The 103,016-nt window shown below is 39.4% G+C and carries 84 protein-coding genes and 1 other RNA gene (1 of these 85 cut by a window edge); 36 read left to right on the top strand and 49 right to left on the bottom strand.

Going from position 1 to position 103,016, the window contains the following annotated elements:
• The 4 genes from EOK74_RS11635 to mtnK all read left to right on the top strand — a co-directional run.
• A protein-coding gene (locus EOK74_RS11635) for a bifunctional aconitate hydratase 2/2-methylisocitrate dehydratase (protein WP_133470178.1) crosses the window boundary here: on the top strand, positions 1-682 show its 3' portion. 2,132 nt of this gene lie to the left of the window's left edge; only the last 682 of its 2,814 coding nucleotides appear in the window; the start codon falls outside the window, past its left edge; it ends in the stop codon at positions 680-682.
• Between the two features lie 144 nt (positions 683-826).
• A complete protein-coding gene (locus EOK74_RS11640) occupies positions 827-1,048 on the top strand; it encodes a hypothetical protein (RefSeq protein ID WP_133470179.1) in 222 nt (73 codons plus the stop codon).
• Between the two features lie 35 nt (positions 1,049-1,083).
• Positions 1,084-1,530 carry a DUF192 domain-containing protein gene (locus EOK74_RS11645; RefSeq protein ID WP_133470180.1) on the top strand — a complete coding sequence of 149 codons (447 nt, stop codon included), beginning with the start codon at positions 1,084-1,086 and terminating at the stop codon, positions 1,528-1,530.
• 68 nt (positions 1,531-1,598) lie between these two features.
• Entirely contained in the window at positions 1,599-2,849 is a 1,251-nt protein-coding gene (gene mtnK / locus EOK74_RS11650; protein ID WP_133470181.1) for an S-methyl-5-thioribose kinase, read from the top strand.
• A gap of 9 nt (positions 2,850-2,858) precedes the next feature.
• Here mtnK and EOK74_RS11655 read toward each other — a convergent pair whose 3' ends face one another.
• The 7 genes from EOK74_RS11655 to ssrS all read right to left on the bottom strand — a co-directional run bounded on the left by EOK74_RS11655 (position 2,859) and on the right by ssrS (position 8,003).
• On the bottom strand, positions 2,859-3,746 hold the full coding sequence (locus tag EOK74_RS11655; RefSeq protein WP_133470182.1) for an SDR family NAD(P)-dependent oxidoreductase: 888 nt from the start codon (positions 3,744-3,746) through the stop codon (positions 2,859-2,861).
• Between the two features lie 210 nt (positions 3,747-3,956).
• A complete protein-coding gene (gene rpiA, locus EOK74_RS11660) occupies positions 3,957-4,613 on the bottom strand; it encodes a ribose-5-phosphate isomerase RpiA (protein WP_133470183.1) in 657 nt (218 codons plus the stop codon).
• Between the two features lie 41 nt (positions 4,614-4,654).
• Positions 4,655-5,263 (bottom strand): 5-formyltetrahydrofolate cyclo-ligase, encoded by a 609-nt coding sequence (locus EOK74_RS11665; protein ID WP_133470184.1) that lies wholly within the window; start codon positions 5,261-5,263, stop codon positions 4,655-4,657.
• Positions 5,264-5,332: 69 nt separating this feature from the next.
• Positions 5,333-6,274 (bottom strand): nucleoside hydrolase, encoded by a 942-nt coding sequence (locus EOK74_RS11670; RefSeq protein WP_133470185.1) that lies wholly within the window; start codon positions 6,272-6,274, stop codon positions 5,333-5,335.
• Between the two features lie 46 nt (positions 6,275-6,320).
• Positions 6,321-7,211, bottom strand: a complete 891-nt coding sequence (locus EOK74_RS11675; RefSeq protein ID WP_133470186.1) for a ribokinase — start codon at positions 7,209-7,211, stop codon at positions 6,321-6,323.
• 163 nt (positions 7,212-7,374) lie between these two features.
• Positions 7,375-7,785: a hypothetical protein gene (locus EOK74_RS11680; protein ID WP_133470187.1), complete on the bottom strand. Its 411-nt coding sequence runs from the start codon at positions 7,783-7,785 to the stop codon at positions 7,375-7,377.
• Positions 7,786-7,821: 36 nt separating this feature from the next.
• Positions 7,822-8,003: non-coding RNA, 6S RNA (ssrS, locus tag EOK74_RS11685), on the bottom strand.
• A gap of 256 nt (positions 8,004-8,259) precedes the next feature.
• Here ssrS and EOK74_RS11690 point away from each other — a divergent pair.
• From EOK74_RS11690 to EOK74_RS11715, 6 genes are read left to right on the top strand one after another with little or no spacing between them, the layout of a single operon-like run.
• Positions 8,260-8,829, top strand: coding sequence for a UPF0149 family protein (locus tag EOK74_RS11690; RefSeq protein ID WP_133470188.1), 570 nt, complete (start codon positions 8,260-8,262; stop codon positions 8,827-8,829).
• Between the two features lie 51 nt (positions 8,830-8,880).
• A complete protein-coding gene (gene pepP, locus EOK74_RS11695; protein WP_133470189.1) occupies positions 8,881-10,197 on the top strand; it encodes a Xaa-Pro aminopeptidase in 1,317 nt (438 codons plus the stop codon).
• Between the two features lie 23 nt (positions 10,198-10,220).
• On the top strand, positions 10,221-11,444 hold the full coding sequence (locus EOK74_RS11700; protein WP_133470190.1) for an FAD-dependent oxidoreductase: 1,224 nt from the start codon (positions 10,221-10,223) through the stop codon (positions 11,442-11,444).
• Between the two features lie 57 nt (positions 11,445-11,501).
• Entirely contained in the window at positions 11,502-11,786 is a 285-nt protein-coding gene (locus tag EOK74_RS11705) for a hypothetical protein (protein WP_133470191.1), read from the top strand.
• Positions 11,787-11,792: 6 nt separating this feature from the next.
• Positions 11,793-12,263: a Cys-tRNA(Pro) deacylase gene (ybaK, locus tag EOK74_RS11710; RefSeq protein ID WP_133470192.1), complete on the top strand. Its 471-nt coding sequence runs from the start codon at positions 11,793-11,795 to the stop codon at positions 12,261-12,263.
• Positions 12,260-13,012, top strand: coding sequence for a sulfite exporter TauE/SafE family protein (locus tag EOK74_RS11715; RefSeq protein ID WP_133470193.1), 753 nt, complete (start codon positions 12,260-12,262; stop codon positions 13,010-13,012). The genes ybaK and EOK74_RS11715 overlap by 4 nt, the downstream gene beginning before the upstream one ends.
• 41 nt (positions 13,013-13,053) lie before the next feature.
• Here EOK74_RS11715 and EOK74_RS11720 read toward each other — a convergent pair whose 3' ends face one another.
• From EOK74_RS11720 to EOK74_RS11755, 8 genes are all read right to left on the bottom strand, one after another.
• Positions 13,054-14,982 (bottom strand): hypothetical protein, encoded by a 1,929-nt coding sequence (locus EOK74_RS11720; RefSeq protein WP_133470194.1) that lies wholly within the window; start codon positions 14,980-14,982, stop codon positions 13,054-13,056.
• Entirely contained in the window at positions 14,979-17,330 is a 2,352-nt protein-coding gene (locus tag EOK74_RS11725) for a hypothetical protein (protein ID WP_133470195.1), read from the bottom strand. The genes EOK74_RS11720 and EOK74_RS11725 overlap by 4 nt, the downstream gene beginning before the upstream one ends.
• Position 17,331: 1 nt before the next feature.
• Positions 17,332-18,498 (bottom strand): BatA domain-containing protein, encoded by a 1,167-nt coding sequence (locus EOK74_RS11730; RefSeq protein WP_133470196.1) that lies wholly within the window; start codon positions 18,496-18,498, stop codon positions 17,332-17,334.
• A 30-nt stretch (positions 18,499-18,528) separates the two neighbouring features.
• On the bottom strand, positions 18,529-19,425 hold the full coding sequence (locus EOK74_RS11735) for a DUF58 domain-containing protein (protein ID WP_133470197.1): 897 nt from the start codon (positions 19,423-19,425) through the stop codon (positions 18,529-18,531).
• 3 nt (positions 19,426-19,428) lie between these two features.
• Positions 19,429-20,454: an AAA family ATPase gene (locus EOK74_RS11740; RefSeq protein ID WP_420818930.1), complete on the bottom strand. Its 1,026-nt coding sequence runs from the start codon at positions 20,452-20,454 to the stop codon at positions 19,429-19,431.
• Between the two features lie 56 nt (positions 20,455-20,510).
• Positions 20,511-21,215, bottom strand: coding sequence for a DUF4159 domain-containing protein (locus tag EOK74_RS11745; RefSeq protein WP_133470198.1), 705 nt, complete (start codon positions 21,213-21,215; stop codon positions 20,511-20,513).
• Between the two features lie 71 nt (positions 21,216-21,286).
• Positions 21,287-22,630 carry a TldD/PmbA family protein gene (locus tag EOK74_RS11750; RefSeq protein ID WP_133470199.1) on the bottom strand — a complete coding sequence of 448 codons (1,344 nt, stop codon included), beginning with the start codon at positions 22,628-22,630 and terminating at the stop codon, positions 21,287-21,289.
• A 29-nt stretch (positions 22,631-22,659) separates the two neighbouring features.
• Entirely contained in the window at positions 22,660-24,288 is a 1,629-nt protein-coding gene (locus EOK74_RS11755; protein WP_133470200.1) for a TldD/PmbA family protein, read from the bottom strand.
• 329 nt (positions 24,289-24,617) lie between these two features.
• Between EOK74_RS11755 and rlmD the strand changes: the two genes are divergently transcribed.
• The gene (rlmD, locus tag EOK74_RS11760) at positions 24,618-25,997 is read left to right on the top strand and encodes a 23S rRNA (uracil(1939)-C(5))-methyltransferase RlmD (protein ID WP_205964650.1); all 1,380 of its coding nucleotides are present in this window, start codon (positions 24,618-24,620) and stop codon (positions 25,995-25,997) included.
• A 32-nt stretch (positions 25,998-26,029) separates the two neighbouring features.
• Here the strand turns inward: rlmD and EOK74_RS11765 are convergent, their stop codons facing one another.
• The 11 genes from EOK74_RS11765 to mutS form a co-directional block, all read right to left on the bottom strand.
• Entirely contained in the window at positions 26,030-26,386 is a 357-nt protein-coding gene (locus EOK74_RS11765; RefSeq protein ID WP_133470201.1) for a hypothetical protein, read from the bottom strand.
• 212 nt (positions 26,387-26,598) lie between these two features.
• Complete coding sequence (locus tag EOK74_RS11770; RefSeq protein WP_133470202.1) at positions 26,599-27,015, bottom strand: hypothetical protein; 417 nt, start codon at positions 27,013-27,015, stop codon at positions 26,599-26,601.
• Complete coding sequence (locus tag EOK74_RS11775) at positions 27,015-28,238, bottom strand: hypothetical protein (RefSeq protein WP_133470203.1); 1,224 nt, start codon at positions 28,236-28,238, stop codon at positions 27,015-27,017. The genes EOK74_RS11770 and EOK74_RS11775 overlap by 1 nt, the downstream gene beginning before the upstream one ends.
• A 161-nt stretch (positions 28,239-28,399) precedes the next feature.
• Positions 28,400-29,002 (bottom strand): DUF4202 domain-containing protein, encoded by a 603-nt coding sequence (locus EOK74_RS11780; protein WP_133470204.1) that lies wholly within the window; start codon positions 29,000-29,002, stop codon positions 28,400-28,402.
• Positions 29,003-29,090: 88 nt separating this feature from the next.
• Positions 29,091-30,560: an NCS1 family nucleobase:cation symporter-1 gene (locus EOK74_RS11785; protein WP_133470205.1), complete on the bottom strand. Its 1,470-nt coding sequence runs from the start codon at positions 30,558-30,560 to the stop codon at positions 29,091-29,093.
• Positions 30,561-30,669: 109 nt separating this feature from the next.
• Positions 30,670-32,985: a TonB-dependent receptor gene (locus EOK74_RS11790; protein ID WP_133470206.1), complete on the bottom strand. Its 2,316-nt coding sequence runs from the start codon at positions 32,983-32,985 to the stop codon at positions 30,670-30,672.
• A 618-nt stretch (positions 32,986-33,603) separates the two neighbouring features.
• Positions 33,604-34,248, bottom strand: coding sequence for a hypothetical protein (locus EOK74_RS11795; protein WP_133470207.1), 645 nt, complete (start codon positions 34,246-34,248; stop codon positions 33,604-33,606).
• A gap of 105 nt (positions 34,249-34,353) precedes the next feature.
• A complete protein-coding gene (eno, locus tag EOK74_RS11800) occupies positions 34,354-35,652 on the bottom strand; it encodes a phosphopyruvate hydratase (RefSeq protein WP_133470208.1) in 1,299 nt (432 codons plus the stop codon).
• Between the two features lie 52 nt (positions 35,653-35,704).
• Positions 35,705-37,336 carry a CTP synthase gene (locus EOK74_RS11805; RefSeq protein ID WP_133470209.1) on the bottom strand — a complete coding sequence of 544 codons (1,632 nt, stop codon included), beginning with the start codon at positions 37,334-37,336 and terminating at the stop codon, positions 35,705-35,707.
• A gap of 196 nt (positions 37,337-37,532) precedes the next feature.
• Positions 37,533-37,919 carry an MAPEG family protein gene (locus EOK74_RS11810; RefSeq protein ID WP_133470210.1) on the bottom strand — a complete coding sequence of 129 codons (387 nt, stop codon included), beginning with the start codon at positions 37,917-37,919 and terminating at the stop codon, positions 37,533-37,535.
• A 12-nt stretch (positions 37,920-37,931) separates the two neighbouring features.
• Entirely contained in the window at positions 37,932-40,514 is a 2,583-nt protein-coding gene (mutS, locus tag EOK74_RS11815; protein WP_133470211.1) for a DNA mismatch repair protein MutS, read from the bottom strand.
• 317 nt (positions 40,515-40,831) lie between these two features.
• Between mutS and EOK74_RS11820 the strand changes: the two genes are divergently transcribed.
• The 4 genes from EOK74_RS11820 to EOK74_RS11835 all read left to right on the top strand — a co-directional run bounded on the left by EOK74_RS11820 (position 40,832) and on the right by EOK74_RS11835 (position 46,202).
• Positions 40,832-41,641: an alpha/beta fold hydrolase gene (locus EOK74_RS11820; protein WP_133470212.1), complete on the top strand. Its 810-nt coding sequence runs from the start codon at positions 40,832-40,834 to the stop codon at positions 41,639-41,641.
• Positions 41,631-42,533: a sensor domain-containing diguanylate cyclase gene (locus tag EOK74_RS11825; RefSeq protein WP_133470213.1), complete on the top strand. Its 903-nt coding sequence runs from the start codon at positions 41,631-41,633 to the stop codon at positions 42,531-42,533. Before EOK74_RS11820 ends, EOK74_RS11825 begins: the two co-directional genes overlap by 11 nt.
• Positions 42,534-42,758: 225 nt before the next feature.
• Positions 42,759-44,120, top strand: a complete 1,362-nt coding sequence (gene lysC, locus EOK74_RS11830) for a lysine-sensitive aspartokinase 3 (protein WP_133470214.1) — start codon at positions 42,759-42,761, stop codon at positions 44,118-44,120.
• 198 nt (positions 44,121-44,318) lie between these two features.
• Positions 44,319-46,202: a CocE/NonD family hydrolase gene (locus tag EOK74_RS11835; protein ID WP_133470215.1), complete on the top strand. Its 1,884-nt coding sequence runs from the start codon at positions 44,319-44,321 to the stop codon at positions 46,200-46,202.
• A gap of 72 nt (positions 46,203-46,274) precedes the next feature.
• Here the strand turns inward: EOK74_RS11835 and EOK74_RS11840 are convergent, their stop codons facing one another.
• On the bottom strand, positions 46,275-48,248 hold the full coding sequence (locus EOK74_RS11840; RefSeq protein ID WP_239024098.1) for a tetratricopeptide repeat-containing sulfotransferase family protein: 1,974 nt from the start codon (positions 48,246-48,248) through the stop codon (positions 46,275-46,277).
• A 93-nt stretch (positions 48,249-48,341) separates the two neighbouring features.
• Positions 48,342-50,987 (bottom strand): TonB-dependent receptor, encoded by a 2,646-nt coding sequence (locus EOK74_RS11845; RefSeq protein WP_133470216.1) that lies wholly within the window; start codon positions 50,985-50,987, stop codon positions 48,342-48,344.
• Positions 50,988-51,261: 274 nt separating this feature from the next.
• On the opposite strand from EOK74_RS11845, the gene EOK74_RS11850 reads away from it, so the two are divergent.
• Positions 51,262-53,229: a BCCT family transporter gene (locus EOK74_RS11850; RefSeq protein WP_133470217.1), complete on the top strand. Its 1,968-nt coding sequence runs from the start codon at positions 51,262-51,264 to the stop codon at positions 53,227-53,229.
• A 286-nt stretch (positions 53,230-53,515) separates the two neighbouring features.
• Here EOK74_RS11850 and EOK74_RS11855 read toward each other — a convergent pair whose 3' ends face one another.
• The 7 genes from EOK74_RS11855 to EOK74_RS11885 form a co-directional block, all read right to left on the bottom strand.
• Complete coding sequence (locus EOK74_RS11855; protein WP_133470218.1) at positions 53,516-55,540, bottom strand: HAMP domain-containing methyl-accepting chemotaxis protein; 2,025 nt, start codon at positions 55,538-55,540, stop codon at positions 53,516-53,518.
• A 159-nt stretch (positions 55,541-55,699) separates the two neighbouring features.
• Entirely contained in the window at positions 55,700-56,518 is an 819-nt protein-coding gene (locus EOK74_RS11860) for a symmetrical bis(5'-nucleosyl)-tetraphosphatase (protein ID WP_133470219.1), read from the bottom strand.
• Between the two features lie 4 nt (positions 56,519-56,522).
• Positions 56,523-56,897 (bottom strand): Co2+/Mg2+ efflux protein ApaG, encoded by a 375-nt coding sequence (gene apaG, locus EOK74_RS11865; RefSeq protein ID WP_133470220.1) that lies wholly within the window; start codon positions 56,895-56,897, stop codon positions 56,523-56,525.
• 30 nt (positions 56,898-56,927) lie between these two features.
• Complete coding sequence (gene rsmA / locus EOK74_RS11870) at positions 56,928-57,746, bottom strand: 16S rRNA (adenine(1518)-N(6)/adenine(1519)-N(6))-dimethyltransferase RsmA (protein ID WP_133470221.1); 819 nt, start codon at positions 57,744-57,746, stop codon at positions 56,928-56,930.
• Entirely contained in the window at positions 57,743-58,726 is a 984-nt protein-coding gene (gene pdxA, locus EOK74_RS11875; protein ID WP_133470222.1) for a 4-hydroxythreonine-4-phosphate dehydrogenase PdxA, read from the bottom strand. The genes rsmA and pdxA overlap by 4 nt, the downstream gene beginning before the upstream one ends.
• Entirely contained in the window at positions 58,727-60,022 is a 1,296-nt protein-coding gene (surA, locus tag EOK74_RS11880) for a peptidylprolyl isomerase SurA (RefSeq protein WP_275404713.1), read from the bottom strand.
• A gap of 89 nt (positions 60,023-60,111) precedes the next feature.
• Positions 60,112-62,253, bottom strand: coding sequence for an LPS-assembly protein LptD (locus EOK74_RS11885; RefSeq protein WP_133470224.1), 2,142 nt, complete (start codon positions 62,251-62,253; stop codon positions 60,112-60,114).
• A 200-nt stretch (positions 62,254-62,453) separates the two neighbouring features.
• Between EOK74_RS11885 and EOK74_RS11890 the strand changes: the two genes are divergently transcribed.
• The 4 genes from EOK74_RS11890 (at position 62,454) to EOK74_RS11905 (ending at position 65,857) form a co-directional block, all read left to right on the top strand.
• Entirely contained in the window at positions 62,454-63,461 is a 1,008-nt protein-coding gene (locus EOK74_RS11890) for an aminoglycoside phosphotransferase family protein (protein WP_239024099.1), read from the top strand.
• Positions 63,454-64,125, top strand: coding sequence for an N-acetylmuramate alpha-1-phosphate uridylyltransferase MurU (murU, locus tag EOK74_RS11895; protein ID WP_239024100.1), 672 nt, complete (start codon positions 63,454-63,456; stop codon positions 64,123-64,125). The genes EOK74_RS11890 and murU overlap by 8 nt, the downstream gene beginning before the upstream one ends.
• A gap of 13 nt (positions 64,126-64,138) precedes the next feature.
• Positions 64,139-64,972 carry a co-chaperone DjlA gene (djlA, locus tag EOK74_RS11900; protein WP_133470225.1) on the top strand — a complete coding sequence of 278 codons (834 nt, stop codon included), beginning with the start codon at positions 64,139-64,141 and terminating at the stop codon, positions 64,970-64,972.
• Between the two features lie 138 nt (positions 64,973-65,110).
• Positions 65,111-65,857: a choice-of-anchor H family protein gene (locus EOK74_RS11905; protein ID WP_133470226.1), complete on the top strand. Its 747-nt coding sequence runs from the start codon at positions 65,111-65,113 to the stop codon at positions 65,855-65,857.
• Between the two features lie 31 nt (positions 65,858-65,888).
• Here EOK74_RS11905 and EOK74_RS11910 read toward each other — a convergent pair whose 3' ends face one another.
• Genes EOK74_RS11910 through EOK74_RS11920 form a run of 3 tightly spaced genes read right to left on the bottom strand, consistent with a single transcriptional unit; the run spans position 65,889 to position 67,152 of the window.
• The gene (locus EOK74_RS11910) at positions 65,889-66,029 is read right to left on the bottom strand and encodes a type II toxin-antitoxin system antitoxin (RefSeq protein ID WP_476704077.1); all 141 of its coding nucleotides are present in this window, start codon (positions 66,027-66,029) and stop codon (positions 65,889-65,891) included.
• A gap of 56 nt (positions 66,030-66,085) precedes the next feature.
• Complete coding sequence (locus tag EOK74_RS11915) at positions 66,086-66,283, bottom strand: DUF4177 domain-containing protein (RefSeq protein WP_133470228.1); 198 nt, start codon at positions 66,281-66,283, stop codon at positions 66,086-66,088.
• A gap of 11 nt (positions 66,284-66,294) precedes the next feature.
• On the bottom strand, positions 66,295-67,152 hold the full coding sequence (locus EOK74_RS11920; RefSeq protein ID WP_205964652.1) for an SPFH domain-containing protein: 858 nt from the start codon (positions 67,150-67,152) through the stop codon (positions 66,295-66,297).
• A gap of 402 nt (positions 67,153-67,554) precedes the next feature.
• On the opposite strand from EOK74_RS11920, the gene EOK74_RS11925 reads away from it, so the two are divergent.
• Positions 67,555-70,686, top strand: coding sequence for an ExeM/NucH family extracellular endonuclease (locus EOK74_RS11925; protein ID WP_133470229.1), 3,132 nt, complete (start codon positions 67,555-67,557; stop codon positions 70,684-70,686).
• A 97-nt stretch (positions 70,687-70,783) separates the two neighbouring features.
• On the opposite strand, the gene EOK74_RS11930 is transcribed toward EOK74_RS11925, so the two are convergent.
• Positions 70,784-72,544 carry an acyl-CoA dehydrogenase family protein gene (locus EOK74_RS11930; protein WP_133470272.1) on the bottom strand — a complete coding sequence of 587 codons (1,761 nt, stop codon included), beginning with the start codon at positions 72,542-72,544 and terminating at the stop codon, positions 70,784-70,786.
• A gap of 142 nt (positions 72,545-72,686) precedes the next feature.
• Positions 72,687-73,202, bottom strand: a complete 516-nt coding sequence (locus EOK74_RS21060) for an NUDIX hydrolase (protein WP_239024101.1) — start codon at positions 73,200-73,202, stop codon at positions 72,687-72,689.
• A gap of 134 nt (positions 73,203-73,336) precedes the next feature.
• On the opposite strand from EOK74_RS21060, the gene EOK74_RS11940 reads away from it, so the two are divergent.
• A complete protein-coding gene (locus tag EOK74_RS11940; protein ID WP_133470230.1) occupies positions 73,337-74,395 on the top strand; it encodes an efflux RND transporter periplasmic adaptor subunit in 1,059 nt (352 codons plus the stop codon).
• A gap of 2 nt (positions 74,396-74,397) precedes the next feature.
• Entirely contained in the window at positions 74,398-77,508 is a 3,111-nt protein-coding gene (locus EOK74_RS11945) for an efflux RND transporter permease subunit (protein ID WP_133470231.1), read from the top strand.
• Between the two features lie 21 nt (positions 77,509-77,529).
• On the opposite strand, the gene EOK74_RS11950 is transcribed toward EOK74_RS11945, so the two are convergent.
• The 5 genes from EOK74_RS11950 to rpsU all read right to left on the bottom strand — a co-directional run bounded on the left by EOK74_RS11950 (position 77,530) and on the right by rpsU (position 83,844).
• Positions 77,530-79,095 carry a sodium:solute symporter family transporter gene (locus tag EOK74_RS11950; RefSeq protein WP_133470232.1) on the bottom strand — a complete coding sequence of 522 codons (1,566 nt, stop codon included), beginning with the start codon at positions 79,093-79,095 and terminating at the stop codon, positions 77,530-77,532.
• 103 nt (positions 79,096-79,198) lie between these two features.
• Entirely contained in the window at positions 79,199-81,058 is a 1,860-nt protein-coding gene (gene rpoD / locus EOK74_RS11955) for an RNA polymerase sigma factor RpoD (RefSeq protein WP_275404714.1), read from the bottom strand.
• A 134-nt stretch (positions 81,059-81,192) separates the two neighbouring features.
• Positions 81,193-82,959 (bottom strand): DNA primase, encoded by a 1,767-nt coding sequence (gene dnaG / locus EOK74_RS11960; RefSeq protein WP_133470234.1) that lies wholly within the window; start codon positions 82,957-82,959, stop codon positions 81,193-81,195.
• Positions 82,960-83,093: 134 nt separating this feature from the next.
• Positions 83,094-83,555, bottom strand: coding sequence for a GatB/YqeY domain-containing protein (locus EOK74_RS11965; protein ID WP_133470235.1), 462 nt, complete (start codon positions 83,553-83,555; stop codon positions 83,094-83,096).
• A gap of 73 nt (positions 83,556-83,628) precedes the next feature.
• Complete coding sequence (gene rpsU, locus EOK74_RS11970; protein WP_006991319.1) at positions 83,629-83,844, bottom strand: 30S ribosomal protein S21; 216 nt, start codon at positions 83,842-83,844, stop codon at positions 83,629-83,631.
• 220 nt (positions 83,845-84,064) lie between these two features.
• Here rpsU and tsaD point away from each other — a divergent pair, with 220 nt between their 5' ends.
• Together tsaD and EOK74_RS11980 are read left to right on the top strand one after the other, a co-directional pair.
• On the top strand, positions 84,065-85,078 hold the full coding sequence (gene tsaD / locus EOK74_RS11975; RefSeq protein ID WP_133470236.1) for a tRNA (adenosine(37)-N6)-threonylcarbamoyltransferase complex transferase subunit TsaD: 1,014 nt from the start codon (positions 84,065-84,067) through the stop codon (positions 85,076-85,078).
• Positions 85,079-85,211: 133 nt separating this feature from the next.
• Entirely contained in the window at positions 85,212-86,654 is a 1,443-nt protein-coding gene (locus EOK74_RS11980) for a hypothetical protein (protein WP_239024102.1), read from the top strand.
• Positions 86,655-86,698: 44 nt separating this feature from the next.
• Here the strand turns inward: EOK74_RS11980 and plsY are convergent, their stop codons facing one another.
• Positions 86,699-87,298, bottom strand: a complete 600-nt coding sequence (plsY, locus tag EOK74_RS11985; RefSeq protein WP_133470237.1) for a glycerol-3-phosphate 1-O-acyltransferase PlsY — start codon at positions 87,296-87,298, stop codon at positions 86,699-86,701.
• A 76-nt stretch (positions 87,299-87,374) separates the two neighbouring features.
• Between plsY and folB the strand changes: the two genes are divergently transcribed.
• The 4 genes from folB to EOK74_RS12005 are packed head-to-tail and all read left to right on the top strand — an operon-like array spanning position 87,375 to position 89,424.
• A complete protein-coding gene (gene folB / locus EOK74_RS11990) occupies positions 87,375-87,734 on the top strand; it encodes a dihydroneopterin aldolase (RefSeq protein ID WP_133470238.1) in 360 nt (119 codons plus the stop codon).
• On the top strand, positions 87,731-88,252 hold the full coding sequence (folK, locus tag EOK74_RS11995; RefSeq protein WP_133470239.1) for a 2-amino-4-hydroxy-6-hydroxymethyldihydropteridine diphosphokinase: 522 nt from the start codon (positions 87,731-87,733) through the stop codon (positions 88,250-88,252). The genes folB and folK overlap by 4 nt, the downstream gene beginning before the upstream one ends.
• Positions 88,249-89,055 (top strand): undecaprenyl-diphosphate phosphatase, encoded by an 807-nt coding sequence (locus EOK74_RS12000; protein WP_133470240.1) that lies wholly within the window; start codon positions 88,249-88,251, stop codon positions 89,053-89,055. Before folK ends, EOK74_RS12000 begins: the two co-directional genes overlap by 4 nt.
• A gap of 3 nt (positions 89,056-89,058) precedes the next feature.
• Positions 89,059-89,424, top strand: coding sequence for a histidine triad nucleotide-binding protein (locus EOK74_RS12005; RefSeq protein WP_133470241.1), 366 nt, complete (start codon positions 89,059-89,061; stop codon positions 89,422-89,424).
• A gap of 49 nt (positions 89,425-89,473) precedes the next feature.
• Here EOK74_RS12005 and EOK74_RS12010 read toward each other — a convergent pair whose 3' ends face one another.
• The gene (locus EOK74_RS12010; protein WP_133470242.1) at positions 89,474-91,153 is read right to left on the bottom strand and encodes a dipeptidyl-peptidase 3 family protein; all 1,680 of its coding nucleotides are present in this window, start codon (positions 91,151-91,153) and stop codon (positions 89,474-89,476) included.
• Between the two features lie 274 nt (positions 91,154-91,427).
• Here EOK74_RS12010 and EOK74_RS12015 point away from each other — a divergent pair, with 274 nt between their 5' ends.
• The gene (locus tag EOK74_RS12015) at positions 91,428-92,264 is read left to right on the top strand and encodes an HDOD domain-containing protein (protein ID WP_133470243.1); all 837 of its coding nucleotides are present in this window, start codon (positions 91,428-91,430) and stop codon (positions 92,262-92,264) included.
• 57 nt (positions 92,265-92,321) lie between these two features.
• On the opposite strand, the gene rdgC is transcribed toward EOK74_RS12015, so the two are convergent.
• Both rdgC and EOK74_RS12025 read right to left on the bottom strand, forming a co-directional pair.
• The gene (gene rdgC / locus EOK74_RS12020) at positions 92,322-93,224 is read right to left on the bottom strand and encodes a recombination-associated protein RdgC (RefSeq protein ID WP_133470244.1); all 903 of its coding nucleotides are present in this window, start codon (positions 93,222-93,224) and stop codon (positions 92,322-92,324) included.
• Positions 93,225-93,355: 131 nt separating this feature from the next.
• Positions 93,356-95,077 carry a sensor histidine kinase gene (locus EOK74_RS12025; protein WP_133470245.1) on the bottom strand — a complete coding sequence of 574 codons (1,722 nt, stop codon included), beginning with the start codon at positions 95,075-95,077 and terminating at the stop codon, positions 93,356-93,358.
• A 218-nt stretch (positions 95,078-95,295) separates the two neighbouring features.
• Between EOK74_RS12025 and phoB the strand changes: the two genes are divergently transcribed.
• From phoB to EOK74_RS12055, 6 genes are all read left to right on the top strand, one after another.
• Positions 95,296-95,985 carry a phosphate regulon transcriptional regulator PhoB gene (gene phoB, locus EOK74_RS12030; protein ID WP_133470246.1) on the top strand — a complete coding sequence of 230 codons (690 nt, stop codon included), beginning with the start codon at positions 95,296-95,298 and terminating at the stop codon, positions 95,983-95,985.
• 74 nt (positions 95,986-96,059) lie between these two features.
• On the top strand, positions 96,060-97,388 hold the full coding sequence (gene phoR, locus EOK74_RS12035) for a phosphate regulon sensor histidine kinase PhoR (protein ID WP_133470247.1): 1,329 nt from the start codon (positions 96,060-96,062) through the stop codon (positions 97,386-97,388).
• Between the two features lie 693 nt (positions 97,389-98,081).
• The gene (locus EOK74_RS12040; protein ID WP_133470248.1) at positions 98,082-99,281 is read left to right on the top strand and encodes an outer membrane beta-barrel protein; all 1,200 of its coding nucleotides are present in this window, start codon (positions 98,082-98,084) and stop codon (positions 99,279-99,281) included.
• 29 nt (positions 99,282-99,310) lie between these two features.
• Positions 99,311-99,847, top strand: a complete 537-nt coding sequence (locus tag EOK74_RS12045) for a polysaccharide biosynthesis/export family protein (RefSeq protein ID WP_133470249.1) — start codon at positions 99,311-99,313, stop codon at positions 99,845-99,847.
• A gap of 53 nt (positions 99,848-99,900) precedes the next feature.
• Complete coding sequence (locus EOK74_RS12050) at positions 99,901-102,075, top strand: GumC family protein (RefSeq protein ID WP_133470250.1); 2,175 nt, start codon at positions 99,901-99,903, stop codon at positions 102,073-102,075.
• A 9-nt stretch (positions 102,076-102,084) separates the two neighbouring features.
• A complete protein-coding gene (locus EOK74_RS12055) occupies positions 102,085-102,819 on the top strand; it encodes a tyrosine-protein phosphatase (protein WP_133470251.1) in 735 nt (244 codons plus the stop codon).
• Positions 102,820-103,016 lie beyond the last annotated feature (197 nt).

Below are 103,016 nucleotides of genomic sequence, written 5' to 3' on the forward strand. Positions count from 1 at the left end.
TTCAATCTCAGAGCCTATGATTGCTGATCCAGATGTAAATAACGAAGATGTATCTAAGCGTTATACCCATGATGTTATTCGCCCAGTGTCTTACTACGATGGTAAAGGGGTTGATTTAGGGTTTGTTGGTTCATGTATGGTGCACAAAGGTGACATGCAAATTATCGCGCAAATGTTACGTAACATTGAGAAGCAAAACGGTAAGGTAGAATTCAAAGCGCCATTAGTTGTTGCTCCACCTACTTATAACATTGTTGACGAGCTTAAAGCTGAAGGGGATTGGGAAGTACTAGAGAAGTACTCTGGTTTCGTATTTGACGATGCTAATCCAAAAGCTGCTGCCCGTACTAAGTACGACAACATTTTATATCTAGAACGTCCTGGATGTAACTTATGTATGGGTAACCAAGAAAAAGCAGAACCTGGTGATACAGTTATTGCGACTTCAACCCGTTTATTCCAAGGCCGTGTTGTAGCAGATACTGCGGAGAAGAAAGGTGAGTCTTTGCTAGGTTCAACGCCACTAGTGGTTCTTTCAACTGTATTGGGTCGTTTCCCAACTATGGATGAATACAAAGCTGCGGTTGAAGGCATTGACCTTACTCGTTTCGCACCACCTACAGAGTCGATGACGACTAAGTATGATTCAGAACAAGCTGTTCCTGTAAAAGTGGTTGGCTAATGTAGCAATAACGCTATAAAGCTGTTTAAAAGGGCTAGTTGTGCAAACAACTAGCCCTTTTTCGTTACTTGTGTTTGAACTTTTTTAGGACTGGTGCCTCTGACACTTGTTGCTCTCTTTTGTGGAATAGTGATGGATACTAAGATGAACAAGATTATTGTGATTATGAGTGTGTTGGCCTTTCAAGCTTGTACGACTAAACAAGCTCAGCATTTAGTAGGTCATGCTTTAGCTGAGTCTGCTGATACAGAAGTTCGGTATGGGCAGTATCAATGTCGGACTTTACTTGCCCAATGTACCCAAGGAGATTTTCAAGAATGGGAAACCAGTGATAAAGAGATGGGCTGTTCTTGTAAAAAGTTGTAGGCTACACTGTCATTTTATTATTGGTGTGATTAGTTATGCGTGTTGTGTTTAATGTGTTTGTTCTGCTTTCCTGTTTTGTTCTTTTCAGTTCTTTTAATCTGCACGCACAAACCATTAGTTTTGGAGAAATCCAAGTAAAAGTTAATGGGAAAGCATACCAGTTAGAATATGCTGATACCTTTGAAAAGCGAGCTCAAGGTTTGATGAATAGAGAGTCTTTATGCGAAACCTGCGGCATGTTGTTTAAGTTTAAACAACCTAAAGTAGCAGGATTTTGGATGAAAGATACCTTAATTCCTTTGGATATTGCATTTGTTAAAGCTGATGGCACTATTACTGATATTAAGAGTATGAAAGCCCTTGATCTAAATTCTACGAACTCCTCTGATACAGTGCTTTACGCGTGGGAAATGAATAAAGGTTGGTTTGCAAAAAACAATATTAAGGTGGGAGACACTGTTGTTATTTGTGCTATCAATTAATTTGTAAATTCTCCAAAACTTGTCTAATCATTATCAGTAAGTGTCAGTTGTTGTAAAACAAGGTTCACATGTCGTATTTTCAATTAAATGCCAACAACTTAGTGAGCTTTTTGAGTTCACTATCAGAAATGCAAAATCACTTTTCCAGCTTTCAACATTTGAAAGTAGAGGAGATCACAAATGGCAATATGAACTTTGCTTTTGTAGTGACTAACCAACAAAGCCCTTCAGAGTCCGTATTCTGCAAGCAATCGCCTCCTTTTATCAAAGTAATGGGAGATGATTGGCCCTTAACCCGCAGTCGCATGACCGCAGAAATTCATGCTCTAGCTTATCAGGCAAAAGTCTCACCTAGCACAGCACCAAAGATGTATTACCAATCCGATGATTTATCTGTTGTGATAATGGAAAATTTACATCGCCATAGTGTTTTACGTGACGGGTTAATTAAGGGAGAGTACTTTCCAAAACTTGCCGAGGATATAGCGAGTTATCTTGCTGCAACTTTGTTCTTTTCGAGTGATTTTGGCCTAGATAGTCAGGCAAAAAAGGCATTGGTAACTAAAGCTGATAACCCTGATATGTGTATGATCTCAGAGGATTTTATCTTTACCTATCCCTTTGAACATTATGATATGAATGATTACAACCCAGTATTACCTCAGGAATGCATAGATGAGATCCAGAAAGATCCCATAGTGCGAGCTCATGTTGCCCAAATGAAATATCTTTTTTCTACTAGTAAGCAAGCTTTGCTTCACGGTGACTTACACACTGGTTCTATCATGCTTAATCAACAACAAACCTATGTGATTGATGCAGAGTTTGCCTTTGTTGGGCCAATGGGGTTTGATATTGGTGCGCTTATAGCAAACTTGTATTTAAGCTATTTCTCCCACGTTTATCGAGAAAGTGTAGAGGCCCAAAAGTATAGTATGTGGTTACTACAGCAAATAGAGTTGATATGGAAAGGATTCGAAACTAAGTTTAGCGAATACTGGTTTGACTCAGATAAGGCCTCTGATAATGTATTTATGGGGAAAGACCTTACTGGTGAGTGTCATAGCCGCTACAGGCAGATATTTTTGCAGCAGATATTTCAAGATACCTTGGGCTTTGCGGCATGTAAAATTATTCGTAGAATTTTAGGGATTGCTAAAGTGGCGGATTTTATGCAATTTGATGACTTAGCTTTTAGGGCTAAGTTGGAAGCCCATGGGCTTCTTTTTGCCAAAAAAATGTTACTGAAACGCAATGAGTTTGCTAGCTTTAACGAGCTTAATAAAGTCGTAAGTCAGATAACAAACGACCATATCTGAAGATTAGATTTACAAGATAACAATTTCATCGTCTTTAAGGTGCCCAACGATAGGGCTGTGTTCGGCATCTGTAAATGCTTTATCGAGTAAGTGAGATCGATAACCCACACCTTGCCTATAATTGGGGTGAGTAAAGATATAAGCTTGCTTTGAGTCAAGTGCTTCTACAACCCGTTTAGCTAACATACTAGCAGGAATTCCTGACTCCACTAATGCAGCAGCTTGACCCATCCCTCCCTTGGACTGCGCTTTAGTGGCCCCTTGTTGTTTGACGTTTTGGTACTCAGGCTGTAGGTTTCGAAGTGACTCATGGATACGGGTTTTAACAAATGCAGGGCAGAGTACAGACACCATAATCTTGTCTTTTTTAAGTTCAGCAGCCCAACTTTCTGACATAGAAACCACTGCCGCTTTAGATGCAGCGTAGGCACCTGAGTAGGCGACACCATTCATACCAGCCATAGAAGCAACATTGATTATCCAACCACCCTGACCATGAGCTTTAATTTTAGAGCCAACGGTTTGGGTGCCATTAACAACACCCATCACATTTACGTCTAACACCCATTTCCAAGTGTCGATTTTTGTATCATCTATGGAGCCTGGTAGGCCACCAACCCCCGCATTGTTAATTAGCATATGAATATCACCAAACTCGGCTTCTGCAGAATCAAGCAGCTCTAACCATTGCTGATACTGGGTCACATCTAAAGGGCAGGCTAGCGCATTAATACCTTGAGCTTTTAATTGCTGCTCAGCTTCTGCTAGCTGCGTTGTGTCTATATCACCAATAACAATATTCATACCTAGCTGACCAAACTCTATGGCCAGAGCTAACCCAATACCGCCAGCTCCGCCAGAAATTACAGCAGTTTTACCTGTAAATTGATTCGACATATATTTGTTCCTGTACCTTGAATGGTCGATAATTTGTTAGCAACAACTGTATGTTGATAGCTTTGCCTAGCAAACTTTATTTGGCTAATTGATATGGCTTCATGGTATGAATGAATAGTTTAAAATGGAGGTACCGAAGGCCTTAAATTATAGGCGAAGAGCTATTATTTAATGATGGCCTTCAAATTTAAACTTTGAGGTGCAGTGGCATTAATTGATGGTGTGAACGCCGTTTTCTGTGCCCACTAATACAGTGTCTGCGCCGCGCTTGGCAAACAACCCATTTGTTACCACCCCGACTATGGCGTTGAGCTTTTCTTCGAGCTCTACAGGGTTGAGTATGGTTAGATTGAAGACATCTAAAATCACATTGCCGTTATCAGTGATCACACCTTCTCTGTACTGTGGATCTCCCCCTAACTTTACTATTTCACGGGCTACATAAGAGCGAGCCATAGGTATGACTTCTATTGGCAGTGGGAATTTCCCTAAAATAGGAACTTGCTTTGTATCGTCTATGATGCAAATAAATTGCTTTGCCACAGCCGCAACGACTTTTTCTTGGGTGAGTGCAGCTCCACCACCTTTAATCATATGTTTATGCTCAGTGATTTCATCTGCACCGTCTACGTAAACATCAAGCTTATCAACTGAGTTAAGTTCAAATATTTCAATTCCTAGGGCTTTGAGACGCTTTGTTGAGGCCTCTGAACTAGAAACTGCACCTATGATGTCGTGTTTAATGTCGGCTAGTCCATCAATAAAGTAATTTACAGTGGAGCCGGTACCAACACCTACTATGGATTCGGGTTGAACATATTTAATAGCAGCTTGAGCCGCCGCTTGTTTCTTTTGAGCTTGTGTCATGACTTGTTTGGCTTAAAAGCGAATATTAACAATATTCTAACCTAGCAGAGTGACGAATCCCTAACGCAATTTGGGGTCTTGAAGAATTGTTTTGGTGTTGCGATACCATGTAATGGAATATCCCAGTAGTTTGCATCTAAAGCATCTACTTGTTGGCAGCTATGTGCTAAGCCAATAAGTTGTGTGTTTAAGTTGTATCGCTTTATCGGGGCTAAGGTGCGATCATAGTAGCCTCCGCCCATACCTAACCTGTTTCCTTTAGCATCAAATGCAACTAATGGGGTCATGATAAGCTCTATTTCTGCAAGGGGTATAATATTGTTAGTTGTAACGATTGGTTCTTTAATACCATATTGATTGGCTTTCATTGGGCTATTGGGTAGGTATTCAACAAAAACTAAATGCCCTTTTGAAAAAGGGTGCATAGCTGGCAGTAATACACGTTTGTTATTTTGCCAACAATATTCAATTATCTCACTTGGGTTAATCTCGCCATCGTTCGCTAGGTAAACAGCTACGGTATTCATTTTTTCTAGGTGTAGTTGCTTTTGACAAATATCTAGCAGTTGAATAGCTGCGTGCAGTTGCTGCTGGCGGGAAAGGTTTTGACGTTCTTGGCGTATTTGTAACCGTAATGCTTGGTGAGACATATCGACAATATCCAATATAGCTAGGCTACGTTTGATTTATTAAACGCAGCCTACTTAGTATGGTTATATTTATAGTTTGTAAGTATCTAAATACAACTTAGTTAAACGCTCGTTATCCACTTTAGTTGCAACGTTTACTAATTCTGCATTTAGCCAATCTGGGCTAGCAGTAGTGTTAGGTAGTGCAATAGAGGTTTGGCCTCTGTTTAATGGGTCTGTAGATACTCTGCCATGGCCGGTTTGCAACTCAAATAAACTTGGATCGACAAGGTGTGCAATAGGCATTGCATCGTGGAAAAAGCATACATCTTCTTCACGGTTTTGTGAGTAAAATTCCACGTAAAATTGTGCTGCATCATGAACAAAACCACCCAGTTTTTGGTTGTTTTGTTGTAACTGTTTTAAGAAATTAGGGCTGAATGGGCATGAGTTGGTTACATCAAGGCCAAACATGTTTAATTCCCAAGACGCGCCAAATACAATTTCTGCTGCGTGGGCATCATTCCAAATATTGGCTTCGGCAACAGGTGTCACATTACCTCTTACAAATGCGGAACCACCCATAATAGATACGGCTTTAACTAATTTGGGTAGCTCTGGCTCTAAACGCAGGGCTAATGCTAAGTTTCCTAGGGGACCAATGGCAACAACCGTTATTTCACCAGGATATTTACGGGCCATATCTACGATAAACTGCGCAGAACTGCGGGGGTCTAGCTCGCCTTTTGCTGCAGGGAAGTTAATATTTCCAAAGCCATCATCACCGTGAACAAAATGAGCATAGCTAGACTCGGGGCCCACCCAAGGCATACCCACACCTTTACAAACAGGAATATCCTTACCGGCTAAGTCGCAAAGAGTTATCGCATTTTTTGCTGCCATCTCAACGGGAACATTACCAAAAACAGTAGTTAATCCCAGCACTTCGATTTCTGGATGTTGAAAAGCAAAAAAGATTGCCATGGCATCATCGATACCAGGATCAGTATCTAGAATAATTTTGTGACTCATAGGATTAATTCTCCGTTGAAAACTTTTGGTGTTTTTGTCATTAGTATTATTGTTTTGCAAGAAAGCGGTCGACGTCTTTCTCATTAGGAATAGATTGAGCTGCACCATTTTTCATTACAGCTAAGGCAGAGGCAGCACAAGCTCTAGATAGCGCAGCGGTAGTGTCTGCGTGCTCGCTGTAGGCAGATAAAAAGTATCCAATAAAAGTATCTCCTGCTGCAGTAGTATCTACGGCATCAACTAAAAATGCGGGAACATCAATACTTTTATCTTTCTTGAGCATTCTCACACCTGCTTTGCCTAAGGTGATGAGCACTTCAGCATGTGACCAATCTTTGCGAAAGTAAGCTTCTATATCATCTAAATTACTTTTGCCTGAAATTTCTTCTGCTTCGACTTCGTTAACTATTAACAAGTCGATACATTCATGGGGTAAATGCTTCACTGACTCTGTCATAGGAGCTGGGTTAAAGGCAACTTTTAGGCCTTTGTCTTTAGCTTGTCGTAATACTTCATCAATACAGCTGGTTTCATTTTGAGTTAATACCCAATCACTTGATTTTACTTCATCGAGTGCATGCATCACGTCTTTCGGTGTTAACTCTTGGTTCGCACCACCAAACAATACAATGGCATTCTCGGCAGATGGTGTAACTTGAATAATGGCATGCCCGGAAGCTGATTCAGTACAAGATATGTGCTTACAGTTTATGCCGTCACGGATCATGCTTTGCTTGAAAGCAGCATCTGTTTCGTTAATTTTTCCAACGTGGCGAACATCAGCACCAGCTCGTGCTAAGGCAATAGATTGATTGGCACCTTTACCACCCAATAAACATTGGTATTCGTTTGAAGCTAAAGTTTCCCCAGGCTGAACGAAGTGATCTACTCGATAAACATGATCAATGTTGATAGAACCAAAGTTAATGATGGCCATAAAGTTGCCTTATTTGTTATGTAATATTAGTGAGCAATGGCCGTATTCTAACTGAATATTTTTAGACTAGAAATAAAGGCAACACGTATAGTGGCAAAATCTTAGTTGAAACCTGACCATATGGTCAAGTCTAAATTTTAGCTAGTTGCAGTAGAAGTCCACTTTAGGCAAAAAAATTACGTAACTTATGGAGTAAACTCGGTTTTTCTACATAGGGTTCGGTGTTTGTTAAAAACAAACGGACAGAAACGGTAGCGCCGTGTCCCCATGGCCACCAAGCAGCCATAATGCGGGTTTGGTTATTTAGGTTTGCTGCTAATAGTTTTTGCTTTTTTGCCAGTTTCGCAAAGGGACCTGCATAATGTTTAACTTTCGCTGGCGCTTTTCTAATGCTTTTTGCGTCCCAAGAGTCTGGGAATACCTGTTGTAGCGAAATTAAAACTTGCTCTTCCTTATCTACAGAGAACTCTGCAAGCATGACATTCTGAAAACTATCATATTTCCACTTTACAATAGGAGAAAGGGCGTCTATTGCATTTTTTCCGTGTACTCTCAATTGCTCTTCTTGATTCATCTTACTGCCTTCAAAATCCATTATGTTGACGAAGGGGTGCCTCCCAAAATGCCGCTGTCTAGTGTTCGCCCGTGAACCGAAAGTTCAGGGCGGAAGTATCATCATTACCTCAGGCTTCTTGGTACTAGCCAAGCTTGCACAATAGTAGTGGAATCAACTTCCTAGGTAAAAAGCATCGGCCAGGGACATTACTAAACTGGCTAACATTCCAGGAGGCTTAGAAAAATTATTGATATGTTGTTCTGACTAAACTCCAACATCAGCGCTATTATAATCTTTAAGTATAAGAATATACTAGGGGCAGATGAGCTTTCTTATACTTTTTAAAACCTAAAGTTTGGGTTGAGCAACTTGATAATGTGTGATTTAAACCTTTCACCAACTGGGTTTAATTTAGCGACAGTGTTAGCATAGGGGCTTGTTTATGGGGTGCTTTACTTGCGCTCCTCACCATAGAATTACAGAGAATTTATCTTGAACACTTCAACTAACCTTTTTGATACCCTTTCTGCTCTATTAGAGCGTAACGATATTTTAACCAGTGCTGCTGAAGTACAAGGAATGGTATGTGGCATGTTAGGGGGTGGTATGCCCCTAGAATGTTTAGATTGGATGGAACCTTTGGCTGATTTTATTCATCAGGGAGACTCTTTTTCTGCTGAGGTGCAAAGCGCTTTTAAAAAACTTTATGACGATACCTGCCAACAGTTGATAGAAAGTGATTTTGCATTGAGTCTATGTTTACCCGAAGACTCTGCCCCAATCAATGAGCGTGGCCAAGCTCTGCTTAGTTGGGTGCAGGGGTTTATGTTAGGTTTTGGTTTACATCAGGCGGATCTAACTGGTTGTTCCGATGATGTGAAAGAAGGCCTAGAAGATTTCGCTGAAATCGCCCGTATGGATGAAGAGATGAGCGAAGATGAAGAATCTGAACAAGCTTTGTTTGAAGTGATGGAATATGTGCGAGTGACAGCTATGTTATGTTTTAACGAGCTGGGTAAGTCACCAGAACAGCAGCAAGGTGAGCCAAAAACGGTTCATTAAGATGTAAGCAATCCATTATTTTTTTTTAGTACAGAGTGATGTTATCAATATATGAATACTACTGATTTTAGTGCATCCCAACAGCGCCTTATGAAGGCTATGTCACCGAATAGTATTGCCATAGTGCCAGCCGCTAGTTTAGTCACTCGTAGCAGAGACACTGAGTTTCCTTTTAGGCAAGACAGCTATTTTCAATATTTAACTGGCTTTCCAGAACCTGATGCTTACTTGGTTTTGTCTAACCATTGTGAATACAAAGATGGGCTGTCAGTATTATTTTGTTTAGATAAAGACCCCTTACAAGAAATTTGGCACGGCCGACGTTTTGGCCCTAAACAAGCTAAAGAGCAATTTGCAATCGATATGGCCTTTGCATTAGATGAGTTAGATGACAAATTACTAGCTTTAGTTGATGGCCATGAGCATTTGTATTTTGCCCAAGGTCATAACCCCCAGGCTGATGAGTTAGTTTTTGATGTGATGCAAGCGCTCCGTGCTGCGCCAAAACAAAGTAAACAAGCACCCTCTAGTGTTATCGATATTCGCCTTATTGTTGATGAAATGCGCTTAATAAAATCTGATGCTGAAATCCAAGTGATGCGCAAAGCGGCAGCGATTGCTTGCCAGGCCCATATTCGAGCGATGAAGTTTTCTGAAGCGGGTAAAAATGAATATCACCTAGAAGCAGAAATACATCATGAGTTTGCCATGCAAGGTGCTAGACACCCAGCCTATGGCACTATAGTGGGAAGTGGTGACAATGCCTGCATATTACATTACACAGAAAACAACCAAACATTAACTGATGGTGATTTGGTGTTGATTGATGCTGGGTGCGAATTGCAAGGTTATGCCGCTGATATTACGAGAACTTTCCCTGTTTCTGGTAAATTTTCTGTAGAACAAAAACAGCTATATGAATTGGTTTTGAAAGCGCAATTACAGGCATTTAGTGTGCTTAAAGCCAACAATACTATTCAGCAAGCTAGTGATTTAGCCATAGAAGTGATTACTCAAGGTCTGATAGAGCTAGGTATTTTGCAAGGTGAGCTTGCTGATAATATCGAGCAGCTTACTTATCGAGAATTTTATATGCATGGGTTGAGTCATTGGTTAGGGTTAGATGTTCATGATGTTGGGCATTATAAAGTCAATAACGAAGACAGAGCTTTAAAAGCTGGCATGGTTTTAACCGTAGAGCCGGGTATTTATATCGCGCCAGATGCAAAGGTAGACAGCAAATGGCAAGGTATTGGTATTCGCATAGAGGACAATTTATTAATAACCGAAAGTGGTTATGAAAACTTGACTCAAGGGGCTCCTAAAACCATTGCCGAGATAGAAAGTATAATGAGTCGTGGTAATTAACATATTTAAGGTCAATTAAACCCATGTTACATTTTGATATTGCCATAGTAGGCGGAGGAATTGTGGGGTTAACTCAGGCCCTAGCACTTGAAAAGTCAGGCTTGTCTATCACTGTGATAGATGCTCACCCCAGCGATGGCGATCCTAGTGGCGATCCTCAATTACGGGTAAGTGCACTGACCTTGGCATCTCAAAACATTCTAGAATCATTGGGAGCATGGCAAAACTTAGATAAGGGCAGACTGGCTTCTTATCAACAAATGTCAGTATGGGATAAAGACAGTTTTGGAAAAATAAGCTTTGATGCGAGCCAAGTTCAGCAACCACAACTGGGTTACATAGTTGAAAACCAGAGTGTCAGACATGGGTTATGGCAACAAGCACAGCAAAGTCAAAGTATTGAGTTATTAGCGCCTAAAAAAATAAGTCAGTTAGTGTTTGGTAAACAAGAATGCTTTATTAGCTTGGATGATGACACCCAGCTTAGCGCCAGTTTAGTTATTGGTGCTGACGGGGCTAATTCATTAGTTAAAAAGCTAGCAAATTTCCCCGATACCTTTTGGGACTATGATCAGCACGCTATAATCGCAACAGTAAAAACGACCTTACCTCACGGACATGTTGCCAGACAAGTCTTTACACCTTCTGGCCCATTAGCCTTTCTACCTTTGTGGGATAAACATCATTGTTCTATTGTCTGGTCGCAGGACGAAGCTCGGGCCGCCGAATTAATGGCTATGTCTGATGATGACTTTAATAAAGCCTTATGTGTTAACTTTGATATGAGCTTGGGTTTGTGCGAAGTGGTGAGTGATAAGCAGTCTTACCCACTTAAAATGCGTTATACCAGACAATGGGTTAAAGACAGAGTCGCCATAATTGGCGATGCCGCCCATACTATTCATCCTTTAGCAGGGCAGGGGGCGAACTTAGGTATACTAGACGCCGCGGCTTTAGCTGAGCATATAATCAATTTGGTTGAGAAAAATAAAGACTTTTCGCTAGCTAAAAACTTAAGGCCTTTTGAACGTTGGCGCAAAACTGAAGCCATTAAAATGGTGGCCTCAATGGAAGCTTTCAAACGTTTGTTTGCTGGAAGTCAGCCGATTAAAAAGGTGTTTCGAAGTGCGGGATTGAGTTTGGCTGAACAGGCTCCATTTGTAAAAAATAGTATCGTTAGACATGCGATGGGCTTAAGTGGTGAATTACCTGCGCTAGCAAAACAGGTGGCGCATAATCCCGAGTGATTATATGCCATATGAAATGAGTTTAGGTCTGTAGTTCAGGCCAAATAAGGAATAAAAATGTATAAAAAAATATCATGTATAACTTTGTTAATCCTACTGACTAGTTGTAGCACTATGACGTCTGAATCTACAAAGAAAGATAAAGACGAAAGTGATAAACATCTAGGGGTAAATGGCATGAAGGAGTTTGAAACTGACCCTACTGTTGTACTTCGTGAAACAAACAAGGTTAAGTGCCAAGAAGCCCGTATGGATATGGTTGATGCTGAAGCGAAAGGGGACGTGGGTGAAGTCCGTTTGGTCAAAGCTCGATTACAAAAGTATTGTGTGCCTGACGAATAAGCACCCATGACTCCAGGTATTAACTGCGCTAAAAAAGCCAAAGTGGCTTATCAAGTTCATGAGTATCAACATGATGCTTCTAGCCAGTCATATGGGTTAGAAGCTGCAGAAAAGTTAAATATTCCTTCTAAACGAGTATTTAAAACTCTAGTTGCTAAACTGGATGGGACAACCTTAGTTGTGGCGGTTGTGCCAGTGGACTCTATGTTGAGTATGAAGAGCCTCGCCAAAGCCTGTGCTGGCAAAAAAGCTGAAATGGCAGATAAGTTAGAAGTGCAACGTAGCACTGGTTATGTGTTAGGCGGTGTGAGTCCTTTAGGCCAGAAGAAAGCGCTGAAAACAGTCATAGATGAATCCGCTAACCAATTTTCTACCATTTATGTGAGTGCAGGGCGTAGAGGCATAGAGATTGAGCTTAGTGCTGCAGATTTACAATCTTTAACTCGAGCCTCATTTTTCAGTATTTGTCAGGCATGATTGAGCTATTTGGCTATACGTTGAGTTATCAACACTTGGCTCTACTATGTTTAGTGGCGTTTTTTGTGGGTATGGCCAAAGTGGGAGTACATGGAATTGTAATGTTGGCTGTGCCTTTACTTGCGCTTATTTACGGTGGGAAAGGGTCAACAGGCTTGATGTTACCAATGATGATAATGGCAGATGTTTTTGCTGTGTTTTATTATCACAGACATGCAAACTGGGGCTATCTAGGTAAGCTGTTTCCATCGGCAGCAGTAGGTGTAATTATCGGTACTTGGTTAGGCCAAATAATAGATGACCAAGCCTTTCGTAGTATAATGAGTGTGATTATCTTTGTTAGCTTAGCCATGATGATATGGATGGAAAAAGCCAATAAAGAGCGTATTCCTGATTATTTATGGTTCGCCCTGCTAATGGGGTTATTGGGAGGGATAACCACCATGATAGGTAACCTTGCGGGGTCTATTATGGCTTTATACTTATTAAGTATGCGTTTACCTAAAAATGAGTTTATAGGAACGGCAGCTTGGTTCTTTTTAGCCATAAACTTGTTTAAAGTGCCGTTCCATATATTTGGTTGGCACAGCATTACTGTTAATTCTCTTTTACTAAATCTTAGCTGCCTGCCATTTATTGCCTTGGGCGCTTGGTGTGGGGTGTGGGTGGTAAAACGTATTGCAGAACAAACCTATCGCTGGTTGGTGATAGCCATGACGGCTTTAGCTGCCGTATTTATGTTGTTTTGAGAATCGTGTATTTAAAAAGTTACTGAATTATCTCAGCTGCCTTAAAACAACTTCCGTTCTACCCATAAAATGCTTAATGCTAACACTAATGCCACCCATACCCAGAATTTGTTGAGGTTTTTATAATAATTGCTGCTAGCTATGTATTGATGATTTTTTAATACGTATTCAGTGGCGGCAATCGCTTGGGATTGTCGTAAAGCTTGCCAGTTTTCTTTGGAATAGACGTAGCCATAGGTATCCACTGTTTTAGCTGTGGAACTGCTTATTCGCTTAACGTTAGGCTCTGCTGATGCCTGTAATCTGTACCAGCCGCTCTGGTTAGGCCATAGAGTCAAACAATGCTTTTGGGGTTGTAATAACCGATTAGTCAGCGGTATCTCTTGTGGTTTTTGGGGATTAACTAAGATTACAAATGTAACTGAATTGGCATCTCCATACAGGCATTGTACAAATGAAGCGTCCTCAAAGTTAATGCGCTCAGTATCTTCAGACTGCCATTGAAGAGATTGATTAGGCCGAGCTAATTGCTTGAGTAAAGATTGCCAATAGTGACTATATTCACTCGTTTTCCCAGATGTTTGCCAACTATAGCTAGTATTTATCAAAGATAAGCCAATACTCCCTAGGCCCATATTTTGTTTAACCACTAAACTTTGACCCTTATTACCCGTAACTAATATTTGCTGGCTGGAGCTGCTTACGTCTGCTTTATTGATATCTATAGCTTCTTCAATACTGCTATCTGGCCAACTGGGAATACTAGAATAGCTGGCAATATCTAAAGGGGTAATCGACAGCTCATCTAACCATTCAATGTGTTCAAGGGGCCAAGAAGCTGCTAATTCACTATCTACTAAAATAAGTACGCCCAAACCTTGTTGAACCGATCTTGATAAGGCTTGGATTTGTTCAGTAGATAGAGCTAACACCGCCCGTCCATCTAGTATTATTAGATCAAAGCTTTGTAATGCTTTTAAATTAAAAGGCTCGCTGAGCTTTGCTATTTCATCATCATTGAAGTTGATGGCTTGCTGAATATCTTTGTGTTTACTGATTTGAGTGGCTATTAGCAGTTTAGTGCCATATTGACTCGCCCAATTAGAAAACTGGCGAGTCTCAAAAGAAGGGGCGGATTGTTTAATGAAAATCTGCAATGGCGTACTGGTGCCAACTGATATTGCTATGGGCTCATCAAGCAGGAGTCGACTGTCTGGGTTAGTTAGTTGTAATCGATACAGCCACTGCCCTTGGGTTTTCATTGGTGAACTTAAATTAAAGCTCTCACCAGCTCTAATTCTTTGTGTGGTTAGCACTTCACCGATAGGGTTGAGCAGAGCTAATTCAAATATTGTGGCTTCATTTGAGTTAACAGTGTCCCTTTGTAAACGTCCGGTTACTTCAAGAAATTCACCAACTGCTAGGGTTTTCTGAAAACTAATATCAACTAAACCTAGTGTAATCTGCTCAGGTGAAAAGTTTATATTTATTGCTTCAAGGATTTCAGGGGGCACCAGAGTATTTAAATGTTGCCATTGTTGTTCACTAAGGCCGCTGCCTAGTATATGCAGAGCCTGTAAAGGAGTGGCTTGATTGAATATTTGCACTGGGTCCTGAATCACTACACCTTCTTGCATGATTTTGTGACTGCTTAGGCTTTCGTCTACCGGCTTTAAAATGAAAATATTTTGCTCATCTTTCAGAGTATTAAGTTGTTCTAGTGATACGCCCTCGGTGATGAGTACACTGGTGGGTTGGTCATTTGTAGAAACCTGTATGTCTATTGCTAAAGCAATAATACAAAGGCTTGCCACAGTAGAGCTTAACCAAACTAGTAAAAGTCTAATTGGGTGTTTTTTCAAACGTAGTAGCGCAAGATAAGCACTAGCGCCTAGGGTGCATAGTAGTAATGCCAATAAAACCACAGCCATTAATGGGTTTGCTGCAAACGTTCCTAGGGAGAAGGTCATGGTAACTTCTCCTGTTTACTCTGTTGTATAAATTCGTTGAAATACTGCACTGTAGAGTTGTTAAGCAAGTAGGTTTTTGAATGGGATACGGGTTCGGCAATCGGTGCTGGTATGGCTTGCCATAATTTAGCCCGTAAATTTGCAAGGCACTGATTGCAGTTTTTTATTGGTAATTGAGCAGCCAAACTGATTTTCTCTAAGGTGGCAATAAATACAATATCTTCAGGTGAATTAGCCAATTGCTCTGTGAAGTAGTTCTTAACTAGATTTAAATTATTTAGTTGCTGTTGAGTCAGCTGTGTCGTCTGCTTGGTTGTAGTATGGCTGAGTAAATTTAATAGTCCCTTAATGGCCTCTAAGTTTGGTTTGCTTAGCTTAATTTGTTCGTTACGTTCATAGCTAAGTATTTCTGATAAGTCTCCTTCGTATCTTCTTTTATCTGATACTGGCGGCGGCTCAAACCCGAGTCGTTTAACGTAAATACGCTCAGCTCTTTTGGCTCGGTTTAAATATTCAAGAGCTTGGTTTTCAAAGGGTAAAGCTTTTGCAGGCTCAGCTAATTGTAAGTGCAGTTCTGCTTGCCACATGTTGGCAATAGAACGTTTCATCAAGGTAATTGGACTAGGCACACCACGTTTTACAAAGTTGCCATCATCTGTGGCGCCATGTGCATGACCAAACTGCTCTATAGCTTGACTGAAACCAGATTTATCATTTGATGACTCATGTTCGCTGTGTTGGTGTTTTCGAGATTCAGCTTCCTCACGCAGTGCTTCTTCTTGTTCATCTTGTTGTTCATGGGCCTCGAGTAATGGATGTGGCAAAGCCTTACTCTTTTCATGCTCATCATGGTGATGGCTAGGCCCGGCTTCCATTGCGTGTAAGGTAGTAGCCTCAAACTCATCCCCTAAAAATTGCCCATATTTCTGTTTAAGATCACTTTGCGCAGACCCTAACGCCCGAGAAGTATCAACAAAGCTTTTATTACTAATACTAACTTGGTTAGCAATTAACTCTTGGGTTTCAATAATGATTTGCCGCTGGCTTTTGAAATACTCAGGTACAAAATCAAGTAAAATACCTTCACTTTGTATGCCTTCTTGATCTTCTTCTAGCCATCTTACGATTTTGTTGGCTGAGCGAGTCAGTTGCGGTGCAGGCTGATTGTTTTTCCAGGCGTTGTCGTATGCTCTGACACTAAAATAAAGTTCATCTCCAGGTTGCATGCCTAAAGCAGATAAATCCCATTCCTTAAAAAACTCATTTTGGTCGTTCACGAGTTGTTGTGAGTCAAATACAAAGGCTTGATCCCTAAACTTTACCGACTCACCTGAACCACTGGCGATAGAGCCTAAAATCTCTACTTTACTCAGACCGAAGTCATCTTGAATTTGCACCCGTGTAACAAAGTGAGGCTCTGCATTTTTGGGGATTTCAATTATGGTCTGGGTTGGTTCAATAAAGCGTATGTTTGGAGGTGTATCTGCTGTCACCTCCAAGGTGAAAATGTCTGAAATAGCGTTTTGTCTATGGGTAATAAAATAAATGCCAGTAGTACTTATTTCAGAACTGGCAGTATAGCTAGTATCACTATTTCTCGTAAATTCGATTTGCTCTTGGCCTATTTTAAGGCCTAATTCAGAAGCTTGTATGTCTGATGATAATGTAAGCTGCCATGTCACATTAGAGCCAGTTACTAGTTGTAAATTAAAGTCTGTGGTTTCAACTTTTGGTAAACCAGTGTAAGTAGGTGGCTGAATTGAAATTACACTCGACTCAATCTTAATTGAAGCTGTTGACTCTACCCCTTGGGGCAAAGCTATGACTTTTGATGGGGCGCTAAGGGAAGACTGGGTTCCTACAAATTTGATGGCAATAACGGCGAGTAATACAAAAACAGTTATTGCAATGGCTATTGGCGCAGGGTAATGAGGCAGTTCAGTCGATAAATCTTTGGCGAGTAGCGCGGCAACTTTAGAGGTTATGCGAGCTTTTTGTAATCGTTGCAGTAAGTTCAAAGATTCATCTGGCACTACAATTAAATGTGCGCTTTCTTCACATTCAGGAAACTTTCTGTTTATGTGCTGTAAAACGGCTTTATCAGAAATCCTTTGGTATTTTGAGGTACGTGTTAGTTGCCAGCAAAATCCCAGTGGCATGCAGGCTAATATTACGTAAAGCCATATATTTAACCCAAGCGTTAAATAAAACCCAGCCCAAACTACCACTACACACACCAAACTATATGCTAGTCGCTGCAGTAATGCTCGTCTGCGTATTATGGTAACTAGCGCTTTGAGCTGGCTTTGGATTAGGCTTAGGTCATAATTTGAAGATAAACTAGCCATTCTAGTTACCTTCTACTTGTCTTGAGTGTTTATTAGGCCACTCACTCAATAAACGTTCGGTCATAAAAAGTATGACCAAAATTAATATTAACCATAGATGCAAAGACTGAGCATTGCCGGTATTAGTTTGTTGTTGATTAACTAAATCAAGATTCGGAAGTTCAGTTATTTGTTGATTCGAAAGCCTAGCGTTATCAGCAAACCATTGCTTAGTTTGCGCTGCAAATAGCTTGGTGGCTAAGGTGAGTGGGAAATCAGCTTGGGTGTAACCTTGTAGTTGTTCACTGCTTATTATGCTTGTTGCTGAATTAACTAACTCTGTTGGCAAAGGTGCATCTGCCAGATAAATAATATGGGATTGTTGTTGGCTTAAATCTAAATCTTCCTGTACCAAGCTAGAGTCTAAGTACTCAATGTTCAAATCTAGCGGCAGGGTAGTGGCCAAAGCATCTAATGCGCCGCGAACATAAAGTAATTGTTGCTGGTAGTTTGCGTCACTAACAATAGTTAATGAGGCTGTAAGCTTGGTTTCAGGTAAAGTGTTTGGTAAAGACTTTATGTGCCATTCAATTGGGTTAGTGATTGCGACTTTTTGCCCTGTAAATTGGTTTAGCCTGTTCGTGGTATAAAGCTGTATTTTCTGAGCTTTTGGCAAGGTTTTCGATATCTCTGCCAGATTCGCCCAGATATTTAGTGGTGGAGTGGTTGTTGAGCTAGTGTCCCCTTGAAACGCTAATAATGCCTTTGATTCAAGTTTTCGTTGCGATAAAGACTGGTTCAGCCCGTCGATTATAAACAAGCGAGAGTTCTGGCTAGAGTTTAGATCTTCGAATAATTGTTGTTTTTCAGCATCACTACTTTGGGCTAACCAGTCATTACTAACTAGCACTAAGTTTGCACTTGTATCGGCATTTTTACTCCAAACCAGTTGTGCCAAAATGGCGCATGCGACTAGTAGCATCAGTAACCGTAATATCAATAATAACCACTGGGTCAACCGAGCTTGATTCAGCTGTGGCGAGTTTTTAACTTTGATTAAAGCAATATGTGCAAATGGGACTAGTTTGCCTCTATGTTTACTCAATAAATGGATGGCGATAGGAATTGTTAATGTTAATAACCCCCATAAATAATAGCTTAATTCAAAAGTAAGGGCTAACTTATCCATTGGCTAGTCCAGAATGTAATAAGACTAGATTCATAGCACTTTTTGCCTTGCCGATAAAAATTGGTGTAGGGTTTTATCCAAAGGTTCGTCAATATTTCCTTGAATATGTTGGATGTTATTCGCCGCAAGGCGCTCACTAATGCTTTGGTTCAATGCCAGTCTGTTTTCTAAATAATCTGCTTTTACATCTTTCGCTGAAACTAAAACTTGTTGTTTGGTTTCTCTATCTTCAAAGCGAATATGGCCTTGGTAAGGGAATGTAATTTCATCATTACTTTCAAGTTGTAATGCCACTACTTCGGTCTTGTGGCTTGATAAACTCCCCATGAAATCAAAAATTTCATTGTTGTGTTCATAAAAATCACTGACCACAAATATTACCGCGTTGTGGTGCATTTTAGCCAAATGGTTTTGGATGATAGCGCTATCTGGGAACACATCACCGGCCTGCACCTCACTTAATTGCAGTAAACATTTTTGCCATTGCTGTTTACCGGGTAAAGCCGGTAAAAAGTTTAGGTTTTGGCTAGATAAACCCAGTAAGCCTAAACCGTCGCCTTGCTGGTGGGCTATGTAAGCTATGGTGGCTAAGAGATGCCTAGCATAGTCAAACTTGTTCCACCCTTCCTTAGAATGAGAAGCTTGCTGTAACATGGATGCACTGGCGTCTAATACTAGCCAGATGTTGATGTTACTTTCTCGTTCGGCTTCACGAACAAAATATCGGTCTGATCTCGCGAATAATTTCCAATCGATATTAGATAGGGCATCGCCAGGTTCGTAGGCTCGATACTGACTAAATTCAATACCTGTGCCTCGCTTTACACTGTTATGTAATCCATGGAGAAAGCCTTGGGCCACAGTCTTAGCGACTAAAGGCATATCTTTTACCCGTGCCAGTACCAAAGGGTCGAGAAACTGTTCCATAATTTACTGGGCAGACGTTGTGAAAGGGCCGCTTGGTAAAGGAAGCTCTTTCAGCAATGCATCAATCACCAATTCTGTAGTGATGCTTTGTGCTTCTGCTTGAAAGCTCAGAAGTAACCTGTGCCTAAGTACCCCGTGGGAAATGCTGTGTATGTCATCTAATGTTACTGCAAAACGTTTATTCATTAAGGCATTAGCCTTGGCGCATAAGACCAAGGCTTGGCCGGCTCGGGGGCCAGCTCCCCAGCGGACATATTTTTTAACTGAGTCTGATACGCTGTTGTCAGGGCGAGTGTTGCGTGTCAGTTGATTAATATAAATTAGTAAGGGCTCGGCAATGTCTATTTCCCGTACTAACTGTTGTAGTTGTATTATGTCTTGAGCGTTTAACATTGCCTCTGGTGCTGATGACTTAGTGCCAGTGGTACGACGTAACACCTCCATTTCTTCTAGTTCAGTGGGGTAATCCACACTGATAAACATTAAGAATCGGTCTAATTGTGCTTCTGGTAAAGGGTAAGTTCCCGCTTGTTCAACTGGATTTTGAGTGGCTAATACAAAAAATGGTTTAGGCAGAGAATAACTGGTGCCCCCATAACTGACGATCTTTTCTTGCATGGCTTCAAGTAAGGCCGCTTGGGTTTTAGGCGGGGTACGATTTATTTCATCAGCCAATAAAATATTGGTAAAGACTGGGCCTTTCTGAAATTTGAAAAAACGATCGCCAGTTTCATGGTCTGTTTCAAGTATTTCAGTACCTATAATATCACTTGGCATTAAATCAGGGGTGAACTGCACTCGCTTAAAGTCTAGCTCAAGGGTTTGCGCTAAAGTATGCACCATAAGGGTTTTCGCAAGCCCCGGTACACCTTCAAGTAAGCAATGACCACCAGCTAAAATACTCACTAATAGCTGTTGAATAACCTGCTGCTGGCCAACAATAACCTTACCAATTTCATCGCCTACATTGGCGAGTTTAGCGAGTAGTAGTTCAAGGTCTTCTTGGGTTATAGGTTCTTTGTTCATCATCACTCTTATTATTTTGTATTTGATTTAACGTTTGGGTTAGGCGCTATAATATTGAATTAGGCTGTCATGGCATAGACCACAATATTCACCGCAAATTTAGTATTGTCTTCTCTTAGCCAGCGTTTGTTGCGAAAATCGTAATCCCATTCACAACCCAAGTCTTTATTACTATACAGTACTGCTATACGGCCATTTATCTCGATGGCTTTGAGATAGTTATGAACTATATCGTCGCCCCAGCCATTTAATTCCACTGAGGTATTGGGCGGGCCATCAAACTCAAAAAAAGACGAGTAAATTGCATGGTCATTGGGGATTTTTTTAAGGGCTTCAGCACCAAATATCTTACTCATTTCAGCTTCGAACGTGCGGGCAAACATACCGTCGATATCATGGTTGCAATCATCTACAAATATAAAACCACCGTTTTCAACATATTGTTTAAAGTTCTGTTTTTCTTGTTGGTTAAATTGAACCAACCTATGACCTGCCATATAACAAAACGGTGCTGTCAACATGCTTGGATCGGATAGCGGAATAATTCGCTCTTGAATATCGACCCGAAGACTGGTGTATTCAATCAGTGAATTAAGTACATTTGCAGGCATACGCTCATCTACTTCCCAATCTCCAGATTCATAACTCAGGCGAGTGAAGTAAAAGTCATAATCATTATTTTGGCTAAATGATACCTTCGGCAAAGCCATGGTCACAGCCAAAGCACAGGTAGATGATATAAATCGACGACGATTTTTTTGCATATTGGTCAACAATTAACTCATCAATAGATGTTTGAAAACCCAAGGCTGCATGCAACCTTGGGGGATTTTACTTATACTGCGTCAGACAAACTACTGAAGGTAAAGTCTCTGATTTTCATCGGAGGGATCATATGACCATCAATACGTTCAGGCTTACCTAAGGCTTCGATATTGTTCAACATCACAATTGGACTTTCGTTAAAACGGAAGTTTTTAATAGGATATTTGATCTTGCCATTTTCGATGTAAAACGTGCCGTCACGAGTTAACCCTGTGTATAGCAAGGTTTGCGGATCTAACGCACGAATATACCAAAGACGAGTTACCAAAACCCCTCGGCGAGTACTTTTTATCATGTCTTGTAATGATTCATCTCCACCTATCATAATGATGTTTTCACCACGAGGCACGTATGGCATGCCGGTTTTCTTTGCCCAATAAGGACTGTTTGGCATATTTGCAATAACGCCATCTTTTATCCATTCAGTTTTAGCTAATGGATAGCCATTGCCACTAAAAGGCGCTGTAGGCGCAATAGGATGTTGTGGATCAGAGTAAATATTGACTCGCTCATCAAACATTTTTTGGCCAAGCTTATTTTTAGGGGCTTTTTCTGAATCCTCGCCATCTTTGGCTTTGTAACTTAAGAAGCTACGGCCTTCATCTGCACTGCGTTGCTCGAAACTTCTCATCATGTTACGAATTAAGCCAACGCTTGCTGCTGGTTCAAGTATTACCGTGTATTTACCTGGCTCCATGGCTTTAGCATCAACTGAACCCATTGATTTTGTGATAGCAATATCAGAGGCCTTAGCTGTATCGAGTAACTTATAGTCACTAAAGTTGCGGGTTGCCCAGCCAGAGCCTTTGCCATCTTCGGTACGTATGGTTACTGAAAAGTCTACATCTGTGGCTTTGTTATATGCGAATAGGCCTTTGTTGTTCATTATAGCGCTGAAGGTAACAGCCTCTTCTAAAAATCCAGCTGCAACTAGCTTGTTCTTTTTAGATGGAGTAATGCTACTCGCCGCAGCCTCTGCTCTGTCATCGGGTGTGACGTTAGCGGTAGACTCAAAGAAGGTTTTTGAATCAGAGTACTTTTGCTTGCCAAATAAAGGCATAAGTTCTTCGTTTTCTGGAGCGAGTTTTGCCAGTTCTTCAGAGCGACGAACGACTTTCTCAAGTGATGCGTCATCAAACTCATTGATTGTGGCTACACCCATACGTTTGCCAAATGTAGATTGTACAATTAGTTCTAGGTCGCTCTCTTCACCTGCTGTAGACACAGTGTTGCGGGCATAACGAATGTTGCCTCCAACTTTACCTTCAAGGTTACATTCTATCTCGTCGGCTTTAGAGTATTTCAATACTTTAGCCAGCAAGGTTTTCGATTTTTGTTCAGATAATATAGTCATGATGATCTTTCCTCTAATAAGTTGCTGGTTTAAACATTACGTGCAGTGTTAATGACGTTAATGTCGTTGAATCTGGTTGTTGGGCAACCATGAGACACAGCGCTAACCTGTGAAGGTTGGCCCTTACCATCGAAGAACGAACCACCTACTCGATAATCTGATTTACCTGCTAATTGTGTACACTTGTTCCAAAACTCTTGGGTATTTGATTGATAGGCAACATCTTCAATTTGATCGACGATTTTGCCGTCTTTGATTTCATAAAAAAGCTGACCTCCAAATTGGAAATTGTAGCGTTGTTGATCAATTGAGAACGAGCCTCGACCCGCAATGTAGATACCTTTTTCTACATCTTTGATGACATCTTCAGCTGAAATATCTTTTTCATTTGGTTTGAGAGAAACGTTAGACATACGCTGGAATTGCACATCACGCCAACTTTGAGAATAACTACAGCCGTGGGATTCGTTTTGGTCGATCATATGAACTTGATCACGGGTAGCTTGGTAATTGACTAAAATACCGTCTTTTACTAAATCCCATTGTTTGGTTTTGACACCTTCGTCATCGTATCCCACATTACCCAAAGAATAAGGCTGAGTTTTGTCTGCGAACAAATTAACTATATCTGAGCCATACTGGAATTTACCACTTTTCCATTTATCCAATGTGGCAAAACTGGTTCCGGCATAGTTGGCTTCATAGCCTAGTACTCGATCTAATTCTAATGGATGACCAACGGATTCATGAATAGTAAGCATCAAGTGAGCTGGATCTAGTACAAGATCGTATTTTCCTGGCTCTACTGATTTTGCTGCTAGTTTTTTCTTAAGTTGTTTACCAGCAGCTGCAGCATCTTCTACCATATCGTAGGAGTTGTTATACCCTACACCCGCACCTGATATTCTAACTTTATCTTTTTCAAGACCATCTAAATATTCAAAGCCCATACCAACGGGGTTACCCAAGGCATTACGTTGTTTAAAGCCATTCTTACCAATGCCTGTGGCAAAGAAAGGGGCCCATAATCTGTGTATGTCTTGGTCTATGTATGAACCATCAGTAGAAGCAAAGTATTTTTGTTCGTTAACTAAAAACAAAATAGAAGTAATATAGTTTGCACCATTAGACATAGCAGCGTCGTTCACCGAAAGCAGTAAATCAACCTTGTCTTTGATGGGTACTTCCATGGCGTTTTTCTTAATTGGAGTTTGCCAGCTTACTTCGCCCACACCTTTTACTGGAGCTAATTTAACCGGAGAGGTTTGAAACTTGGAGTTTGCCATGGCAACCGCTACAGCACGCTCTGCTGCTTGAGCAACGCTATCTGGAGTCATGTTTGACGTTGATGCAAACCCCCAAGTACCATTTGCAATAACGCGTACGCCAATGCCGGCTGATTCAGTATTCACTATGTTATCCACGCGGGTTTCTCGTGTGGTTACAAATTGGTTTAGGTAACGACCAATACGCGCATCAGCGTAAGTTGCACCTTTAGCTTTTGCAGCGTTTAATGCAATATCAGCGAGTTTCTTTTTGTAAGCCACATCCATTGGTTTATCTAACATTTGATCTGCGGATACCGCAATTCCAGATAGTGGTAGCATTAACGCGCCCATACCTGCACCGCCGATTTTAATAAAATCGCGTCTTTCCATTATTTATTCCCCTGTCGTAATTTGTTGTGTTTGTTTGGCCTCATTTGTTATGTATTTATTGAGGCTTTTTGACCTGTATAGTGTATGGCAGAAATTAAAACTCACTCAATAGTTGATTGCTTTTTATTTAAATTTATTAAGTAACAAAGCGTTACATATTGAGGAGAGAGTAGTCATCATACAAAATAATGACCATAATGGTATTGTTAAAATGACTTAATTTAGTAATAAAGTGTTGTGGAAATAAGCGTTTGAACCGGAATTAAAGCCTCCTGGATAATGAAATGATATAATCTTTAGTAAATTCTCTAGCCATTCTTGAGCTCCATTTGAAAAACCGTTTTGTTAACTCTTCAAGAGTGGCCCCAGCAGGGCGCTCATCTAAAAATACTCGTCGTAATAAATCTTCGCAACCCATGGGGGCCGTGCGTACGTTTAATATTGAGGGGCTAACTCATCAATGTAAGGGGGTGGCCCGAGCCGATGATGGTAAAGTGACCTTTATCGCAGGGGCTCTGCCTAAGGAAACTGTAAATGCACAAGTAGTAAAGTCTAATCGTCGATTTGATGAAGCAAAGCTAATTGATATTGAACAACCCAGCCCTGACAGGGTAACCCCGCCATGCACTCATTATGATTCTTGTGGTGGTTGTAGTTTTCAGCACTTATCAGTTGAACAACAAAGATCATCTAAAAAACAATGGTTGCAGGGGCAATTAAGAAAAGTTTGTGAGCCTGATGATTTGATTTTATTAGCAGATTCTCCTTTGGCTTATCGGCGCCGAGCTCGCTTATCGGTGCGAGTGATTGAAGGTAAGTTGTTGTTAGGCTTTCGTGGTCATGCTTCTAATAAAATTGTATCTATTGATAACTGCATTGTATTAACTCCAAAATTGCAGTTGGTTTTTACGGCTTTGAAAACAGCATTATTTCAAGACAGTGGGCTGGCTCAAATTTCAGGTAAATTAGGGCATATAGAGTTGCTCGAAGATGATAGAGGCGTATCTGTACTGTTTCGCTTAACCGCTACTCTCGATACTGAAATTCAAGAGAAATGGTTAAATTGGTCACAGCAACAGCACCTAGAGTTATATTGGCAGCAAGCAGGTCAAGACCGAGCAGTAGTAGCACCTGCATCATTGAGGCATTATCATGTTGAAGAACTAATACTTAGCTATCATCCCCAAGACTTTATTCAGGTTAACGCCCAAATGAATGCTCAAATGGTAGCCCAAGCTATGGCCTGGCTGGCTCCAACCAAAGATGATGTAATCCTAGATTTATTTTGTGGGGTTGGGAATTTTTCATTACCTTTAGCTAAGCGCGCTAAACAAGTAGTGGGGATTGAGGTACAAGCGAGTATGGTAAAAGCGGGCATCGCTAATGCAAAGGATAATGGATTAGATAATCTGTCTTTTATAGCAGCAGATTTAACTCAAGCCACTAATAAAGATATTGGTTCGTTAGGGGTAACAAAAGTTTTATTGGACCCACCAAGAGCGGGCGCATTTGAGTTTTTACCTAGCTTAGTAAAGTTAAAACCAAAAAGTATTTTGTATGTATCTTGCGATGCGGCCACCTTAGCCCGTGATGCAGAATACTTGCTTGATAAAGGTTATAGGGTAAAGTGCGGGGCTATGATGGATATGTTCCCCCAGACCGCTCATCTTGAAACTATCTTGTTATTTTCACGGAAAATAGGTAAATAAAGTTAGGTGACTTTAGATTTTGTGAGTAAAAATCACGCTATTTTTTTAGGGAATCGGATACACACGAAATAACCGTTTCCTTTTATTATGTTAGCAGAATGCTGAGTGTTATTTGGAATAAAGATAACGCTACTCTCTGTTATTATTTGAGTTTCTTCAGCAAACTCTAATTCCATTGCAAAATCACCTTCAGCGATAATAATGTTAATCTCGTCTTCATTCGGGTGTAAGTGACTTGAGCAATATTTCTCATGATTGGATTTTGCGTCAAACTTGTGCATGGCGACATGAATTGGGCAGCTTTGCGGGACGTATCTAGTGAGTACGTTACTTAGGTAATGGTTTTCATCCCATTCTTCTTTTCTTTCTAATTTGGATATTGACCACATAAGTCCATTTATGCCTATTTTTATTATAATGAGAGTTAAGTAGCTTGAAAAATGAACATAATGTCAGTTTTTTATATAATTCCATAATTAAATCTTTTTGAAAAGATTTAAAAAGCAGAAAAGTTGCATGATTCGTTAGGTAATAAATATTTTTGCTCAATTGGTATAGTTAACGCTCTCTGATTTTCTTGGAGAAAGAATTTTTATAGGGTCTAATCAACTCTATAAATAACCGTTAGCCCTTCTGGAATTTTGATATGTGCCGGTAAATAGGTCACTGTATTTTTATTATTTTTGACATATTCAAGCATTGTATCTGGAGATTCAATTTCTATTGGGGGCTTTTTTCTACCGCCAAATTGCATTTGTGCCCAATAGGATTGAATTCGCGATTCAGTTAACCCAACTACTTTGGTATTAAATATAAGTCTTGCTTCACTATTTGGTTTTAGCACCACAGGCTTTAAAGTAAACTCTGAGCTACTTCGCATAAAAATATCTCTTACTTGGCGCTTGCCGATATTTAAGTCAGTATTGTCTGTATTTGCTACGACTACAATCCCTATAGAGTTAGCATAGAAACTTTGTAAAGCTAAAACTACCAGTATAAATTTGATAAGGTTGGTCATCAGAATACCCACTCCAAACCGATTTGATACAAGGTTGCCTTGCGATCAAAGTCGGGATTAGTGATATCTTCAAAGAATGAATTCTCATCCTGCTCTCCACTTAAATAAGTGACTTCTGCTTTAGCTGAAATGTTGTATTTTAAATCCCAACGTAAGCCAATAGTTAGAGATTCTAAAGTATACAATGGCAAGTTTTGTGTGATGCCATCGTAGATAAACGATAGTTCGGTTAACTCTTCGGTGACATATTTGGGGATCAAGTTTTCAGGAATATTATATGAACTATCTGAATTTGCGTAGGTAATATGTACCTGAAAAGCATCAAAATTATAGCCTAAGGTCAGGTAGTAAGAGTCGAGTTGAGGAACTACCAAAAGCTCAGAGTCAATCTTTACCCACTCAGCAGCGACAAAGTAATCCAAAGTGTCATAATTCACACTCGCTTGATAACCTGTCGCTGCACCATTAAACCTTAAGGATTCTGCATTTTCCGGGTAACCTGCATATTCTAATATATCTGAAAATTCATTAAAGCCAGGGAAATCAGCGAAGAAATCTGATGATTGGGTTATAGAAGCTCGTGCTGAGAAGTTACCCCTGTTAAGAGTAAAAATTATCCCCTTTATTTCATCTACCTCAATATCAATGTTCTCGCCGGCTCTTGAAAATTCACCACTATAGGTGCCGTAATAAGCTTCGATATCAAAATTTAGGTCATTAAAGTTAAACTTGTAAGTACCACTGGCCCCTTCATAATTTGAAAATAAAAAGCCACTGTAAACTTGTTGAGGAGGGGATATCCAAGGATAAGAAAATCCAACATCTATAACGTCAGTGTAACGGAAAAAAGGTGTTCGAAGTTTGCCAAATTTAAATAGCCAACTATTGTTGGGTTCGTAGGTTAGGTATAGCCATTCTATACCCGAATCTCGTTCGTCGCTTGAGTGTGCTAATAATTGACCAGAAGCACTAATGGTGTCTGTAATTAATAAATCAGCCTGAATAGCTAATAGAGATTGCTCAGAAAAGCTCACTTCATTTGAGTAATTGCCATAACTGGCATTTGATTCATCAAGATACCCGCCTACAACACGTGCAAAGCCACTTATATTAACTCGTTCATTGAGCTCTTGTGCAGCAAGCAGTGGCTGAACCAAAAAGTAGATTAAAACAAGAAGCAATTTACAGTAATGACGGTTTGAAATAATAATGAGTTCCTTCAAAATTAACTAACTCAATAACAAAAATAACACTGAATGTTCGCCTTTATCGGCTCAAATTGCAAAAAAATTAGTTCATTTCATGTCATGAGTCAATTTTGACTGCCATTGTCTTTAAACTCTGATGTTAAAGTTATATCGATAAATCATACTTTAAATGCAGGCTAGGCTTGAATTGCTTTTAAAATTAAAGGGGTTAAATCTTCTGGTAATATGACCTTTCCTGCTAGCACAAAAGAGTGAGCTTCATCAGACATTTTTCGCCACGTCTTTTGAATAATCGTTATCCATTTTTCTTCGCTATATTCGGGATGCTTTTCTGCAAACTTCAACATGTAGTGCTCAATAAACACTAAGCCTGCAACATCTTCAAGTAATTGAGTATCTGAATTGGATTTCATCGCTACTTTTGCAACTGCATGCTGTGCTCTTAAAACCGCATCTTCTGCAAACCCTACTTGCGTCATAATCGCTGCTACTTTGTTTGCGTGAAATACATAAAGGTCGCTGCGCCATTTATGGTATCCCTGACGGTTCATAGGGTAATTACTGCGAGGTGATTGCCAGCGCTGAATATGTTGACCACGCACGGCTAGCTGCATCACATGGTCAGCATCACTTTTGTAGCGGCTAAGCATGTCAGACATACGCTGGCCGTATAACAACTCTTTAGGGAATTCTTTACCGCCGGTAGTCTCAACATTAGGATCTTCACTATTAGCTTGGTCAATTAGAATTACAGCTTGTTCATAAGGGGCTTGGTTCATAATGCTCTACCTTTAAAAGAGGCTTTTATCTTTGCTGCTACTTTAACTTGAACCTCAAAAGTATACATAAATAATTTGCCTGTAATTTTTACCGATATAGTAACTTACTTAGTAGCAAATATAATGCAGCAGCAAGAAATAGCCCTACAAACCATGCATATCCATAGATAACATCAAATATAGGCGATATTGAGTCAAGTATCCCAGCGGCATGTAAAAATCCCGGTAGATTGGGCAGTATGCCTAAGGTGAGAGCGCTCAGCCCCGCCCAGTTCCAACCATTAGAGGCCCCATATTCTCCATTGTGACTGAATAGAGCAGATACGTTCAACTGGCATTTTCTTAATAAAAAATAATCAGCTAACAAAATACCGGCTATTGGACCTAGTAACGCTGAATAACCTACTAACCAAACAAATAAGTAACCTCCAGCTGTTTCGAGTAACTTCCAAGGAAAAATAGCCAGCCCAATTCCTGCTGCTATGTAGCCACCTAGTTTAAAATTAATTATTTTAGGACTTAGGTTAGAAAAACCATAAGCAGGAGCAACGAGATTAGCCGCTAGATTTGTGGTGAGAGTGGCTAACACTAATACTGCCATGGCAAATACGACGCCCATGCCACCCATTTTTCCCGCAAGTACGATCGGATCCCAAATAGGCTCTCCGTAGATCACCACAGAAGCTGAGGTGACGGCTACACCGATAAAGGCAAATAAAGCCATGGGGATAGGCAAGCCAACAGCTTGGCCTACTATTTGGTCTTTTTGAGATTTAGCAAAACGTGTAAAATCAGGAATATTCAAAGCCATAGTCGCCCAAAAACTCACCATTGCTGTTACACCTGCAATGAATACAGGCACAAATTGGCCTTCTTTTTCAGCCCCTGCCCCAAACTTAGAGGGCACAGAAAGCATTTGTCCAAACCCCCCGGCTTTAGAATACGCCCAATAAAGTAATGCTAAGCCCATCGCAATTAAAAATGGGGCCGCAAAGCTTTCTAGCCAGCGAATTGATTCTGTTCCCTGTTTGATAAAATACAAGTGCATGGCCCAAAAAATAACGAAGCAACATAGTTGCAGTAGATTGATACCAAAAAATGGGAGCGGGGAACTGACTAAAGCTTCAGCCGTTAGGCTGTTTATAATGACATACAGGGCAGAACCTCCCATCCAGCTCTGAATTCCAAACCAACCGCAGGCAACTAAACCTCTTGCTACCGCTGGAATTCGAGCGCCCTTAGTACCAAAAGCACTTCTTAATAAAACTGGAAAAGGTACGCCGTATTTTGCCCCTGCGTGACCCACTAAAACCATGGGAACCAAAACAATGACGTTGCCTAACATCACAGTAATAACAGCTTGCCACCAATTCATGCCCTCTGATACTAACCCAGAAGCCAACATATAAGCGGGAACACACACCACCATTGCTACCCATAACGAAGCAAAATGTAGCCAGTTCCAAGTGCGGCTAGCGTTGGTGGTAGGGGCTAAATCCTGATTCCAGAGATCGGCATCATAATTGGTATTGTATTGGTTGTTATCTTGTTGCTGCATTTTTTAACCTTTATATAAACGTTTTCTTTTAAACTGAAACTGTTAAAACCGAACTTACAATTGAATTAACCGACTAGGTGAGTAGCCGGTTATTTAGTTCGCTCTGTGGTTAAAATTTACGTTCAACCGTTAAACCAAACGTACGTGGTTTGGCGTAGGATATTTGGGTCGTGCCATAGAATCCTGTTACGTCAAAACCAATGATCTCGTGATCCGAATCAAACAGGTTATCCACATATGCCACTAAACTCCAAACATCGTCAGTCCAAGTCACTCTAGAATCTGCTTTGATATGGGATTCAATTTCGTGGGCTGTGAAATTACGAGCATTGTGGAATGTCTCTGATTGATAGGAGCCACTAATTTGAGCCGCTATGTTTCCTGAATCCAGATCCCAATTGTATCTAAGTATCACCGCTGCTTGATATTCTGGTGTAAAAGCGGGTTTTGTATCTTTAAAGACACCGTCAGCTACTTCTAAGTTTTCAACCGTGGCGTCTGTATAAGATGCACTTAATATCACATCTAAGCTTTTACTTGGCGTTAAGAATAGTTCAGCTTCAAGTCCTTGAAAGCTTGCTTCTTCGTTAGATACGACACCAGAGTTATTGACCCAAGAAAATGACTGATAATCAGTGTAATCGTAATTATAAATACTGGCATTGAACACACCTGCACCGTCCCAAAGTTCAAGTTTCATTCCTGCTTCTATGGAAATTAAAACTTCTGGGTCATAGCTGCTAAACCCACCAAACAATGGGGCATTAAAGCTTCCGGCTTTAACACCTCGGTTCACACCAAAGTAGTAGAGGTTGTTGTCAACTGAGTATTCCAGTTGTAATTTCGCCGACCATAAATCTTGATCGTTATCTTGATCATACACTTCAAGGGAAGCACTGCTGGTATCTATTTCGACTACTCGGTCATCTGTATTGGTATTTTGATATACATTGCCCAACATGTTTTTATTTTCTTGCATGAGGCGTAAGCCACCCACAAGTACATAGTTATCGTTAAAGGCGTAATCAAATTGACCAAATATTGAGTAAGAATCAGTGCTCAGATCTACTAGGGTGTTGTTCTCTTCGCCACCAAGAAAATAAGCTGTAGGTGAAGCGGCTAAACCTTGACTGTAATCAGTGTCTATACCTAAGTAATATAGCCCTGCTACCCATTGCATATCGTCGGTTTCACCAGAAAAGCGCAACTCCTGGCTGATTTGAGATATTTCACTATAAGATTGAAAAATTAACTCTGGTGAAGCAGTTTGGTCAGAGTCTAGGCCGATTGATCGTTCAAAGTATTTGTAGTCAGTCATAGAAAAGAAATCGACACTATCAAATCCGTATTCTAGGGTGGCAGCTAATCCTTGAGATGATATTTTATTTTGATCATCAAAGGCGAAGTCTTTATTCACCTTCTCACCTGAACCATCTGGGTCAAAGTTACCGTTAAAGTCCCCCCCTTGTACCGGTCTAAATGGGTCACCATTAAAGTTACCGTCAATACATTCACCTAACTGAATCGTGTCGCAACCAAGTGGATCATCAGCTGCATAAATCACGTCTATTACGTTACCATTGGCATCTTTAACTTCTGTGGTGTTGATGACTTGGTAGGGGCCTTCACTTTTTACGGTATCAGCCCAATTAGCGCTTAGTAGTAAGCTACCATTGTTGCCCAATGAAAAGTCTAATTGTCCGCGAATGGCTTGGGTATCATCATTGTAACCATCTTGTCCGCCACCGACAGAGCCTGCACGGATGTCTGGCTCAGCTGAGTCTTCGTAGACGTTTTCAAGAATTTCACCTTGAACATTGCTATATAAAGAGAGGCGCCCTGCTATGCCATCGGTTAACGCGCCAGATACTGCGGCTTCTAAGCGGAACTGTTCAAAGCTGGCAGCAGTAAAATTTGCATAAGCTTCAAAATCTTCGGTAGGCTTTGCGGTGATGGTATTGACTAGGCCGCCTGTGGCATTACGACCAAATAAAGTGCCTTGAGGCCCTTTTAATACCTCAACTCGAGCCACATCAAACAGTCCAAAGGTTTGCGCCTGAGTACTGGCTAAATACCCTCCGTCTATATATACAGCTACTGGGGTTTCGGCCATATCTGCATAATCGTTTTGCACCACTCCTCGGATATTGAAAATTGCTCTTTGCCCTCCAATATCACCTGCTAAAGATACCCCAGGGGTGTAGGCAATTATTTCGGTACTTTCATCTAGCCCCAAGGCTTTTAGTTGTTCACCACTAAATGCGGTAACAGCGATACCCACATCACTGATATTTTGTGAGCGTTTTTGTGCGGTAATTTCTATTTTCTCTAATACATTTTCAGCACTATATGCTAAAAATGGAGTACAAAGTAATCCTGTGACTACTATCGCAATTGCACTTTTACTAAACTGCCTATATTCCATTTGTTCCTCTCATTTATTGTTTTTTTAGAAAAATCCCAACGGGCATTTAGTTGTACATAGTTATTTATGTGTGTCATTTGAACAAAACGTACTGCTATAAACCGATTCATCAAGGCGACGACCAGCTACAGCATCAACTGGGCCAAGGAGTGAAAGTTAAATTAAAACAATAGGTTAACTTATTTTTAGAGTGTTAATTTAGACCTTTTGGTCCAATTTAGTTCATTGTTGCTGTATTATTGAACGGTACTGGTGCATTTTTCCGCAGATTAGCTAATTGAGTTCAGATTTTTGAAGTGTGCAGTCTTTCTTTTTAACTTGTAACTAAGCCATATGTTTGACTATTCGCCAGCCTAATTTCCCTAAAAACTAATTGGATAATCAGACAGCCTGATAGAGGCAAAACAACTTTTTGTTAACTGTATGAATGCAGGGCTTTAGGAGCTTGTTTGTAAAACACAATGGGTTGTGGTGAACGAAGTGCATAAACTTAGTGTACGAATTACCTGCACCGTCGCTTTGCAATGCCTTGTTTGCAAAGCACATAAATGACGAAGTAATCATCCCCAGCACGCGGATCAAATACTTAAACAAAGTGAATGCTTCTAAAAAACAAACTTACTTGAATGTTTTCCAGTCTATCGATAAAGACAACAACAACTCTCTAAGAGATAGTGCCCGTTGCTGAGAACGGCCTTTATGATTCCAATGGTGGCCGCAACAAGCTGCGGTTAGTATGGCTTTGCTAGGTTTGAGTAACTTAACATTTAGTACTTCAATTTGACGTGGGCTATCTTCAAGAAACGTACCGTTAAAAGCGAACCAACCAAACTTATTGGCGTGCAACTTTGCGTTTTCAAGATCGATTCTGTCTACTGAATCCAACTCAATATGTTCAGCACCTAGGGTATCCACGTGAATAGGAATACAACGACCAATTTTAACATTGTCAAAATACCATTGCTCGGTTTTATCGGCATCTGCTTTACCGGCCATACACTTTGCTGCTTGTTTGGCTTGCCAACTCGCATTGTGTAAATCCACTTCTAGAGGAGAGTCATATTGCAATAAGCTGTAGGCAGCTCGCTTAATATGATGTCTAAGGCCTGCTATTTTACGTTGTAATAGACTGATGTTGTTGAATTTTTGTTGGGATAGGCTGGCTAGCTCACGTTCGTAAAGGGCATTACACAACTCGGCAAAATGCTGCTGACGCTTGTCGTCAGAAAATATATCTACCTGTTTTGATGAGGGGGTAAGCATGTTTTAAAAGTGTATATATACAAAAATGGCCAGCAATAGCCGGCCATTTTATACTCTTACGGGCTTTAAATGCAGTTTTTTTGCAGTAAAAAGCAAATCTAGGATTTACTGACCTTTAATTTCAGAACGGCCATTGTATTTTACTGCGTCACCAAGCTCTTGCTCGATACGTAGTAATTGGTTGTACTTAGCTACACGGTCTGAACGACATAGTGAACCTGTTTTAATTTGACCTGCAGCGGTACCAACTGCTAAATCCGCAATAGTTGCGTCTTCAGTTTCACCTGAACGGTGAGAGATAACAGCTGTAAAACCAGCATCTTTAGCCATTTTAATAGCCGCTAATGTTTCAGTTAGTGAACCAATCTGGTTAAACTTGATTAAGATTGAGTTACCGATACCGTTTTCAATACCACGGGCTAAAATCTTAGTGTTTGTAACGAATAAATCGTCACCAACGATTTGGACTTTATCACCTAACAATTTAGTTTGGTAAGCAAAACCTTCCCAATCTGACTCGTCTAAGCCATCTTCAATTGAAACGATTGGGTACTCTTTACAAAGCTCGCCCAAGAAGTCTGAAAATTCGTTGGCAGTGAATTGCTTGCCTTCGCCTTTAAGGTCGTAAATACCTTTTTCTGCGTCGTAAAATTCAGAAGCGGCACAATCCATCGCTAATGTAACGTCTTTACCTAATTCGTAACCTGCAGCTGCAACCGCTTCTTTGATTACCGCAAGTGCGTCAGCATTTGAAGCTAAATCAGGTGCGAATCCACCTTCATCACCAACAGCAGTGTTTAAACCTTTTGCTGTTAAAACTTTCTTAAGTGCATGGAATATTTCAGCACCCATACGTAGGGCTTCTGTGAAATTAGGCGCGCCAACTGGCTGTACCATAAACTCTTGAATATCAACGTTATTATCTGCGTGCTCACCACCATTGATGATGTTCATCATAGGCACAGGCATGCTGTACACACCCGGTGTCCCATTTAGGTCTGCAATGTGTTGATACAAAGGAATACCTTTGAAAATTGCTGCCGCTTTAGCTACAGCTAACGATACTGCTAAAATAGCGTTTGCACCGAATTTTTCTTTATTTTCTGTGCCGTCTAGATCGATCATGATTTTATCAATGCTAGCTTGATCTAATGAGTCTACGCCGATAAGTGCTGATTGAATGTCTTCGTTAATGGCTGCGACAGCTTTAAGTACACCTTTACCTAAATAACGGCTTTTGTCGCCATCTCTTAATTCTAGGGCTTCACGTGAACCGGTTGATGCGCCAGACGGTGCGCATGCACGTCCCATTGCACCAGACTCTAAATATACATCTGCTTCTACGGTTGGGTTACCACGTGAATCCATAACTTCACGGCCAATAATTTTGCTTATCTTTGACATGGTTGTTGCCTTACATTATTAAAAAATGAAAAGGTCGATTCGATCGACCCAACTAATTGTGACTCTTAAAATATTCCCCTGCGGCTTTTACAAAGCCTTCAAACAAAGGATGACCATCTCTTGGGGTCGAGTTGAATTCAGGGTGAAATTGCCCTGCTACAAACCAAGGGTGATCGGGTACTTCTATTACTTCTACTAAACGTTTATCTGTAGACAGGCCTGTAACTTTTAAACCCGCAGCTTCGATTTTTCCACGTAAATTGTTATTTACTTCGTATCTGTGTCTGTGGCGTTCGTATATTTCAGATGAACCGTACATTTCGTGAACTTTACTGCCCGGTATTAGATGACATAACTGACTACCTAAACGCATGGTGCCACCCAAGTCAGAGTTTTCACTACGAGACTCAGTGCTACCTGCTGCATCTAACCATTCGGTAATTAAACCGACAACAGGATAAGGTGACTCTGGGTCAAACTCAGTGCTGTTGGCGTTATCCATACCTGCTACGTTACGGGCATATTCTATAAGCGCCACTTGCATACCTAAACAGATACCTAAATAGGGTATTTTGTTTTCACGGGCATATTTTGCTGCAGCAATCTTACCTTCTACACCCCGTTCGCCAAATCCTCCAGGAACGAGTATGGCATCAAGCCCCTCTAATATATGCTCGCCTTTGCTTTCAATGTCTTGAGAGTCAACATATTTTATATTAACAGCAAGGCGGTTTTTCAAGCCTGCATGTTTTAACGCTTCATTTACAGATTTATAAGCGTCGGGAAGTTCTACATATTTACCCACCATACCAATTGTTACTTCATTGGTTGGATTAGATTCAGCGTAAAGTACTTGTTCCCATTCTGTTAAGTCTGCCTCTGGGCACTCTAAACCGAAGCGCTCGGTGACTAACTCATCCATACCTTGTGCTTTTAACATAGCTGGTATTTTGTAAATGCTGTCAGCATCACGTAATGAAATAACCGCTTTGTCGATAACGTTGGTAAACAGCGCTATCTTAGAACGTTCATTTGAGGGTAAAGGGACTTCTGAACGACAAACAAGAATGTCAGGTTGTACCCCAACCGAACGCAACTCTTTAACTGAGTGCTGAGTGGGTTTAGTTTTTACTTCACCAGATGCTGCAAGATAAGGAACTAAAGTGAGATGCATAAACATGGCGCGGTTACGGCCTACTTCAACACCTAACTGGCGTATTGCTTCAATGAAGGGTTGTGACTCTATATCACCAACCGTGCCGCCAATTTCAACTATTGCAACGTCTACACCTTCAGCTCCTTCAATTACGCGGCGTTTTATCTCGTTAGTAATGTGTGGAATAACTTGAATGGTGGCACCTAAGTAATCACCGCGGCGCTCACGTTTTAGGACTTCTTCGTATACTCTGCCCGTGGTGAAGTTGTTGCGCTTGGTCATACGGGTACGAATAAAACGTTCGTAGTGACCTAAGTCTAAATCTGTTTCTGCACCATCGTCGGTTACAAAAACTTCACCGTGTTGTATCGGGCTCATGGTACCCGGGTCTACGTTAATATAGGGGTCAAGCTTTAACATGGTGACCTTGAGGCCCCGTGCTTCTAGAATTGCAGCAAGAGAGGCTGCTGCAATACCTTTTCCAAGTGATGAAACCACACCACCTGTGACGAAAATATAATTTGTCATAAGAACCCTAGTATAGGCGTTTTGAATTGAATAGATTTCTGTAAAGTTGGTTTGAATTTCTTATTATTAATTAAGAATAAACCATTACCGGACGGGGGCGTAGTATAAACAAAACTGCTTTCACAGACAAAGAATAATCTAAAATAAAAGACATATGGTATGTCAATTTTGTGAACACACTAATTCAGAATGGAATTTATCCTATAAGTGTATAAATGGCTCGCCCCAAACCACCTACGATTAATATCACGTTAGCGAAAAAGCCTAAAATAAAGCCAGCAGCTCGTGCGCCAGGATCTTTTACATAGCTAAAGTAGTAGATAGGTCGCCCTATTAAGAATAGCACACCAATCGCGGCCCCTAAAACTGGGCTTGCAAAATAAGCAAACACCCATAAAGCAGGGATAAATACAATGAGTTGCTCTAACGTGTTTTGTTGTACACGGTACATACGCTCCCACGTTGGGTTGCCAGTAATAGCCGGAGCCTCAACTTCATATTTTTCACGGCCCATTCCCACTTTAAATGTAAAAAATAGATATTCTAACAATGCTAACAGGGTAACAATCGCAGGTAATTCCAAGGCAGTCTCCTTTTAATCTTCTGTTGCTAAATTTTTAAGTTGGTATAAATACTCTAAAGCCTGCTTTGGGCTTAAATCATCTGGATTTATCTGTTTTAAACTTAAACGTAATTCATCTATGGAATTGAGAAGGTCAAGTTGTAGCTCCTTTTTTTGAGGAGCAACAGGATTATCACTCGTTTGGCTCTCTAATTCTATTAGTTTGCGTTTTGCTTGTTGGATCACACTTTTAGGAACGCCTGCTAATTGTGCTACTTGCAAACCGTAACTTTTATTGGCTGCGCCCTCTTGAACTGCGTGCATAAAACGAATGGTATCTTGGTGCTCAACCGCGTCTAAATGCACATTTGCAAGTTCAGCTAGGGTCTCTGCCAACTGAGTTAATTCAAAGTAATGGGTTGCAAATAATGTATATGACTGCAATTTGCGGGCTAAATACTCGGCACATGCCCATGCTAAAGAAAGACCGTCGTAGGTGCTAGTACCTCTGCCGATTTCATCCATCAGAACTAAACTATTAGCGGTTGCATTATTCAGTATATTGGCGGTTTCTGTCATTTCTACCATGAAGGTGGAGCGGCCAGAGGCTAAATCGTCTGATGCGCCAATCCTCGTAAATATGCGGTCAATAGGGCCGATTTGCGCGTTTTCTGCCGGAATGAAGCTACCTATGTAGGCCATTAAAACTATTAAAGCAGTTTGGCGCATATATGTAGATTTACCTCCCATATTTGGCCCTGTTATTACTAACATCCTGCGTTGAGGATTAATGGCTATGGGGTTGGCGATAAAGGGGGTATTCATTACATTCTCTACCACAGGATGCCGGCCTTTCTCAAAATGGATACCCGCATGGGGGGTTAATTCTGGACAATGATAGTTAAGGCTTTCGGCGCGTTCAGCCAGATTAGTTAATACATCTAATTCTGCCAAAGCATCTGCACTTAACATTAACCGAGATAGCTCAGGCAAAAGTATGTCGAATAATTCTTCGTACAAACGTTTCTCTAAGGCTAACGATTTACTTTGACTGGTTAATACCTTATCTTCGTGTTCTTTTAGCTCTTGTATGATGTAACGTTCATTATTTTTAAGGGTTTGACGGCGCACATATTCAGCAGGCACTTGATCAGCGTAATTGCGGCCTACTTCTATAAAATAACCATGAACTCGGTTGTAACCTACTTTTAGGGTTGCAATACCGGTACGTTCCTTTTCCCTTTGTTCTAATTCATCAAGATAATCTGTGGCGCCTTTAGATAGAGCTCTTAGTTCGTCTAACTCCTTATTGTACCCAGTCTTGATAACACCGCCGTCACGTATTAAAACAGGAGGCGTTTCTTCCACGGCTTGGGTCAATAAGTCGGAAAATGCTGGGAACTGGCTTATATCGTTGGCTAATTGCATTAAACCTGTATTGGCTGATTCAGCAGATTGTTCGGTAACAAAATCCTGAATGTCGGGTAGTAATATAAAGGCTTGTCGCAATCTTACAAAGTCTCTGGGGCGAGCTGAGCGCAAGGCCAAACGCGCTAAAACTCGTTGCATGTCACCCACTTGTTTTAGAGAACTTTGCAATTGCGGGTAATCACTATTTAACAAAGATTTAATGTTTGCTTGACGATGTTTTAAAATTTTGGTGTCGGTTAATGGGCGGTGTAACCATCTTTGCAATAATCGGCTACCCATAGGCGTAGAGGTTTTATCTAACACGCTGGCTAGGGTGTGATCTCTACCGCCAGCTAAGTTTTGAGTGAGTTCTAAGTTACGCCTAGTAGCTGCATCCATGAGTACCGTATCAGACTCTGTCTCTAGCACTATGTTACGAATGTGAGGTAGGGCGCTCCTTTGGGTATCTTTAACGTATTGCATTACGCACCCGGCGGCGCAAAGTCCAATCTTACTGTTGGTGACGCCAAAACCGTTTAATTCTTTGGTACCGAATTGTTGGTTTAATTGAGTACATGCGGTGTCGAAGTCAAACTCCCACTGGGGTCTGCGTCTTAAGCCTTTGCGCTGCTCAATTAGATGAAAAAACTCAAAGTCTTCTGGGTATAGCAACTCCGCAGGTTCAGTGCGTTGAATTTCGGCGATTAGTGCGTCTAAATCTTGAGGTTCACTTAACGCAAAGCGTCCGGTGGATACATCTAAGGTGGCATAACCGAAAAACGTTTTGCTTTGTTTTTTTATGCTCACCACAGCAGCAAGAATGCTGTCTTGTTTGTCTTCTAATAAGGCTTCATCTGAAACAGTTCCTGGAGTGACAATACGCTGAACTTTTCGTTCTACCGGGCCTTTACTAGTAGCTGGGTCACCCACTTGCTCAACTATGGCTACCGACTGTCCCATTTTGACTAAGCGAGCAAGGTAATTTTCAACTGCATGATAAGGTACGCCAGCCATGGGTATGGCATTACCGCCAGATTTACCCCGGGCAGTTAACGATATATCTAATAACTCAGATGCTTTTTTAGCATCATCAAAAAATAACTCATAAAAATCCCCCATACGGTAGAACAAAAGTATATTTGGGTGTTCAGCCTTAATGGTTAAGTACTGCTGCATCATAGGGGTGTGTTCGGAGGATTTAATCATGTTATTAATATGGGTTCTTTTGGAGTTGTTTGTTGATTTTTGGACATTGATACACTGACAAAATGTGTATTACCAGTAATTAAATAGTAGGGTTAATTTTCTGGTCTTTTTGTGCTAAAAATATACACGGCCTTGTTCAGGTAATTCTTTCTTGTTGCTAATAATACTTTGCTTAGCCAGTTAGGGCTAGTCTCAAGCTTTAGAAGTAATAAAACATTTAGGGTAAATCAGTTTGCGGCATGTGCTCCGTTTGAGTTGATTCCTAATAAATGCGAAATTATATTTAACGTTAACTATAAAGATTATAGGTGGTATGTTTGGACTTACGTCAAAAAATTATCACTAGAAATAACATAAGCATACATGGTTCCGGTGAAACAACTTTGCTTTTAGCTCACGGATTTGGCTGTGATCAAAACATGTGGCGATTTATGCTTCCTGCATTAATACCTCACTACAAAGTCGTTCTTTTTGATTATGTAGGCTCAGGAAACTCACAGTTATCTTATTATAACCAAGAGCGTTACAGTTCACTGCAGGGGTATGCTCAAGACGTGCTTGAAATCTGTGAAGCCTTAAACTTAAGTGACGTGATTTTTGTAGGCCATTCTGTTAGCAGTATGATTGGGATAATAGCCTCAATTAAACAGCCTGCCTACTTTAAACGGCTAGTTATGGTTTGCCCATCCCCTTGTTTCCTAAATATTAAACCAGACTATTTTGGAGGTTTTGAAAAAGTAGATTTAGAAGAGTTACTAGGTTTGATGGATAAAAACTATATTGGTTGGGCGAATTATTTATCCCCTCTTGTTATGGGGGGGAGCCAGTCCGATGAGCTTATAGGAGAATTGTCTGGTAGTTTTTGTTCAACGGACCCGCTCATTGCAAAGTCATTTGCAGAAGCGACATTTTTTTCTGACTACCGTTATCTATTGAAAGACGCTAAGCACCCAGTCATCATTTTTCAAAGCGCTCGAGACGCCTTGGCCTCTGTAGATATAGGTAATTATATGCAGCAGCAGTTGCCTGAGGCCAAGCTATGTATCATTGATGCCGAAGGACATTGTTTACATATGACCCAGCCTGAAATTGTTAATCAACATTTAAGAGAATACATTGGCGACTAAGTATCAATTTGATTGTGTAGAAAATGTTACTCCTGATCTGTTTCAATCTGGATTTTTAATTACGGATGAAAACCGTTGTATTATCTATGCGAATAGTTATTTTTCCGATGAGTTTAATTTGTTGACGGAAGAATTACTTGGGACAAGTTCTGATGGTTTGTTTACCCATTCATCTAGAATTTTTTGTGAAAGTTATTTAATGCCATTATTAGTTCATGAAGGAAATTGTGAAGAAATGCAATTAGCTCTAATAGACGGTGATGGTGACCGGGTCTCTATTATTGTTAGTGCCAGGATGGATAGGAAAAAACGAATTTATTGGAGCTTTTTTAACGCCAGCAAACGTGATCAACTCTATAATGAATTAATAGAAACTCGTAAAGAATTAGAAGCACAAACCAAAGTCCTGCAGTCTCTTTCATCAACAGATGAATTAACAGGCCTCACGAATAGACGGGAATTTAACCTAAGAGCTCCGCAGCTTATCAAACAAGCTAAGCGATATGGTTACTCTTTTGCGCTGTTTATTATTGATATTGATCATTTTAAAAATATAAATGATACATTCGGACACTTGGAAGGAGACCGTGTGTTAAAAGAACTGGGTAGTCAGTTAAAGTCTTTTGGCCGAGAGACGGACCTAGTTGCACGTTTTGGAGGAGAAGAGTTTATTTTATTGCTTCCAAATATAAATATTGAAGATGCAAAATTTCAAGCTTTACGCCTACATAGCTTGATATCTAGAATTCAAGTTAATCAGATTCCTGTTACTGTTAGTATTGGTGGCATGTTAAGTGATGGATCTCAAAACTTACGTGATACTACCAGTAAAGCGGACGATGCATTGTATCGAGCAAAAAATTCTGGACGTAATAAAACTGTATTTTATTAATCTCAATTTTAAATTAGTAAAAGCATAAAGTATTTTGTATGTTGAAATGTGCAGTGCCTAGCCCACTCTAATATTCAAATTTGAACAAATCCTATCCAGCTAGTCCGATAATCTGAATATACTATTCCAAAATAGCTGAACTTTTAGACGACTTTTACTTTGTAATTGCTTGCAAAACTGCTATTTTCAGCGCCATATGAAGTTGTTAAATAGTGTATCTAGATAGTGAGTAATTCAGACCTTAATAATATCAATGTCGCCAAGTTTGGCGGCACCAGTGTGGCAAATTTTGGAGCGATGGAAAATTGCGCCAATATAGTTAAAAACAATCCGGCAACACGTGTGGTTGTGGTAAGTGCATCTGCCGGTGTCACTAATTTATTGGTTGATATTGCTAATACTGCAATGTCTAAAGAGCAAATTAGACAAAGGTTAGCTGATATCGAAGCGATTCAATATGCCATAGTAGCTGACTTAGAGAATGCTGATGAAGTTGTCGATAAATTAGAACAATTATTAACATCGCTAACTGATTTAGCCTTACATGAAGAAATTATTCATCGAGCTGATTTAAAGGATGCCTTGTTATCTCATGGTGAAAGAATGTCATCTCTGTTGTTTAGTCAGGTATTAAAACAAGTAGGAGTGGTGGCTGAAAACTTTGACGTTCGCAACGTGCTTAAAACTGATAATCAGTTTGGTAAAGCAACTCCGGATTTAGAGCAAATCAAAACTGCAACACAAAGTATTATGCAGCCTTCTTTGGCAAACACAGTGTTTGTAACTCAAGGGTTTATTGGCTCTGATGCTGATGGTAATACCACCACACTTGGCCGCGGTGGTTCAGATTTTACTGCGGCTTTGCTAGCTGAAGCATTAGATGCTGCTACCTGTGAAATATGGACCGATGTTATTGGTGTGTATACCACAGACCCACGTATTACAGACGCAGCTCGACCTCTACCAGAATTGAGTTTTGAAGAAGCGGCAGAAATGGCAACCTTTGGCGCTAAAGTACTTCACCCTGCGACTATGGAGCCAGCGTTACGTCAAAATATTAAAGTGTTTGTTGGTTCTAGTAGAGAGCCAGAAAAGGGCGGAACCTGGATTGTTAAGGACTGTGAAACTGAACCCGCATATCGCGCAATTACCCGTCGCAAAGAGCAGGTTATGGTGACAGTGAAAACGCCAAAAATGATGTATGCACAAGGCTTTTTGCAAAAAGTATTTACTATTATTGCGAAGCACAAATTGAGTGTTGATTTAATAACAACTTCAGAAATTTGTGTATCTTTCACCTTAGATAACCCCGCCAATTCTGTTTTAGAGCGTTTAAACCAGGCAACTATTGAAGAGCTGGGGCAATTTTGTGAGGTACTAGTAGAAGAAAATTATGACCTAGTAACAGTGGTAGGCAACAATATGCACAGCGCCGCTGGTGTTTCGAGTAAGATTTTTGCTGCGGTAGCAGATTATAATTTACGTATGATTTGTTATGGTGCTAACCCTCATAACTTGTCTGTATTAGTAAGTGATAAAGATAGCAGCGATGTTGTCTGTGCCTTGCATGATGCTTTGTTTACTTAAAAACGATTAACTCAGGCTTATAGTTAGCCTAGTTTTATAGAGATTGATTTGAAAAACGCCACACGTGGCGTTTTTTTGTATCTGGCATTCAATACCTTTTCCTAGTTTACAATTTAATACACTTTCTTTTAGAGTTTACTCTTGAGTAATAGTAAGGTTGCGCCCGAAAATTTTATTTTAATTTTGAAGGATAACTTAATGAATAAGAAAGCCTTATTCGGTTTTATAGCGTTATGTAGTTACATGATGTTGACAGCATTTGTACATGCTGCAGAGACTAAAGAAGCAGACAAAAGAGCAGAGTACATTCGCTCACACTTTGCTAAATATGAATATCAAATTCCCATGCGAGACGGTGTAAAGCTATTTACATCTGTGTACGTCCCTTACGATAAGTCATCAGAATATCCCATTTTAATGCAGCGCACTCCTTACCGTGTTGCTCCTTATGGTGCTGATAAATACAAAACCAAATTAGGGCCGAGCGATATTTTTGAAAAAGAAGGCTTTATTTTTGTGTTTCAGGATGTCCGTGGTAAGTTTATGTCTGAGGGTGAGTACGTCAATATGCGTCCGCAGGATGCCGGTGACAAAGGTGGTGATGCCGTAGATGATGCCACAGATACCTACGACACTATCGACTGGTTAATTAAACATGTCCCAAACAACAACGGCAAAGTTGGTATGTGGGGCACCTCTTACCCTGGTTATTATACTTCGGTTGGAGCTATTAACAGCCATAAAGCGCTTAAAGCTATTTCTCCTCAGGCCCCAATTGCCAACTGGTTTTACGATGACTTTCACCGTAATGGCGCATTTTCTACACCTATGGCTTTTATTTTCTTCGATACCTTTGATAAGCAGCGTGAAGGACAGTTTGCATATTGGCCAGAAGGTATGAAATCAAAAACTCCTGACGGCTATGACTTTTTCCGTAAATTAGGGCCTTTAAGCAACGTTAATAAAGATTATTTTCATGGGGAGCGACCTTTCTGGAATGAACTAACAGAGCATCCTAATTATGATGAATATTGGCAGGCGCGTAATGTATTACCCCATCTTAAAAATGTAAAACCTGCCACCTTGGTTGTGGGGGGCTGGTACGACACTGAAGATTTATATGGTCCACTCGCTACTTATGAGAAAATGTCTAAAGGTAATAAAAAAGACAATGTTCATATCATTATGGGCCCATGGTATCACGGCCAATGGAATGCTAAAGATGGTAGTAAAATGGGCGAAGCTCAGTTTGGATTTAATACCAGTGCATGGTTTCAAGAGCATATTCTCTTGCCGTTTTTCAAACATAATCTAAAAGGTACAAAAGCTGAACCCTTAGCTACCGCTACTATGTTCGAAACAGGCGCTAATCGCTGGCGTGAATTCGATACTTGGCCTCCTGAGCAAGGTGAGGATGTTGTGTTATATATGGGCGCTGGAGAAAAGTTGCTAACTCAAAAAGAGTCATTGGGTGGTTCGAGTGATTACATTAGTGATCCAAGTAAACCTGTTCCTCATTCAGATAAAGTAAGTCGCGGCTGGGACAGACCTTATATGGCCGAAGATCAACGCTTTACTGCTCGGCGCACAGACGTATTAGTGTTTAACGGTGAGGTAGCAACAGAAGACCAAACCATTGCTGGTGCAATTGACATCGATTTGTGGGTGTCTACTGACCAAAGTGCGGGTGACTTTGTCGTTAAATTGGTGGATGTGTTTCCTGGTGTAGATGAAACTTCAAATAAAGTAGACAAAGAGACAGGTAACCGTCATGAGTTAGTGCGTTGGGGCATCATCCGCGGCCGGTTTAGAAACAGTATGAGTCAGCCAGAACCCTTTGAGCCTAATAAGCCTACCTTGGTGAAGTTTGAGCTACTTGATGTTCTGCACACCATCAAGCGTGGGCATAAGTTGCAAATTCAAGTGCAAAGCAGCATGTTTCCGTTTATGGATATGAACCCACAGAAATACGTTGATAACATCTTTGAAGCTAAGCCTGAAGACTATGTAAAAGCGCAACACAGGCTTTACCATAGTGAACAATACCCTAGTGCTATTACGTTTAGAGTAATTGAACATTAGGAGCTTTTGGACGTAACTGTATTTTTGTACCGACAAAGAAAACATAGGTTACTTTGTCGGTACTGTTGGTTATCATTTTGAAGTGAAAGCTCTTATGAGTGGGGTTAAGTTTTTCTCAAAGTTTTTCCACTGGTCTTTGGCGGTACTATTAATTGGTTGGCGCACTTGTTCTGAGCTAGGGGTTTTAATTGTACGTTTGGTTTTATGAAAATCTAAACAGTTTGTTTCAAAAGGTAATTGGCAAAAGTCGAGCATTCGTCTAACTTCACCTTCTAAGTCTTCTATTACATCTTCGTGCTGCACTCGCAACACAAACCCTGGTAACACTTCCTCCCAGTGCTTCATTAGTGACTGATAAGATTGATAATAGTGAGCCATGTTTTCTAAGTCGTAAGAAAACTCTTGGCCTTCGGCAAATAGTTGTTTGTATCCACTGAAACAACATGCAATTGGGTCTCGCCTTGCATCAATGACCTTGGCATTAGGTAATATGCATTTTATTAACCCGATGTGCATAAAGTTATTTGGCATTTTATCTATAAAAAACGCTGCGCCTTGGCGGTAACATTGAGTCTGTTCGATAAATTGTTGTCCAAATCTGGCGAAATAGGTGTTGTCTATTTGTTCTACTATGTGTGGGTAGCCACCTTTACTACTGCTTAACTTTGCAGCTAGCCCTAGTATGTTGTGTAGCTCCATAGTGCCATCTACTTGAGAGTGAGAAGCGAGGATTTGTTCAAGCAATGTAGAGCCCGCTCGAGGTAATCCAAGAATAAATATAGGCGCAGGGTTGTTGTCTCCAACATTTTTGTGAGACTCAAAAAAGGCTGATGTAAATACCGATTTTTGCGCATTAATTTGTTCACTGAGTTTCGCTTTAGAATAATGACTTAGCTGATTCTTTAATTTATTCCCCTGTCTGTAATGATTAAATGCGATATCGAACTGTTTGCTGTCTTCATAGGTTTTAGCCAATGCAAATTCAAAATGTACCCTGTCGTCTTGTTTGACATCAGGCTTTTCTAGTTGGGCCTGCATTTGCGTTAACTCGTGTTTGGTAAAGCGATAAGTTTTAGTATTAGCTAAACTCCAATAGGCATCACCAAAGTCAGCTCGAATAGTGTAAGCCGCTTGATAGGCGGTAACAGCTTGCTTTATGTCTCCATTTGCTTTGTGAGCGTGACCTAATAATAGTTGCATACCAGGTAAATTATGATGTTGTTTAAGTATCTGCTGATAGATAACAATAGCTTGCTCAACTTCTCCAATTCCCACCATAGCCCCGGCCTTTGCTGCAAGGTATTGAGGGTGCTCTGCTTGTTTGCTCAGTAATAATTGAGCCTGCTCTTTAGCTTGTGAAAATTTACCTAACTTAGAGAATAGTTGCACCAGTGCTAATCTTGCATCTAAGTGATCTGGGTGTATTTCAATGCAACTTTCTAACAGAAACTCAGCTTCATGGTATAGCTTTAATTTAAGACCAATTTCGGCGAGTAGCATCATAGCTTCTACATGATGCTTGTGCTTTTGCAGAAAACGCCGGCAAACAGTATCCGCAAGTGCTAATTTTCCTTCATACATTAAATCCTGTGCGCCACGTATTTCGACAGGTAACGTTGAAAGTTGTGCTATTTTTTGTTCAGCGGCCTGCTGTCCTGATGTTTGTGCATACTCTTGATACAAAGGCGCTAATTTTTGCCAACTTGCTAGAAGTGCAGGATTCAAACGTGTGGCTTTTGCGAATGCCATGGCAGCCTTGGGTTTATCTGCAGCACTTAAACTTAGATAACCTAGCTCTTGGTAGGCTCTGGCATGATTAGGGTTTAAGTTAATTAACTGGTCGATGGTTTTTGTTGCTTCTGCTATTTTCCCTTTGCTACGCTGAGCTACGGCAAGTAAATAGTTAGCTTCTATTTTTGCTTCTACAGGAAGTGCTGTTGCTAATAACTTTTGAGCTAATTGTATAGCTTTATCGATATTGTTTGACTGTAATGCACGTTTTATTTCGTCAACATTTAAATCGGTTTGGCTGGCGTTAGTATTCACGTGTTACCTCAATGTCATTCTGGTTTGTATTTTTGTACCGATAAAATAAAGGCAAGCCCAAAGCTTGCCTTTATGACTTACTTAACAATTATTTTAATAGAAGTCGTAAGACAACCTCAATCCCATTGTACGAGGGCGGTTGGTTACTACCTTAGGTGTAAACTGCTGGGTATCTATATATAAAATAGCACTTTCGTCAGTTAAATTGTCAATGTATAACTCCGCTTTCCAGTCGTCTTTTGTGATGCCTACAGATACATTGGCAATTGCATAGCTATCTTGAATGTAACGGCCACCTTGAAATACATCACCGTTAGAGTCAGTAAAAGATGTGCCTGCATAAACATCGGCTTCTTTTTGGATAGACAACCCTGAACCTGTTCCATAAATTAAGCGGGTAGCATCTTCAGTTACATAAGCATCCATTGCCATTCCGGCTAAACGTTCGCCAGTATAGCTTACTGAACCATTTATATAGCCTTCGTAACCATCGTTTAATTCGAAGAAATAACGAGCCCGGATATTCCCTGAAAACTCAGCTGAGTACGGAAGTGATGCGCCTACACTTGGGGCAATACCATCTAATTCTGCGTTTACGCGACTAAGCTCTGTATCCAATAAACTGAATGCGGCATTGATCACTAAATTATCTGTGGCTAACCAAGTAATGTCGGCATCTAGACCTTTTATATCAGCATCACCTACGTTGTCGGTAAATACCAAGAAGCTAATGTTGGTAGGGTCATAACGTGAGGTTTGCAAGTCAGTTATTTCTGAGTAATAGGCTGTTGCGTTAACTCGTAAAATACCGTCTAAGAAGTCACCTTTTAGACCAAATTCGTAGTTATCAAGGCTATCAGTTGTAGAATAGACAGGTATTCTAAACCCTTCAAAAGCGCCACTTTGATTACTTGCTAGGCCGCCACCTACACGGTTGGTTACTGGCGGTCTAAAGCCTTCAGAGTAAGTAGTAAATAACAATATGTCGTCATTCAGTTTATAGTCTAATGATGCTTTGAAAATGGTATCGTCTACGGTTAGTGTTCCATTATTATCTAACAAACTAACATCAAGTTGCCCACTTGCGATTGCTGCTTGGATTAAGGCTGGGTCTTCACCTACCGCTTCTAACTCTGATGCGTCTAATGTGCCAAATGCACGGATACGGCGGCTTACATCAACAGTAGTGGTTGACCCTTTAAAAGTATCGTCAATTTGATACCAACGTGCGCCAAAGGTGGCAGTTAATTTATCTGTGATGTCATATTCAGCTTGCCCAAAGACTGCAATTTGTTCAATGGTATGAGTAACATCATTCACAAAGCTGATTTCTGACGAAAAGGGTCCGCCGTCCGAATTTATCCCTTCAGTACCCACTAAGGTTCTTTGTAAATCAGTGAAAAAACCTAGCTCAGTATTTGCTATTTTGAATTGGCCAACAGAACTCACTTCTTGGTCATCATAGAAAATTCCAGCAGTCACACGCCATGGCTTATCTACATCAGTATTAATGCGAAATTCATGAGTGACACGTGATGTGTCAGTTTCTTCTTTATAGAACTTAGTTGGGTCAACACAGACTTCGTCAGCAGGTGTTGCTGCTTCATAATGGTTACATACATAATATGCTGCAAATAAACCACCGTTAGTATAACCAGTGTAATCAATGGTTGAACTGATTTCACGGTCGAGGTATCCACCTGTGTAAACTAAGTCTAGTTTGTCTAAGCGGCCTTCTAAGGTCCAAGTAGTTAGTCCAAATTCATCATCGTTGTCTTCTGGAACAAAACGGTTAACTGAACTTTCGCCTTCTAGGTTGGGATCGTAAGCAAACACACCTTCGGTTTCTAGTGACTGTGCCGTATGCTGGACCAAGAATGACCAATCTTCATTAATTAAATAAGAGAGTCCAAATCTCACACCAGCGTATATTGCATCGTTAAAATCATCTTCTACTAAGGTGTCATTTTTAGGAGAAATAACCGCTGTATTTTGTGGATCACTTAATACACCACCTGAAATTCTGTCGATAACGACGGCGCTACCTATATAGCCACCTTCACCAGGCTTGTTTAAGATGTTGTCAATCCAGCCACCTTGTTTGTCATTGTATGCGACCACGCGTAACGCTAACTCATCGGTAGGGGTGAAATTCATATAGGCTTCGACAGAGTTACTCATTTCGCCGCCCTTAGTACTGCCAATATTGACATCAAGTCCAGCAGAGAAACTAGTATGGTCTGGTTTTTTACTGATCATTCTAACGGTACCAGACTGAGAGCTTGCACCAAATAACGTACCTTGAGGCCCTGGAAGTACTTCTACTCGTTCCATGTCAGCAGCGTAGACATCTAAGTTTCTTCCTTGCATAGAAACAGGTTGTTCATCTAGGTAAAATGCTACAGAGGGTTGCAATGCTTGAACAGAAGATACGGCAATGTTTGATTGTGAGGTAGCAGCCCCACGAATGTAAATTTCATTTTGACCAGGTCCGGTACCTTGGAAAACGACATTCGGTAGGAATTCAACATAGTCATTAAAACTTTCAACGCCAAGTGCTTCTAATGCGTCACCATTTAGTGCTGAAACAGATACTGGGACATCCTGTATAGATTCTGTCCTTTTGGTTGCGGTAACTTGGATGGTTTCTATTTGTGCTTTTGCTGCTTTTTCTTGAGCAATAGCAGGTGTTAGAGCGAGAGCTGTGACAATGGCACAGCTAATTTTAGTTTTTTTCATGAGGGGAGCCTTGTGGGCTATTGCATGCAATGCCAAGGGGAGACGTTAAAGAGACCCAATTGCTAACAATTTTAAATCAGTACAATTTTTTTTCGCGCGGCGGTCATATTATAACCCAACAAGGCGAATATTTCCTGAGTCATTATTCTTTATCTAAAAAAGTTCAATAAATATTCATGTTTCTTGAAAAGTGTAAATCACAGTCATTGAGTATCAAACATTTTACTGACGGGTTATATTGTGGCTATCTAAACTAATCGGTAGACACATTTAAGTGGTTTTAAGCAAATTAGATCAACATCTCAATCGTCCTGTTTTTTATCTTTCCTCATTATTGATCGCAATATTGGTGTTATTTGCACTGATTAGCCCTAAAACTGCTGATGTTTTTTTTAGCCATCTGCAAAGCACTATTATAGCTAATGGAAGTTGGTTTTATGTGTTGTCTGTGGCAGCTATTTTAATGTCTGTATTGTATTTAGGCTTTTCAAAATATGGGGAAATAAAGCTCGGACCTGACCATTGTAAGCCTGATTTTTCTCTACCTACTTGGCTGTCTATGCTATTTGCGGCAGGTATGGGGATAGGCTTGATGTTTTTTGGCGTAGCCGAACCTGTTATGCACTTTTTGTCTCCCCCAACCGCTACTCAAGGTACAACCGAGGCGGTACGCGAAGCGATGACTATGACGTTTTTTCACTGGGGGTTACACGCGTGGGCCATCTATGCAGTTGTCGCCTTAGTATTGGCCTATTTTAGTTTTAGGTTAAATTTACCCTTAACCTTACGTTCTGCTTTGTATCCTTTAATTGGTGACAGGATCTACGGTTGGGCAGGGCATGTCGTAGATATTTTTGCCGTCGTGAGCACTATTTTCGGTATTGCAACCTCTTTAGGGTTAGGAGCCGCACAAATAAACTCTGGTCTTAATTACTTGTTTAATTTAGAGGAGTCAGTTAACACGCAAATCGTATTAATGATTGGAATTATAGCTATTGCTATTGTGTCTGTTGCTACGGGTTTAGATAAAGGCATTAGGCGCTTATCAGAGTTAAATATGGTCCTTGCTATAGCGCTTTTAATCTTCATTTTAGTATTAGGTCCTACAGTATTCTTGTTAACCGCCTATGTGCAAAATACAGGGGCTTATCTGTCGGACATTGTACGTAATACTTTTAATTTATTTGCCTATGATAAAACTGACTGGATTGGCGGGTGGACTATTTTTTATTGGGGCTGGTGGTTAGCATGGGCACCCTTTGTTGGATTGTTTATTGCTCGAATATCTAGAGGTAGAACCATTCGAGAGTTTGTAACTGGCGTGATGGTGATCCCAACCGCGTTTACTTTACTTTGGATGACTGTTTTTGGTAACTCTGCCATAGACCTCATTTATACAGAGGGTGTCGATAAATTGGGAAGTATGGTGAGTAGCAATGCCCCAGTTGCACTATTTGTGTTTTTAGAGAACTTTCCGTTTCAACATTTTTTAAGCTTTATTGCTACTTTAATGGTGGTGGTGTTTTTTGTGACATCCTGTGATTCTGGCGCCATGGTGGTGGATATGTTGTGTTCTCACGGTCGAAATGACACCCCCGTTTGGCAGCGTATCTATTGGGCGGTAAGTATAGGCTTGGTTTCTGCTATATTGTTGACAGCTGGTGGCTTGAATGCCTTGCAAACCATGACGATTGCCTCTGCCTTACCTTTTGCGGTTATTCTCCTGTTGGCCTTGGTTGGTTTGATTAAGGCATTAAGGGTTGAAGCGCACAAGAAAACTAGTTTAGCAATGAATTCACACCCGCAACCATCGGATACCGATGGGGGCTGGAAACAACGACTTTCGACTATAATACAATGCCCTAATCAAGCTACAGCTAACAAGTTTGTCGCTGTTACAGCTCGCTCTGCTATGGAGAGTGTAAGTGCTGAGCTGGCGCTTAACCAAGTAGAATCTAAGATTGTTGGTGATGTGAATAAGCTTACCTTGCATGTAGATCATGGCCCAGAACATTCATTTGTGTATGGTGTGAAGTGTGCAAAACACCAACAGCCTAACTTTACCTGTGAGCAAGATGGGACAAAAGTTGATAATAGTAATGAAGACTACTATCGCGTTGAAGTGCATTTAGCTGAAGGGGGCCAAGACTACGATATTATGGGTTGGTCAAAGCAAGCAGTGATTAACGACATGATTGACCATTATCAAAAACACCTACACTTTTTACACCTTGTTCGCTAATCATTTTTTGGGCATTTGAAGTGTTCCTCTTACTTTGTAACGGTAACACTAATATAGGGTTGATAAGCTTTCAATAGGCCGTCTAGTTCTTCGCTATGCAAGTGTGGATAATAAATCTGCTATCTAAATCATGATGCTGATTTTAGGTTAAGTGCTTTTACAATCTCTCCTTTAAATGCTCTGGGATATCTGAACATAAAAAGACCCCCAGTACTGAGAATGTCTAAGTATTGGGGGCCTCTTTATTTTCTATCTATTCACTACAGGTCTAATCTTCTATGCGAGACTACACCTTAAATGCTTGTACTGAACTTTGTAACTCTTCTGCCAGTTTAGCCACTTCTTGGCTAGACTCTGCAGTTTGGTGAGCTCCTGTTGTGGTTTCTTCAGCGATATTCACTATGTTCTCAAGTTTTTCACTAATCTCTTGAGACACAATATTTTGTTCACGGGCTGATTGTTCAATTTGACTACTCACATCATAAGCCTTGTGTACTGCACTTGTTATAGACTCTAATGCAACGGTAGCGTTTTCAGCTTGTTGAACACACACAGTTGTCTGTTCTTTACCTTGATTCATTACAGATACCGCTTTTTCAGCGCCTGCCTGTAAGACCTCAATCATAGAGTTTATTTCTTGAGTTGATTGTTGTGTACGACTTGCTAAGGTTCTGACTTCGTCGGCTACTACTGCGAAGCCGCGACCATGCTCACCCGCACGAGCAGCTTCGATAGCAGCATTTAATGCTAGTAGGTTAGTTTGGTCAGCTACGCCTCTAATAACTTCTAAAATACCGCCTATGCTAGCACTATCTTGGTTAAGTTTATTAATAACCTGTGCCGCTTCTTCAACGTCTTTTGCTAAAATTAGTATGGTATTTTTGTTTTCTTCTGAAATAGCTTTGACTTTTTCGGCTTCGTGGTCAGCATTCTTGATTTGATTAAGAGTATCTTCGGCATTTTGAGTGACTAATTGAGACGTACTATGCATCTCAGTTGTGGCTGTAGCTACTTGAGATACTTGTGACTTTTGATCTTGAATCGAATGTGTGGTTTGCGCCGTAATTGCAGATGTCTCTTCTGCTGTAGCTGCTAATTGAGTGGCTCTGGAACTTATACTTGAAATAAGTGTTTTTAAACTGGTTATGAGGTTATTACAGTTTTTAGCTAACTCACCAAATTCATCATTAGCTGAATCATCAAGTTTACGGGTTAGGTCACCAGTGGATACAATATTAAGTATCTCATTAACTTTATGCAGTGGCTTTATTATTGCTAATACCGTTCTGTATGCAATGGCTGCTGCGATTGCTAACGACGCTAACCCTATGATAATGGTAATCATTTTTCCTGATGAAACCGATTTATTTACTTCATTCTTTGCATTTTGGGCTTGAGCATCAGCTAATTTCTTGAGGTCATCGAGTTTATCTGATGCTTGAATGATATTTTGTTCTGATGCGCCATAGGCAATACTTGCTTGTTGTTTACTTTCTAGAAGTCTTACTTGAGTTTGTAAAAGCCCCTTTGAAGAGTTGATAGAATCTAACACGTCATCAATAAGGGAGTATATTTCACTTAAGGTACCTGATGTATCTAAGCTACCGGCTTTATCTTGCATTGCAGTTACTTTAGATTGGATCTGATCAACCACAAATTTGACTTCGCTACCGTTAATCTCTGCACGAAGTAAAGTTTCAGTTTTTACATACTCAGCACTTGCCGTAAGCAAGGTCATTAAATTTGACTCTAGACCGTTAGCTATTTCAGAGGTCTGCTGTAAGCTGCTACTATCTGCCACCTCGTCTAAATCAGCAAAATCAACTATAAGTGTGGATGTATCATCAGCATTGTCTTCTACGTCTCCAATGATATCCAACAGGTTGTCTGCATATTGCAATTGAGACTTTTTGTTTACAAAAATTGTATTTACGTTTTCTAGATACTCGCGGAAAATGCTTTCTGTTTCTACAACAGACTTACGAAGAGCTGGTTCATTACTTACGACTCCAGTAAGTATGCGTAATTCATCTTCAAACTTCTTATGGCTCTCTTCAAAGGCAGTATACTTATCTTCTAACACTTCAGATTCTGTTTCATATAAAGCTTCAGTTGTGAGTTTACTCATATTCAAAAAAGAGGTTTTGAGGAGATTACTGCCACTAACTGTTGGTAATGCGAGTGTATTGACTTCTTCTGTGGCGCTGTCGATGCTGCTCAAACTGGTGTAAGAAACTACACCTAATATAAACATAAGAATGGTAATGACTGCAAAACCACCTACTACACGAGTTGCAACTGTTATTTTCATGAAACGACCTTAAACTAAGTTGGATGAACCAAACATTGTCAAAGGTTAGTTATTAATTATTATTTTAACAAACCTACAATGTGACAAGATTTTAACTATAACCGACTGAACCCAAATTGGTAGAGATAATGGGTATAATTATTCTAATCTATCGACAGTTTATTGGGTTTCTTTATACTTAACTGAGTGTTTTACGTTCCTAGATAAATCTAAAAGGGTCAGCTTGTTGCCCCAGATGTATCCAGTATCTAGGCCTGTGGCTTGTGTGGTGTGAGTTACCCCATTGAGAGCAGCCCAATGCCCAAAAATAACTTGTTGAGAATTTTTTAACTTTTCATTGTGACAGTTAAACCATGGAGTAAGTTCTGAGCTCGCATCTTCGGGGGCGGCTTTACAGTCAAAATCTAAGATATCCCCACCCTTAATAAAACGCATTCGAGTTAAGGCATTAACGATAAATCGAAATCGTTTAGCACCTGTTAGTTCCTTATCCCAGACATTTGGTTGGTTGCCGTACATATTAGTTAAAAAAGTTTGCCATTTATCACCTGTTAATTGTTCACTTATTTCGTCGCTGTATGCCAAAGCTTGTTTAATAGACCATTTAGGGTAAAGACCGGCATGGGTTACTAATTTATATTCGTTAGGTTTGAGGGCTAAGGGTTTTTTTCGTAACCAATTGATATAGGTTTCTATATTTTTACTAGAAAGTAAGGTGTCTAATTTATCATTTGGCTTGGCTTTTCGTATTCCAGAATAAATAGCAAGCAAATGTAAGTCATGATTACCTAATACTGTGTCAAAACTATCCCCGAGTGAGTATAAATATTCTATTGTTTCGAGAGCTTGCGGGCCTCGACCTATTAAGTCGCCCACCGCGATTAATTTGTCTCGTTCAGCTGAAAAGCCAACTGAGTCTAATAGTCTAACCAGACCAGTGAAGCAAGCTTGAATGTCACCAACAATATAAGTTGCCATTGCTTTAATTTAAAACATTGGGCACAGCTAGGCGGAATACGTCAATTGGAGCCTCAAAGATTTGTCCATCTGCACTGAGCATCTCGTAAAACCCCTGCATAGTTCCAATGGGGGTATCTAAAATAGCACCACTGCTGTAACGAAATGACTCACCTTGTTTTATATTGGGTTGCTCCCCAATTACACCAGGTCCCCTTACTTCTGTGTTTTTACCATTGCCATCAGTTATCAACCAATACCTAGCCATTAACTGCACGCTTTTATCACTATGGTTAGTGATCGTAATGGTATAGCTGAAGGGATACTTGTCTTTCTCTGGAATTCTATTTGGCAGGTATTGGGTCTGCACATCAATAACAATAGGTGTTTCTTGACTCATCACAGGGCTCAGTTTTTAATATTTTTGTATTTAGTTATTGCTAGAGTCTAGCGTATAGCTTTCTACAGCATTAGCAATTTTTGCAAAATCTTGCAAAGACAAGTTCTCAGCTCGAAGTTCCGGATTAATTCCCAGCTCAATAAGTTGCTGTTCGCTTAAGCTGTTTTTAAGGCTATTGCGTATTGTTTTGCGTCTTTGATTAAATGCCTGTGCACATACTGTATGAAGGGTATCTTCATTAATTAGTGAAACTGGCTTTTGTTGGTGGGGGATTAATCGCACTACTGCTGAGTCTACCTTGGGAGGTGGGTTAAATGCCCCCGGTGGAACTTGAAGAACCGGTATTACCTGACAATGATATTGGGCCATCACTGATAATCTACCGTAATTTTTATTCCCTGGTGATGCGGCCAAGCGATTAACCACCTCTTTTTGTAACATAAAGTGCATATCTTGTACTTTATTAGCAAAAGAAAATAAATGGAACATAAGTGGTGTTGATATATTGTAAGGAAGGTTTCCAAATATTCTTAAAGGTGTATCTTCTGAAATCAACTGCGAAAAATCGTATTTTAACGCATCTGTTTCAACGATATTAAGTTTGCTTGCAATAAAAGGGTGGGTGCGTAACCGAGCCGCTAAATCTCTATCTAATTCTACAACCGTTAGTTCATCCAGTAATTCACACACTGGTTCGGTTAGGGCGCCAAGTCCTGGACCGATCTCTACCATGTGCTGTCCTTTCTGAGGATTAATAGCAGATACAATTTGATCAATTACATAGTTATCGTGTAGAAAATTTTGACCAAAACGTTTTCTAGCTGTATGCCCTAAATGCTGTTTACTCATTGTTTTTTCGCTGCTATCTCGATGGCTTTTTCGATAGCTAATTCAAAGCTACCCGTGTCTGCTTGACCTGTGCCTGCTAAATCTAATGCAGTGCCATGGTCTACTGATGTTCTAATGAAAGGTAATCCTAGGGTAATGTTAATAGAAGCGCCGAAGCCTTTGTATTTTAATACTGGTAACCCTTGGTCATGGTACATAGCCAAAATAGCGTCAGCTTGCTCTAGGTATTTAGGATTAAAGATAGTATCTGCTGGTAATGGGCCAGTAATTTTTAGCCCTTCCTCTCGTAATGCTTCTAATGCCGGATTAATCACAAGTATTTCTTCTTTACCAATATGACCATCTTCACCTGCATGAGGGTTTAAACCACACACAAAAATATGAGGATTTTTTATGCCAAATTTTAACATTAAATCGGTGTTTACTATGTGCAAAACTTTATGTAGGCGCTCAAAGGTAATGGCTTTGGATACATAAGCTAACGGAATATGTGTGGTCGCAAGTACCACCCTTAACCCTTCGGTTGCTAGCATCATCACAACGTCATTAGTATTAGATTCGTTGGCGAAAAACTCTGTATGGCCGCTGAAAGATATGCCCCCTTCGTTAATGATCCCCTTATGTACAGGGCCAGTTACCACTGCATCAAACTCGCCGTCTAAATTCTTTTTACAAGCTTGGCGCAATGTTTCCACTACATAGGGACCATTTTCACTATTGAGCACCCCACTTTGAGTAGGGGTTTTGCTTTTGATATTAACTAGAAACACTTTCCCTGGGGGCAGGATATGCGTGGCATTTTCTTCATACTCCACAAATGATATGGGTAAACCCAATTGCTTAGCTCTTTGACTTAGCATTTGACCATCTGCAAAAACTACTAGCTGCGCTTGCCATGCTTGTTGCACTATTTGAATTAGTAAGTCAGGACCTATGCCAGCAGGCTCTCCAGGTGTAATAGCTATTTTTAGTGGTTTCATTTAGCTGGCCGTATCGTTTAAGACTTCAACATATGCGCCTGCACGTATTTCTCGAAGCCAAGTGTCGGCTTCTTCAGCGAATTTACGTTGAAATAATAACTGGTAGGCTTTTTCTTCTTTACGTTGTTCAGTTATGTCACCCACTCGCTTGCCAAGTAATTGCATCAAGTGCCATCCGAATTGAGAGCGCACTGGTTGACTAATTTCATCTACTTCTAATTTACCAAGTGTTTCTTGGAACTCAGGAACATAAATACTCGGGTCAGACCAACCTAATTCGCCACCTTTTAAGGCAGAGCCTGGATCAGCAGAATGTTCTTTTGCTAACTCACTAAAATCAGCTTCTCCTGCTAATATTTGTTCACGAAACTCTTGTAGCATTTGTTTCGCTTTGTCGTCACTTAAAATAACTGAAGGTGAAATTAGAATATGTCTTGCGTTGACTTCTGATATCTCAACTTTTTCAATGCCTCGAAGATCTTTGACCTTCAATATATGGAATCCGGCTCCACTTCGAATAGGGCCCACTAAAGCGTCTTTACTCTTATTTTGAACTGCTTCTGCGAATAAGGTTGGCATAGAGTTGATATTCATCCAGCCTAAATCACCACCTTCTAGGGCTAGTGCTCCACCAGAGGAGGCCGTTGCAATTCTGGCGAAGTCGGAACCATTATTTAATAACTCTAGCACTTTATTTGCACGGTTTTTGGCGGCAGTTATATCTTCATCTGTGGGCTCTGGAGGAAACTCAATTAAGATATGGCCTAAATGATACTCAGCTTGTTGACTGCCTTGCTCATCTATAAGTTTAACTAAGTTATCTACTTCTTGATCTGTAATATAAACACGACGTCTAACATTGGCTCTACGAACTTCACCTAAGATTATTTCTTTGCGAATTTCTTCTCTATATGTGTCATAGGTGACGCCTTCTTGAGCAATTTTGTTACGAAATTGCTCAACTGTCATATTTTCACCTTGAGCAATATTGCCAATGGTTTGTTCTAATTGCGGGTCGCTAATTTGGATACCCATACGCTCAGCAAGTTGCATTTGCAAATTATCGACAATTAATTTTTCAATAGCTTGGGTGCGTATAGCTCTATCTGAAGGCAAGGTTTGGTTGTTGGCTGCTGCGTTACGTTTCACTACTGCAACAAGCTCTTCAATTTGGCTTTCTAACACCACGCTTTGGTCAACAATCACTGATACCTTATCAAGTGACTCAGGCGCTGCATAAGATTTAAAGGTTAAAAAAGAACTGATTAAAAGAGTAACTACTAATACTTTCATGATATTTTTACTTTTAAGTTTAATGGCGTTTGGTCTAGAAACGCCAAATAGAAATTAGGTTGTTTGAAAAGGTTAGTTATTTCAAACGTTAATTAGTTCAACAGATAGGGGCGTCTATATCCAAAAAGCCCGTCACGTAATAAGTTCCGATTGGTGAAGTATACATGAAATCCTGTTTCGAAATCATTGGTACTTTGCACTCCTGTTGATTCATAACTGTTGCTCAAATATCGCTCAGCTACAAAACTCACAGTCCAACAACATGAGCTATATTGAACACCATTGTAGGCTTCTACAGTCCTGTTTAGGGTCCTGTCATAGTACCAACGGCCTATCCACTGCCAATTTTTAGAAATGGGCCAAGTGGCAGTTATACCCACTTGATCAATTTTTTCTGATGATAAATCTCTAACAAACCTATGGTTTATCTGGAGCAGTTTATTTTCAGATAGTTGATATTCAAGAGATATACTACTGCGTTCGACTTTATCTGTAATGCTTGATACCTGAGCTAACGTATGGGCATACCATTTACTACCCATTTGCCAATCTAATTCGGCAGCTAGGGCTGATTTACTATCTTCTTTTGTCGCGTCAAGTACTTGGTTGTCTTTTAAATAAAATATCTGGCCTATGCTTAGCTTGAATTTTTCCTGATTATTGTCATCAATAATGCGGGTAGTCGTACCTAGCGTGATCTGATTGTTATCACTAATTCTATCTAGCCCTGTGAATTCTTGGCCCCTAAATAAGCCTGCAAAATCATTGTAGAGCCGAGTTGTATCATATAATCCTATGTTAGTTTGTTCTTCATAGCTGGTGTATAAATATTGAGCTTTGGGTTCAAAGGTTTGTGTTAGGGTTTTACCAAACCAACTGATTTCTCTTTCGAAAGCTAAACTACCATAGAGCTTTGCTTGGCCTAAGGTCCTAGTGACTTCTTTTTCTAAATTGGTATCTGTAATATTTTCCTGAAAATAATGGGTGTGCATTACCGATACTTCAGCTAGCAATTCACTCCATTGATTTTGGAATGGGTAGCTTAATGTGGGGGCAATATGAAAGCGTGTGGCAGTTGGGTTGTCTTCATCACCACTTTCAAAGTAGGCGAGTTCTGAGTTTATATTAAATTCAAATCCTGCCCCTAGATCATTTAAATAGTTAAGTCTTATCTCTGGGAGTGCCCGATAACTATCTGGGTGATCCCCAAGCACTTCGAAGTCTCGAAATTGTGCGCTTATATCTAAACCTTCGGAAAAATAATTTAAGCCAAGGGTTTTATATAGGTGAGTATCTGACTGGCTATAATAATCTGAACCCAGATCATTAACATAGTTATCATCGCTGAGGCCGTTAATTTCAGCATTTACACGCCAATTCTCATTGATAGAACCATTATGAACATATCTATAGAAGTAACGTTCTGAATCTTGGTCTTCAGCTAGATCATTTGGGAGATACTCAAGGTTAAGCTGACCTTTATGCTGCTCAGTTAGGTAGCGAAATTCTGTTTTGAGTTGCAATCCGCGATTGGTCATTAATCTTGGACTCAAGGTTAAATCGTAGTTTGGGGCGATATTCCAATAAATGGGTTGCTCGACGCTGATACCAGCAGAGCTACTATTTGTGATATCTGGGTATAGTAAACCAGATTGGCGCTCATCATTAACGGGGAAAGAGAAATAGGGTAAATACAGAACTGGTACATCTTTTATATAGAATCTGGCGTGTTTCACAATGCCTCTAGCCTGGTTTGGGGTGATTTCTATCTGACTTGCCTGGATTCTCCATACTTCATCATCAATAGGGCAGCTACTATAGCTTGCTTCAATTAGATTAATGCCGGTTTGCTCGCTGATGGCTATTTCTTGGGCTTCACCATGACCTTGTACCCGATTGAGTTGATAATTAGATTCTTCAATTAGTAATTCATTAGAAATTCTATTTAAGGTGACCTTATCGCTAGAGACGGTGATGTTTTTATCTTGAAAATTAACACTGCCATTAGCCACTAACGTTTCACTGAGTCTATCTAATTTCGCGCTTTCAGCTTTTATTTTAACTTCGGAACTGTTTATTTCTACATCGCCATTAAATTCTGCATAGGTATTTTGTTGAATTTCACTGTATTGGGATTTTACGAGAATTTGCCCATCAATTAATGAGTTATCTAAGTTTGGTCCTGCTAAAGGAACAAAACACACTTCTTGAGCATTTGATACCCCCGCCCACATTGTTAATGCGCAAAAGAGTGAGCGGTGCAGTTTTGGAGTAATTGACAAGTAAAAAATAGCCTAAATAGAAAATGTAAAATGATATAAAATGTTAATTTTAAGGGTTTCGAACGGATTTACCAGTAGACTTGCAAAAAAAGAGATATTTCGCCATTCTCTCATAAAAACACATAGACATCATTCTCAACTAGAGACAATTTTTGAATATCCAGACTACACGTGAACAACAGTTATTAAATTGGATTAATATCCATACGAACTTTACTTGCGAAGCTCTAATTATGGTTTCGGCTGACGCTAGCTTTCGTCGCTACTTTCGTTTTCAATCAGACGATAAGTGGATTATCGCTGTAGATGCCCCCCCAGAATTTGAGAACTGTGCTGCTTTTGTAAATGTTGCCTCTAGTTATAAAGAACATGATATTCATGTTCCTAAAGTATACGCCTACGATTTGGACCTTGGATTTTACTGTCAGGAATATTTTGGTGACACCTTGTTTTCTGAGCATTTAAATCATCAAAATTGCCACCAGTTATATAAAAAAGCCCTTGGCGTTATCCCTTTAGTTCAAAAATGTAAAGCTACCTTGCAAGGGCCATTACCTATTTACGATGCTGTTTTAGTTAATAAAGAAGTGGCCATGCTCAAAGATTGGTTGCTTGATAAGTATTTGCAAATGAGATTATCGGAAAATGAATTAAGGGTAATTCAGCAAGCGACAAAGAGTCTAACAGATAACTTTTTGTCTCAGCCTTATGCTGGAGTCCACAGAGATTATCATTCTAGAAATCTCATGATACTTGGTGATGACATTGGCGTAATAGATTTTCAAGATGCTGTAGTGGGGCCCATAACCTATGATGCTGTATCTTTATTAAAAGACTGCTATCAAAAATGGCCCCAAGAATGGGTTGCTTCATGGTTAAAGGTTTGGCATCAAGAATTCTATTCTAATTATTCTTGGGATGACTTTAAGTTTTGGTTTGATATAACGGGTATGCAGCGGCACACCAAAGTCGCTGGTATTTTTGCTAGATTATATATACGTGACGGTAAGTCAGGGTATTTAGCAGATATTCCCCGCACCTTAGAATATTTAATTGAAGCCGCTAATGCTTACCCTGAATATAAAGATTTTGCTGCTGTGATTGGAGACAAGATTTTACCCGCTGTCTTAGCAAAACAACAAAGTATTGCTTATGCATAGTACCGCTATGATTTTGGCTGCGGGCAGGGGAGAGCGGATGCGGCCACTTACGGATACGGTACCTAAACCCCTTCTTACTATTCATCAAAAGCCATTAATCGAGTATCACTTAGAAGCGTTAAAAGTGGCGGGGTATCAACGGGTGATTATTAACCACGCTTGGTTGGGGCATCTGATTGAAGAAGAAATTGGTAATGGTAAACGCTTTGGATTGCAGGTTATTTACTCTCCAGAAGTCAATGCACTTGAAACCGCAGGTGGCATAGTAAAAGCATTACCTTTGCTTTGCCCGACTGAACAAGCGCAGAGTTTTACTGTCATTAATGGCGACGTGTTTACTGATTTTGATTTTGCTAGCTTACGAGACCTCAGACTTTCTGGTGAGGAAGCGCATTTGGTGATGGTAGATAATCCAGAGCATAACCCTAAAGGGGATTTTTACTTTGAAGATAGGCGTCTGAGCGTTAGCCAAGGAAAAAAGCTCACATTTAGCGGCATTGCCGTTTACCAGAAATCTTTTTTTGATAATGTTAGTTGTGAAATTCAGTCTTTGGCCCCCATGTTAATAGCTGGAATACAAAATAATTTAATTAGTGCCCAATACTTTTTGGGTAATTGGACTGATGTCGGCACACCAGAACGCCTGGCTCAGTTAAACAAATAGGTATGATGAGTAAATGATTGGAAAAATTTTAGGAACCATTTTTGGTTCTATGTTTGGTGGTATTCCCGGAGCCGTATTAGGTTTTATGGTGGGGCACTTTTTTGATAAAGGTTATAGACAAGACTTTAATCAAAAAGGCGGCTTTAGCCGCTTTTTTAGTACAGAAGAGGCATTAAAGTCCCAGGCAATATTTTTCCATTGTTTATTTTCTGTGATGGGGCATATCGCCAAAGCTGATGGCAAAGTTAGCGACTCTGAAATTCGCATGGCAAGCACCTTGATGGATCAGATGAAGCTAGAGGGAGAGATGCGGGTAGAGGCTCAGCAAGCCTTTAGAGATGGCAAGGCCGCAAGCTTTCCGTTAAAACAAACTGTCAAAGACTTTAAAGAGTCATGTCACGGTCGTCGTGACATAATGCAAGTGTATTTAGAAATATTAATTCAATCGGCTTACGTTGATGGCAAGCTTGATAAAGCTGAGCAAGTTATTTTAGAGACTGTGGCGCAATACCTAGGATTTCCCCAAAGAGACTTATTGTATTTACTGTCAGCATTTGAAGCAGAACTTCGCTTTAGACAAGGTGGTGGGCAACAGCGTGCTGGTGGGCACTCTGCCGCTTATTCATCACAGCAGTCTTTAGCTGATGCCTATAAAATTTTAGGGGTTACCGCATCTGATGACGATAAAAGTATTAAAAAAGCCTATCGAAAATTAATGAGTGAACACCATCCAGATAAATTGGTCTCAAAGGGCTTGCCTAAACAAGCCTTAGAAATGGCAAAAAATAAAGCTCAAGATATTCAAGCTGCGTATGAGCTAATTAAGGAAAAGCGCGGGTTTAGATAAGCTTTAAAGTCGTAGTTGCTAATGTTTCGTCAATAAATTAGATTTTGTGTTTCGACGTTGGCAATGAGTTAAGGCTCGCTTCAGTTTTTGTTCATGTGGTTTTCTGCAAACTAGTCGCAGGTTTGAAAGGAGCACCACATGAAACGTTTATTATTAATTGGGTTGGCAAGTTTAACTTTACCGACAGATTTATATGCTAAACCAGCAGATGACTGGGAAGTTACATCGTTCGAACAGCAGTTTGATAACAACAGCGAGCTAGTTTATAAAACTACGTCTGTTACCCCTCAAGAACCATTAGAAACATCTAAAAATGCAGTCCCAGTCACTAGCCAAGCAAGACAAATTGCTGAGGCTAGAACCTTAGATATTCGCCCAGAGGCTAAAAACGCCAGTTCTGATTTTTGGATATATGATGCTTGGGTAGAGTTTTATGGTGATGAAGACGGGGATGGTTTTTACAGTCACTTTGCTGTGAGCTTAGATGCAGATACTTATTTTAGTGAAGCTCAAGTATATGCCCGTCTTTATTTGGGCAAGAATGAACTATTTAAGGAATATCATACGACTAGTACCTTCACTATTTATGGTGATAGTAGTGCCGACAATTTGGTAGTGGAAAGTGAACTGTTAACTGGTTTTACTCCAGGTGACTATGAGGTGCTAATTGAACTATATGACGAGTATAGCAATGAATTGGTTGCTGTAATTGATGGCTATAATGATGGAGACTTGTATTTATTACCCTTAGAAAGTAACAATTATGAAGAGGTGTACGAAGAGCCTAGTGTTATTATTGTGACTGAGCATGGTGGCAGTATGGGGTGGGGGATTTTGTGTTTACTACCTTTGTTATTCAGAAAAAAGTGGATAAGCCAGCGGTAAGGCTTATCCATTCAAGTAGTTAATTTTTATGCTATTTTTTGTCGGGTTCAACCACTTCAGTGACAACTTTTTGTATTAGTTTGACTCTACCTTGTTTTACTAAGGTATCTCTAAGAACGTACTCAATTTGCGCGTTTACGCTGCGCAGATCGTCATCTGCCCAGCGTTGCATGGCAGCTAGCACATCAGGGTTTATTCGTAATGGAAACGCTTTTTTAGACACACTAACTACCTTGGCCTCTTTAAGACCGCTTGAGAATGACTACTCCCCATACTGGTTGTTGAACCCAAAGTACAACTGACTAACTCCCAGTTTTGCCTGCCTAAATCATTTAGTACTACCTCTAGCTCATGTGTATCGGGCACTTGGGTGATAAAACCTTTAGCTTTTGCTTTTATATTCACTACTTTGTATTCCCATTGCATGGTTATTCTCCTTAATACAAGCTGCCGCTGTTGACTATAGGTTGAGCGTTTTTATCGCCACACAAGACCACTAATAAATTACTCACCATCATGGCTTTTCGTTCTTCATCTAGATCTACCACACCCTTAGACTCTAGTCGTTCGAGAGCCATTTCTACCATACCAACAGCACCTTCAACTATTTTACTGCGAGCGGCGATAATCGCTGTAGCTTGCTGGCGTTGCAACATGGCGCTGGCGATTTCTTGGGCGTAGGCTAGATGGCTGATTTTAGATTCGTGTACTGTTAAGCCTGCTTTGCCTAAACGCTCTTGGATTTCTTCTTTGAGCTTTTCAGATATTTGCTGAGGGTGGCTACGAAGTGCAATATCAGAGCTATCTTCGTTTTGAGGGTCGTAAGAATAACTGCTGGCTAAATTACGTAGTGCAGATTCACTTTGAATGGTGACATAGCTCTCGTAATCGTCTACTTCAAACATGGCCTCTGCTGAATCGGTAACAGACCATACAACTATGGTAGCAATTTCTATTGGGTTACCTAAGTTATCGTTAACCTTAATCTTTGCAGATTCAAAATTACGGATCCGTAATGACACAGTTTTACGCATGAAAAAGGGAATGGTCCAACGTAAACCATTGCGTTTTTCAGTACCTACATAACTACCAAATAGAGTCATGACTTTAGCTTGATTTGGTTGCACCATAAAAAAGCCGCCCCAACAAATCAGCACAACTACAGTGCAAAATCCACTAAGTGGAAGCAGCATTTGGTTAAGTACCATAAAACCAAATCCTAGTTGCAACAGAGGCAAAACAGCAAAAAATGCTAAATAACCGTTTATTGAAAAGCCTTTTTTCTCAACAATCATAAATACTCCTTTATGATATCATAATGATGTCTTTAGTAAATCTAATTTAGTTTTGTATTTAATGCAATGTTTTTGTTTTAGTTGAATATTTTGTAAGCAAGTTTTTTGAATATTTAACTAGGATGAAATTGCTTAGAGCCTTGATCTTCGTGAAGATTTATTCTCGGATTTATGTCCTTAATCTAAATCCTGCTGGTTTAAATCTTCGCCCTTTGTTTAGAGAAGCGATAATTTAGGTGTGATAATTGCTTTTTATATTCGATATTTTAGACCAAATGGTCAACTTGGGTGGTTTTTTAACATGCTTGTCATACTCCTGTCACAGAAGTTAAGGAATATGCCCCCAATTTAAAAATAATAATAAGTTGCTCAAAACGACATTAACCATTTCTAGGAGAAATTATGAAATTGAAGTATCCAGCATTGCTGGCTTTGCTTTGTGCATCGTCTGCACATGCAACAGAAGTCTTTATCAATGAAATTCATTACGACAACGATGGAGCTGACGAGTCAGAATTCATCGAAGTTGTTGCCCCCATAGCTACTGATTTATCTGGATGGACTGTTGCCTTGTACAACGGCTCATCATCTCAACTAAGTGTTTATGAGACATTAACTGTTTCTGAAGGCGCGACTTCTGTTAGTGACGGTGGTGGCTACAGCTACTATGTGTTGTCACCATCTAGTATACAAAACGGCTCACCAGACGGTATGGCGTTAGTTGATGCTGATGGCACCGTTATACAGTTTTTAAGTTATGAAGGCAGCTTAACTGCTGCTAGTGGCCCCGCTGCAGGTTTAACCAGTGTTGATATTGGTGTAGAAGAATCAAGTAGTACGCCAATTGGGTATTCGTTACAACTAAGTGGTGCAGGTAGCATTTATTCAGATTTTGCTTGGCAAGCTGAGGCTTTAAATACCGCCGGAGCTAGCAACAACGATCAGTCTTTTTCTGATGACGATGGTGCAGGGTCGGGCTCTACCGGCGACACTTCTTCTCTTTTTATTAACGAAATTCATTACGATAACGATGGCTCTGACATTAATGAAGGTGTTGAGATTGCCGGTGTTGCAGGTACCGATTTATCAGGTGTAACTTTAGTTCTTTATAATGGTAACAGTGGTGCTGCTTATGGCACTGAAGAACTATCAGGTATTGTGCCTGATCAAGATAATGAATTTGGAACATTATCATTTGCGATCAGCGGTTTGCAGAATGGGGCTCCAGATGGTTTTGCCTTAGTGGATGCTGATGGTGTGGTGTTACAGTTTATTAGTTATGAAGGCAGCATGGTCGCTACTGATGGTGCGGCCGAAGGAATGACGAGTATAGATATTGGTGTTGCAGAGTCTAGTAGCACACCAGAAGGCACCTCGTTACAACTTGTGGGTACTGGAACTGCTTATAGCGAATTTACATGGGCTGAATCAGCAACTGAAAGTTTTGGATTGGTTAACGCCGAGCAATCTTTTGGTGAGAATGATGGTGGTGGAGAAGAACCTCAAATTGGTGCTTGTTTTGAAACCGAAACAACCGGCTTCAAATATATAAGTGAAGTTCAAGGTTCTGGTGCTGCATCTGAGTTTGATGGTTCTGCAGTCATAGTTGAGGGTGTAGTAACTGCGTTAACTAGTAGTGGTTATTTCTTACAAGAAGAACTAGCTGATGAAGATGCCGATAGTACAACTTCTGAAGGTATCTATATTTATTCAAGTCAAGATTTCCCTGCGGTAGGAGACATCGTTCGAGTTGCAGGTACTGTGGATGAATACTACGACTTGACTGAGATCACTAGTGTTACTGAGCAGTTAGTTTGTGAAGGTTCGGCTGATGTAACAACAGTTTCGGTAACTATGCCATTGGCAGATGGTGATGATTTAGAATATTACGAAGGCATGATTGTTAGTGTAAGTGATTTGACTGTTTTTGATACTGCTACCCTTTGGCAGTATGGAGAAATGGGTTTAAGCAATGAACTTAAGCCACAGCCAACTGACAAATATGCACCGCTTTCTACTGAATATTATGATTTAGTTGCAAGTAATGCTGAAAACATTATTTATGTAGAAGACAATACTTCGTCTAGTTATCCTGATGAATTAAGTTTTTACACTAACTTTAGTTACGCTAACCCTATCCGCATTGGTGATACCGTATCTGCCACTGGACCTTTAAACTATTCATACGATCTTTATCGTATAAATCCAATTGAAGAAGTCATAGTGTATAGCGAACGTGATGCGGCTCCAGTGTTAGATGAAGGTGATATGAAAATTGCTACTTTCAATGTACTTAACTACTTCAATGGTGAGTATGATGAAGAGGGCAATGTAACCTTCGACTACAGTGAAAACCGTGGTGCCGAAAATTTAGAAGAGTTTGAGTTACAAGAAGCACGTATAGTTGAAGCAATCGTAACTTTAGATGCCGATGTAGTGGGTCTAATGGAAATTGAAAACGATGGTTTTGGTGAAAACAGTGCAATTCAGTCTTTAGTAACAGCTGTAAATGCTCAGCTGTCAGAAGAAGAGCAATATAGCTTCGTTGCAACATCTGATGAAAGCTTAGTAGGTACTGATGCCATAGCTGTGGGCCTTATCTATAAAGCGGCAGTTGTTACTCCTAGTGAAGATGCTATAAAAATTGATATGCCATCACAACTTCAAGTTGCGGGTGACTATCAACAGATGCGAGTATCATTACTACAAACCTTTACACATGATGACAGTGGCCAAGAGTTTTCTTTAGTGGTAAATCACTTTAAATCTAAAGGTTCTACTTGTTATGAAGATGAAGTAGATAGTACTGAATTAGATACAATTCAGGGCAGTTGTAATGCGTTGCGCGTATCTGCAGCTGTTACTTTAGCAGAAGCGTTAGCTGCTGCTGAATTACCAGAAAAAGTTATGATTTTAGGTGACTTAAATGCATATTCTGCTGAAGATCCTGTGGCTGTATTAACAGAATATTCACCAGAGGAGCGTGGTTATACTATTACTACTGCTATTAATACTGAACTAGATGACGGTGCGTCAGTTGAAGTAACCGAAGGTTATGGTTATGAGAATGTTGCGGAAACATTTGATGCTGATGGCTTCTCTTATTGGTATTACGACACTGCCCAAACTGGAAGTCTAGATCATATTTTAGCAAGCTCTGCTTTTATGGACGATATTGTTGACGCTACTCATTGGAGCATCAACTCAGTTGAAGCTTACCAACTTCAATATGACCAAGCCTTGTCATATTATCGTGATGAAGATGGTTATGCCTTTACCGATGTTGGACCATATAGAAGTTCTGATCATGACCCGTTTGTAGTGTCTGTTGTTTTTGAAGACGCAGAAACACCAATTGTTGGTGATATCAATGGTGATGGTAAGGTTAGTGCCAGAGATTACTTTGAACTAATAAAGGCTCTTGGCAGTAAAGAAGGTACACGTAGATATATTGCTGCTGCAGATATGAATGGCAATGGTACTATCAATTTACTTGACAGAAAACTATGGGTTATCGCTTATAGAAACCGTTAATTAACTTGTTGATTAATAATTAAAAAGGGCGCTCAACTGAGCGCCCTTTTTTATATAGTTTTGAAATCCTTAAAAGATATTTATGGGGGCCTTTTAATTATAGGTAATCAAACTCATTATCTGTAAAGATCATCAAATCTGCTGCTCCGCTAGCTAAGTTTACTTTAAATAGTTCCTTTCTTGGCAAGATACGCTTCATATAAAACTCACAAGTATTAGCTTTACCTGTTTTTAAACTCTCACTTGATGATTTTTGAGCCATGTCGGCCATGCTTAACCAAATAACCCCAAGTAAGCTATAAGCACTATAGTTCATGAAGTCATAGGCACTTGCGGCTAAATCAACAGTGCTTAATTGTTTTATCTCAATTGCAGTCGAATGCCATTCAGTTAATATCTCTGTGGCGCGCTCTTTATCACTCAGGTTTGTCATTTGAGAAATCTTACTGCTGAACAATTCATATGTATCTTGCAACATATTATCTTTGTCACGGGCAAGTTTCCTAGATATTAGATCTAGTGCTTGAATACCATTTGTCCCTTCATAAAGTTGGGTAATTCTGGCATCTCGTACTAGTTGCTCCATACCCCATTCACGTATATAGCCATGACCACCGTATACTTGAATACCTAAGTTACTCATTTCTGTGGCCATATCTGTCATAAACCCTTTGACGATTGGTGTTAATAAAGAAATAACGTTTTTAGCTTTTTGTTGCTTGGAGTCGTCTGCAAACCTTTCTATATCCATTTGCTGAGCATAAAGTAAGGCTAAAGCACGGCACCCTTCTGCAATAGATTTTTGAGTCAGTAGCATTTTACGGACGTCGGGCTGATGAATTATAGAATCAGCTTTTTTGCCTTGCTCTTGAACGCCTTGAGGTGCACGAGATTGAAGTCGCTCTCTAGCGTAAGCTAATGCACCTTGGTAAGACGCTTCTACTATGCCTAAGCCTTGTAGACCAACCTGAAAACGAGCGTCATTCATCATGGTAAACATGCAAGCTAGGCCATTATTAGCTTCACCCACTAAAAAACCGGTGGCTTTGTCGAAGTTCATTACACAAGTAGGGCTGCCTTTTAATCCCATTTTCTTCTCAATACTGCCAACGGTGACAGAGTTTCTGTTTCCCAACGAACCATCATCTTTAGGCAAAAACTTAGGAGCTAAAAACAAGCTTATTCCTTTAACTCCTGCAGGGGCATCTGGAAGCCTAGCTAGCACTAGATGTAAAATGTTATCAGTCCAGTCTTGATCTCCCGATGAAATAAAAATTTTACTGCCCGTAATATTATAACTGCCGTCATTATTAGGTAGGGCTTTGGTGCTCAGTAAACTTAAGTCTGTTCCAGCCTGAGGCTCAGTCAAGCACATGGTTCCTGCCCATTCACCGGATATTAATTTTGCTAAATAAGTTTGCTTCAGGCTTTCACTAGCATGTTTTGTCACGGCTAAAATAGCACTTTCATTAAGCATGCCCGTCAGGCGCCAACTCACATTAGCTGAGTCGAGCATTTCATGAATGGGCACAGCCATAGTATTAGGTAAGTCTTGGCCTTCATAATCGGCTGTACCTAACATGGCATTCCAACCATTGGCTATGTACTCTTTATAGGCATCTGCAAAGCCGTCTGGTGTTACTACATTTCCGTTTATAAGCTTCGCTCCTTGCTCATCACCTTCACGATTTAGTGGGGCAATGATTTCCTCGGCAAACTTAGCGCCTTGAGATAATATTTCATTTACCAACTCTTGATCAAAGTCTTGAAGCCCTAAAGCTTGATAGTGGTCGGATAGGTGTAACCATTCATGTAGCACAAACTGCATATCATTTAATGGGGCGGTATATTGAGGCATCATAAATCTCTATAAAATGAAGTCATCGGACCATTATAGAATCAAATGTATAAAGTTTGTTAATTAAAGTGATTGTTAAGTATTACTTTTGTTTATACTTTTCAAGAATATTTATGAATGATCTCTGTGTTATCTCTTTATTTTAGGGCGTAGGTTGCTCTATTGATATGAATGCTTCTCGTATTTTTGGAAGCTCAATTGTCCCAGAAAAGCTTTCTTTAGTAAGCACAAATGGATCAATAAATGCCACGTTAGTTACATTTCTATTGGCCCATTCAGGTACACTAAGTTCCTCAATTTGTTGGGAATGTTCGTCAGTTAAGCGGCAAGCAAAGTATAGAGTATTGTCAGAAGCTGTTAATAATAACTCGCCTACTTCTACATTTAATCCTGTATTTTTCCAGACTACGTTATGTGCTGTACATTGGGCACTTATCGATTTCAGCGCTTTGCCTTGTGGTATATGCCAGTCGTCGCTATCTTTGTGTCGTAAAACTAATAATTTGTTATCTTGTTTAATCAGGCAAGCGGCCTGCGCTGGGGCTAATTCGCTTTGGGATTGATTAACTCTGCACATAGGATGAGCAGGGATTTCTCTGCTACACCCAGTGATGAAAATTGAATTAAATAGTAGGATTGTGAGTAATTTATTATGCAAAATTCTGAGGATTTACCTTAGTTTGAGTAAGACATTATCACATTAAACAGATCCTTCTATATAGTTATTTTAATTGTGTCGGTAAGACACGTATTTTGAGTTTAAGTGGCTCAATATTTTGAAAGGTAGTACCAATGTCTAAAGGACTTAAGTTTTCTCCCCTATTAGTTGCCCTCCTGTTATGTATTGGTTTAGTAGCGTATTTATATTTACCAAAAGAAGCTGAAGAAAAGTCCCAAACAAGTTTTGCAACTAGTGTGGTTACACATGTGGTTAAAAAAGAACAGTTTGAAATATTAGTAGAAGCTTTAGGAACGGCTTATGCTAATGAATCCGTTACTATTACTGCGCAAACTTCAGATATCGTTCAAAAAATTCACTTTGATGATAGTGATGTTGTAGAAAGTGGCCAGCTATTATTAGAGTTAAATAATAAGGTCGAAAAAGCTCGCATAGCTGAACTCGATGTGAGTTTGAAAGAAGCAGAGCGTCAACTTAAACGAATTAGTGATTTAGCCAAGAATAACGTGGCGTCTGAGCAATTACTTGATGAACAAGAGGCCAGAGTTAAGTCTCTTAAAGCCCAGTATCTTGTTTCAGAAACTCAGCTAGAAGAACTGCAAATAAGAGCGCCATTTGATGGTTTGTTAGGTGTACGCGAAGTTAGCATAGGGGCTTTTATTAAACCGGGAGATTTAGTCACTACCTTAGATGATTTAAGTACAGTAAAAGTAGATTTTGAGGTGGCAGAATCACATTTGTCTAGTGTTGCCATAGGGCAGTCTATTCGGTCTACATCAATTGCTTATAAAGATAAAATTTTTGAGGGAAAAATAGCCAGTATAGGCTCAAGGGTTGATGCATCTACTCGCTCAGTAAAAGTACGAGCGGTAATTGATAACGAAGATCTAAAACTACGTCCCGGGATGTTGCTACAGATACTGTTACAAAAACAAGTATTGAACACTCTAGTGCTACCCGAGAGCGCCTTGGTTCCAGTCGAAGATAAGCAGTTTGTTTTTGTAATTAAAGATAACATTGCAAAAAAGGTTGAAGTAGAAGTGGGGGATAGAAAGCCTGGTATTGTGCAAATACTAGGAGGATTAGAAGCTGGCGATGTTGTGGTAACCGAGGGTACGTTAAAATTGCGAGACGGCTCTAGTGTTGCTGTTGTAGCTGATAGCGAGGTTTAACCATGCTTCTATCTGATATCTCGGTTAAACGTCCGGTTTTCGCATCTGTTGTTAATTTAGTTTTAGTGGTGTTTGGTATTGTAGCTATAACTTTTTTAAGTTTAAGAGAGTATCCTGACGTTGATCCACCTATTGTTTCTATTAATACTAATTATACTGGCGCCTCATCTTCAATCGTTGAAACTCGTATTACGCAACTATTAGAAGATAGAATTAGTGGGATCGAAGGGATCAAAAGCATAACTTCTACTAGTAGTAACGGTCGTTCTCAAATTAGCATCGAATTTAACCTTTCTAGAGACATTGATGCGGCATCAAATGATGTGAGAGAGCGTGTAAGTAGAGCTTTGAACAACTTACCTGATCAGGCAGATCCTCCTGAAGTTTCTAAATCTACCTCTGATGATGATGTAATCGTTTGGTATAACCTGCGTAGTGATAATTTGTCTGTGATGGAGCTTACTGATTATGCCGACCGTTTCATAGTTGACCGTTTATCGGTTGCAGAGGGGGTAGCTAGGGTACGTCTTGGTGGTGGGCGAAGTTATGCGATGAAAGTTTGGCTTGATCGCAATGCTATGGCGGCACGGCAAATCACTGTAACTGATGTTGAAAATGTTATTCGCTCCGAAAATGTTGAGTTACCTGCAGGGGAAATCGAATCAATTAATCGGGACTTTGAAGTTCGTGTGGCACGTAGTTTTTTAACCCCTGAAGACTTTGCCAATTTAACTGTTAAAGCCAGTGCTGATGGCTACTTAGTTAAATTAGGTGAAATAGCGAGAGTAGAGTTGGGCGCTGATGACGACGAAACTGAATTTCGTGGTGATGGTGTCAATATGATTGGCTTAGGGATCATTAAGCAGTCTAAAGCTAATACTCTTGAGGTGGCTCGAGAAGCTAAAAAAGCCATTCAAGAAATTGAAGAAACCCTACCAGATAATATTTTTATTGTGCCGAGTTATGATTCATCAGTATTTATCGAAGCCTCTATAAATGAAGTATATGAAACCCTTGCCATTGCCATGTTAATGGTGGTGTTGATTATTTATATATTCTTAGGGAACGTAAGAGCAACCTTAATACCAGCAGTAACTGTCCCCGTATCTTTAGTGGCGGCGTTTATTGTGATGTATGCTCTAGGGTTTTCAATAAATTTACTAACCTTATTAGCGCTAGTTCTGGGTATTGGACTGGTTGTTGATGACGCTATCGTTGTACTTGAAAACATTTCAAGAAGAATAGAGTTAGGTGAACCGCCTATTTTAGCTGCTTACAGAGGCGCTAGAGAAGTAGGCTTTGCGGTTATTGCGACCACTCTAGTACTAATTGCCGTGTTTGTTCCTTTAGTGTTTTTACAAGGTAACGTCGGGCGGTTGTTTACGGAATTCGCCTTAGCTATCGCTGCGGCTGTGGCATTTTCCAGTGTCACAGCATTAACCCTTTCTCCTATGATGTGCTCTCTATTACTTAAAAAACGCCAAAAGCAGAGTGGTTTTTCACACTGGGTAGATCGTAAGTTTAGCCGTGTCGAAAAAGGTTATTACGATGGCTTAGGCATCACCATCCATCAGCCATGGTTAATGGTTTTATTGGTTGTTTTTAGTATTGTTGCTTTATTTAAGCTTAGCCAAATTTTACCAGGGGAGTTTGTACCTAAAGAAGATAGAGGTAATTTTTTTATCCGTGTGCAAACTGCTGAAGGCTCCAGCTTTGAAAGAAACTCCGCCAATATGAAAAAGATAGAAGAGATTTTGATGGAGTATTCTGCAAGTGGCGAAGTTGATAGGGTTTTAGTACGTACACCTGGGTTTGGTGGTACGGCTGGGGTGGGGGTTGTAGGTATGCCCTTTGATAGAGAAAGAAAACGCTCAACCTTTGAAGTTATGAATGAAATGAGTAAGAGGTTAGCTGGTATTCCTGATGTTCGTGCTTTTGCTATTATGCGAAGTGGTATTGGTGGTGGCGGTTTAAATAGGCCTGTTCAGTTTGTACTGCAAGGCAATACCTATGAAGACTTAGTTCGTTGGCGAGATATTGTATTAGAGAAAGCTCGTGCTAACCCTAACTTAATTCGAGTGGACTCAGATTACAAAGAAACCTGGCCACAATTGTTAGTCAATATAGACAAAGACAGAGCTGCTGACCTTGGTGTATCTATCAGTGATATTGGACGGACCTTAGAAACTATGTTGGGTCAAAGGCGTGTTTCAACATATTTAGATAAAGGTCAAGAGTATGATGTTATCATGGAAGGTGAAAAGTCTGACTATCGTAGCCCGCAAAGTATCGAAAATATCTATGTGCGCTCTTCACAGAGTAATCAGTTAATACCATTAGATAATTTGCTTTCTGTAAGTGAAAGGGCTACTTCTGCAAGGTTAAATCGCTACAACCGTATGCGCAGTATTACTATTAGTGCAAACTTAGCTGAAGGGTATACAGTGGGTGAAGCACTCGATTACTTAAATGGCATTGTTGATACTGAAATCTCAGATCCTGTCTCTATTGATTACAAAGGTGAGTCTCAGCTTTATCAGGAGTCTGGTAATTCTATACTGTTTATATTTGCTTTGGCATTAGTCGTCACATATTTGATTTTGGCGGCTCAGTTTGAAAGCTGGATCCACCCTTTAGTCATAATGTTAACGGTTCCAGTAGCTCTAGTTGGCGCATTTGTTGGTTTATATTTGTTTAATATGACGCTAAATATCTATAGTCAAATAGGTTTAGTCATGTTGATTGGGCTAGCGGCTAAAAATGGTATTTTAATAGTTGAATTTGCTAATCAGTTAAGAGATTCAGGGGTAGAGTTTGAGAAAGCATTGAGAACCGCCGCCTCACAAAGACTAAGACCTATAGTCATGACAGGTTTTACTACTGTATTTAGTTCTTTACCTTTGGTTTTAGCAACAGGTGCAGGAGCTGAAAGTCGCACGGTTATTGGGGTTGTAATATGTGCTGGTGTGTTAGTGTCGGCATTTTTAACCTTGTATATTGTGCCTACGGCTTATTATCTATTAGCTAAAAATACTGGTTCACCAGGTTTACGAGCGAATACTATCGTTCAGCTTGAAAAGGAAATCCCGTATCGTAAAGGTGAGTTAGATTAGTAAGACGCCTGCTTTTGTTAGTTACAAAAGCAGGCTTTCTATTGTGAAACAAAATCCTAAAAGTAAGAAAAACCAAACTATAAGAGCTGTAGTGTTGGTCCTAGTTAATAACTTTAGCCGAGCAGTAAAGAAAGCTTGGTTAGTAGATTTAGAAGATAATAAATAAAAGCAACATGCAATACTAACAGTGCAAATAAAGCCACTAAGATTCCACCAAAACCAAAAAATTTGTGGTTGATATAGCCAAAGGTAGATATTGCTCAACACTCCAATAATCAACCCTGTATTGACCTGTTTAGCGGTAATCCCCGTAGTACAAATACCTAATAAGAATGTAGCTAAAATTGGTCCGTAACAAACTGATCCAATCTTGTTTATAGCTTCAATAATAGTGGGAGCGATATCTCCCGCATAAAAAGATAAGGTAAGGGTGACTGCCCCCCAAAACACACCCGCAAACTTTGCTACTTTTATTGATGTTTCTGAAGACAACGTTTTACCTGTGATACGGCAGTAATCCTCAACACTAACAGCTGATAAACTATTAATAGCAGAGCTCAAAGAAGACATAGCTGCTGCTAATATTGCCACTAGCAGTAAACCTAAAATACCATTCGGTAAATAGTTAATTATAAATATCGGCATCATCCAATCTGGGTGTTCTGCTGGGATCTGCTCTATAAACTCTGGAGTAGTTAATGCCAGAGTACCTATTATTAATCCGGCTAGACAATAGATCATGGTTATTGGAAAACGTAAAAAACTAGCTGTCATGATTATCTTTTTAAGATCGCCTAGGCTTTTAGCTGCTAGCGAACGCTGTGCTTCTGATTGGTCGCATCCATAATAAGAGGCATATAAAACGATACCACCAAAAATCATCGGCAATAAGCCAAAACCTTCACCATCAAAACCATTTGAATTTAGGTTGAGAGTTGTAAGCCTTTGTGTATTAACAAGTTCAGTAAAACTTGACCAGCCTCCAATGTGGTAAAGCCCAAAACCTAAACATATAACCGCCCCTGCAACAATGAGTACCATTTGAATGGCATCGCCATAGACAACGGCTTTCATACCACCTTGCAGTGAGTAGATAAGAGTGATAACTCCAATCAGTAAGACACTTTGCCAAAATGCTAGACCCATGGTGCTTTGAAGAATAATAGAAATAGCGTAAATCATAATCGCAGTAGCAAAAGACCGGCTAATTTGAAATACAATACTAATAAGTACTCTAGAGGAGTGATCAAAGCGGTTTTCTAAAAAGTCATATACAGTAATAACGCCAGAACGATATAGGGTTGGTAGAATAAAGTACAGCAGAGCTAACATGGCTAAGGGCAGTGCTAGCTCGTAAGACAACCATATTAAACCTCCACCTTCTCGCAGTCCTACAAAAGCTGGGGCGGAAATAAAACTCACCGCAGAAAGCTGAGTCGCCATTATTGATAGGGATAAGGGTTTCCAACCTAACTGATGGTTAGCTAAAAAGTAATCTTCTGTATTTCTCTGCTTTCTAAATGAAAAGCCCATCACTAAAAGCCCAGCTAGGTAAATAGCGATGATCGTATAATCTAGAATATTCATTAAAAACTACTTTGCTAACTAATATATTGATTTACCTTACAAAAAATAGCATACAAAAAAAAGCCCCAGCAATTGCTGAGGCTCATTTAAATAATGTTTTAGCTTACTCGTCTAAGAAACTTTTAAGCTGCTCAGAACGGCTAGGGTGACGTAATTTACGTAATGCTTTAGCTTCTATCTGACGAATACGTTCACGTGTAACATCAAACTGCTTACCTACTTCTTCTAAAGTATGGTCAGTGTTCATGTCGATACCAAAACGCATTCTTAGTACTTTTGCTTCACGAGCTGTAAGACCAGCTAATACCTCTTGAGTGGCATCTTTTAAGCTACCACCAGTGGCTGAATCTAGAGGTTGAACAATAGTGCTATCCTCTATGAAATCACCTAAGTGTGAATCTTCATCGTCACCAATTGGGGTTTCCATTGAAATAGGCTCTTTAGCTATTTTCAATACCTTACGAACTTTATCTTCAGGCATTAACATACGTTCAGATAGCTCTTCAGGTGATGGTTCACGTCCCATTTCTTGTAACATTTGACGAGAAATTCGATTTAATTTATTAATCGTTTCGATCATATGTACAGGAATACGGATAGTACGTGCTTGGTCAGCAATTGAACGGGTAATAGCCTGACGTATCCACCATGTCGCATAAGTTGAGAACTTATAACCACGACGGTATTCAAACTTATCTACCGCTTTCATTAAACCGATATTACCTTCTTGGATTAGATCTAAGAATTGTAAGCCACGGTTTGTATATTTTTTCGCAATTGAGATAACTAAACGTAAGTTAGCTTCAACCATTTCTTTTTTCGCTCGGCGAGCTTTTGCTTCACCAATAGACATGCGACGGTTGATATCTTTGATATCAGCAATGATCAATCCGGTTTCTTCTTCTACCGCATTCATTTTGCTAATTGCACGCTCAAGTTCTTCTTGGTGTGCTCGCATCTCTTCTGCATAAGGTAGTGCAGAGTCCAGAATTTCAAATAACCAATCAGTAGAGGTTTCGTTGCCAGAAAACGCTTTGATGAAATCTTTCTTCGGCATTTTTGCAGTAATAACACAGTGTTTCATCACTATGCGCTCTTGCACACGAATTCGGTTCATCATGCCACGCATGTTTTTAACCATGCGGTCAAATTGCTTAGGCGTAAGTCTAAATTCTTTAAATACTTCGCTTAATTCATTAATTTGAACACGAGATTCCTTATGAGAGCGGCCTTTAGCTGCAATTATATCTCGTACTTTTTCGTATTGAATGCGAAGTGCTGTGAATTTTTCACGAGCTAGTTCAGGATCTGGCCCTGTATCTTCTTCTTCCTCGTCTTCATCGTCTTCATCGCCATCTTCGTCTTCTAATTCTTCTTCAGATAACTCTGAACCAACGTGAGTTGCTGTAGGTGCAACATCTTGTTCATTTGGATCAACAAACCCTATGATGATGTCACTAAGACGAATTTCTTCAGCTTCAAATAAGTCCCATTGATCTAGCAAATGAGTGATGGCTTCAGGATACTCAGCAACTGAGCACTGAACTTGATTGATGCCTTCTTCAATACGTTTGGCGATAACGATTTCGCCTTCACGGGTCAATAGTTCAACGGTTCCCATTTCACGCATGTACATGCGAACTGGATCTGTTGTACGACCTATTTCACTTTCAACTGTGGCCAATGCGGCAGCTGCGGCTTCTGCAGCTTCTTCATCAGTATCACTTTCTTGCATTAAAAGTTCGTCTGAATCAGGAGCTGTTTCGAATACCTTAATCCCCATATCGTTGATCATGCGGATAATGTCTTCAATCTGATCAGAATCTACAATGTCTTGAGGGAGGTGGTCGTTAACTTCCGCGAAAGTCAAATAGCCCTGTTCTTTACCTTTAGCAATGAGGAGTTTTATCTGCGACTGCTTGCTTTGCACCATATAACTTACACTTCTCGAATTTGAATGAATATTTATAGAAACCCTCTAGGAGAGGATTTTTACTGTACCTTGTTGCATTTACCCAGTAATAGTTACTTCAGTACTGCGGACTTAGCGAATTCACCAGTATAGCAGACTCACTATGCATACGGCTATATGTTGGGTCATTTTTGTTCTTTTACAAGTAGGTTTAACTCTTGTTTTTCGTCTTCGCTTAATTTGCTTACCCTAGACTTTGAAAATAGCTCATCCATTCTACTTTGAAGGTGCCAATCTAAAAGCTTAGAAAAACTATCTTCAAATACTTTTTGTTGATTTTGTTCTGCATATTCCCAAGCTAATAACTTAGGTAAATGAGGACCTTGAGGGTGCTCTCTAAAATATTCTAGTACGTTGGCTGTTTTAGCATTTGGATTGGCTATGCAATATTGATAAAGCTCAATTAATAGATCTAGACCAGGTATATTTACGGAAGATAATACTGATGGGTCTGCTGCTGGTGATGCAGCGGCTAAGCTGGGCTCATCAAGCAGTAATCGCAACATCATTCTAACAGGAGATATCGTACTTTTGTTAAGCTTATTAAAGTCTAACTTTTGAGGCCCTTTATGTTGATTAGCCTTGGCTATATCACGCTCTAATCTGTGTTTGTTTTGATCGCCCATGTAATTGCTTAGATCAGACATCAATATATCTCGAATATTGTCGCCTGCAATTTGTTCAATTAATGGGGTCGCCTCTGTTTTTAAAGCGGCTTTACCTTCATGGCTACCCACATGGTGCCTTTTTAGCAAATTATCAAAGAAAAATTTAGATAAGGGTACTGCATCTGTTTTGAGCTTATCTTCAAATGCGTCTTTACCTATTTGACGTACCAAGGTATCTGGGTCTTCGCCATCTGGTAAAAACAAAAACTTCATTTCAACGCCGTCTTTCAAATAGGGAAGGGCACTTTCTAAGGCTCTCCAAGCTGCTTCTCGACCTGCGCGGTCACCGTCGTAACAACAAATAACTTCGCTAGTTGCTCGAAATAACATTTGAATATGTTCTGCTGTAGTGGCTGTGCCTAAAGATGCAACAGCATAGTCAATTCCAAATTGTCCTAGTGCGACAACATCCATGTAACCTTCAACAATAATGACTTTTGCTAGGTTACGATGTGCTTGCTTCGCTTGATAAAAACCATATAGTTCATGGCCTTTGTGGAATATTCGAGTTTCAGGAGAGTTTAGGTATTTGGGGCCACCGTCGTCTAGTACTCTGCCTCCAAAGCCTATGACACGGCCACGTTTATCACGTATTGGAAACATTATACGGTCACGAAAAAAGTCGAATCTGCGTCGATTGTCGTTTTCGGTAATCAGTTTTAAATCGAGTAGTTGTTGTTGGTACTCTGGGTTAATTCCAAACGTTTTGAGTATTGAATCCCACTCTGGAGGGGCATAGCCCATATCGAAAGCTTTGACTACTTCTCCGCTTAGGCCGCGGTTTTTCAAATAATCTACAGCTTTATTTTTTTCGGGATGGCTTTTAAGTTGCTGAGAAAAGTATTTTGCGACCTTTTCCATTAGCTCATAATCATTTTCCCTCTGCTGCTTCTGTGCGGCACTTGGGGCAGGTGAGCTGCCTTTTTCTCGTGGTACTTCAATACTGTGATACTGGGCTAGTTCTTCTATTGCTTCAGGAAATTCTAAGCGGTCAAATTCCATTAAAAAAGTAATGACATTACCGTGAGCACCACACCCAAAACAGTGATAGAACTGCTTATCTTGGCTAACTGTAAAAGAGGGGCTCTTTTCATTATGAAATGGGCAGCAAGCTTGATGATTACGGCCGGCTTTCTTCAGGGATACCCGACTATCAATAATCTCTACTATGTCCGTGCGAGCAATAATATCATCTATAAACTCACGAGGAATACGACCAGACATGGGACCTTCTTAATTCATTAAACAGTTGAATATAATGCCATAGAGCTTTAGAAACTGAGACAATATTTATAGGTATAAATAAAAAAACCGCAAAAAATGCGGTTTCTTGGAATATGTTGTTAGATTGCTAGAGGTTAGACATTAAGCTTAGCTTTAATTTTGCCGCTTAGCTGTCCCATATCTGCTTTACCTTGGACTTTGGGTTTCAACCAAGACATGACTTTACCCATATCCTGCATACCTGATGCACCTGACTCCGTCATTGCTTGAACAATTAAAGCGTCAAGTTCTGCTTCGTTGAGAGCCTTGGGTAAAAAGTCTTGTAAAATTGCAATCTCTGCTAGTTCTATATCAAGTAAATCTTGACGACCGGCAGTTTCATATTGACTGGCTGCATCTTTTCGTTGTTTTACCATTTTGATCAATATCGCAAGCACACCATCATCATTAAGGGCTACATAATTTGGATCAGTGCGGCCATCAATTTCATGCTGTTTAATGCCAGCTAAAGCCATACGAACAGTACCAAGACGAATTTTGTCTTTGGCGCGCATTGCTTCTTTTTGTGCATTTTTTAAATCATCTAATAAAGACATGGAATGACTCAATGAAAATGAATGTATGGTAAAACGACTAAAAGCGCGTTAAAGAACGCGCTTTAGAAGAGACTTAGTACAATCTGATGCGACGAGCGTTTTCGCGAGATAACTTCTTCAAAAGACGTTTCTTAGCAGCAGCTTTTTTACGCTTACGTTCCCAAGTAGGTTTTTCAAAAAATTCGCGACGACGAACTTCAGAAAGTACACCTGCTTTTTCACATGAACGTTTAAAACGACGCAATGCAACATCAAAAGGTTCGTTCTCTCTAACTTTAACGATTGGCATTAAAATCTCACCTCAAAAAATAATATAAACTTTATCGGACCAGCGTAATTATTAGCCAGCTCGGTTAAAAATGGTGCGGAATTCTAATCATATCCACAGCTTTTGTAAAGCCTTAGGTTGGCAAAAAGATAAATTATTCAAACAAATCCCACATTAAATTGGCGCTTTTGGTCGCAATCAGTAAAATGCCAGCAAATTATACGTTACTTACTCATAAAATATGCGCGTTTTAGGAATTGAAACTTCTTGCGATGAGACCGGTGTTGCCATCTATGATGAGCATCAAGGGTTATTGTCTCATCAATTATACAGCCAAGTAAAATTACATGCAGATTATGGCGGTGTGGTGCCCGAGTTAGCCTCAAGAGATCATGTACGTAAACTAGTGCCATTAATTAAGGAAGCACTAAAGGAAGCTGATTGTACCGAGGAAGACCTAGATGGTATTGCTTTTACCAAAGGCCCTGGATTAGTGGGGGCATTATTAGTTGGTTCTTCCGTTGCTCGCAGTTTAGCTTATGCTTGGGGCTTACCAGCTGTTGGTGTTCATCATATGGAAGGTCACTTGCTAGCTCCTATGTTAGACGAACCTATACCAGAGTATCCTTTTATAGCCTTGTTGGTGTCCGGTGGGCACTCTATGATGGTTAAGGTTGGAGGTATTGGTGATTATTTAGTCTTAGGTGAATCAGTGGATGATGCTGCAGGTGAAGCCTTTGACAAGACCGCTAAATTATTAGGGCTAGATTACCCCGGAGGGCCATTATTGGCCAAGTTAGCTGAAAAAGGTGAATCGGGGCATTATGCTTTTCCACGCCCAATGACCACTAAACCTGGCTTAGATTTTAGTTTCAGCGGTTTGAAAACGTTTACGGCCAACACTATTCGAGATTCAGACGGTTCAGCGCAATCTAAAGCGAATATTGCCTATGCTTTCCAAGAGGCGGTGGTGGATACTCTAGCTATTAAATGTAAGCGAGCATTAAAGCAAACAGGTATTAAACGATTAGTGATTGCTGGGGGCGTTAGTGCTAATACACAGTTACGCCAGCAATTAGCAACAATGATGAAAAATATAAAAGGTGAAGTGTTTTATCCGAGATTAGAGTTTTGTACGGATAATGGTGCAATGATTGCCTATGCTGGTTTGCAACGACTAAAGTCTGGTGAATCAGAAGGGCTATCAACTAAAGCAAAACCTCGTTGGTCGCTAGAAGAGCTTCCAAAAATTTAATTAAATGGAAAGGTTATTATAGCTGGTTTTACTTGGTTAAGTTTTATCCTCCAAAACATACAACAGGATGTTTCGTAAGTCCTAATTTTGCAATCTAGAGTGTCGATTTAATTGATAAATTTGAGGAGAGATTGTGCCACTAGGAAACCGTATTAGTTATCCAGAGTCTGTGATTGAATTAAACCGGCAAATATATTCAACAAATAAACAAGCTAATTCACTTTATCAACAAGCAGCAATTTATTTTGCAACTATTGATGAATACAAGAGTTTGGTGAAGGACTTAGAAGAGCGAATTGAGCAAAAACAAGGTCAATTAATCACAGTTTCGGGTAAAGATAAGGCCAGATTAAGTGAAAGCATAAGCATTTTAATTCAGCGCTTAAAGAAGGTTGTTGCTAAACATGAAAGTGAGCGTTTACTTCGATTGGATAGTGCTGTTGAAGTGTGTATTAAGCTGCTTGATATGACTGAGAGTCATAACTTTGAGGGGACTCAACTTAAAAGTGCCAAATTTCTTGGGACTATGTTGTTACTCTCTCCTGGACGAGGCAAAAAGTTATCTGAATTACACCAACGTTTAAAACCTGCATATAAAACTATTTTAAGTTTGCGCTTACTGGATAAGCTAGTTCAAGATGGCAGTATTAAGAGCGCACATATTAGAGATGCGTATGACGCTGAAACACGATATGAAAAGCATGAGCGTATAAATACCCCTTACTTTCGTGGCGTGTTATTACCCATCATGCTAGTGGCCTTGTTTCAAGATGTTGGTTTTCAACACCCAGATGTCATTGCGATCATGAAAGGAGGTGGTAGCCTAGATGAATTTCGCCCATTACAGCCCGAAGAGCGTAATCTGATGTTGAAATTAGGTTATAAATACGCAATTGATTACGCTGTAAATGGCTTAGGTTGTCAAAAATTCCAAGGCGATTCAAAAGTAGAAAGGGAGCGTTTTGACAACGCTGAAAAAGTACGCTTGAAGTTTCAAATAGGTTTTTTAAAAGATGTTGTAAATCCTGCGATTGGCATTGGAGATATAGTTAAAATACCTCAAGTTTATACATCAGTGGTTTTATCTACAAAGCGAGACTTCATAAAAAAAGACTTACCGAAAGCATCTAAAATAATTGCACAGTTAGCGCTAAATACCTCGGTTAATCAAAAAGCAGCGGATGCTTTTATAAGTATTGTTGGGCATTTCCCGCAAGGTTATGGTGTGACGCTAATCCCCAAAAATTTACAAGGCGTAGAATTGAATAATTATGAATATGCCGTTGTCACTCGATTAAACCCAGAAAACCCGGATGAGCCTATTTGCAAAGTTGTAACCCGAAATTTAACTTACATAACTTCGGGAGCTACCACGAGTATTAAAAAGGACTGTAATTTACATTTTAATAGAGCTCGTAATAAGCTTTCAAAAATAGATAGCGCTCGCCTAAAAACTATTATGCAGGCATTGTCCTATTCATTTAAAGTCGACGATATAGAGAGTTTAATTCCTTCTCTTTGGGAGCCATACGAATATTTTTCAGATAGAAAAAACCAAAATTTATGGACAAAGTAATATAGTGTTGAGGCGGTAGCAGTAGGTTAGTTGATTAAATATTTTTATTTTGTTGGCTTTTTGATTTTTATTTTACTTTCTTGTCCTTGTATTAACCTTACAATATTATCCTTATGACGAAGTACAATTAATGCGCTTAAAATTCCTACAGGAATGGCGAAATCCGGTTTGATTAACATTGTCAAGAATGGTGCAATGCAAACTGATACTATCGCTGCTAGAGATGAATATTTAGTTAAATATATTACTATTCCCCAAGTTACAATAATCAGTGCAGCTAAGTCTAAACCCAAGGGCAATATCGCACCAAAGGCTGTGGCTACTGCTTTTCCTCCAGAGAAATTAAAAAAAAGTGGAAACATATGTCCTAGGCAAGCAAACACCGCTATAAAAGCTAGGTATATAGGCTCAATACCAAGTAGATAACTAACGTATACTGGTAACGTACCCTTTAAAATATCAAATATCAGCACTAAACTAGCCGGCAGTTTCCCCCCAATCCTCAGTATATTGGTAGCTCCTGGATTACCAGACCCTAGGTTTCTTGGATCTCCTAGTTCGAATAGTTGGCTTACTAAAATGGCACTGGAAATTGATCCTAGTAGATAGGCCGATGCAAACATTAATATAGTTAACGCTGTCATGTACTTGTATGAAATAAATAAGTTACAATCTGTGAAGAATATAACAATCTCCCAAAAAATACAGCGCGGATCATCAATGGATAAAATTCATATCGAAGGGCTTGAGGTCTTATCGCTTATAGGTGTATACGATTGGGAAAGGCAATATCAGCAAAGACTCATTGTAGATGTGGTGCTAAATGTAGATTTGGCTAAAGCGGCAGAGAGTGATGATGTTACTTTTACACTCAATTATGCAGAGGTTGCCCAAGGCTTAAGTGAATTTGCTGCAAAAAGTGAATTTAAGTTAATTGAAGCCTTAGCCAGCAATATGGTTGATTGGCTCTTAATTACATTTCCAGTTTTACAGAAAGTACAGCTTAAATTGAGTAAGCCCGATATTTTAGCTACAGCTAATAATGTTGCAGTGGAGTTTTCAAGAGAGAAGTTCCATTGAGTAGTCATTTAAAAGATGTTCATGATATTTTCATCAGTATCGGAAGTAATGTTGACAAGGAATCAAACACAAAGGCTGGATTGGATAGTTTATTCGAAACCTTTGGGGAGCTGGTTATGTCGGCAGTGTATGAAAGTGAATCTGTGGGGTTTAAAGGCAGTAACTTCTATAACTTAGTGGTCAAAGCAGAGACATCTTTATCTATAAATGAGGTGTGTAGTGCTCTGAAAAGTATCGAAAAAGATCATGGCCGCAAACGTGGCGAACAAAAGTTTTCTCCTAGAACTCTAGACTTAGATTTATTACTTTACGACCAAGTTATTTTAGAGCAACCTATTGAATTACCTCGTCCAGAGGTATTGTATAATGCATTTGTATTAAAGCCATTGGCTGAAATTTCAGCAGAGGTTTTACACCCTATCGCAAATAAAACTTATGCCGAGCTCTGGCATGATTATGATAAAAGCCTGCAGCGGTTGTGGGCAATTAACTTTGAATGGAGTCCAACCAAATTATGACTATATTTGAAATAATCATTTTAGCGATTATTCAAGGTATTACTGAGTTTCTTCCTATTTCTAGTTCGGGGCATTTGATACTGCCCTCGTTACTGCTTGATTGGAAAAATCAAGGTTTAGCATTTGATGTCGCAGTGCATGTGGGAAGTCTTTTGGCTGTAGTCGCCTATTTTCGTGAAGATATTCTACGGATGATCATTGCTTGGACAACAAAAGGATTCTCAAGTCAACAATCGTCAGATAGTAAGTTAGCTTGGTGGATTATTACAGCTACCTTGCCAGCTGTTGTTTTTGGATATTTTCTTAAACCATTTATCGCTGAGTATGCACGCTCTGCTTTAGTTATAGCTTGTACAACGATTGGTTTTGGCTTGTTATTATGGGTAGCTGATAGACGTGCAACCTTATCTAAAAATTTAACAGATATTAATTTTAAGTCAGCATTGATTATTGGATTTTCGCAGGTGTTAGCTATGATCCCTGGTACATCAAGATCTGGGATTACGATGACCGCTGGTTTAATGTTAGGGCTCGATAGAGATAGCTGTGCGAGGTTTTCTTTTTTACTGTCTATTCCAACTATATTAGGGGCTGGGTTACTCGTAACATACGACCTAGTAAAGGCTAATGAAGCTGTAGACTGGTTAGCTATGGGGTTAGGCGCGGCATTCTCATTCGTGAGTGCGTATGCTTGTATTTATTTGTTTTTGGCTTGGATTTCCAAGTTAGGAATGACTCCTTTTGTGATTTACAGGTTGTTGTTAGGTATTGTTTTACTAGGCGTTGTTTTTGTCGGAGGTTAAGATATGAGTGACACAATTTTTACTAAAATTATTAATAAAGAAATTCCAGCTGAGATCCTTTATGAAGATGAGCTAGCACTGGCTTTTAATGATATTAATCCACAGGCTCCAATTCACTTTTTAGTGATTCCCAAAAAAACAATAATTACCATCAATGATATTGAATCAGAAGATAAGGCCTTAGTTGGTCATTTATATTGGGTAGCGGCTCAGATTGCCAGAGATAAAGGCTTTGCAGATGATGGTTACCGGGCTGTAATGAACTGTAATGAAAATGGTGGGCAAACTGTTTATCACATTCATTTGCATGTACTAGCTGGCAAACCTTTAGGTTGGCCTCCGTATCAAGATAGATTGAAAACAGTTTAACCTTTTTTAGAAAATAGCAGCTAAAAGCTGCTATTTTTTTATTTCAAATTTAAAGCCCTAATACTTTAACGCCCTGTTCAAAGTGGATATCTACAGGAATATCAGCAGCTGTTAGTTTGTCTAAGTCTTGTTGCAGTACTGATTTAACCGTACCCATTTCAGAGACTAGTTCAGCAACCGCTGTGTAGTCGCCATCACCTTGTAAAGTTAGTATTTTGTTTGACAAGGCATTGATCGCTTTTGACATATTTTGCATGTCGACCTTATAAAGTCCATTTTCATTGCGGCTAAATGCCTGATGCTCTTTGAAAAAGTTAAATCGGATCATATTGGCTTTGCCGTGGGCACTAGAAGCTCCAAAACGAACTGAACGAAATATGCTTGCCATGAAGGTAACATAGTAATCTTTCAGTACACCTTCAGTAATAGCCCCTTTAGCTAATAACTGTTCAACCATATAAAGGCCTAAAATATCTGCTTTCCCTTCTTCTAAAGCAGATGCGTGTTCTTTTAAAGCTTGTCTAACCGTTTGGTCGCTACCCAATACCGATTTTACTCCCAATCCATGAGCCACCTCGTGAAACATTGTATTAGCAAAGAAGGCGTCAAAGGTAATGTTACTGCGTTGCTCTGGCGCGATTAGCTGTTCAGATATAGGCACTAAAATATGGTCGAACTTTGCTTGCATAGCATTTTTAAGTTGTAGCCTGCGGGTGCCTTTTTGTAATTGTACTTGTTCATCATTGGGTAGGTTTATTGCGATGGTCTTGCTGCCTGCATTGGAATGACCAGCATAATAGATAACATCGTACGCATTAAGGTCTGCATCTGATCCCGGAATTTCAGCTTTATATTTTGCAGAGACAGGTAAGCCTTTTTGTAATTCTGGTAGGAAGGCTGCATATTTACTTAGCTTTTTACTCCATGACAAATCTTTTAATAATACATAGGCTTCAAAAGCGGCGCGGTATCCAAATAGCTGATCTTCATAGGTTTCAATAGGCCCATATACCAACTCGATAGAATTAGACTTCATATCCATCCAAGCTAGGTCAGATACTTGGTATTCATTACTTAATAGTGCCTCAGCTCTTAGTTGTAAGTAATTAGAGAAACTTTTATCGTCAGCTAGTTTGGCAGCCTTCTTTAGTAAAAGTGCAGCTTGTTGCAACTCCTTGGAAAAGTACTCAGAATAAGGAATAGCGACTAAATCACCATTGATATCTCGGCGAACCATAGAATATAGCCCCTTTTGATCGGTAAATTTAGCTTCTGCAAACTCTTTTTTACTCATATCCTTTGGATAAAACTCTGCTCCTAGTGATTTTTCTAAAGTGTTGCTCAAAAATGGTGTATCACCATTGAGTCGGTCCCATGGGCCGTAATTTATGCGGCTAAACTCTTTGACTTCAGGCGCCAGTATATTGTTTAAAAAGGTATCTTTGTTTTCCCCATATGCTTGTTGCCAAAATAAGTTGTCCATAATTTCTGCAGCATCAATCAGCACGACTAACATATCTTTTTGATTCTTACTGAGATGACTGGTATCAGCCTTTAACTTTACTGGGTAGTATATGTTCAAACGTGCTTCTTGTTCGGCAAGTAAAGTGTATGGTGTTGTTTGTGTAGGCTGTTTTAACGTTTTATTTTGGTGGCTACAAGCAAACAATAAGCTTGAAATAACTCCAATTGTGGCAATAGAAATATATGATTTTGAAAGATTTTTCATTGGTTCACCCTGTTTCTCTCATTGTTTTTATTGATTTAGATCGCTTTACCTTAAATATAACAAATTTTTAGCTTTTAAAGTGTGTATCACGGCTAGATAGCTTTAAAAAATATGCTAGCATTTGGGAAACTGAAATATGTAATTATTGAACATAAATGAACTGCAAATTAAGCTGTTTAATTGTGGTAGCAGTCTGCAGGTAAAAAGGCTACTTACTAACTGGTAAGTGGTTGAGTATTTGTTAACACACATAATGTGTAATAAAGGAAAATATATGGCTACAGAAAATGCTTTACTGACAATATTGGCTGATAAAATCAATAACGATACCTTGGTTCTCCCAACTTTACCTGCAATAGCATTAAAAGTAAGGCGAGCTGCAGATGATCCTGAAATTAACCTTAATGCAATGGCCGATGTCATAGCCCAAGATCCTTCTTTAAGTGCACGTATGATTAAAATTTCAAATAGTGCATATTTGGGGCGTGCGGTAAAAGTTATCTCTACACAACAAGCTGTTACTCGTATTGGATTACGCCAAATTAAAAATATTTCAACCGCTCTCGCCATGGAACAGCTTTTTGTTTCAAAGAATCCAATAGTAAAAGAACATATGGAAGCAGCATGGGACAGTACAGTGGAGGTGGTCGCTAATTCTTTAGCTGTATTGCAAGTTCATGTAAAGAAAACAAAAAATAGAACTCTAAATATTGACTCCGTAATGCTGGCTGCTTTAGTACACAATATAGGTATATTACCTATATTGACAGAGGCTGAGCGTCATACCGAAGTGTTTGCTAGCCCTACATTTTTAGAGGTTGCCATTAAAAAGTTGTCAGGGAGAATAGGCGCCAGCATAATGAAAGAGTGGGGATTCGAGCCGGAGTTTGTAGAAGTGGCTGAATCTTGGGAAAATATGTCAGTTCAGTATGATGGGATCTCTTACTTAGACATAGTACGTTTAGGTGCTGCTTTTTGTGGCAAGTTTGAAGAAAATAAGGAAGTTGCATTTAAAGCTGCCATAGAAAAAGGGGTAATAGACAATTTATCTGAATTATTGACGGATGATTTTGAAGAGTACAAGGCTAGTGCTAAGCTAATTTTCGAATAATATTATTGAGTTAGGTGCAGACTGTTTTTATATTCTGCACCTATTCTTGTAGGTCAATTATTCATTTTCATTTAAGGGAAAAATTTCTTTTAACCTATTTGTAAAGCGTACGACTTCTCCCGACATTAACGCAAAATTTGCATCCATTCGAGCTAACATTTGGTCTTTAGGAATATCATCATTTTGCTCACGTACCACATCGCTGAACTTTAGTCGTTTAATACTCAAGTCTTCTTGTATTATTGCACTAAAGGTTTCATCCCATTCAATGGCAATTTTTTGGACTGATTTTCCGGCTTCTAAATGCTGGGTAATTTCATCACTGTATAAATCTTGATTTTTACAACGAACTATTGCGCCATCTTCTTCAAGGGCTTTTAATTCGGCTTCTTCTAATATATTTATATCGCTTGGAGCTTTATCTTCACTAAGCCATGAAGTGAGCTCTGCTTGAACGGATTGTCTGGCTAGCGGCATAACAGGAAGTGACCCTAACGCTTTGCGCAACATTGCTAAAAATGCCTCTGCTTTGCCATCAGCTGACGCATCAACAACTACTAATTTTTCAGCTATCGATACAAAGCCATGTGTAAAGCTATTTTTTGTGAAAGCCTGTGGGAGTAAGCGGTGAATAATTTCTTGCTTCATGTCCTGTTGAGCTTTTTTGCCAACAGGCGAACCGGTTTCGGCTTCGACTATTGCAACTTTATCTGCTAATTCGGCATTAACAACAGCTGCCGGTAAGATTCGCTCCTGTTTTTTCAAGGTTAGCCACACTCTACCTGCAGCTGCGTGAAGTAAACTTTCTCCTTGATTGAAAGGTGAAGCCCATCCCATAGTCGCTAAATCTTGGCTGCCACAAGGTCGAAATTTAAACTCACCTAGTTTGTCTTCAATGTCCTGCTCTTGAAAGTCCATGTCTTGTGTTATTGCATAAAGCTTTAGGTTTTTAAACCACATAAAGTAACCACTATTTGATTAAACATCTAAGAGTAAGATGTAAGTAAAAAAGGGCGTAGAGACTAACAGGAATTTTAGTCATGCGCCAAGGGATTTGGGTATTTTCAGAATGATAAGCTATTCAAAAATACTTACATTGGAATGGATATTTTGTAATGCAGACCTTCTCCTAGTTCACTAGATGCCTGAATTTTACCCTTTAAAGTTTGCGTGACTAGGTTGTACATAATATGAGTACCTAATCCACTGCCTCCTTCACCCCTCTTAGTTGTAAAAAATGCATCGAAATGCTGTTCTAAAGTTATTTTATCTAAGCCTTTTCCATCATCAGAATAATTTATCAATAGATTGTTATCTTGTTGCGTAATATTTATGTCTATTGAACCTTTAGGTTTATTTTCAAAACCATGGATAAGAGAGTTCATAATCATATTCGTGAGTATTTGTGCAAGTACTCCAGGGGCACATTTTATGGTTAGGTCGTCTGGGCAATTCACATCAATTGTATGTTGGGTTTTTTTAATGCTGGGTGCTAAAGATTGGATAATTTCAATCAGGTATTCACTAACATTAATTTCCCTTTCTGCTTCACTAGTTTGATCTACTGCTACTTGTTTAAAGCTTGAAATTAAATCAGATGCTCTATTTAAGTTATTTGTTAATAAGGTAATAGTTTGTTGTGCTTCTGATAAAAAAGACGACATGGTACTACCAGTGAGTTTTTTATCTTCATAGGCCACTTTTAGTTTATCAACTCTATCTTGTAAGAAACTAGTGGCTGTTACGCCCACACCTAGCGGAGTGTTTACATCATGTGCTATCCCTGCCACTAAGCCACCTAATGATGCCATTTTTGCAGACTCTACTAATTGATCTTTTGCAAGTTGAATAGTTTCCATAGATGTGGCGAGTTCGGAGTTTCTTTTACGAAGCTCGTCTTCAATAAACTGTCTATTCTCGTTTTCTTGTCTTAGCTCTCTTTGGTTGATTAACAATTCGTCTTTTTGTTGTTCAAGGTCGAGCATGATCTTACTTAACGTTGCGGTCTTTTTAGCCACATCTTCTTCTAAGGAAATATTTTGATCATCGAGTCGTCTGTTGGCTTGTCGTAACTCGTTTTGGGTCCCTGCTAATTTAGATTGATAATCTATAACTTCATCGATTAACTTGTTGTATGAGGTTTCTAAGACTTTCAATTCGTTATCTTCATTGATACTTAGATCAAGCTTAGATGAGTTAGGATCATTCAAATTAAAGTCAGTGATCTGTTGGGTTAATTCATTTAGTGGATTAGTTAACATAGTGCGAAATGCACTCATGAACAAAAATACCAGAAATGCAGTTTTAACTATGGCGTTGCCAAGTAGAAAAAATATACCGACTTCAATACGGCCAAAAATAATATCTGAACTTGAATATAAAGTGACATCTCCTACTAAAGAAGTTCTACCAGAAAACTCAAATATAAGGGGGAAACTATAGCCAAAAGTGCCGCCAGAATGGTCCCTCACTACACCTTTAGTAATCGATTCATTACTTAGTTCTGAGGTACGTCCAAGGTTTGAAATATAGTTGCCGTTTTCATCTCTGATTTGCACCCCTTCGACTATAGGTAATTCCATTAAACCCACCGCAATCGATTTAGCTTGGGGGGTATTTAACTCCCATATAGCTCGAGTTAGACTCGTGCTAAATGTATTTTTAAGCGTTTGGAGTTCGCTTTCAATATGACTTTTGGCATTTAGGTACTCAGTAACGATTTGTCCTGCAGTTACTATCAAGGTTAATACGAAATACACTGATAATACTCTTGTTAACAGCTTTTTAGATAACCCCTGTTTGGCACTAGTCATTTAAATTTTTATTCCTTAAAATCTTTTGGCGAATAAAGAATATGCGGAATTAAAAGAATAAACAAGCCGTCCTACAACCTGATGTAAAGGTTATGCAGATCTTATCTTTTGTATTCTCTTGCTACACTTTATACAAACTTAAATACAAACCTTAATAAAAGTGTCATAAATAGTATGAATAATCGTGCCCGTCGTCGATGTACTAAGGAAACTCCAGAATGGCAAAACGTATTTTATTAGTAGAGGATGAAGCTCCTATCCGAGACATGTTGAAGTTTGTACTTGAACAGTCCGGCTATGAAGCAATTGAAGCTGAAGATTATGATGTAGCGTTAGAGAAAATTATAGAACCTTATCCAGATTTAATCCTTTTAGATTGGATGTTACCTGGAGGTACAGGGGTACAGCTTGCTAAAAAGCTTAAGCAGCATGAATACGCTAGAGACATTCCAATTATCATGCTGACAGCTAGGGGGGAAGAGGAAGATAAAATAAGAGGCTTAGAAGCAGGGGCCGATGACTATGTTACAAAGCCATTCTCTCCTAAAGAGCTTGTTGCCCGTGTGAAAGCAGTTATCAGGAGGGTTACCCCTACATCTAGTGAAGATGCGATTGATTTTCAAGGCCTAAAGCTTGATCCCGTATCCCATCGTGTTACCTCAAATGATACACCAATAGAAATGGGGCCAACTGAATTTAAATTATTACACTTTTTCATGACCCATGCAGAACGAGTCTATAGTAGAGAACAATTATTAGATAACGTGTGGGGTACTAATGTGTATGTTGAAGACAGAACCGTAGATGTACACATTAGAAGGCTTCGTAAAGCTTTATCTAGCTTTGAACATGACAATATGATTCAAACTGTACGGGGCGCAGGTTATCGTTTTTCAAGCAAACTTTAACCTAGGTTCTAGTCATTGGTTACCTGAATATCAGGGCTTTAAATTTAAGTTATAAATAAGGAATAGTGACTATTATGTTTAAGCCGCACCCTTGGCTAAGAAGTATTCTTAAGTTTATTGTATATATCATAATGATATTTTCACTTGGGTATTATTTACAACAAGTGTTAGTCGTCTCTTTGATCGGAACTTTAATATTGCTTGGTTGGAGCTATATTCGTTTATATCGCTTAGATTATTGGTTGTGGCATAGCAAGAAAATGTCACCACCTATGTCTCGTGGAGTTTGGGCGCATATTTATGAAGGAATTTATAACTCTAATTTAAAGAATCGAAAAAAACGGAAGACTTTAGGTGAGATTGTTCGTCGCTTTCGCCAAGGTTCTGAAGCTTTGCCAGATGCGGCTGTGGTGGTAGATAAAACAGGACATATAACTTGGTGCAACCGGTTGGCCAGAATTGAATTAGGATTACGATTTCCAAATGATATGGGAAAGCTACTAACTGACATTCTTACAGATCCTAAATTAAAAGCATTTTATGAAGCGAAACGTTTTGAACACCCCATCGAAATTACGTCTCCCATTAATTCTAATAAAGTGCTCGAATTTAGGGGCGTGCCCTATGAAGATGAACACCTGATGTTACTTGTAAGAGACGTCACTAGGCTTACACAAATTGAAAATATGCGAAAAGACTTTGTGGCTAATGTCTCTCATGAATTAAAAACACCGCTCACAGTTATCAATGGCTACCTAGAAATGCTCCCTGAAGAAGGAGAAATGCCAGCTCCTATGATGAAAAAAGCAATTTCTGAAATGCGTTCCCAATCCTTAAGGATGCAGAGCTTAATTGAAGAGTTGTTAGTCTTATCAAGAATTGAAGCCAGCACAGAGCGCGCATTTGATAAGTTAGTTAATGTGCCACAAATGTTATGGCAGATCCAAGTAGAGGCAGATGCTTTGAACAGAGAGCGGGGGCATAAAATCTTTTTTGATATATCCCCCATCTTATATGTTTACGGCATTGAAACAGAATTACGCAGTGCCTTTTCAAATCTAATTTTTAATGCTATTAATTACACGCCAAACGGAGGTGTAATAGAATTAAAGTGGAGCTTAGAAGGGGCAAGGGCGACCTTCAGCGTGAAAGATAATGGAGATGGTATCTCTGCTGAGCATATTGATAGATTAACCGAACGATTTTATAGAGTCGATAAAGCAAGGTCACGTAAAACAGGTGGCTCTGGCTTGGGCCTATCCATAGTCAAGCATGTGTTGTCGCATCATAACTCTAAATTACTTATAAGTAGCTCTGTAGGCAGAGGAGCGCTCTTTTCTTGCCATTTTTCTGAAGAGTTGACGTATCTTTCTGATGAATCTAAAACCAACAGCTTTAGATAAAGGAGTTAATAGACTCATATGCAAATCGAAAGTACTGAAATAGTAGGGCACTTAGTCGTTTACAAATTATTTTAAACCGCTGCAGTTTATAGGTATTGTTAAAAGAAACTATTATAAAATAAATGTTTGAGTAGAATAGGTTTCACAAGACTTTTCTGTCAATATAATTAAATCGACTTTATTTAGGTTTTTGTAAAAGTTGAAACTTTATTACACTTCAAGTCACGCCAATGAAACATTGGTTGGGTAATTAGCTTGATACATATTTCCTACGCATAATTTAGTATCCATAGCGATTGGTACAAGAATACATTCTTAGTCCTGCATTCTTTTTATATAACATGTTTACATGGATACAAAACGGTAAAGGACCATTTAAGCAAACTATTTAGTTAATTGTGTGGTTTTGGTCTGAATTATTGAGTGAAAATGTAATTAAGAGTTGTATCATAGGTGGACTATTCAAAATCTAATCAAGTAATTAATCTATAGCTTAGTCATTGTGAAATTTTAAAGTAAATAAGTTTCGAAATTCAACTTACTGTAAAAGATGTACTTTTGGCTTTAGTTAATCGTAAATTATGTGATAGATTTCATATTGAATATGAATACGGCTCGAAATTGAAAGGTACAGTTTGAGTCAATCATACATGTATTTTTTGCTTCGAAATAGAATTGTAAAACGGGGTAAATATGGATGATTTCCAAAAAAAAAATGTTGTGTATCGTTTTTTCAGTTATGTAGTAATACTAGTATTTTCTTTGCTAATTTTCGAAAGCTCAAAGGTCAATGCTCAGTCGAGAGAAGGTTTATTATCAAATGCTTCAATAGGATTTGCTTATGAAGACAATTTATTGAAGACAAAACCTAAACAGTCAGGTCGTTCTATAAATATTGCTCCAAACCTTGGATATTTAAAATCAATAGGAAAACATAATGTGTTTTTTTCCTATGATGGAAATTATGCATCATATTTTGATAATTCTGATTTTAGTTATAGTGAGCATAATTTTAATGTTAATGGCTTTATCAGCTTACCTAATTCGACAGGTGTGAACCTATCTCTTTTTTACAGAAATGAAATTGAAGAGCCAGGCTCAAATGATTCCAGTACTAGTTCGGATTTAGTTGAGTTTAATAAGTTTAACGTGATTGGTTTTCAAACAGATTTGATTTTTGGTACGAAGCGTAGCACAGGTCAGTTTCTATTCTCTGGTGGAGTAAATAAACGTGATTACACAAATAATTTGCAATCATTTAGAGATATTGAATCAAAATTTTTAACAGGTTTATTTTATTATAGGTTTACCTCTAGATTCAGAGGTTTAGTTGAACTAACTGCTAGAGATATAACTTATGTCAGTGATAATATAATTATTGATTCAACGAATTTTGTAACGGAAGTGTTGACTGGGTTTGAGTGGAACCCATCACTTAAAACGTCTGGTTCGTTTAAAGTTGGTTACTTGGAGAGAGATTACGATTCTGTTGAACTAAATGACATTTCTGGTCTTTCATACTTGATAGACTTTAATTGGAGGCCTTCAAGCTATACTTACTTCAAGTTAAGCGGCTCTAAACGCCCAATAGAATCAGCTCAGATTGATGTCGCTGGATATTTTAGAAACTCATTTGATATTGATATACGGCATGACTTGACAGACCAAATGAATATAATGATTGGTAGTTCTTATTCTGACTATGATATTTCCTCCGAACTTTCAGGCAGAGAAGATAAAAAGTATACCTATCGTTTAGGAGCTACTTATGCCTTTAGTAGAAATTTCTCATCTAGCTTAGAGTTACGGCATGTATTAAGGGATTCCACAGTATCTATATTCAATTTCAATTCGAATGTTATTGAAATGTCTATTTTCAGCACATTCGAGTGAAATTAATTCTATTTAAAAAAGGAAAAAGTATGAAAAAGCACTTAGTGTTTTCGTTTGTTACAATATTTTTAATTCTAATAAATTCAAATGTAATTGCTCAACAAGTTGAAGATTATAAATTGTCGACAGATGATCAGGTATCTGTAATCGTATTTAACGAACCAGATTTAAACTTAAACAGAGTTCGTGTTAGTACTAATGGAACAATTTCTATGCCTCTAATTGGGCAAGTCAACGTTTCTAATTTGACTGTTAGTGAAGTAGAAAAAAAGTTGATTGGGCTATTGAGGGATGGTTATCTTAAGAAGCCAGATGTCTCAGTCTCGATTGTAGAATATAGACCATTTTATATAGGTGGCGAAGTGCAAAGGCCAGGAAGTTACCCTTATAGAAAAGGGTTAACTATTCAAAAAGCTGTAACAATTGCGGGAGGATTTACTGAAAGAGCATCTGAATCAGCAATATCTATTGAAAATAAAGAACAGAATAAAAATGTCCCGAAGGCTTCTTTCTTAGAAAGTGTAAAACCCGGTGACGTCATAACCGTCGGCGAAAGCTTTTTTTAAGGAATGTAAATTATGTATGAAAATTCATGGAACAAGTATCAGGTAGGTAACAAATGAATGAAGTAAGCGTATCTTCACAAGATGACATTATAGATTTTGGGCAATATTGGAGAACTATGTATAGAGCAAAATGGTTGATTTTGTTATCTGTTATTGTTTTCGTAGCAATTGGTTTCTACTTGACCACTAAAATTACACCTACATACGAATCAACCGCAAAAATTTTAGTCGACCCTCAAAAACCCAGTGTATCGTTTGATGATGAGAGGATTGTTTCTAATGCGATGGTTGTTTTATTTTATCAGACGCAATACGAAATATTAAGCTCTAGACAATTAGCAGAGGAGGTTATTGACAGGCTAGGCTTAATTCAAAAGTTTAAAGCACAGAAGTCGCAAAATAATGAGGCAAAGAGCTTCTTAAAAACTTTATTTGGAACTTCTGATGTTGAATTATCTGACGCTGAACTAAAGATATTAATTGCTAACAATATTCGAGATACTTTGAGCGTTAGTGGAGACCGACAAAGCCAAGTGATTCAAATTACATTTGAATCAACTGACGCCAAAGAAGCGGCAGATATCGTAAATACTTTGTCTGAAGTATATATTGAATTTGGTCTAGAATCTCGTATGAAGGAGGTGAAAAACTCCGAAGGCTGGTTGAATCAACAGTCTTCTCAGTTAAAAACATCATTGGATGGGTCAATAGCTAAATTAAATGCATATAAGCTAGAACAAGGTTTGGTCGATACCCAACAGCAGCAAAGCCTAGCTAACAGTCAGCTTCAATCTTTGAATAATGAACTTATAAGAGCGCAGACTCGATTAAGTTCTGCTCATGAACAATATTTATATGTTCAAAATTTAGAGGTAAATGATAAAGACTTGTATTCTCTAGGGCCTGTTTTACAAAATTCTACAGCAGTAGATATGGTTAAAGAACAAGCAAGGCTTTCTCAGAGAGTTAATGAGTTAAGTGAACGGTATGGCGACAAACATCCTCAAATGATTGCCGCTCGCTCTGAATTACAAAGTGCTACTGAAAATTTAGCTGTTGAAGTTAGTAAGGTTGTCGAAAATATCGAAAAAGAGTACAAATTAGCGTTACTTCAAGTTTCAAATATTGAGAAGTTAATTGCTGAAAGTAGAGAGCATATTCAAGCTCTTCAGTCCAAAGGTTTTTCTCTTCTAAGTTTGGAGAGAGAGGTTGAAAACAATAGAAGGACCTACGAAAACTTTCAACTTAGTATACTTGAGTCTAATGGAGTTAGTGATTACAGCGTGTCCAATGTTCAAGTAATAGATAAAGCGACCCCAGCACTAACACCTGCGTCTCCAAATGTTAAATTAATATTAGTTGCATTTTTTATGTTTGGCTTATTTCTGAGTATCGGTATCGCACTTCTGCGAGAGGCGATGGACAACACATTTAAGACTTCAGATTCAGTTAAAGAAAGCTTATCAATTCCGTCTCTTGGTATCACTCCACTTGTTAAATCTTCAGCAAGAGGAAATGAACCCGAAAAGCAATACTTTAAGGATGTTCGAAGTGGTTTTGCAGAGAGCATAAATACAATTAGAACTGGGTTGTTGTTCTCAAATATAGATAACCCTCCAAAAACATTATTAGTTACATCTAGTTTACCTAGTGAAGGGAAATCAACTCTAGCAATTAATTTGGCCGCAGCATATAGTCATATTGGTAAGACTCTGTTGTTAGAGGTTGATCTTAGAAAGCCTAGTATTGCTAAGAGTTTAGCGATTACTTCTGATTACGGCCTTTCGAATATTGTTAAATCTTTTGATAAAGAGATAGATAAAGGTCCCGATGGTGGGATAGTTAAGGTCGGCGAAGAAGGTCAACTTAGTGTGATTTGTGCAGGGACTTTAGTTCCTAATCCACTTGAATTACTATCTTCAAAAAAATTCGAAGATGTATTAAGTGCTTTAGGTGAACTTTATGAATATATCATACTTGACGGCCCTCCTACTTTGCCTGTTAGTGATTCATGCTTGTTAGCAAACAAGGTTGATGGGGTTGTCTTTGCGGTTAAATCAAATGACACTAAGTATAAGGACGCAAAAGAGGCCATTTTAAGACTTCAAAAGCTTCATGCTAATGTTATCGGAAGTGTTCTTACAGTAGCTGATACCAATAAAATGTCAGCATATGGAGATGAGTTTCATACTGGAAACTATTATGGTGAAGTTCCTAAATATGGCTGATGCTAGTTAATGATTGATTTACATAGCCATATTTTACCAAACATAGATGATGGTGCGAGAAGTATAGAAGAAGCCATATTAATGTTGGAATTAGCTATAGAGCAAGGTGTAAGTACTCAAGTACTTACACCTCATATTATGCCTGGTCGCTTTGACAATAAACTGTTGAATATAGAGCAAGCATTTCTTCGGTTTACTGCTGTTGCTCGAGTGCATAGCTTACCCATTAAACTTTTATACGGTGCTGAAGTTAGGATCGGCCATCATATAATTGAAATGGTTGAGTCTAACTCCTTGCCATATCTTGGTTTTTACAATGGAAAAAAAGTGTTTTTGTTAGAGTTTCCCAGGGATGAAGTACCTTTTGGTAGTGACAATCTCATTGTATGGTTATTAAAAAGGGACATTATCCCAATAATTGCACACCCTGAAAGAAACATTGTTTTTATGGAGAAAAGAGAAATGCTGGAAAATTTTGTAAGAATGGGGTGTTTAATACAAATAACAGCAGCTAGTATAACCGGTAAGTTTGGGAAAAAGGTCCAAGCTATGTCAGAAGAGTTATTAACAGGTGGAATGGTAAACGCTGTAGCTTCAGATTGCCATAACCTTAAAGGACGAGCCCCTGATCTAGGCCTAGGGTTTGATAAATTAAAGAGTATATTAAATTATGAGACTGCTCATGATTTAGTCTTTAACTTCCCTAAAGCAATAATAGAAAATAATAGTGCTTTTAATTTATAGAAAATAACATCTATCTTCCAATCATCATGTGCTAAATACCAATTTAGGGATCATAAGGCTGGGTTCTTCTACTTAGCTGAAGTAGCTCAGACTGGATATGGCAGTTACCCGTTTTTCAAATGGTGCTGTTGTAATCTCCCCATTTTAAGCAGCAGTTATTCGTAGAAATTCTTTAAGCCGCTCTCAATAGTTGTTTG

It is taken from the genome of Paraglaciecola marina, assembly GCF_004360155.1.
GTDB classification, from domain to species: domain Bacteria; phylum Pseudomonadota; class Gammaproteobacteria; order Enterobacterales; family Alteromonadaceae; genus Paraglaciecola; species Paraglaciecola marina.

Coding starts and splice junctions, on each gene's coding strand:
- EOK74_RS11640 (WP_133470179.1), top strand. CDS start 827: ATGAACAAGATTATTGTGATTATGAGTGTGTTGGCCTTTCAAGCTTGT.
- EOK74_RS11645 (WP_133470180.1), top strand. CDS start 1,084: ATGCGTGTTGTGTTTAATGTGTTTGTTCTGCTTTCCTGTTTTGTTCTT.
- mtnK (WP_133470181.1), top strand. CDS start 1,599: ATGTCGTATTTTCAATTAAATGCCAACAACTTAGTGAGCTTTTTGAGT.
- EOK74_RS11655 (WP_133470182.1), bottom strand. CDS start 3,746: ATGTCGAATCAATTTACAGGTAAAACTGCTGTAATTTCTGGCGGAGCT.
- rpiA (WP_133470183.1), bottom strand. CDS start 4,613: ATGACACAAGCTCAAAAGAAACAAGCGGCGGCTCAAGCTGCTATTAAA.
- EOK74_RS11665 (WP_133470184.1), bottom strand. CDS start 5,263: ATGTCTCACCAAGCATTACGGTTACAAATACGCCAAGAACGTCAAAAC.
- EOK74_RS11670 (WP_133470185.1), bottom strand. CDS start 6,274: ATGAGTCACAAAATTATTCTAGATACTGATCCTGGTATCGATGATGCC.
- EOK74_RS11675 (WP_133470186.1), bottom strand. CDS start 7,211: ATGGCCATCATTAACTTTGGTTCTATCAACATTGATCATGTTTATCGA.
- EOK74_RS11680 (WP_133470187.1), bottom strand. CDS start 7,785: ATGAATCAAGAAGAGCAATTGAGAGTACACGGAAAAAATGCAATAGAC.
- pepP (WP_133470189.1), top strand. CDS start 8,881: ATGAATACTACTGATTTTAGTGCATCCCAACAGCGCCTTATGAAGGCT.
- EOK74_RS11700 (WP_133470190.1), top strand. CDS start 10,221: ATGTTACATTTTGATATTGCCATAGTAGGCGGAGGAATTGTGGGGTTA.
- EOK74_RS11705 (WP_133470191.1), top strand. CDS start 11,502: ATGTATAAAAAAATATCATGTATAACTTTGTTAATCCTACTGACTAGT.
- ybaK (WP_133470192.1), top strand. CDS start 11,793: ATGACTCCAGGTATTAACTGCGCTAAAAAAGCCAAAGTGGCTTATCAA.
- EOK74_RS11715 (WP_133470193.1), top strand. CDS start 12,260: ATGATTGAGCTATTTGGCTATACGTTGAGTTATCAACACTTGGCTCTA.
- EOK74_RS11720 (WP_133470194.1), bottom strand. CDS start 14,982: ATGACCTTCTCCCTAGGAACGTTTGCAGCAAACCCATTAATGGCTGTG.
- EOK74_RS11725 (WP_133470195.1), bottom strand. CDS start 17,330: ATGGCTAGTTTATCTTCAAATTATGACCTAAGCCTAATCCAAAGCCAG.
- EOK74_RS11730 (WP_133470196.1), bottom strand. CDS start 18,498: ATGGATAAGTTAGCCCTTACTTTTGAATTAAGCTATTATTTATGGGGG.
- EOK74_RS11735 (WP_133470197.1), bottom strand. CDS start 19,425: ATGGAACAGTTTCTCGACCCTTTGGTACTGGCACGGGTAAAAGATATG.
- EOK74_RS11740 (WP_420818930.1), bottom strand. CDS start 20,454: ATGATGAACAAAGAACCTATAACCCAAGAAGACCTTGAACTACTACTC.
- EOK74_RS11745 (WP_133470198.1), bottom strand. CDS start 21,215: ATGCAAAAAAATCGTCGTCGATTTATATCATCTACCTGTGCTTTGGCT.
- EOK74_RS11750 (WP_133470199.1), bottom strand. CDS start 22,630: ATGACTATATTATCTGAACAAAAATCGAAAACCTTGCTGGCTAAAGTA.
- EOK74_RS11755 (WP_133470200.1), bottom strand. CDS start 24,288: ATGGAAAGACGCGATTTTATTAAAATCGGCGGTGCAGGTATGGGCGCG.
- EOK74_RS11765 (WP_133470201.1), bottom strand. CDS start 26,386: ATGTGGTCAATATCCAAATTAGAAAGAAAAGAAGAATGGGATGAAAAC.
- EOK74_RS11770 (WP_133470202.1), bottom strand. CDS start 27,015: ATGACCAACCTTATCAAATTTATACTGGTAGTTTTAGCTTTACAAAGT.
- EOK74_RS11780 (WP_133470204.1), bottom strand. CDS start 29,002: ATGAACCAAGCCCCTTATGAACAAGCTGTAATTCTAATTGACCAAGCT.
- EOK74_RS11785 (WP_133470205.1), bottom strand. CDS start 30,560: ATGCAGCAACAAGATAACAACCAATACAATACCAATTATGATGCCGAT.
- EOK74_RS11790 (WP_133470206.1), bottom strand. CDS start 32,985: ATGGAATATAGGCAGTTTAGTAAAAGTGCAATTGCGATAGTAGTCACA.
- EOK74_RS11795 (WP_133470207.1), bottom strand. CDS start 34,248: ATGCTTACCCCCTCATCAAAACAGGTAGATATATTTTCTGACGACAAG.
- eno (WP_133470208.1), bottom strand. CDS start 35,652: ATGTCAAAGATAAGCAAAATTATTGGCCGTGAAGTTATGGATTCACGT.
- EOK74_RS11805 (WP_133470209.1), bottom strand. CDS start 37,336: ATGACAAATTATATTTTCGTCACAGGTGGTGTGGTTTCATCACTTGGA.
- mutS (WP_133470211.1), bottom strand. CDS start 40,514: ATGATTAAATCCTCCGAACACACCCCTATGATGCAGCAGTACTTAACC.
- EOK74_RS11835 (WP_133470215.1), top strand. CDS start 44,319: ATGAATAAGAAAGCCTTATTCGGTTTTATAGCGTTATGTAGTTACATG.
- EOK74_RS11845 (WP_133470216.1), bottom strand. CDS start 50,987: ATGAAAAAAACTAAAATTAGCTGTGCCATTGTCACAGCTCTCGCTCTA.
- EOK74_RS11855 (WP_133470218.1), bottom strand. CDS start 55,540: ATGAAAATAACAGTTGCAACTCGTGTAGTAGGTGGTTTTGCAGTCATT.
- EOK74_RS11860 (WP_133470219.1), bottom strand. CDS start 56,518: ATGGCAACTTATATTGTTGGTGACATTCAAGCTTGCTTCACTGGTCTG.
- apaG (WP_133470220.1), bottom strand. CDS start 56,897: ATGAGTCAAGAAACACCTATTGTTATTGATGTGCAGACCCAATACCTG.
- rsmA (WP_133470221.1), bottom strand. CDS start 57,746: ATGAGTAAACAGCATTTAGGGCATACAGCTAGAAAACGTTTTGGTCAA.
- pdxA (WP_133470222.1), bottom strand. CDS start 58,726: ATGAAACCACTAAAAATAGCTATTACACCTGGAGAGCCTGCTGGCATA.
- EOK74_RS11885 (WP_133470224.1), bottom strand. CDS start 62,253: ATGTGGGCGGGGGTATCAAATGCTCAAGAAGTGTGTTTTGTTCCTTTA.
- murU (WP_239024100.1), top strand. CDS start 63,454: ATGCATAGTACCGCTATGATTTTGGCTGCGGGCAGGGGAGAGCGGATG.
- djlA (WP_133470225.1), top strand. CDS start 64,139: ATGATTGGAAAAATTTTAGGAACCATTTTTGGTTCTATGTTTGGTGGT.
- EOK74_RS11905 (WP_133470226.1), top strand. CDS start 65,111: ATGAAACGTTTATTATTAATTGGGTTGGCAAGTTTAACTTTACCGACA.
- EOK74_RS11910 (WP_476704077.1), bottom strand. CDS start 66,029: ATGCAACGCTGGGCAGATGACGATCTGCGCAGCGTAAACGCGCAAATT.
- EOK74_RS11915 (WP_133470228.1), bottom strand. CDS start 66,283: ATGCAATGGGAATACAAAGTAGTGAATATAAAAGCAAAAGCTAAAGGT.
- EOK74_RS11920 (WP_205964652.1), bottom strand. CDS start 67,152: ATGATTGTTGAGAAAAAAGGCTTTTCAATAAACGGTTATTTAGCATTT.
- EOK74_RS11925 (WP_133470229.1), top strand. CDS start 67,555: ATGAAATTGAAGTATCCAGCATTGCTGGCTTTGCTTTGTGCATCGTCT.
- EOK74_RS11930 (WP_133470272.1), bottom strand. CDS start 72,544: ATGCCTCAATATACCGCCCCATTAAATGATATGCAGTTTGTGCTACAT.
- EOK74_RS11940 (WP_133470230.1), top strand. CDS start 73,337: ATGTCTAAAGGACTTAAGTTTTCTCCCCTATTAGTTGCCCTCCTGTTA.
- EOK74_RS11945 (WP_133470231.1), top strand. CDS start 74,398: ATGCTTCTATCTGATATCTCGGTTAAACGTCCGGTTTTCGCATCTGTT.
- EOK74_RS11950 (WP_133470232.1), bottom strand. CDS start 79,095: ATGAATATTCTAGATTATACGATCATCGCTATTTACCTAGCTGGGCTT.
- dnaG (WP_133470234.1), bottom strand. CDS start 82,959: ATGTCTGGTCGTATTCCTCGTGAGTTTATAGATGATATTATTGCTCGC.
- EOK74_RS11965 (WP_133470235.1), bottom strand. CDS start 83,555: ATGTCTTTATTAGATGATTTAAAAAATGCACAAAAAGAAGCAATGCGC.
- rpsU (WP_006991319.1), bottom strand. CDS start 83,844: ATGCCAATCGTTAAAGTTAGAGAGAACGAACCTTTTGATGTTGCATTG.
- tsaD (WP_133470236.1), top strand. CDS start 84,065: ATGCGCGTTTTAGGAATTGAAACTTCTTGCGATGAGACCGGTGTTGCC.
- plsY (WP_133470237.1), bottom strand. CDS start 87,298: ATGACAGCGTTAACTATATTAATGTTTGCATCGGCCTATCTACTAGGA.
- folB (WP_133470238.1), top strand. CDS start 87,375: ATGGATAAAATTCATATCGAAGGGCTTGAGGTCTTATCGCTTATAGGT.
- EOK74_RS12000 (WP_133470240.1), top strand. CDS start 88,249: ATGACTATATTTGAAATAATCATTTTAGCGATTATTCAAGGTATTACT.
- EOK74_RS12005 (WP_133470241.1), top strand. CDS start 89,059: ATGAGTGACACAATTTTTACTAAAATTATTAATAAAGAAATTCCAGCT.
- EOK74_RS12010 (WP_133470242.1), bottom strand. CDS start 91,153: ATGAAAAATCTTTCAAAATCATATATTTCTATTGCCACAATTGGAGTT.
- EOK74_RS12015 (WP_133470243.1), top strand. CDS start 91,428: ATGGCTACAGAAAATGCTTTACTGACAATATTGGCTGATAAAATCAAT.
- rdgC (WP_133470244.1), bottom strand. CDS start 93,224: ATGTGGTTTAAAAACCTAAAGCTTTATGCAATAACACAAGACATGGAC.
- EOK74_RS12025 (WP_133470245.1), bottom strand. CDS start 95,077: ATGACTAGTGCCAAACAGGGGTTATCTAAAAAGCTGTTAACAAGAGTA.
- phoB (WP_133470246.1), top strand. CDS start 95,296: ATGGCAAAACGTATTTTATTAGTAGAGGATGAAGCTCCTATCCGAGAC.
- phoR (WP_133470247.1), top strand. CDS start 96,060: ATGTTTAAGCCGCACCCTTGGCTAAGAAGTATTCTTAAGTTTATTGTA.
- EOK74_RS12040 (WP_133470248.1), top strand. CDS start 98,082: ATGGATGATTTCCAAAAAAAAAATGTTGTGTATCGTTTTTTCAGTTAT.
- EOK74_RS12045 (WP_133470249.1), top strand. CDS start 99,311: ATGAAAAAGCACTTAGTGTTTTCGTTTGTTACAATATTTTTAATTCTA.
- EOK74_RS12050 (WP_133470250.1), top strand. CDS start 99,901: ATGAATGAAGTAAGCGTATCTTCACAAGATGACATTATAGATTTTGGG.
- EOK74_RS12055 (WP_133470251.1), top strand. CDS start 102,085: ATGATTGATTTACATAGCCATATTTTACCAAACATAGATGATGGTGCG.